This is a genomic window from Leuconostoc falkenbergense (assembly GCF_045801155.1).
Lineage (GTDB): Bacteria > Bacillota > Bacilli > Lactobacillales > Lactobacillaceae > Leuconostoc > Leuconostoc falkenbergense.
Genome location: NZ_CP174386.1, coordinates 1675001 through 1790343, shown reverse-complemented (window position 1 = coordinate 1790343; position 115343 = coordinate 1675001). Strand labels below are relative to the sequence as shown.

The following is a 115343-nucleotide window of genomic DNA, read 5'->3' as shown; positions in this document are numbered from 1 at the left end:
ACATTTGATCAAGAGCTTGGTGATGTGTTAGGTAAGATGAATCACGATGATCTCATCATGGTTACAGCTGATCATGGCAATGACCCGACTTTTCATGGTACTGATCATACACGTGAAGTGGTACCATTGTTGAGCTATTCACCAAGACTGATTCAATGCGGGAAAACGTTAGGCAGACGCCGAACATTTGCTGACCTTGGGGCAACAATTTTAGATAATTTTGGTGGGCAACTAGACAATGGGACAAGTTTTTTAGGAGAATTACAATGAGTACACATATTGATGCAAAACAAGGTGACATTGCAGAAGTCGTATTATTACCGGGCGATCCTTTACGGGCAAAGTTTATCGCTGAAAACTTTTTGTCGGATGTCACCCAATACAACACGGTTCGTAACATGTTTGGATATACAGGGACTTATCAAGGTGTGCGCGTTAGTGTGCAAGGTTCTGGCATGGGAATTCCGTCATTATCAATTTATGCCACAGAGCTTATTCAAGATTTTGGTGTCAAAAAAATAATTCGTGTTGGCACGGCTGGTGGCTTGTTACCTGAGTTAGAAATTGGGGATGTCTTGATAGCCGAAGGGGCCTCAACAGATTCCAATGTCTTACAAGCCACTTTTGGACAATCAATTGCTTTTGCACCTTTAGCTAATTTTGATTTGTTGTGTCAAGCGCATCAATCTGCTAAACAACTTGATATTCCTGTGCGTGTTGGTAATATTTTTGCTGCTGATCGCTTCTATAATGATGAAATTGATAATCATAAATTGGCGCAGTACGGTGTTATGGCTGTCGAAATGGAGTCAGCTGGTTTATTCTTGATTGGCGCTAAATATCATGTTCAAACGCTCAGTATTTTGACAGTGAGTGACAATTTAGTGACTCAAAAATACGCTGATGCTAGAATGCGCGAGACTGCATTTCAGGATATGATGCGCTTGGCTCTGGCAACAGCTGTGGTCGCGTAAAAAAACGATTTGATCGACATCAAATCGTTTTTTTTTATTGATAGAAGAAATGTTGGACGGCTTGGTAACTGGTATCATTACCAACGAAATATAGCGTGTCACCGGTTTCAATGACGGCGTACGGACCGGGTGAAACGATGAGATCTTCATTGTGCAAAATGCCAATGACGGTGGCACCGGTATTTTGCCACAGATTTAAATTACCAATTGATTGGTTTAACTTTGCGCTTGGTTGCTCTAACACTAATTCATAGGGTGTGAGTGGATTGTGCTGTTGGACACGTTGTGTTTGTTCAAATAATGTTGACAATGCGCCTGATAAATTGTCTAGTGCAGATTTTTGCTCATCAATGAGATCATTGATTTGAACATGAATATTTTGAATATTAGTTGTTTCAGCTGCTTGATTCAAAAATGACTTGGCTTTTTCCCGTGACAAAATTTCGACACCACTACCATGAACGGCACGCACAATATCCAAATCTGACAAGACATTAATTGCTTTACGAGCTGTTTCCGCAGACACGCCAAATGTAGTTGATAGCGTCGAGCGCGCATGGAGTTTGGTACCAACACGGTATTCATTATTAACAATTTTTTCTGCAATAAGAAAAGCAATTTTGCGGTAACGCGGTTCTCTGATTTTTGGCATTTTATATTATCCTAATAATTAAAAATTTGACACAAGTGGCAATCTGTGTAAAAATATAAGTTGTCACTTGAAGTAACAACCTAATAAATGCAATGGGTTGTCACTTTATTTTATAGTTAAATTCGAAAAGAATCAAGGAGGAATGTGGCGCATGCAGTGGTATTTTATCTCAATCACTGTGTGATGTGCATGCTAAAAAATGTCTAAAGTAGAAATTAAACATTTAACCAAGATTTTTGGTAAGCGCCCTAAAGCGGCACTCAAAATGGTTAAGCAAAACAAAAGTAAAAATGAAATTGTCGAAAAGACAGGGAGTACAGTTGGTGTTTATGACATCAACATGTCAATTGAAGAGGGCGAAATATTTGTCATCATGGGGCTTTCCGGATCAGGAAAGTCAACGCTGATTCGCTTGTTAAACCGGTTAATTGAACCGACAGATGGCCAACTATTCATTGATGGTCAAGAAATTACTAATTTGACTAAAAAACAAATGTTATCAATTCGTCGCAAAAAGATGAGCATGGTTTTCCAAAACTTTGGTCTATTTCCACACCGTACACTACTGGAAAATACAGAGTTTGGATTAGAAATTCAAGGTGTGCCAAAAGCGCAACGTCGTCAACGTGCGGAACAGGCGTTGGATAATGCACAATTATTATCATTTAAGGATCAGTATCCTAATCAGTTATCTGGTGGTATGCAACAACGTGTCGGTTTAGCACGTGCGCTAACCAATGATCCTGACATTTTGTTGATGGATGAAGCTTTCTCGGCATTAGATCCACTAGTACGTGGTCAAATGCAGGATGAGTTACTGGATTTGCAGGCGAATGTTCAAAAAACAATTATTTTCATCACGCACGATTTGAATGAAGCATTGCGCATTGGTGACCATATTGCCATTATGAAAGATGGTCAGTTACAACAGGTCGGCACTGGAGAAGAAATTTTGACTAATCCTGCCAACGACTATGTTAAAACTTTCGTTGGTGATGTTGACCGTACTAAGGTTTTGACGGCTGATAGCATTATGATTCCGGCATTAACCTCTAATATTTCAGTTGATGGTCCAACTGTTGCGCTGCGTAAGATGTCTGCTGAAGAAGTCTCTGGTGTTGTGGCGGTTAACCGTCATCGTCAATTTGTCGGTTATTTGTCATCTGAAGCGGCGGTTTCAGCTCGACGTGAAAAATTGCCACTGGCTGATGTTGTTGTTGACATGCCGACTGTCAAGCCAGATACATTGATATCTGATATCATGCCGATTATTTATGATGCCCAAACACCAGTGGCTGTTATTGATGATGATAATCGTTTGAGAGGGGTTATCATTCGTGGTGCTGTGCTTAAAGCGTTAGCAGATACGGAGGGAGACAGTGATGACAACGCATAATCTGATAAATATTCCAAAACTGCCACTTGAAGATTGGGTTAGTGGGTTCGTTTCATGGTTAACGACCAATTTGTCTGGCTTTTTCAACGCAATTCAGCAAGGCGGTCAAGCAATTATGGACACCATCACAAGTGCGCTGATGGCGGTGCCGATGCCATTGATGATTATTGGTATCACAACGTTAGCATTTGCAATGACCACTAAAAAATATGGTTTTCCCATTTTTGCTGCTTTGGGTTTAATGTTAATTGCCAACCAAGGACTTTGGTCTGATTTGATGAATACAGTGACATTGGTATTGATGGCATCAGTTGTGTCATTAATTATTGGTGTTCCTTTAGGTATTTTAATGGCCAAATCGCCAAAAACGGCTGCTGTTGTACAGCCAATTTTGGACTTTATGCAAACAATGCCTGGCTTTGTTTACTTAATTCCGGCCGTTGCTTTCTTCGGTATTGGTGTCGTACCAGGCGTTTTTGCCTCAATTATTTTCGCCTTACCGCCAATGGTTCGTATGACTAACTTAGGTATTCGTCAAGTACCAGTTGATTTAGTTGAAGCAGCAGACTCGTTTGGTTCAACAACGTGGCAAAAGCTGATTAAGTTAGAGTTACCAAATGCCAAAAATACAATTCTGGCTGGAGCTAACCAAACAATTATGTTAGCCTTATCAATGGTTGTAACAGCTTCTATGATTGGTGCGCCTGGACTTGGTCGTGGTGTTTTGTCGGCGGTGCAACACGCTGATGTTGGTTCTGGTTTTGTGAATGGATTAGGACTAGTTATTTTGGCCATTATTATTGATCGATTCGCACAAAAGTTCAATACAAAACCCGGACAAAAAGCGCCACTTAAGCCATGGCGTCGTTGGACAATTGTCGTTGCTTTGCTCGCTATCGTTGCTGGTGGTACAGTTAATGCCATGACAACTAGTCAAACGACTGGTCAAAAAATTAACATTGGTTACGTCGAATGGGATTCTGAAGTGGCTTCATCAAATGTTCTGGCTGAATCACTTCGCCAGCATGGTTATGATGTCACTTTGACACCATTAGATAATGCTGTTTTATGGCAATCATTGGCAAATAATCAAGTTGATGTTTCTGTGTCTGCATGGCTACCAAACACTCACAAAGCCCTTTATCAAAAATATAAAAATGATGTGACACTTTTGGGACCAAACCTAAAAGGTGTCAAAACCGGCTTAGTGGTGCCCGATTATATGTCAGCAAACTCAATTAGTGATTTAACCACGCAAGCTAATAAAACAATCACTGGTATTGAACCCGGAGCAGGAGAAATGGCAACTGCTGAGAAGACGCTGAAGGCTTATCCGAACCTTTCGGGTTGGAATTTGTCATCATCATCATCTGGTGCTATGGTGTCTGCTTTGGCGAAAGCCTATAAAAATAAACAAGATATTGTCGTAACAGGGTGGTCGCCACACTGGATGTTTGGTAAGTATCACTTAAAGTATTTGGCAGATCCTAAAAACACTTTTGGCTCGTCAGAAACAATTAACACGGTTGTTAGTAAAAAGCTCAAATCATCAGATCCAAAAGCTTATCAAGTATTAGACAAATTCCATTGGACGAAGGATGACATGGAATCAGTCATGTTAGAAATTCAAAATGGTAAATCTCCCAAACAGGCGGCGGCTGATTGGATTAAAAAACACAAAAAGTTAGTTAATAGTTGGTATCAATAATTATCATCGACAATTTAAAAAGTTTGACCGATTGTATCAGGCAATTGGTCAAACTTTTTTTGTGATGATAGTAGCACCCAAACATTGCTAACGATATCAAATGAAAAATAATCATACAATTCATAATTAATTCTCTTCTCTTCACGATTTCTTAGCATTCATGTCGCAAGTAGCGCAAATTCAATTGGTATCATTGTGTTATCAGACACACAAACAAGCCTAAATGTGGTGATCTATTGTTCTTGTAAGAATAATATATTGCCACATTTGACAAGAATCTGGAGAAATTAAGATGCAACAAAATAATAAACAAAAAATAAGAAAACGCTTAACGATTGGTGCAATCATCATGAGTGCTGTGGTATGGCTATTATTTGTCATATTTGCTCATCGTTCGTATGTGATGTTATCTGAAGGCTTTATCAATAGTGTTGGGTTTCCGTTCCATCCTAATATGAATACTGTGGCATTAATCCGACAAGTTATTCTGGTAGCGACTGCGGTGACATTATTGTATACGGCGTTGATGACCTTTAGTCACAATCTTGCAGTTAAGAAAGTGAGCGCTACCAAAAATGTTACTAACAATTGAAATCATTTTAATCTTATTAGCGATTTATCCTGTTTTAGGGGCACTCAAATGGTCGTGTGGCTTACTCTTTTATTTAATTTTGAGTAAGAGAAATCATGAATTTCCAAAACAAAATCACGATTTAGATGAAGTTTTTGCTGTGATTCCGGCCTATAATGAAGAAAAAACCTTGCTAACAACGATTCAGTCAGTCAAAAATCAAGGGTTGGATAACGACCATATTATGGTTATTGACGATAATAGTAGTGATGAAACGGTCAAAATTGCCACAAAGGCAGGTGTTAGAGTATACACGAAAGACCAAAACAAGGGAAAAGCTGATAGTTTAAATTATGCGATTAAATTAATTGATGAATTAGCTGACCCAAACAAGACTGCTTATTTGCTCTCAATTGATGCTGATACGATTCTGCAGGCTAATGGTGTGCAGCGATTATTAGACTATTTTTACGGGCATAATTATGGCGGCGTGACAGCTAATATGGATGTTGCCAATCGTGAAAATGCTTTAGCAAAGTCTCAAGTTGTCGAATTTAGCTCCATAGTTGGTATTATCAAACGTGCTCAGGTCGCCATGACGGGCACAATGTACGCTTATTCCGGTGCAACGACATTGTATGCAATGGCTGCTTTAAAAGAGGTTGGTGGTTTCAGAGAAGATCGCGCGACGGAAGACATTAGTATAGCGTTTGATCACTCTTTGAATGGCTATGATGCTGGTTTCGCCCCAGATGTTAAATTTTATATGAATGTGCCAACAACATTGAGAGATTTATACCGTCAACGGAAACGTTGGGCAAAGGGTGGCATTGAAGTGTTATTCACTAATCTATTGACATCATTTAAGCGTCCTAAAATTATTATGATGTTATTTGATCAATTTTTAACGATTGCTTGGTCGTTTTCATGGCTGATTATGTCAATTTATTTAGCCTACCGATTAGTTACCGAATTTTTGAGCGGTGATTTTTATGCCTTGGGTGGCACCATTGGTATTTCGTTGATTGTCATGACCTTACAAATTGTTGTGGGTACTGTGCAAATATTTATTGCGCTACTAGTTGATGATAATGGTAGCAAGTTGAATTACTTCATGTTTGCGCCATTATACCTATTGTTTTATTGGATTGTAAATCCTTTGACAATTATTACGCAGTTCGTACCCGCGTTGTTGTCGGTTTACGCTGGCATGGGTAAGGGGACGTGGCAGTCTCCTGAAAGAAGCGTTGATTAAAGCAATATGCAGTCCAAAAAATAGCGACATCATGTCACTATTTTTTTTAATGGTGTTGATTTTTTTTATAAAATTCCATGATATATTACAACGTTTAGGTATATATGCTACAATATAAGTATCATACTAATTATAAAAGTAATCATTTTTATTCTTTTTTTATCATTATCTCATGATATCCACAAGAATTAAATTTTGACAGTGAGTGACATTAACAAATGCAATGATTAATTAAGATGACGATGGTTCATTTTTATTTGCACAGCACATCATGATAGCGATTGATTTATGCAATCAAACTCATTTTGTACGGAAGTGCTTGCACGAGATAGTATGCAACTGCCAACATGACAGCGCTGGGGAAAACGTGTCATGGCTACATCATGTAGTTTTATAATCTTCCCATTAATAGTAAACCAACAGGAGGACACTAAATGGAAGCGTTCCGAAAGGGTATTAAAGAAACAATATCAGCACATCAAGTTAATGTGCAAAATGGCTTATCATCACAACAGGTGACACAAAGTCGGCAAGAAAATGGTGCTAACGTATTTGACGCTGAGAAAAAAGTTTCATTATTTAAAAAAATATTACTCAGTTTAAATGACGTTGCTACCATTATTTTATTGATTGCAGCGGTGATTTCATTTGTTGCAACCTATTTAGAATCAAGCGGTAATTATTTTGAAAGTTTGTTAATTATAGGTATCGTCGTCATCAATTCTGCATTGGCCATTGTCCAAGAAGGTAAAGCAGAAGATTCCTTAGCGGCACTCCAAAATTTAAACCGCACCCAAGTGAAAGTTTTGCGCGATGGTCATATTGTGCAAATTGACGCTGATGACGTCGTTTTAGGAGATGTCTTATTGGTTGAAAATGGTAGTGCCATTGCTGCTGATGCGCGTTTGATTGAATCAGTTGAATTACAAGCTGAAGAGTCGGCATTAACCGGCGAAAGTTTACCTGTTGAAAAAGATGCAAATGCGACATTTGAGGCAGACAATAACATTGATTTGGGTGAACGTATTACAATGGTGTATCGTGGGACAACAATCGTCAATGGCCACGGTCGTGCAGTGGTTACAGCTGTTGGTATGCAAACAGAAATGGGTAAAATTGCCAGCCTGTTACGTAATGAGTCTAAGACACCGTTGACACCTTTGCAACGTCGATTAGTACAATTAGGTAAAAACATTTCTTGGTTAGCGATTGGTGCTGCTGTGATTGTTTTGGGACTAGGCATTTCACAAGGCATGGATCTTAAGCACATCTTTTTGACAGCCATCTCATTGGCAGTTGCGGTAGTGCCTGAAACTTTGGCTGTTATTGTGACGATGACATTGGCGCTTGGTGTGCAACGGATTGCGCAAAAGCACGCCATCATTCGTCGTTTGCCAGCCGTTGAAACATTAGGGACAACCAATATTATTGCCTCTGATAAAACAGGTACCTTAACACAAAATAAAATGACTGTTCGAAAAGTTTGGCATGATCAACACGACGATTTGTTGGATATCGCTGATGGTTTAGATACTTCAGCTCAGGAAGTGCTATCATTAGCCGCCCTGTCGACAAACGTTTCTGTTAAATCAGTGGATGATCAAAAGGTCTACGACGGCTTGCCAACTGAAGTGGCCTTGGTACGTGCTATTGAATCAGAAACGTCACGTGAACATCTTTTATCACAATATCCACTCGTCGATCAAGTACCATTTAACTCGACAAAGAAGCGTATGACCACTGTTCACAAACGTCCAGAAGGTGGCTACATAGCAATCACAAAAGGCGCGTTTGATGTTTTATTGCCAATGGTTAAGCATGGCAATCATCAACGAGCTGAGCAAGTGAACAAAATATTTGGTGAACAGGCATTGCGTGTTCTAACAATTACACACAAAAACTTTGATGTCATGCCAGAAGAGCCAACACAAGCTTTCTATGAGCAGGATTTAACTTTGGTCGGTTTGGTTGGTATCATTGATCCACCACGACCTGAATCAGCGCCAGCCGTCGAAAAAGCACGACAAGCCGGTGTACGTACCATTATGATTACTGGAGATCACGTCGAAACAGCCAGCGCAATTGCTCGTGAAATTGGCATTTTGCGTGAGGGTGACCAAACAATTACTGGATCAGAATTAGCTAAGTTGTCCGATCAAGAATTAGATGACAACGTACAAAGTTATAGCGTTTATGCACGTGTGACACCAACTGATAAAATCAGAATTATCAAATCATGGCAACGTCAGGATGCGACGATTGCAATGACTGGTGATGGTGTTAATGATGCACCAGCTTTGAAAGCTGCTGATGTAGGTATTTCTATGGGTGAAACGGGAACAGACGTGGCCCGTGAAGCATCAGATATTATTTTGACAGATGATAATTTTGCGACGATTATTAACGCCATTTCTGAAGGACGTGGTGTTTATGTTAAAGTCCGTAAAACAATTAATTTCTTATTGAGTGCTAACATTTCTGAGCTATTAGTGATTTTAATTGCCATGTTGTTAGGCTGGGGTTCACCTTTGTTACCGGTTCATTTGCTGTTCATCAACCTAGTGGCCGACGGATTACCGGGTTTTGCACTGAGTCGAGAACCAATGTTGACAAATGTTATGAACCAACCGCCAATGCCCAAAAATGCCAAGTTATTTGGACAAGGGCTTGATCGACAAATTGGGTTGAACGCAATATTGTTTGCGGTTGTGACGCTAATTGCCATTTGGATGGGGCAAAACGTAATATTGGGCGGATTACAACCTAATGAACAAGTTGGGCAAACAATGGCATTTATTATTTTATCGTTAACTTCGATTTGGCACGTCTTTAATATTCGGTCGGAAAAAACGTTATTTGCAATTGGCTACGGTGCTAATAAGTCGCTGGTCAATATGGCAGTCATCGCGACATTGATAACAGTGACCATTTCATTAGTACCACTGACACAGACATTATTCGGCTTAACAGGGCTTTCAATTGCTCATTGGGCGGTAATCTTGTTCTTATCAATACTACCAACGATTGTTATTGAATTATTAAAGCATATACGCCCAAACTTATTTATAGTCTAAAAAAACCAGCTGCAATTTATGGGCTGGTTTTTTTCTTTGTGATTATTTAAGTAATTTGTCTTGCGTAATGATAAAGTTGTTGAGTGTCTCATCATTAATACGCTGATTATGTTGCTTTAAAAACCGTCGATACAGAAACCCGATTCTTGGTTGAAAAATAAATGTTGTTGGTGCGCTAAAGTCGTCTTCTAATAGTTGATAAGTTCGAATGGCGCTTGCAATTAAAATTTGTTCTGCCTGACTTGCAATTAACGATAAGTCGTTAGTTTCTTCAAATAAAAATTGCTTTTCGGCTGCTGCTAGTGCTTGCTGAAATCGGTTGAGATTATCTGGTTCGATAGCACTATCTTGAGCAACGCTCAGCATCATTTGTTTAAAACTGTCAATGGCAGACGGTGTTGCAGAAGCTGTTAATTCGAATCGTTCAAACGGCATACCATTTGGCGCTGTGTGGGTTTCGTAGCGAAACCATGTTGGATTAGTTAAAAAATAAGGGGTGTTAGTCATGCTAAAACTCCGGTATTAAACGTTGATGATGAGATTCAATTGATTGGCCAATGACTTTTAGAGCAATCTCATTGAAGGGCTTAGCGACCATAATTACACTTGAGAGGCCATGAAAGTAGAGGTCATCACTACTGCCGGTAGGTACTGTTAAACTAGGATAACCGGCAATCGCAGCAAGATTAATTAGTTTGGTGTCATCGCCAAGTAAAACATTGTTATCTTTGAGCATAGTATCAAGCAACCGTCGTGCTATGTCTTGGACACGTTGCTTTTCTTGGGTGGCGTCGCCAGCAAGAAGTGCTTTTTCTAGTAATTCTTGTCCAAAAGGTGCACGTTTTTGGATATCGGCTTGATTGAAATTAATGATATCTTGAAGAGTGTTCATTCTAGTGCTGTGTGTTGTGAGATAGCTGTTTATGCCATGCTGAAATTCCGACAAGAAGACTGCTTTTTCGTCGTCATCATTTGGTTGTTCTTCCGGCATATCAACGCGATCGTAGTGATCCACATAATCAGAAACTGCTTCGTGTAATGACGTGGTCCATTTTAGTGAAGATAGAACGCTTAAATGTGGCTTCATCACAGGAACTAGTTTTTGATTTTGATTATATTGATTTAATGCTGCAAATAGTGCAAAAGTGTCAGATACTGTACGTCCCATTGGACCAACAGTATCTTGTGATTCAGCTAGCGGCAGTATACCATCATTTGGTAGTAGACCATGAGTTGGCTTTAAGCCAACAATACTATTCATATGAGCGGGTGCCAAGATAGAACCATTAGTCTCCGTGCCAACAGCTACTGTGGCCATGCTGGCAGCCACAGCAACTGCTGAGCCGGAAGAAGAGCCACTTGGCGTGATATCTGGCATAATTGGATTGATGACACGTCCACCACGAGAAGAGAAGCCAGAAGGTTGCGTATTGCTCATAAAATGAGCAAATTCAGAAAGATTGTTTTTACCCAAAATAATAGCACCGGCTGAGCGCAAACGCAGGACAATTGTCGCATCTGATTTAGCAATATTATCTGCTAAGGCTAGTGAACCAGCTGTTGTTGGCATACCCGCGACATCAATGTTATCTTTTATTAAAACTGGAATGCCAAACAATAACTGTTTTGGTGTCACCTGACCTTTAAGCCTAGCATTATCTGCAGCTAAAGCTTCGTCTAAAGCATTGGGGTTTAAATCGCTAATGGCATTGAGATGGTAAGGCGCTGATTCGAGTTGCCTAATCCGTGCTAAATAGCTTTCAACCAAAGCAACTGACGTTATTTCACCGGCGCGTAGCATGGCTTGTAACGCAGTGACACTTTGTTCTTTAACATTAATCATTTTCTAAAAAACCTTCCAGTAATTTGTTTCATAATCGGTTCGTCTGAATATGATAAGACATTTTTGGCATAAATACCTTGTCCAAACCAAGCTAATAGGATTAGGGCAACAAATGAAATACCAAGTGAAGCCAAGGCAGTCGGCCAACCCTCAACGTGGGTGACCAGACGCACTGGCATCATGGATTGTGAAACAAATGGGACATAACTTAATGCGCGAATAGCGATATTATTAGGCATAAACGTCATGAAATAACTAAACATATAGCCAATCATCGCTAAAAATGAAATAGGTTGAATAGCTTGTTGCACTTGTGCGTTGTCGTTAATTAATGAAGCAACCATAGCCGTCAGTACCAAATATAAGGCAACAGCAATGAGTATAAAGGCTAACGCGTAGACCATAAAGCCAGTTGTCACACCACTTAGATTAGACGTGATCATTTTGACAAAAACATTATCTTTCAAAAAAATAACAGTAGCAAATCCTGCGATAAGATAAATCAGCATGTGCGTCAAGGCTAATAGAAACACGCCAATTAATTTACCAAAATACTGAATGCGTGCAGAAGTGGCTGCCAACAAAATTTCCATGATACGTGACGATTTTTCGTTGGCGATCGCGTTGGCAATCATTGAGGTATACCACATTACCACAATCATAGTAATAACACCAATCGCAACAGCGATGGCGTAATTCGCACCCTCAGTATTGGCACCACTTTCAGACTGATTTGCTTGTTGCACAACAGTTTTGAAGTTAACAGGCTTCATGAAATCAGCTGTCTGTGCAGCAGTTAAGCCATACTGGGTGGCTTTTTTGGCTTGTAAGAGTTGATTTAAAATAGTGGCGATATCGTCTTTTGGTACTTGGTCACTTTTTGGTTGGGTTGTCAGTGTCGCTGAATCTGACTTTAAAGTTAAGACACCATCCAATTTTTCTGATTTTAATGCTTTATCAGCTTGTTTTTCGTTAGTGATTTTGGATATCTTCATGTCCAAATTTTTTGCTGATTGAACAAAAGGAACCCGTTCACTTGCTTGTCCGATAACGGCCACTGTGGGCGTTGTGTTGCCCTGCAGTTGTGTTACACCAAAGGCAACACCACCAATAACGGCTACAAAAATTAAGGGAGATAATACCAAAATCCAGTAGCCACGTGATTTAAAGTTAGCTCTTAGCGTATCTTTAATGACAATATTAAGTTGTTTAATCATGAATAGCGACCTCCTGACGGAAAATGTCATCTAATGTCGGTGGTTGTTGGCTGAACGCTGGAATATAACCATTTCGCGTTACTAATTCAAAGACGCGACGTCCAGCAGCTTCATCAGATAAAACTAAATCAAAGCCGGTACCTTGTTTAGTGACGGTGGCGACGCCTTCAATTGCAGCCAGTTCAGTGGCTGTTGTTGGCGATTCAACATAAATGCGTGTCCGTCCAAATTGTTCACGAATGTTTTGGACTGGTCCTTGTAAGACTGTTTTACCGTTTTTAAGCATCGTTAAGTCATCAGAAATTTTTGTGACATTGCTCATGTCGTGACTTGAAAAAATGATCATAGCGCCATTGTCACGCATACGGATAATTTCTGACATCATGAGACTGGTGTTGACTGGGTCAAGGCCTGAAAAAGGTTCATCCAAAATAATGAAGTCTGGTTCAAAAATCAAAGATGCAATCATCTGAACTTTTTGTGCGTTACCTTTCGATAAAGTCTGAACCTTATCTGTTGGCTTGCCGACAACATCTAAACGCTTCATCCACTGAATCAACGATGCTTTTGCATCAGCACGCGACATACCATGCAATTCAGCAAAGTACAAAACTTGTTCCTCGACTGTACGCTTTTGGTATAAACCACGTTCTTCTGGTAAAAACCCAATTCGTTGTTTGTCTAGCTGGGTGATTGGGTGATCATCCCACAAAATGCTGCCAGAAGTAGGCTCAATAAAGTTCAAAATCATACGAAATGTGGTCGTCTTTCCCGCACCATTTTGGCCGATGAGACCCATGACTTTTCCGGGCGTTAAAGTCATATTCATATCAGCAACGGCAGTATGTGCGCCGAATTTTTTGCTGATGTCAGTTAACTGAATCATATTACGCTCCTCCATGTTAATGCAGTCCTATGGTATAGGACCTCTCTTATACTCCATTGTGACATAGTTAGCAAGCTAGGACAAGTTAAGAAGTTTGCATTTTAGCCAAAAAAGAACTATAACGGAGTTAAGAAAAGGGGGCCATAAATCATGGCAGATGAAAAATTCGAAACGTTAGATATTCCAATGAATGAAGTATTTAGTTGGAGCGAGGACAAAACCCCACTACGTGATGCACTATGGAATCATTTCATGGAAGCCAGCAACAAAGATACTTTGTCAACTTTGAAACACTTGAAAGCATTTGAAAAAATGTCTTCTGATGAAGTGAAAACGGAAGCTGCTAAAGTACTACAATAAATCTAAAATACAAACGTCCAAGCTGTGTTATGCTGCTTGGATTTTTTTTGTCTATATTTTGGTCTTAATTAATTCACAAAACGCGCAAAAATCCGCCACAATCATTGTCTATAATAAAAGCATAAACTCTCAATATAGAAGGAATAGGCGATGAATTTTAAAAAAATAGGACTACTTTTTGTAGCAACTGCAATGACGATGACACCATTATTAAGTACCGCTAATGCGGAAGATAATAGTGTTGGTTTGCGTGTGAGCGCTGTTTTGCCAGAAAATCAACGATCAAACGATATTTCATATTTTGATTTGTTAGTTAAGCCAAAAGATGAACAGACGCTCATTGTTAACGTAGTCAATACCAGTAATAAACCACAAACTGTGAACACAGCGGTCAGCGCTGCCAAAACAAACATCAACGGTGTCGTAGAATATGCCCCATCTAAGAACAAACTGGATAAGTCAGCACCGTTTGATATGGCAAAAATTGCGACCTTACCTAAATCAGTAGAAATTCCTGCCAATAGCTCAAAAAAATTGGAAGTGAAATTGGCTATTCCAGATAAAAACTGGGATGGTGTTGTGGCCGGTGGTATTACGGTGACACAAGCTGAAGCTACCCAAAGTAATAGTAACAAAAAAAGCGGTGTAACGATTCGAAATCGATACGCCTACGCAATTGGTGTTTTGCTACAAACAAAACAGGATTCGACCGTAGCTGAAAAATTGAATTTGGCTAAGGTAACCGCTGGTCAAATTGATGCACGCAATGCAATCATTTCCGAATTGCATAATACTTCCGAAACATATCTTAAGAAAGTATCTGTGACATCAAAAGTAACGCGTGTTAACAGCAGTAAAGTGCTCTATGAATCTAAGAAAAGTGATATGAAGATTGCACCGAGTTCGATTTTTAACTACCCAATCAATTTAAAGGGACATGCCTTTAAAGCGGGTCGTTATACAATGGATATGACTGTAAAATCTGAAAAAAACACTTGGCATTTCAAGAAAAACTTTACCATAACAACCAAAGAAGCGACTGATTTGAACGCCAAGGATATTACAATTGTCCATGACGAAGGCTTCAATTGGTGGTGGATCGTCTTGATTGTCGCTATCATACTAGCTCTGGGTGCCTATATTTGGAAGCGCCGTCGTAATCAAACTAACAAGAATTAAATAAAAAAAGCCTAAAAAGAAGCAATGCATATCTGAAAGATAAAGTAACTGTCGCAGATATGTGGCTTTTTTTTAGGCTTTTTGATATCAAATAATGACCTTAACGTTCGGCTAGTAGTGTGTAGTGAGCTAATAGTGTGACGACTTGAGTGAATGAAGATGATTCACTTGCCGGGCTTGGTTGAAAATTAGGCTGTGTCATTTCGTTAAAATCACTTACTGTATCTTGAAATAATGCGTATGGTTGATTTTTGGAGATCACATGTTTCTTTTTTGGCGTTGTGACAGCGGGTGATTGTTTGCTGCTGGTTGGTTTTTTAGATTGCGACGTGGCATTTTCAGTAGTTGCTTGACTAGCTGATGACGCCTTAGGCGTTGATTGTGTGTTGCTTGGATTTGGTTGCGGTCTTATTTGTGTTTGCGAGAGGAATGGGTCTGCAACGCGATCAGTGTGCTGGGAAATCGTACTGTTGTTGACGGGTTGACTGGCATTCTTTTCGAGGCGAATTGTGAAATGCCAAGTGGTGTTATTATCCTTTGGCAAAACAAAGCTACCGGGCCAGTCAGTTTGAGACATTGTATAATCTTTTAATTGTGCCAGAGTGGACACTGGTGAAAAATCAATTTGTTCACCAGTGTGTCCAGAAAAAATAGCCTTGCGTAGTATTTTGCCTTGATATTCAAAGTTAATCGTAACGTATTGCGTTAAAGGTTCATAATAATAATTAATGCTACGGTTGTCATGATACGTAAAAATACCGTTGGCGTTATTTGGTTGCAACGCGAGCTTAAAACCGGGTAATGATAGGGGCTTTGTGTGATAAGGTGTGTTCAAATCACCAGAAATAGTTTGTGAAGCTGCGAGGGGATGTTGTTGCTCATCGAGATAGTTAATCCTTAGCGAGGTGGTATAAGGGTGGTAGTCGTTGCGTTCAATCATTAATTGTTGCAAGTTATGATTGGTACCCGTTGACGCAGAAAAAACAAGCGATATTGGATTGGTTAACAAATCCTCATCAGTGATGTGGTAGGACCATACTTTTGACTGATAGGTCACCATTAAATTTTGTGTTTCAGCATGGTAGACTATCTGCAATGATTCAAAATCATCATTAGTGTGTGGTTTGATAGCCATGGCATCATGTTCATAGGTTTGAATTTCACCATCTGTGCTAGATCCAAAGAAGGCACCAAATGGTGACCCGTTGCCTTCTGAAGTACCAAATTCTTTGGGATCACCTGTAAATGATCCTGCTTCGCCGTTGGCATTATAATAAGTATCTAATTTGAAACCAAAAACATTCGCAATTTTACCTAAACCAAAGGCACCACCATTTGTATGATTAACTTGACTAACCTTTTCAAAAGGTACCAATGCGAAAGCTAACCCGTCGCCACCGCCTTGCTGTTGCAATTTGTTACCTAAATTAACCTTTAAGTCCAACGAAAAATCTTGTGATAAATCAATGGGCGTATTTTGATAAGCAGCTCCGGACAGCATAGGGTGGTCATCAGTTAACGTAAAAATATGGTGATTAACTTTGGCCGAACCATTGGTTGTAAAATTTGAAATTAATTGTTGTTGTGTTAAGTGGCTTTGTGAAATTAAAGCACTAGCACTAGCATTAGCCACTGTGTAAGGCATTAATTGATTAACAGTGAGTAGTGTTGAACTAAATGCCAAAAGGTAGTAGAGGCGGTTTATTTTATTTTGATTGTTGGTCATTTTTATTTTTCTTTAGCCTTATGATGAGTTCAGCGAGTGATTGCCAATCACTAACTGTGGGTGGGTTTTTCCAAATTACTTGAGGTTTTGAGACGTCGTCACAAAGTGTGTCCGACAGGTAAATGTCAGCACTGTCATCAAGGACTTCAGTGACAAAATGCACACTGGCGTGACTGATATGATCTTTTAATATCGCTTCGATCATATTATTGGTGAAAGGGGATCCCGAAAAATTAAGACTAATAGTGATGGCGTCAACATTAGTGATGTCCAAATAGTAAAAGATGATACTAATCATATTTAAAATGGCTGCGTTTAAATAGGTGGGTGGCACGATTTCTTTGGGATAGTTAATTGATGGTAAAAAGGATTCAATCAAGTAATAAATTGACGGATAGATATCTTGAAAATAATTCGTTGAAATATTATCTTGCGATAGCAGCGCCCAATGGTTAGTTGTCGTAAATTTAAGGCAATAGCATGCCATTGCGTGACTAATTTTCTCAGCGTCTTCGGGCGTGCAATTTAATTTACTATGACTTAATCTTGGCATGATTACCGCCGCCAGTCGATCTACAATTGGTTGGGCGTAATCAGTGAAAGAGATGGGCGCCGATATTTCTAATAGGTCAAAAATATTAAGGGCACTAATGAGATGTGATAGCACCATGTTATTTAGGGGAATGCCTAAACGTTGACAAATATCATCTGGCAAACCGTCATCAACATGGATGTGCTTGTCTTCGTGTTGCATGATATTGCGGCAGTTGTCTGGGTTATGGGTTATTTCATTCAAAAAAATAGCGATCAGAAGTCTTTTTTTGTCAGCACCGTGGGTATTGATGTAGTTTTTGTCAACTAAAAATTGACTGACTGCTTGACTTGCTGACAGGATATAATGATCAAATTTTGGTTTAGCATCGTAGTGATCGTAAATCACAAAAGCGGCCGAAATCACAGCTTCGGGCGAGTCAAGATCAATAAGCTCTGATAAGGTATTTTTTTGAATGAAGAAATAAGAGGTGCTCCAGCCAAATTCCGATTGCATAAACGTGTAATTTGGTATGCTGCCAGCAATTAATCGTTGATCTAGCAATAATTTTAGTGGCGATAAATCAAAGAAATATTGCGATAAACGATAGACATGATAACGAGTCAATGTCATTTTTTGATAAATGATACCACGCTTTAGTACCATCCAATCGTCACCAAATAACACGTTGATGTCACTATTTAGGGCTTCTAATGACTCACGCATCAAATAGTCTGACACTTTGAACTGATTGGTTAAATTACGAAGCTCGTAGGTGTTTTGTTTGTTTTCCAGCAAAGTAGTGAGTAACTTAATCTTTAAAGCATCATTTTTATTAATAAATTCATTCAGGATTGAGGGCATAGGAATCTTTCGTTGTAGTATTTATCGGTATATTACATTCATTATAAAACAGTTGGCAGGTCATGCAACAAAAAACCCATCAATTAATTTGATGAGTTTTATCAATTAGTTGTGACGTTTTTGATACCAAACGAGTGTAATCGTAGTCATAGTCAACGCTAGGAGAACGAGTGGCACAATTGCCAAAGCTTGAGCACTTGTACTTGGTAACTTAGCTTGCTTAGCAGGCGCTTCAGGTGTGAGTTTTGGTTCACTAGGTTGAATTGGCTTATCTGGTGTCACTGGGTCTACTGGAATAATTGGCGTAGGCGTAGGAGTGGGAGTAGGTGTTGGCGTGTGATGATTAATAATATCGAAGCCAGACACTTCAGTCTTATATCCTGAAACCTTATCTTCAGTGACGGTATAGACAATCTTTTTACCGTTAGTATCGTACTTTTGTAAATTAGTGAAACTGTATTGCCAATTATCTTTGGCTGTTACGGTTTTTGTATTGATGATTTGACCATTAGCCAATAAATTAACTTTAATGGCGTCAGGACGGCTACCATCTTGGTTGTTTTGGTCGTCCCAAGTTTTTGTACCTGATACAGAGGTTGTATCAGATAGTGTATTGGTAAAGTTATTGCCGTCTTGTTGTGATGTGTAATGGTCAACTGCTTCTTCCTTGACGGTGTAGGTATACGCATTGGCATCGGCATCATACTTTGGCAAGTTAGTGAATGAATATTGCCAGTTCGTCTCTTCAGAAACGGACTTACTATCAATTTTTACACCATTTTGGTAAAGATCAACGATGATTGCGTCAGGACGTAATCCTTCGGCGTTGTTATCATCTTGCCAAGTTTTCGTGCCTGATACAGTTTCAGTGGTTTCACCACCACCGCCACCACCATTATCTGGTGTATAGATATCTACGGTCTGCTTTTCTATATTGTCACCAGTAAGCTGACCAGAATTTTCATATTTGGAAGATTGACCGCCATCGGTAGCACGAGAGTCATAATTAATTAGAACGGTATCACTAAAATCACCAATATTGATATGGAATTGCGTGTCTGAATCATAGGAGATTGCGTCAGCTGGCACATCACTACTTTTTATGAAATCTGTAAAAGTAGCGTTGTAAGAACCATGCATTGCTGCCACTGTACCATGGACAACTTGTTGATTTTCGCCTATGAAGTCTGTATAAACACCATTTTTAATTTCTTCTTGTGTTAAATTCAGTCTCACTGTCCAATGAATAAGTGTTGGAGCATTAGAATCAACTGTTCCCCATTTATACAAAACTTCATTTGGATCTGGTGTTGGATTGCCATCAGGGTCAACATGAATAGTTTGACCATTTGTTCCCCAATCAATCGGGACATCTGTATCTTCTTCTACTTGGCTATGATTCCAGTGAACCCAAATATTGAAGTCACCATTTATGCCGTTTTTGGCTGATGTTTCTGCATAATCAGTAAACGTAATTGTTACTTTACCTGTTGTATGGTCAGCCACAGCATGACCAATGACATTGCCGGCAGCGTCTTTGATATCAAATGTGACATCAGATTGTAATGCCAATACTGAGGGCACATTAACCGACATTGTATCTCCGGACTTAATAGCAGTTCCTGCGGGAATGTTATAGTCCCAGTGGGCTTGCATATTGTCGTAAATGCCAAAATCCGTTTTTGGATTACCGTTTTCATCTTCGAGTTCTGCATGGGTCACGAACTGGTCACCCCAGTCTGTGGCTCTCAAAGCAGGCGCACGAGATTGTGCTTGTGCATTAGTTATTTGATTAGTAGCTTTTTGATTCTGTGTTGTTGGTATTAGTGAAGACTTGTCGCTTGTAGCGGGCAAAGTTGTAGCTGCTGTCGTCTCTTCTTTAGTGACATCAGTATGATTGCTTTGCTCCGTTGTTGCCTGTGATACTGTTGTATCCGTTGAAGCTGCCTGTGTGGCAGCCGATATAGGCGTCACAGCAAAAGTGCTCATCATCACAACCAAACTGAACAGTGTGGTGAATTTCTTGAACATGTTTCTCTCCTTATCATTTTTCTATTGTTCATCAGGTATTGTAACAGGGTAAGTCATCATATCATTCTCAAGAATTTGATTAAAAATTAAAAAAATAAAAACCGTTATCATGGTGCTGAATAAGCGAGAATGATAACGGTTTCAGTCATATTAAGCGTGCCCGCCAAGTAGTCAAAGAATAGTCACAAACTGAACGATTTTGTTCACTGTTAGTTCATCAGTTCTCCCGTATATCTTCACAAATTTTAGAGATAATAATCTTGTGAAGAAGTGAGAGTGTTCTCGCGGTAACACAATATACATAAAAGGAAGAGGTATATATTATGACGATTTACACAAAGACAATCACTGCTGCTTTGGCATTAATGTTAGGTGCAGCACCACTTGTTGGTACTGTTAGTGCCGAAACTTCAGATGGAACTGTGACATTTTCTAATGAAACAGGTGCATTGTCAATTGATAGTGCAGATGACATTACATTTGGCTCAATTGACTTGGCAAGCGTTGCTGATTTCACGCCTACGGCTACAAACCAAGCAACAGGTAAGGTTGTTTTGAGCCAAACTGCAGCTAACCCAAGTGGCACTTATGGTATTACAGTGCAACAAACAGGTGGTTGGATGAGTGGTGGAGAACAAGTGACAGCAGCTAACCTGCCAATTCAGTATGATGGTACTTCTATTACAGCTGCTCAAGATTTTGTTGCTACTGGTACGTCTGCGCCAACAACACGTGGTTTATCTGACAAGAATTTTAACTATGGCTCTAAGGACTTTACTTTAGACTTGACAGGTAGTGGTAATTTGACAAATGCTGTCAACAAGTCATTGACATCTGAAGTGACTTGGACTTTGACAGAGGGTGTATAATGCTTAGAAGACTATTCGATTAGAGTAGTCTTTTTCTGGTATGAGGTAGAGCTCATGAATGATAACACCATATCAATTGCTGAAAAGATTTACTTTGATGACGATGGCCAATTAGTTATTACTGAAGGACGACCGAACTTCACATCAGCAGTTAAGGATCTTTTTGATAATAGTGTTAGTATGCACATCTGTCATTCGATTAGTTGGCAGACGATGGATGATATAGTAGGGGGCATTGTCAAGGCCAGTTATGATGCGTCAAAGAAAAAAGAGTTAATCGGCATTTTTTTAAAAGCTTTATACGCTGGCGAAGTCAGTTCAACCGTCAAAAATATCAGAACAGCTATCACTTTAAGCGACGAGTACAATACATGGTGTCAGCGAAACATTGAATCACTATGGTCACAAAACAACGGTTTAGTGCAAACATTTTATCAAAAAATGTTTAGTCAAGTGCGTAACTTACGTTTGAATAGTGGTTTATGGAATATCAGAATTCAGGGCAATTTTGATCCGCGTCATTGGGTACATTACAATGATGCTGGTATAGCAGATATGAGCGACGATAATCCGAATCCACCTAGCGTACTCGGTGCTTATCAGGGCACTTTCTTACTGACAAGCGACTCTGACGCCAGACAATTAAACTGGCTAGCAGCGGTCACGAGTGCAATAGGATTCGGTTATCCAGACTTTGTACAAAATAAACTTGGTGTGTCATTTAGTTTTCCAGCAGTCTATACGTGGCAACCAGTTTTGTACTCGTCTTCTAATAGCTTCTTAATTAATTGGGACCAAAAAGCCTATTTGAACGAATATATTGAGTGGGATAGAAGTAAGTTTTAGCTTGAATTATCACAAAAGGAGAAACTATGGGAATTTTAGGAACAATATTGGGTGCCGGTGCAATGGTGGGTAAGCTTTGTGGCGCTTTTGCAAGCACATTGTCTGATACCAATGCGGGACGCTTAACTATGCGCTACACTGACCATGATGGACAGACACACTTATTATCTGACACTGGCTTATCAATCGGTGATGGCTCTTTTATCACCAGCAAAAATGAAACAACTGGTAAAGTTGATCATCTTTTGTTCAATCGTTCCTCTGAAAATGCACTCGAGATTACCCGTGCTAATGTTGATGATATCAAGGGTGATGACCCAATGAGTGAAAGCTTGCTCATTGGGCCAACTGATAAAGGTTACATTGAACTATTTTATACGAATTCACATTATCCAGTTGATACATTTGTGCAAGTCGTGCCAGTTAACGAACCAACCACTTTTAGAGGAAATGCTTTGGCGGCTGGTGGCATGATTTATACTGCGAGTTTTAAGAATTTAGTTGTTGATTCTGAAAATGTTAAATCAGGTTCTTATTTTCAATTGAATTATAATCAAGGCGCTTTGTTCTTTTCAAATGTTACCCTTGCGCCATCAGGCGTGGCCTATCTAAGAGTCACAGCGCATAATGGGATTGCGTTCAGCAATGAGGTTGAATTACCAGTTTTGAAAACTGGTAATAACTATAATTGTAAGTACTCATTTTCTGAATTTGGCATCAAAAGTGGTGATGTTGTTGACATTGATTTACGTGTACTGTTTGGCGCTGCAGAAGCTTCAAAGATAAAACAATTACAAACAAAGCGAGGCCTGAAAACAGCACCAATAAATGAACACGAGATGGATTTCATCTCACAATTACACCTTTAATTGTGATGGATGGATTTGTTCGTGGGCAATTGTTTGCTAACATCTATATTGGTGTTCCTTATTCAACAGTGATTGCTTACATGACGGACAATGAAGTTAATCCAAATGTGACATTTCAAATAGTTGCCGGGCAACTACCGGGGGGGATACTGTTTAATGAAACGACTGGTGAATTATATGGAACGGCAACGCCATTTGCGCAGACTCATGATGTGCAAGTGAGCACAATCAATGGTCATGATATTTTAACAGTACGTTTAAATATTTGTGCGACGGTTTCGCCACCACTTAAGATTGGACCATTATCTAAAATCATTATTTTGCAAAAAGGACAGTTTTTTGCACAAAAAATAGCGGTTGATGGCGGTGTTGGCAAGATAAATTATAGTTGTCACGGTTTGCCATGTGGCTTATATTGTCATGGGACAACTGGTGTGATTTATGGACAACCCATTGCGTTTGGCGGCGATACAACAATTACAATAACGGTGATGGATAGCCAGAACACAACAGATACTGTAAAGGTGATTATTAGAATGGTACAAGATGATGATGAAAGATATTAGAACTGAAACGCTTGAATTTCCAGCTGGTTATTTTGGTTTAGTGACGATGACAACGCAAGCAGGTTATGCCATAGAAGTTACTATTACTGATCAGAATGGTACGCAATTATTTTATGCGCAGCGATCAAGTAGCAATCCAATACCAACTATTACTGGCACATTTATCACATTGACAGACAATCCTACGGTGACAATTCGTTGTGATGATTCGACAGATTTAGATGTGCGCTATGAGCAACTCACTATTTCAAATAATGATGACAGTCTGATTACTCGTGATTATGTTTTCGTGGCGGAAGATTGGACCGACTACGATTATAATGACTTATTTTTATCAGTGTCAGCATGGCAACATAACGGTTAATAACGTTTACGTTAACACCTAGTTGCCTTTTTTTGTTGCTATCCTATTATAATAGTTCTCAGATTTTATTGATTTAATTAACATTTATTAATATATACAAACAGAAAGGTGGCGAGTTTTATCATTTTGGGTTATATTAATTTGAAAAAGCTAAATAATGAAAGGAAAGTAGCTAAATGAAAAGGATATCAATTAAAGATGTTGCTAAAAAATCAGGCGTTTCAACGGCAACTGTATCTCAAATTTTGAATGGCAAGGGTGGACGATTTTCGAATCAAACAAGAGAAAGAGTTTTTAGAGCGCGTGATGAACTTGGATATATTGCTAGTATTGCGGCCAGAACTTTAAAAGGCTTTCATGCCATTTTGATTGGTGTGATTGTGCCATCATTTCGATTGCCATTTTTTGCAAATTTAATTGAAAGTATGGAGAAACATGAAGAGTACGGTGTACGTTTAGTATTTTTTGCTGCAACAGATAATAAAATTGAAAGTGCCATCCGGTCATTACTTGCAAGAGGTGTTGCTGGTCTGATAATTGGAAGATCGATTCCGGAAAGTATGAAAATATATCAACTTTTAGCTAAACAACACATACCCTACTTAGTGTTAGATCAGAATAGTGATCAGCAGGCACGGGATCGTATTATTGTTGATGAATTTCAAGGCGGTGGACTGGTTGCGAATCATTTTGTAGAGTTAGGACATACAAAAATAGCTGTCGTTTCGCCCCAAAAAATGACACATAATATGTTACAACGGCGCCAAGGATTTGTAGACGCACTGGACAAACAAAATATAAATCCTGTCATTATCAATACGGCAGATCTTTCAAAACATAGTGGTTATGCTGTTACTAAAAAAGTTATTGCCAATAAAGTTAGTGCGGTTTTTGTATTGAATGATGCGATGTCTCTTGGTCTGATGCGAGGGCTTGTTGATAGTGGTGTTAACATTCCTAGAGACATTTCTTTGGCGGGCTATGATGACGACGATTATGCACAATTTGTAACGCCAGCCTTAACCACTGTTAGTCAACCGGTCTCCAACATTGGCGCTTCAGCAATCAAACTTTTGATGAATAGAATTAATTTTCCAAATTTACCAACGCAAATTCAAAAGTTTAATTTAACCTTGGTAAGACGTGAATCCACCAGTAGTTATAAAGGTATTGCGTAAAATATTGTGGCTCAATTTATACTTGTAACAATTATTTGTGATTTTTTCTTGACATTGAGATAACTAAGCGGTAAATTATAAATAAAGAAAGCGCTTACATTATTTGTTCAGCTTATTTTTTTGAACTAAAAGTAAAACGTTTTACTAAAGAAGGAGAGAAAATGAAAAAAATCGGCGTATTAAATTCGGATATATCGGCTGTCATTGCTGATATGGGACATCAAGATTGGTTAGCAGTCGGGGATGCTGGTACTCCAGTTCCTAAGGAAACCTCAAAAATTGATTTAAGTGTCAAGAATGGGTTGCCACACTTTATAGACGTACTTGATACAGTTCTAATCGAATTGGAGGTTCAAAAAATTTATTTAGCGGAAGAAATTAAAACAGCTAATCCTGAAATCTTAACAGAAGTGAAAAATAGATTTTCTGACCGGGTCATCATAGAATTTATTTCGCATGAACAGTTAAAGCAAAACTTAAAACGTAGCAAAGCGTTTGTTAGAACTGGTGAAATGACACCGTATGCTAATGTCATTCTTGAAAGTGGTGTCGTATTTTAATGAAAAGGAAAAGTGAAAACAATGAAAATTGATATGCTCGGTATTTCTAAATCATTTGGCAATAATCATGTTTTACGGGACGTAAACTTTCATTTGGATAATGCTGAAGTGCATGCATTAATGGGTGAAAATGGTGCCGGTAAGTCAACACTAATGAATATTTTGACTGGGTTATTGAATGCTGACTCAGGACAGATATTAGTTGATGACAAAGAGGTTCATTTTAATGGGCCCAAAGATGCAGAAGAACATGGTATTAGCTTTATTCACCAAGAAATGAATAATTTCGGTGAAATGACAGTTTTAGAAAATATGTTTCTGAATAAAGAAGTTAAAAATAAGTGGGGTATGATTGATGAAAAAACGATGCGTGCAGAAGCGCTGAAAATATTCCAAACGTTAAATATTAATTATGATTTAAACGCAATGATTGGTGATCTAAGCATTGGTGCACAGCAAATGATTGAAATCTCTAAGGCAATGATGTCTGAGGCTAAAGTGATTATTATGGACGAACCAACAGCGGCTTTAACTAATTCTGAAATCACATCTTTGTTTACCACGGTTAATCATCTAAAGGATCAAGGTGTCAGTTTTATTTATATTAGTCACCGTATTGAAGAAAATATGGAAATTGCTGACAAAATTACAATTATGCGTGATGGTCACACGGTTGATGAATCATTAATTTCTGAAACAAGTGTTGAAAAAATAGTAACTAATATGGTCGGTAGAGATATTGGTGATTTTTATCCTGAGCGGCATGCTAACACAGGCAAAACGATTTTGTCAGTTACACATTTAGAAAGTGATGATAAGTTTCATGATATTAATTTTACGGTTAAAGAGGGCGAGATCTTAGGATTTTCAGGATTAATGGGATCGGGCCGAACTGAAATTATGCGTGCCATTTTTGGAGTTGATCACCGTAACGGTGGTGATGTTGCCATCAATGGCAAAAAAGTCAAAATTATGTCACCTTCAGATGCCATTAACCAAGGCATTGGATTTGTAACTGAAAATCGCAAAGATGAAGGCTTGATTTTAGACTTCTCAGTTTCTGAAAACATTATAATGGCTAGTCTAAAAGATTTAGTTAAAAAGCATTTCATAGATGAAAAGGTTAAAGACGACTTTGTGAATTTGTTAGTAAAACGTTTAACTATAAAAACAGATGGTACAAACATTGATGCTGGTAGTTTATCAGGTGGTAATCAACAGAAAGTGGTTTTGGCAAAATGGATTGGTGCTGGCAGTAAAATATTGATTTTAGATGAACCAACTAGAGGTGTTGATGTCGGGGCTAAACGAGAAATATATGATCTCATAAATGAATTAACTAGCCGTGGTGTCGCTATTATTATGGTTTCTAGTGATCTACCAGAGGTTTTGGCAATGAGTGATCGCATTGCTGTGATGTATGAAGGAAACATGATGGCTATTGTTGATAATAGTCATCATGTAACAGAGTCCGACATTATGACGCTCGCAACAGGAGGAAAAACGAATGACTAGTACTAGTAATGAACAGAAAGTGGTGAAAGAAGTGAAAGACAAAAAAATATTGCAGCAATTGTCAGGATTAGGGCCAGTTCTTGCATTGATAGTGCTAGCTTTAATTACAACGGTGATGAATCCTAGTTTCCTTGATCCAAATAATTTGCTCAATCTTTTGCGACAAGTATCAATTAATGGTTTGATTGCCTTTGGTATGACCTTTGTCATATTAACAGGTGGTATTGATTTGTCGGTTGGTGCTATTTTGGCACTGACATCAGCACTGTCAGCAATGATGATTACAAGTGGTGTGCCAACGTTGATTGCTATGTTGATCGGTATTATATTCGGTGGCCTGTTAGGTGGTCTGAATGGGTTGATTATTACAAAAGGTGGTGCTGCACCATTCATCGCTTCGTTGGCGACAATGACAATTTTTCGAGGTGCAACATATGTGTTCACTAATGGAAATCCAATTACAAGTAAAGCAATGAACAATAGTTTTATTTTCCAATTCATTGGTCGTGGTTACTTTTTCGGAATTCCGGTGCCTGTCATTATCATGTTGATTTCATTCTTTATTCTGTACATTCTTTTGCACAAAATGACATTTGGACGTAAGACCTATGCATTAGGTGGTAATGAAAAAGCTGCATTTGTGTCAGGTATTAAAGTCAATATAACAAAAACATGGATTTACGTTATCTCAGGTATTATGAGTTCAGCCGCTGGTATGATTTTGATTTCGCGGTTAAGCTCAGCCCAACCTGATGCAGGAACAGGTTTTGAAATGGACGCTATTGCTGCGGTCGTTTTGGGTGGCACTTCACTTGCCGGTGGTCGTGGTCGTATTTTTGGAACATTAATTGGTGCATTGATTATTGGAACACTAAATAATGGTATGAATTTGATTGGTATTTCTAGCTTCTATCAGCAAATTGTCAAAGGAATTGTGATTATTATTGCTGTTTTGTTAGACCGTCGAAAGAAAGCTTAGGTTGAGGGGTTTAAATTATTATGACAAAGAAAATATTAGGAATTGCTGTTGGTATTCTAGCACTGATTTACGCTGTCGTGTTTGTTGTTTCTGGTCGGGCTGTGTTTTCGATTAGCAATCCCTTTCAAACTAACACAGTTTTACAACATAAAAAACCGAGTGAATTAAAAATTGGTGTCTCTCTTTCTACACTCAATAATCCTTTCTTTATTTCTATCAAGCAGGGTGTTACAGAAACTGCTAAAAAGTCTGGATCAAAAGTTCAGGTTTACGATGGGCAAAATAGTACTAATAAGCAGAGCAATGATGTTGAAGATTTAATTCAAAAAAAGGTTGATGTATTAATCATTAATCCAGTTGATTCCTCAGCTATTACACCGGAAGTGAAGTCGGCTAATGAAGCTGGTATTCCAGTTATCACAATTGATCGTTCATCAGATGGTGGAAAAGTGTTGAGCTTAGTCGCTTCTGATTCAAAAGAGGGTGGCAAAATGGCTGCTGACTTTATGATCAAAACGCTGGGAGAAAAAGCAAAAATTGCAGAGTTACAAGGTACTCCCGGTGCGTCTGCTACGCGTGAACGCGGTGCTGGATTTGATAATACTGCTAAAGGGCATTTAGATATTGTGACGAAACAAACTGCAAATTTTGATCGTACGGAAGGTTTAAATACTGCTGAAAATATTGCTCAAGCTCATCCTGACATCAAAGGATTATTTTCTCAAAATGATGAAATGGCTTTAGGTGCTGTCCAAGCACTAAAATCAAATCCTGATATCGTTATTGTTGGATTTGATGGCTCTGTTGATGGCATTAATGCAGTCAAAAAAGGACAGATGGCAGCTACTGTGGCTCAAAAACCAAAAGAAATGGGTAAATTAGCGGTTCAAGCTGCTTATAAACACTTCAAAGGCGAAAAAGTATCAAGTCAAATCAAATCACCTCTAGAATTAATTGTAGCGGATAAATATAAATAACTATTTGAAAGGTTTGAAATAATGAACAAGGTTGTCGTGATTGGAAGTTTAAACATAGATCTCATTACAAAAATAGTCCGCTTGCCAGTGCAAGGAGAAACTATGTCTGTCAGGGAACAAGTAACAAGTTTTGGTGGAAAAGGTGCAAATCAAGCAGTTGCTGCAGCCAGACAAGGATCAGAAGTGACGTTTGTTGGCGCCGTGGGTAATGATGAAAATGGTGACGCCTTTAAAAAATTATTACGTCAAGAAAATATCAACACGGATTATATTGTTTCAAAACAACAAAGTACAGGTTCGGCGGTTATTTTATTAGAAGAAAACGGGCATAATACTATTTTAGTAAATGGCGGAGCTAACGCTCGTCTAGATGTTGCTGATATTCAAAATGCAAAACAGGTGATTGAGAAAGCAGACATTGTCGTTGCACAATTAGAAGTCCCAAGTGAAACTGTTATTGAAGCTTTTAAAATTGCCAAGAATGCAGGCGCAATGACTGTTTTGAATCCTGCTCCAGTTAGAAAACAATTAGATCAAGAACTCATCAATTATACTGATCTCATTGTTCCAAACGAAACTGAAGCAGCTGCACTAGCCAAGGAAAATCCGACAACTGAAGTGGCAGTCATCGAAAAGACTATTTATCACAAATTGCAAGGGCAAGGATTAGAAAATGTTATTATTACGTTGGGTGATAAAGGCGTTTACTATAAGGTTTTGAACAAAAGTCAGCTCTTACCAATTTTTAAGGTACAGACATTGGATACTACTGCAGCAGGAGACACATTTATTGGTACAATCGCTGCTAACTTACATGCTGATTATGCTAACTTAGAAGAAACTTTGTTGCGAAGTAGTTTAGCTAGCTCGATTGCAGTTAGTCGTGCAGGTGCAATTGCATCTATTCCTAACAGTAAAGATATTGAGGAACAGTTTAAAAAAAATAATGATAATACGAGGGTATTATGATGACAAAGCAAGATCTTTTTAAGCAAAAAGCGGCAAGAGCTGCCCTTGATTACATTAAAGACGGTATGATTGTTGGATTGGGCACAGGCTCTACTGTTAGCTATTTATTAGATTATATTTCTGAAAAAGAACTAGATATCACAGGTGTCACAACATCTAAAGATACGTCAAGAAAATGTCGTACTTTGGGTATAAGAGTCGTTGACATCGACATGGTTGATCATATTGATGTCACCATTGATGGTGCTGATGAAGTAGATGCCTACATGAATGGTATAAAAGGTGGTGGTGCTGCATTATTAATGGAAAAAATTGTCGCAAAGAATTCTAAAACTAACATTTGGATTGTAGATGAAACCAAAGTTCATAGTGTATTAGGATCATTTCCATTGCCTATTGAAATTATTTCATATGGTAGTGGTAAGTTGATTCAAAACTTTGAAGAAAAGGGTTACCATCCGGTTCTACGTCTTGACAATGCCGGGAATCCAGTTGTGACAGATACAGGGCACAACATCATTGATTTGAATTTGCATTATATTGATAATCCTCAAGAATTAGCAGAATATTTAGAAAGCCAAGTTGGTGTTGTCGAACATGGTCTGTTTATAAATATTGCAGATGTTGTCATTATTGGTGGTGAAAAAATTATCATTAAAAATAAAAAATAATGATTTGATTCAGATTTGTATTTTAATACAGTTTAAAGCAAGGCAATGCCATGCTTTTTTTGTTGCAGTTGCGTTTGACAATGTTCGGATTTTTCACGTACAATAGTAAAGTAACTAATTAACTGAAAAGATTGATTTACAGCAAGATAACTTGCTAAATACGGAGAAATAACAATGGCAAAATCAGAACATCCGGCAGTGTGGTATGAACATCTGCATACCGAGAAATACACCGGCGCACGCAGAGGCCGTATCCACACGCCGCATGGCACATTTGAGACGCCTATGTTCATGCCGGTTGGCACACAAGGTGCTGTCAAAGGTGTTGGTACACGTGAATTAAAAGATATTGGTGCACAATTTATTTTGAGTAATACCTATCACTTATGGGTTCGTCCCGGGGATGAGTTAATTGCGCAAGCTGGTGGGTTACACAAATATATGGGTTGGGACCAAGCCATTTTGACTGATTCAGGTGGCTTCCAAGTCTTCTCATTGGCTGACGCTCGTAAGCTCAAAGAAGAAGGCGTCACTTTCCAAAATCACGTCAACGGGGACAAGATGTTTCTATCACCTGAAGTGGCAATGAGAATTCAGAATAATTTGGGTTCAGATGTCATGATGCAACTTGACGAAGCCATTCCGTATTTTGAGACTTATGAATACATCAAGGAATCAATGCAACGATCATTACGTTGGGCAGAACGTGCGCAAGTTGCCCACAAAAATCCTGACACACAAGCCTTGTTTGGTATTGTACAGGGCGCTGGTTTTAAAGCATTGCGTACAGAGTCTGCTAATGGTTTAGTTGGCATGGACTTGCCCGGTTATGCAGTCGGTGGCTTATCAGTTGGTGAATCTAAAAAAGAAATGAACCGCGTGCTTGATTTCACTATGCCACTGTTGCCAGAAGACAAGCCTCGCTATCTTATGGGCGTGGCAGCACCTGATTCATTGATTGACGGTGTTATTCGCGGTGTTGATATGTTTGACTCGGTCTTGCCCACTCGAATTGGTCGTAAAGGTACCTTAATGACACGCTTTGGTCGCGTCGTCATCAAAAATTCAAAGTACAAAAATGATTTCACACCATTGGATCCAGATTTGAGTTATTACTCACCTAATCCAATTCGCCGTGAACAATTTGGTAACTTAGCGCAATATGATTTGCCGAATTACAACCCATTCCAGAATCTGACACGCTCATACTTACACCACTTGTTTAACGCCAATGAGTTACTAGGTGCACAATTAGCGTCAGAACATAATTTACGTTTCTTACTGCAATTCATGGAAGATATGCGTACAGCAATCGAGAATGATGAGCTACTAGCTTTCCGTGAGACAGTCATGGAAGAATACGGTTACAACAAACCAAATGCACGTCTTTTTTAAATTTGGTACAATAGAGATACTAGTAAAATTGTGGGCTTTACTCAAAATATGACCACAGAATGAAGAAAGTAGGATATAACATGTCTTGGAATTTGATTTTGCCATTGGTGATTATCGTGGCAATGTTTTGGTTTATGTCACGCCAACAAAAGAAGCAACGTGAACAACAACAAACTATGCAAAACAGTTTACAAAAAGGTAGTTCAGTTGTGACAATTGGCGGCTTACATGCGATTGTTGATAGCGTAGATACTGCTGCAAAAACAGTTGATTTAGACGCTGAAGGTGTTATTTTGACATTTGAATTGTCAGCAATTCGTACAATCAAAAACCCTGTTGCACCAGTAGCAGAAAAGCCAACAGTTGATGACTTAAAGCCAGCCGAAACAGTTGAAGAAACAGAAAAGATTACTGATGATACTGATAAGCCATCAGATAGCAAGTAAATTTTCTTAACGGTATAATAAAAGGGAGCGAAAGCTTCCTTTTATTTTGGAGAAAATATGAAAACACACGTCTTGACTATGCCTGATGGTACAAAAATTGTTTATGATGAATATGGGAATGACACGCTAACGACTGTTTTGCTATTGCATGGCAATGGTAGCTCTGCGCGTTACTTTAAGCGTCAATTACCAATCTATGCCGCACATTTACATGTCATTGCGATTGACTCAAGAGGGCATGGTCGCTCTAATAATACACAAACGGATATTAAGATTACTGATTTAATTAGTGATATTGAACAAATTCGTATGACGTTGCATCTCGACAAAGTGGTTATTTTAGGTTATAGCGATGGTGCTAATATTGCTATGAAATATGCCATACAATATCCACAGCATGTGGCACGTTTGGTACTCAATGCACCTAATTTGACTTCGGAAGGTGTGTACAAAATTCTCTGGTGGGGAGACAATGTTGCGCAAGTTGCGACTGCAGCAATGGCACCATTCAGTGCTTATGCTAAACGTCGCCACCAACAATTACATGTGATGAGTGAACCACTTAATATTACTTGTCAGCAATTGGCGGATTTAGCCATTCCTACTTTGATAGTCATTGGTGAGTTTGATCTAGTCAAGCGTCGTCATATCGAACATATTGCTGAAATAATGCCACATGCGCAAGTCATGATTTTAAAGGGACATGGGCATTTTGTCACTTACACGAACCCACGCAAGTTTGCGCAATTGGTGGCACCATTTTTAATAGGGGGAAATGATGCAAAAATTTAAAAACTTATTATTGCGGTTGGTGATTCCGACCATTACGTTGATTTTGGTGACACAACTAATCATTATGACGCGTGAGATTACTTGGCAGGCAATTTGGTCAAGTATTAATGACGTGGCATGGTGGCAAGCCGCTTTGTTGATTTTGCTTGGCTTTTTAGCGGTGATACCGACATTGTATAACGACCAAATATTAAGTCTCTGGCAAGGGTATCAATTGACAAATGGTGAGTTGTTACAGCGTTCATGGCTCGTTAATGTGATCAACCTTAACGTTGGTTTTTTTGGTGTCTTGAGTGTGTTATTACGGCGTATTTTTTATAGCGACCAAACACGAAAGAATGGTGTTAAGCCCTTTGTACAAATGTATTTTTTGGGACAAACTGGTTTATTACTATTGGCAGTGCTAGTTTTGTTTGATTTGTTAGTTTGGCACAGTCATTATTTTGCCGATGAAATTGGTTGGTTGGCAGTATTAATCATCGTCGGCATGGCGGCTTTGGCAGTATCGTTAAGTTCACGTTTGAAAGCTTGGGACGGACTGACTTGGCCAGTTGCTGGCAAATTAATGTTAAATGCTGTGGTTACTGTGAGTGCACAAATGATTTTGTTTTTAATCATTGGCATTATCATTAATGTTCAGTTAAGCTGGTTAAATATTTTAATCGTCTTTGTTATTGCTAGTACAATTGCGTTGATTTCAATGGCGCCGGGTACTTGGGGTGCTTTTGAAGTCGCGGTTTTATTGCTAATTAGTTTGCTTGGCGTATCTCGCGTGGATGGTGTCATTTGGCTAATTTTATATCGTGTGACCTTTAATTTGGTGCCGCTATTGAGCGCGCTGGGCTTGTTATTTTTCCGGCTATCAAAGCAGATAAATAATAATTTTCGTGGTGTACCACATTATGTTGCGCAAGCCGTGGTACATCGTTTGGTGACGATTGCACTTTATTTATCTGGTATTTTACTAGTGCTATCTGGTACGATGCCTCAAATCGTTGAGCGAATACCATTATTTAACCAACTTAGATTGTGGCCTATTACTTATGCGCTGGCGAATCAGTTACCTAGCATTTTATTGGGATTCTTGATTTTGATGAATGCACGTGGCGTAGCTAATCGTGTGGCGCGTGCTTATCAGTCAACCATTATTGTTCTAAGTTTGACGGTTGTATATGTGCTATTTTTCTATCGCCATCTATTACCTTTGATTTTGATTGGTTTGGTATTAATGGCAGTTATTTTTAGCAAAAAAACGTTATATCGGTCACAATTTATACACGCGTGGGAAGAGCAAACAGTTGATGGTGTGATATGGGGTGCCTTGATTGCCGGTTACTTAATGTTAGGATTTATGCATGTGCCAAGTATTCATCGCCACTTTATTCATGTTGGTCATTTACCATCAATACACTGGTGGTGGTTAGGCGCCGTTACGATAGCAATTGTTGCGATTTCTGTTTGGCTGCTAGCACAATTTTTACATGCCAAACAACGACCATTGGGCACTGAATTTGATGAAATGCGCGTACAAGAAGTCTTATCACTCGGTGACAATCACTATACCAGCTTGATTTTTTTGGGTGATAAGCGACTTTATTTTTACCAAATTAAGGAACATGATGTTGTTGGGTTGCAGTTTAGATTAGTCAATAATAAGGCCATGGTGATGGGCGATCCATTTGGGGAGTCACGTTATTTTGCTGAAGCCATGCAAGCTTTTGTTGAAGAAGCTGATCGACTTGGTTATGTACCAGTATTTTATGAGGTTAGTGAGCGTGTGGCGATGCTAGCTCATGAGTTTGGCTATGACTTTTTCAAACTTGGCGAAGAGGCACATGTTAATTTGGCTGATTTTTCAACGGCTGGCAAAAAAATGCAAAATATTCGTTCAGAAATGAATCAAGCTGGTCGCGCTGGCTTTGAATTCAAAGTTTTGACACCACCATTCAGTCCAGAAGTCATTGCGCAAATGCAGACAATTAGTGATGAATGGTTAGCCGGTCGTGATGAAAAAGGTTACTCATTAGGTTTTTTTGACCCTAATTATTTGCAACGTGGCGAGGTTGCCATTTTGGAAAAAGATGATCGCATTGAGGCGTTTGCTTCATTAGTTGTTTCACACACAGAAAAGCAGATGGCAGTTGACTTAATGCGTTTCACTGCTTCAGCACCTAATGGGGTGATGGATGTCCTTTTTGTTAATGTCTTCAAATATGCAAAGTCACAAAACTATGAAACTTTTAATTTAGGCATGTCACCCTTAGCCAATGTCGGGCTTCATCGACAAAGCTTTGGACGTGAGCGATTAGCTAACTTAGTCTATCAATTTGGATCCAAAGTTTATTCTTTTGAAGGCTTACATCACTACAAAAATAAATTTTCTCCTACGTGGCAGGCAATGTACATTGCTTATTCGAGAAAAAGTAGCATTATTGCTGTGATGATTGGACTACTGAAGGTTGATAATAAGGGAGTGGCACATGCACCAGAGATAGATTTGCGTTATACTAAAGACAATTTGGATGAGGAGGACAATTAAACAATGCCAATGCATGAATACTTTATGGGCATGACACAACTAGAGCTCATTAATCGCGCGCCGGGATTTTTCAAATATCAACCCCACAACGTCGCGGCGCACTCTTGGAAAGTGACTCAAATCGCGCAATTTTTAGCGGATGTTGAGGAACAAAATGGCGCCAAAATTAATTGGCAATCGGTTTATGAAAAAGCCTTGAATCATGATTACACAGAACGATTTATCGGTGATATCAAAACACCCGTGAAATATGCGACCTCAACCTTACGGTCAATGTTAGCTGACGTAGAAGATTCAATGACCGAAAATTTTATCAAAACAGAAATTCCAGCGCAATTTCAAGCAGCCTATACGAGACGGCTTGGAGAAGGTAAAGACGACAGCATTGAAGGACAAATTTTGTCCATTGCTGATAAAATTGACCTGATGTATGAAGCGTATGGCGAACTTGAAAAGTTTAATCCAGAACCAGTCTATGTTTCAATTTTCCAAAGCAGTTTAGAAGCACTTTCTGAGTATCAATCAATGGCGAGTGTTAAGTATTTAGCCACTGAAATTTTACCAGACATCTTCCATGAAACTTTCATCCACAAAGCATTATTATATGATTTGGCGAAAAGTTTGCTACCTGATTTTGCTGCGAAAGTTAATAATGCTGAGCACTAAAATTTACCACTTAGAAAGGCAAATATTATGAAATTGTACGTTGTACGTCACGGGCAGACCATCTTTAATCAATTAAACAAAGTACAAGGTTGGGCTGATACACCACTTACTAAAAAAGGTGAAAAAGATGGTCAAATGGCTGGCCAACGACTAAAAAATGTCAAATTCAATGCTGCTTATTCTTCAGATACGTCGCGTGCTATCCACACGGCTGAGTTTGTTTTGGCTGAAAACAATAATTCCACGCCACAACTGAAGTTTCTGCCCGAATGGCGTGAATATTTTTTTGGGAGTTTTGAAGGTGGTAGCAACGATATTATGTGGGGCGCTGTCGCTGATGCGTTCGATGTTAGCGAAAAAACGCCTGATGCGATTGCTGAATCAATCCATGATATGACGGCTATCATGAACAAAATTCATGAAGTAGATCCGCAACATATTGGCGAAACTGCCGCTGATTTTTGGCAACGTATGTCCGGCGCACTGGGTCACTTAAACGCTAAGCATCAACCCAATGATAATATTTTAATTGTGACTCACGGCCAATTGATTGGTAACTTAGCGCAACACTATGGCCATCTGCAAGGCGCTCAGCGCCCTCGAAATGGTGCAGTTGCTGTCTTTGATTTGGATAATAATGGTTTGAAAGTGACTCACTTTAATGACATTGACACCATTTTTTCCTAAAAATAGATATATTTAAAAATTCTTTACTTTTATTGAGAAACAAAATAAACCTTTTAGCCATGATGTTTTCACAATTGTTTCTGAAAACATCATTGTTATTTTCTTCACAAAAAATTTGATAAACGATTGACATTTTAGAGTGGAACCGGTTACAATATTATGGTAAGTGATTATCATAATTGAAGGAGATAACATGGTTAAACAAGATAGCCTGCTCACTAAGATTGCGTTTTTGGGCATTTCATTTGTCTTGACAAGTGCGTATGCTATTAACGGTGCGTTGCCACAAATGACTGAGGCATTGCACATTTCATCGACAGAGGCGCAGGTTTTGGCAACAACACCGTCTATCACGGTAACGGTTTTTGTGCTCTTGAGCAGCTTCATAGCAGCAAAACTTGGTGACAAAAATACTATTATTTTGGGTGTGACGTTAGTGGGTCTAGCTGGTATTGTGCCAATGTTCACTGACTCGTATGCCATTATATTAGTTTCACGAACGGTATTGGGCGCTGGACTAGGCATTTTTAATTCATTGGCAGTATCCATGATTGCAGTGATGTACAATGGTAAAACGCGAGCGGCGATGTTAGGTTATCGTGCGGCTGCTGAGCAAGTTGGACAAGCAGTTTTGACTTTATTAGCAGGCTTGTTACTAGCATTTGGATGGCGTGCAACATTTTTGGTTTATTTGATTGCCTTTCCAATTTTATTCCTGTTCATCAAGCGTGTGCCTGATACTTCAGAAATGACACCGCTACAGTCATCAAAGTCTGAAAAGACAACAGTTGAAAAAATAACGCGAATTAGTCCCTTAGTACTAGTGTTTACGTTATTTGCTGCATTTTTAGTCATTGATTACATGGCCATCCAATTGAGCTTCCCTTTTATGGCAACTGAATTAAAGGGTGAAGGATACAATACGTCCCCAATCTTATCAGCAATGTTAATTGCTGCAACAGTTGGTGGCGTAACCTATGGTTGGTTTGTGGCGACTTTTGGTCGTTTCACACTTCAAATTGGTTTGGTGTTGATGGCAATTTCTAACTTCTTAGTTGCTTTTTCGCATGGCAACTTCATCATGTTAATGGCAGGGGTACTGTTGATTGGTTTCCCACTACAATTAATTTCACCATTCATTTTTAATCAATTACCAAAATTGGGACCGCTTGCACGTCAATCACTGATTACTTCAATCATTTTGATTGGGTTTAACGTTGGGGTCTTCATCGAACCAATGTTTGTGGCGACTTTTGCCAGCATGATTGGTCACGGTGGTGGTAGTGCCGCTGCGTCAGCGTACGCTACAATTCCTTATTTGGGAATGGTGCTTCTCATTATCGCAATCGTTACAGTTATTACTAGCAGAAAACAGGAGAAATAATAATGGAAATTCAAAACAAAGCAATGTTGATCACTTATGCTGACTCATTGGGAAAAAACTTAAAAGATGTTCATCAAGTCTTGAAAGAAGATATTGGTGATGCAATTGGTGGTGTTCACTTGTTGCCATTCTTCCCTTCAACAGGTGATCGTGGCTTTGCACCAGCCGATTATACTCGTGTTGATGCTGCGTTTGGTGATTGGAAAGATGTCGAAGCATTGGGTGAAGAATACTATTTGATGTTTGACTTCATGATTAACCATATTTCTCGTGAATCAGTGATGTATCAGGATTTTAAAAAGAACCATGACGATTCAAAATATAAAGATTTCTTTATCCGTTGGGAAAAGTTCTGGGCAAAAGCCGGTGAAAACCGTCCAACACAAGCCGATGTTGACTTGATTTACAAGCGTAAAGACAAGGCACCAACGCAAGAAATCACTTTTGATGATGGCACAACAGAAAACTTGTGGAATACTTTTGGTGAAGAACAAATTGACATTGATGTTAATTCAGCCATTGCCAAGGAATTTATTAAGACAACCCTTGAAGACATGGTAAAACATGGTGCTAACTTGATTCGTTTGGATGCCTTTGCGTATGCAGTTAAAAAAGTTGACACAAATGACTTCTTCGTTGAGCCAGAAATCTGGGACACTTTGAATGAAGTACGTGAAATTTTGACACCATTAAAGGCTGAAATTTTGCCAGAAATTCATGAACACTATTCAATTCCTAAAAAGATCAATGATCATGGTTACTTCACTTATGACTTTGCGCTACCAATGACAACGCTTTACACATTGTATTCAGGTAAGACAAATCAATTGGCAAAGTGGTTGAAAATGTCACCAATGAAGCAATTCACAACATTGGACACGCATGATGGTATTGGTGTTGTCGATGCCCGTGATATTCTAACTGATGATGAAATTGATTACGCTTCTGAGCAACTTTACAAGGTTGGCGCTAATGTTAAAAAGACATATTCATCAGCTTCATACAACAACCTTGATATCTACCAAATTAACTCAACTTACTATTCTGCTTTAGGGAATGATGATGCAGCCTACTTGTTGAGCCGTGTCTTCCAAGTCTTTGCCCCTGGAATTCCACAAATTTATTACGTTGGTTTGTTGGCAGGTGAAAACGATATCGCGCTTTTGGAGTCAACTAAAGAAGGTCGTAATATTAACCGTCATTACTATACGCGTGAAGAAGTTAAGTCAGAAGTTAAGCGACCAGTTGTTGCTAACTTATTGAAGCTATTGTCATGGCGTAATGAAAGTCCAGCATTCGATTTGGCTGGTTCAATCACAGTTGACACGCCAACTGATACAACGATTGTGGTGACACGTCAAGATGAAAATGGTCAAAACAAAGCGGTATTAACAGCTGATGCAGCGAACAAGACTTTTGAAATCGTTGAAAATGGTCAAACAGTTATGAGCAGTGATGATTTGACTCAGAACTAAACAATATTTGAATCAATTGCTAAAAAATGTTTCCTTTAAGGAAACATTTTTTTGATGATAGGATTAAATATTATATTGACAGACAAAGTAATTTATTTTATACTAAACTCACTGTTCAAAAGCTTTAAAAATTGTGCGCTGTCAATTACAGTGTGTTGAAAGAGGGAATGACATGCAAATTTTAAAAGAACATGCAAAACCGTATTGGCGTGATATTACATTTTCAATATTGGCAGTGATTGTCATGGCTGGTGCTTCGTTGTGGCAACCGCGACTATTGCAGAATATCATGAAGGCGATTATAGCCGATAATCAGAATCAAGTGATGCAATATGGTATTCAATTATTGGTGTTAGCAGTAATTGGGTTAGTTGCTGGTGTTATCAATACGATTTTCGCTGCAAAAGTCTCACAATCAATTGCAGCGGACGTTCGAGCAAACGAATACAAAAAAATTCAATCATTTTCATTTGGTAATATCGAAAAATTTTCAGCCGGTAATTTGGTTGTTCGGATGACTAATGATGTCAACCAAGTGCAACAGCTTGTCATGATGTTTTTACAATCATTGACACGTATTCCTATTTTGTTTGTGGGTGCTTTCATTCTTGCGCTGATGACGTTACCACGTTTGTGGTGGATTGTTGTGTTGATGGTTATCTTGATTGCGCTATCATCACAAATGGTGTTTAAGCAGATGGGTAAGTTCTTTACGCGTATTCAAAAGCTGATTGACAAAACGAATACATTGGCAAAAGAAAATCTTCAGGGCGTTCGAGTGGTAAAATCATTTAACCAAGAGCAAAATGAAACAACGCGGTTTACTGAAAATTCTGATGAATTAACACACGTTAACACGACGATTGGGTATTTGTTTTCGACTATGATTCCAATGTTCATGCTGATTTCTTATGTGGCAATCGGCGCTGCCGTGTTATTTGTTGGTCGTGGTATTATCCAGCATCCAAGTGATTTGGCTGCAATCACGTCATTTATTTCATATCTCATGCAAATTTTCTTTGCCATTATGATTGGTGGCATGATGGCAACATTTGCTTCACGCGGATTCGTTTCATTAGCGCGTATTAAAGAAGTGCTTGATACGGAACCTGATTTGACTTATGACGCTGACGCCGAAGAATTAGAATTGAGCGGGGATGTGTCATTCAAAAATGTTGCCTTTACTTATCCTGGAGATCAAAAACCAGCCTTAGAAAATATTTCGTTTGACGTTAAGTCTGGTGAAATGATTGGTATTGTTGGTGCAACTGGCTCTGGAAAAACAACTTTAGCACAATTGATTGCTCGCTTGTACGATCCATCAGTGGGTGAAGTGACCGTTGGCGGTGTGAACTTGAAACACGTGAATGAAAAATCACTTCGTCGTGCTGTTTCGTATGTACTGCAACGCGCTATCTTATTTAGTGGTACAATCGCGGGTAATTTAAGACAAGGTAATCAAGGCGCAAGCGAAACAGAACTACAAAAAGCTGCTGAAATTGCACAAGCTGCGGAGTTCATCAACCGTTACGATGATAACTTTGAACACGAAGTTGAAGAACGTTCGGCCAATTTTTCCGGTGGTCAAAAACAACGTTTATCAATTGCGCGTGGCGTGGTCGGAAATCCTAAAATTTTGATTCTTGATGATTCAACATCCGCCTTGGATGCGCGATCGGAAAAATTAGTGCAAGAAGCGCTTGATCGTGATTTGAAAGGTACCACGACCTTTGTGATTGCTGAAAAAATTAGCTCCGTATTACACGCAGATCGCATTTTGGTGCTTGATAATGGGCAACTTGTTGGTGTTGGGTCACATCAAGAATTATTGCAATCATCCCCTATTTATACAGAAATCTATGAGACACAGAAAGCGAAAGGAGCGAACGCATGACTGATATTAAACGCGCGGTTGTCTATTTTGCAAAATATCTTAAGCGTTATTGGCTCAGCTTAGCTTTTGTTACGGTTGTAACAGTCATTTCTATTTATTTTGAAGTTAAAGCACCAGTTTATATGGGTCAAGCTATTACGGAATTGGCTAATTATGTTGGACAATACATGAATCCTCAGACGCATCAAACTGCCAGCATGACGCCATTTTACAAAGCACTTGGCTTGATGATGTTGTTCTTCGTTGTGACTGCGATTACCATGTTCATTTCAAGTTTTATTTCCAGTCGCATTAGTGCGGAAGCTTCTGGTCGTATGCGAATTGGTTTGTTTGCCAAATTGCAGCGGATGACAATTAAGTATTTTGATACGCATCGAGACGGTGAAATTTTGTCATTGTTTACGTCTGACTTGGATAATATTTTCAATGCGATGAACCAAGCTATTTTCCAGTTATTGTCACAATTTGCCCTATTTGTCGGTGTTATCTTGATGATGTTTAATCAAAATGTGAAGCTCGCATTGGTAACAATGGCTTCAACACCGGTTGCAATTATCGTGGCATGGTTTGTTATTAGTCGTGCACGTCACTACATTGATCAACAACAAGACGCCACTGGTAAAATGAACGGCTACATCAACGAGCAAATTAATGGTGAAAAAATCATTATTACGCAAGGATTACAAAAAGATTCAATTGCTGGTTTTGCCCCACATAATGAAACTATCAAACAAGCAACTTTCAAGGGTCAAGTATACTCAGGTATGTTATTTCCTCTGATGCAAGGATTGTCTTTACTTAACTTGGCAATCGTGATATTCTTCGGTTCGTGGCTGGTTGTGCATGATGGTATGGATAAGTCAGTTGGCTTAGGCTTGATCGTAGTTTTTGTTAATTATTCACAGCAGTATTATCAGCCGATTACGCAAATTACGTCGATTTATAACATGCTTCAGTTGGCTGTTACTGGTGCACGTCGATTAAGTGATGTTGATGAGCAAGTCGAAGAAGTCACACCGGTCAATGGTCAAAAATTGACTGGCGTTGCATCTAATGTTGCGTTGAAGGATATTCATTTTGCCTATCAAGAAGATAAAGAAATCTTGCACGGTGTCTCAATTGATGTTCAAAAAGGTGAAATGGTCGCACTAGTTGGGCCAACTGGTTCTGGTAAGACAACCGTGATGAACCTATTAAATCGCTTTTATGATGTGACAGGAGGTTCTGTTACATTCGATGGTGTTGATGTCCGTGATCTAGATCTTAAGTCGTTGCGGGATCATGTTGGTATTGTGTTACAAGATTCTGTGCTATTTAGTGGCACAATCGCTGATAATATTAAATTTGGGGATCCTGAAGCTAGTGACGAAGCGATGATCGATGCTGCCAAACAGGCTAATATTCACGATTTTATCATGACATTGCCTGATACTTATCAAACCAAAGTAGATGATGAAAACTCGATATTTTCAACTGGTCAAAAGCAACTGCTTTCAATCGCTAGAACAATTTTGACAAATCCATCATTTTTAATTTTGGATGAGGCAACCTCAAACGTTGATACAGTTACAGAAGCAAGAATTCAAGCAGCAATGGATAATGTTATTGCTGGACGGACAAGTTTCGTGATTGCACATCGTTTGAAAACAATTTTGGGTGCTGATAAGATTGTCGTCTTAAAAGATGGACAAGTCATTGAAGAAGGCTCCCACGAAGCATTAGTTGCTGAAGGTGGCTTTTACGCCGAATTGTATCATAATCAAATGGTATTTGAATAAATCCGTTTAGCCACTAATTTTTCGAAAAATTAGTGGCTTTTGATTAGGAGAATAAGCGATAGTAAAAAAGGCTAAAAATGGGTCATTATTGGAAGGAAAACGCTTAAAATGTTATACTATTACTATTGCGTTTCATACGTACGTTTAGCGTGCGTTTAATTTTTGGAGGAGACAATGAACATTGGTTTGTTTACGGACACGTATTTCCCACAAGTCAGTGGGGTTGCGACCTCAATCAAAACTTTAAAAGAGGCATTAGAAGCTCAAGGACATCAGGTTTACATATTTACCTCGACAGATCCCAAAGTGCCTAAAAATAAATTTGAACCATATATTTATCGTTTTTCAAGTGTGCCATATCTCGGTTTTAAGGATCGAAGATTGGCTTTTCGTGGTTTAATTCAAGCTGTTGAAATTGCTAAGTCGGTCCAACTTGATATTGTACACACACAAACTGAGTTTTCACTTGGTTTGTTGGGTAAATTTGTGGCGCGACAACTCAAAATTCCGGCTGTGCACACGTATCATACAATGTATGAGGATTACACACATTATTTTGCCAAAGGAATGCTCATTGGACCAAATGGTGTGGGTCGCATCATGAAAGCCTATATGATGAGTATGGCTGGCGTTATTGCACCTTCTAAATTAGTACAAGATACACTGGTACGCTATGGTATTACAGTACCAATGCGAATTATACCAACTGGCGTATCACTACCGAAGCGTCGCTCTACACAAGTTAATTTGCGACATAATTATCATTTTTATGATACACAACCAATCATTTTGTCTCTAGGTCGATTGGCTTTTGAAAAAAATGTCGCCATGACAATTTCGGTTTTTTCAGAGTTGCTGCAAGTGATGCCAGATGCGCGTTTAGTAATTGCCGGTGATGGACCAGCTAGAAAATCTCTGTTTGAGCAAGTGGCAGAGCTTGAATTAGAAGATAAAGTTATTTTTACAGGGATGGTTAATCACGAAGATATTGGCGATTATTACCAAATGGCAAATGTATTCGTCAGTTCCTCAGACACGGAAACGCAAGGCTTAACATTTATTGAAGCTATGGCTGCCAATCGTCCTTTTGTGGCGATTCATTCTCCATACTTGGATAATTTAGTTGACAATGAAGCAATTGGCACATTAGTTAGTGATTATGATGAATTGTTAGCAGCGGTTCAAAAATATCTTGAACGACCTAATACATTGGCAGATGAGCAAGTTCGTCAAGCTAAAATGAAAGATGTTGATGCCACAAAATTTGCTGAACGTGTCTTAGCTTTTTATCAAGATATCTTGGCTGATTATCACGCTGATGATGTTGATGACGAGTATCCCAATGACGAAGAGGTTGGCTACATGAAGCGTATCTTGCGCAATCCATTTAGGAGAAGTTAATTGAAAGTTTTACTTTACTTTGAAAATCAAAAGTTAATTGCAAAATCCGGTATTGGTCGTGCCTTGAAATTACAGCAAGAAGCGCTATCACATACTGACGTGGTTGTCACAACTGACCCTAAGTCGACAGATTATGATATTTTGCACATTAATACTTATGGTGTTGAGAGCCATCACATGGTTAATAAGGCACATAAGTTGGGGAAAAAAGTGGTTTATCATGGCCATTCTACCTATGAGGATTTTCGTAACTCATTTATTGGATCTAACATGATTGCGCCGTTGTTTAAACGTTATTTAGTATCGTTGTATTCGAAGGCTGATGCGATTATCACCCCAACGCCATATTCTAAGCAACTTTTACGTGGCTATCGGCTAAGCCAACCTATCGTACCAATATCAAATGGTATAGCTTTGGAAAAATATGCACATGATGACGAAAAAATCCGTCAATTCCGAGATTATTTTGATTTGTCGGATGAACAGAAAGTAGTCATGAGCGTTGGATTATTTTTTGAGCGAAAGGGTATTTTAGATTTTGTTGAATTGGCAAAACGCCACCCTGAGTATGTGTTTATTTGGTTTGGCTATACTGATTTAAGATTGGTGCCGGGTAAAATTAGTCGCCTCATTAAGGGGGATCATCCACGAAACTTGATTTTCCCCGGTTACATTACCGGTGATGTGATTCGTGGCGCCTTTCAAGGCGCGGATTTATTTTTATATCCATCTTATGAAGAAACTGAAGGTATTGTTGTGCTCGAAGCATTAGCATCAAAGCAAAATGTGTTAGTGCGTGACATTCCGGTTTATCATAATTGGTTACAGGATGGAATAAACAGTTACAAAGCGCACAGTTTTGATGAATTTGAAAGTAAAATGCAACAAATATTAAATGGTGAATTAACAGATTTGCGAGATGAGGGGTATCAATTAGCAAAAGCTCGTAATTTACCGGAAATTGGTCAACAGTTAAAAGCTGTTTACACGAATTTATTGGGGAAGTGAGTCTTAACAATGTTAAAACGTGATAGATTATCAATCATTATTGTGACCGTTTTAACCGCGGGTGTTATTTATTTTTTAACGCGGGAATTAAGTGGCAAAGGAAAGCAGCTTGAAGAAGCACTGAAACATCTTGATTGGCGTTGGTTAGTGGGCGGTCTTTTGATGATGATTGTGTCAATTGCCTTTGAAGCCGCGGCAACACGAGTGCTATTGAACAAAACGGACCGAAAAAACACTTCGTTTTTCGCCTTACTACGTGTACCTTTACTGAACTTATTAGGTACAGGTGTAACACCTTTTGCTACTGGGGGGCAACCCGCTCAATTGTACGGATTAGCGAGGGCAGGTGTTGAATCTGGTCGGGCAATGTCTGTTATTTTAATGAAATTTTTAGTCTACCAAGTCGTTGTCGTGCTATTCTTTATAGTAGGTTATGTTGCGGCAGATAATTTCATCTATTCACAAGTTGCGCCAACCTTTGCGACATTCATTCCATTTGCGATTGCTATTCACGCGGTTGTCATTGTGGGTATTGCCTTGGTGATGTTTTGGCCATCTTTGACTTTACGTCTAGTCGATTTTGTGGCCCCACTGTTTAAACGCGTTATGTCAAAACAACGGTTTGACAGTGTTATTTCAACGACGAAACAAAAAATTGATAACTTTCATGAAGAGTCACGACGAGTAATTAGTAGTTGGCAATCATTAGTCGGTTCATCAATATTTACGATGATGCAGCTGGTTGTTTTTTATTTGATTCCTTATTTTGTCATTCGTGCGTTCGGTTATGCTTCGGTAAATCCTTGGCTAATTGTCACAATGAATATTATGATTGTTATGGTTATTTCGTTATTTCCAATCCCTGGTGGTGTTGGTGGTGCCGAGTTAAGTTTTCAACTCTTGTTTTCACCATTCGTTGAAAATTCAGCTACGCTGATTTTAGTCATTTTGATTTGGCGATTAATTACGTATTATTTTGGTATATTTGCTGGTATCATTGCATATATAATACCAGCGCGAAAAAATGTGAGGTAAGCGCATGGACAATGACACACGTCACACAAGTGATTTGAAACAAATCTTAAACCGACTCAGAGCGATGATCGATTCAACCGATAATGCCGTTCAAACGCGTCGCTTTGATGCATTTGGCATTGAGGCACTACAAGTTACTTATGACCAATTAACGCAAATATGGACTGTTCGAGAACATCGAGAGGTGCGACAATTCCAATTTGATGATATCGACCTCGTAGCGATTGAAATTTACGATGTGCTACACGATTTCAAACTAATTTATTAGGAGAGCACCAAGCAATTTTCTTAATTTAGCAAGGAGTGCGTTGACGACAATGAAACGTTTATTAAAATTAATTTCTAGTCCTAAAACATGGTGGCGACAAATAAAACGTACGATGGATACATCGGCACCAATTGTTTGGTTTTTTATTCTGAATGTGATGTTGGTTTGGCTGAAAATGTTTGCCGAATATCATATGAACTTTAACTTAGGGGCGGAAGGCGCAACACAGCAATTTTTGTTGTTTCTAAATCCAATTCCAACGGCTATTATATTTATTAGTATCGCCCTATATTTTCGTGGTGCATTGAGTTACTGGTTGGCGATTATTTTCAACTTAATTCAATCTGTTTGGCTGTTTGCAAACATGCTGTACTATCGAGAATTTTCTGATTTTCTATCGATGGGTATTTTAGGATCAGGGAGTTCGACCGGTAATAACTTGGGCAAATCTATCGCTGCGATTATTCATTGGACCGATTATTTGGTTTTCATAGACATCATTATTTTGATTGCTCTGGTTGTTTTTAAGCAGTTAACAATTGACCGCAAGGGTGTTCAGAAAAAATTTGCTATTTTGACAACATTGTTTGGTGTGATTTTAATGTTTGTTGACTATGGTATTGCATCGACGAACCGTTCAGGATTATTGACACGTTCGTTTGATAATAATTATATCGTTAAATATCTTGGGTTGAATGAGTATGCTGTGTTCAATGCAGTTCAAACTTATAATCAAACAGAAAGTCGGAAGCGTGCTAAACCAACCGATTTGGCCAAAGTTAAAAAATTTGTTGCAACACAAAAATTGCCAGATAATATTCAATACTATGGTACACAAAAAGGCAAAAATGTTTTTATGATTCACTTGGAATCATTCCAACAATTTCTGATTGATTATAAAGTTGACGGTCAAGAAGTAACGCCTAATTTAAATAAGTTTTATCATGACCAAAATACGTTGAGCTTTGATAATTTTTATAATCAAGTGGGGCAAGGTAAAACTTCTGATGCTGAAATGATGCAGGAAAATTCATTGTTTGGCTTAGCAACTGGTTCAGCAATGGTTAAATATGGCACCAATAATACGTTTGAGTCATTGCCGGCTATTTTGGGACAACGTGGTTATACGACGGCAGCCTTTCATGGCGATGTTGCCAGCTTTTGGAACAGAGATAATACCTACAAATCATTTGGTTACGACTATTTCTTTTCAAAATCTTACTATTCCAACGCTAATAAGGCAAATTATAACATTGGTTATGGGATGAAAGACAAAATATTCTTACGAGATAGTGCTCAGTATATTGAGCAACTGCCACAACCATTCTATGCAAAGTTAATCACGGTTACTAACCACTACCCATACGATTTGGATAAGCAAAACATTGATTTTCCGGCGACCAAAACAGGTGATAATACAGTTGACGGCTATGTTCAAACAGCTCATTATTTGGACCAATCTTTTGGCGAATTAATGACGTACATTAAAAAAGTTGGACTCTATAATAATTCAGTGTTTGTGCTTTATGGTGACCATTATGGTATTTCTGAAAATCATCAACCAGCAATTGCGCAATTACTTGGAAAAGACAAAATCACGAATTACGATTTAGCCAATTTCCAAAAGGTGCCGTTTATGATTCATGCGACTGGTCTCAAAGGTGGTATTAATCACACTTATGGTGGTGAAATTGATATGATGCCAACTTTGTTGGACGTGTTAGGCGTGCCAGATGATGGGATGACTATGTTTGGGCAAGATATGCTATCGAGCAATTACAAAGGTAAAGTTGTTTTCCGAGATGGTGATTGGATAACGCCAACTTATACAAAGTTTAATAATCAATACTTTAATACGCAAACGGGAGAGCAGGTCACAGAAAGTGCCGATAAGCAACTGAAAAAGGTAGCCAAAACTATGTCAGCTTATGCGACAAAAGTGCTTGGCTATTCAGATGAGGTTATCACTGGTGATTTGCTGAGATTTGATACATCACGATCAGACTTCCATGCGATAAACAAAAAAGATTATAATTACAAAAAGTCTGCTGGTTTAGCAGCCTTGAAAAAGGCACAAAAAAGTAATCCATCAAGTATTTTGGCACAAAATAAGGGCAAATCCACATTGAGCGATTATGTGACAGATGCACCTGAGTTAAAAAGTGACGATTCAGATAAGTGAAAAATGGCGAACAAGGTTCAACTAGAACATTTGTTCGTTTTTTGATATAATGAAATAAGATTGTCTCAAAAAATAGTGATACGGTGACGAAAAGAGAAAATAATATGATTGAACACCAAACAGATCATGAATTTGAAGTGGTCTCAAAATATCAGCCAACTGGTGATCAGCCGCAAGCCATCGAGCAGCTAGTCAGTGGTTTAAATAATAATGTAAAAGAACAAATTTTACTTGGTGCTACGGGAACAGGTAAGACATTTACTATTTCGAACGTCATTAAGAATGCGCAAAGGCCAACACTAGTTCTTAGCCATAATAAAACGTTAGCAGGCCAACTGTATAGCGAATTAAAAGAATTTTTTCCAAATAATGCTGTCGAATATTTTGTATCATATTATGATTATTATCAACCAGAAGCTTATGTACCAAGTTCCGATACTTTTATTGAAAAAGATTCCGCTGTCAATGATGAGATTGATAAATTACGTAACTCGGCAACAAGTGCATTGTTAGAACGACGTGATACAATCGTGGTGGCTTCTGTCAGTTCGATTTTTGGATTGGGTGATCCACATCAGTATAAAGATCATGTCATTAGTTTGCGGGTGGGCAATGAGTACGGTCGTGACCAACTAATGCGTGACCTTATTGACGTTCAATTTACACGAAACGACATTGATTTTCATCGTGGCACTTTCCGAGTTCGTGGTGATGTCGTCGAAATTTTTCCAGCGTCACAGGATGAAATGGCGCTACGCGTAGAATTTTTTGGTGATGAGGTTGATCGTATCCGAGAAATTAATTCTTTAACAGGCGAAACAGTAGCAGAACGTGAGCATGTTGCCATTTTTCCAGCTAAGCATTTCATGACAGATGACGACCAAATGCGTGTTGCGCTTGAGGGTATTCGCCAAGAAATGAACGAACAAGTTGCAAAGTTTGAAAAAGAAGGTAAATTAATCGAAGCACAGCGCATTAAGCAACGTACTGAATATGATTTAGCCATGCTCGAAGAAATGGGATTTGTTGGTGGTATTGAAAACTATTCACGTTGGATGGATGGCCGTCAAGCCGGCGAGCCACCATTTACACTTCTTGACTTTTTCCCAGATGATTTTCTGATTGTGGTGGATGAAAGCCATGTGACAATGCCGCAGGTAAGGGGGATGTTTAATGGCGACAAGGCGCGTAAAGAAACATTGGTGAACTATGGTTTTCGATTACCAAGTGCATTAGATAATCGGCCACTAACATTACCAGAATTTGAGCAACATGTGAATCAAATCATTTACATGTCAGCCACACCGGGCGATTATGAAATGAACCGTGTAACACCTGATCATATCGCACAGCAAATTATTCGTCCCACTGGGCTGCTTGATCCAGAGGTTGAGGTACGTCCAGTTATGGGCCAAATTGATGATTTAGTAGGCGAAATTAATTTGCGATCGAAACGTGACGAACGCGTCTTCATTACGACGCTTACTAAGCGAATGGCAGAAGATTTAACTGATTACTTAAAAGATTTGGGCATTAAAGTTGCCTACTTACATGCTGACATCAAGACATTAGAGAGAACGGAAATTATTCGTGATTTACGTTTAGGGAAGTACGATGTTTTGATTGGCATTAACTTGTTACGTGAAGGTATTGACGTGCCTGAAGTATCCTTAGTGGCAATTTTAGATGCGGACAAGGAAGGCTTTTTGCGTAATCCACGCTCATTGATTCAAACTATTGGCCGTGCAGCACGTAACGAAAATGGTCATGTCATCATGTATGCCGATAAAATCACAGCGTCGATGGCAGAAGCAATGGCAGAAACTAGTCGACGTCGTGAGATACAAATGGCCTATAATCAAGCGCATGACATTACGCCAAAGACCATTAAAAAGGAAATTAGAGACCTTATTTCAATTACGCACGCTGCTGTTTCGGATGAAAAAGCAGTTGATTTGACGCAAGTGGCGTTTGATGATTTGCCAGCAGATGAGCAACAGGCTATTATTGATAATTTGACGGCACAAATGAAAGCAGCTGCTAAAGCGCTGGACTTTGAAGAAGCCGCACAATTGCGTGATAGTGTCATGACATTAAAAACACGTGCTGGTCATTAACCAACACTATTTAAATTAATTTAAAGAGAAAAAGAATGGCAAAAACACAAATAGAAATTCGTGGTGCTCGGGCACATAATCTAAAAAACATTGATGTGGATATACCAAAAGACCGCTTGACTGTTGTCACTGGTTTGTCGGGATCTGGTAAATCGTCGTTGGCATTTGATACACTTTATGCTGAAGGCCAACGTCGCTACGTGGAAAGCTTAAGTTCTTACGCTCGCCAGTTTTTAGGTCAAATGGATAAACCAGATGTCGATTCTATTGATGGACTATCACCGGCGATTTCGATTGATCAAAAAACAACCTCCAATAATCCAAGATCAACGGTTGGGACTGTCACAGAAATTAATGACTATTTTAGGCTATTATATGCACGAGTTGGACGTCCAGACGATCCGGCTGACGGCACAAAAATTATGTACACAATTGATCAAATGGTCAATGATGTACTTGAACAGTTGCCTGAGGGTAGCCGTTTACAAGTTTTTGCACCGATCATTCAGCATCAACGTGGCTCACACGCTTCAGCTTTTGATGTGATGCGTAAACAAGGCTACATTCGTGCCCGAGTTGATGGTAAATTGATTGAGTTAGACTCAGACAATATCACATTAGATAAAAATGTAGCACACGATATCGATGTAATGGTTGATCGTATCGTTTTGCGTGGTAACTCACGTTCACGCTTATATGATTCAATTGAATCAGCAGTACGGCTCGCGGCTGGTCGCGTAACAATTGACGTCGTCTCACGAGATGAAAAAGTGGAAGCAATTGTTCTAAAGTATTCTGATCATTACCTTGGTGAATTAAAAGATTTTCGTGTTGGTCGATTAGAACCGCGACTGTTTAGTTTTAATGCACCGCTAGGTGCTTGTGAATTTTGTCAAGGATTAGGTGTTACCCGAGAAGTCGATACTGATTTGGTTATTCCGGATCCACAAAAGTCTCTCAATGACGGGGCTATCGTACCATGGAACCCAATTTCATCTAATTATTATCCTGAAATGCTAAAGCAGTTTGCTGAGCAACTCAAGATTGATATGAACAAACCATTTGAGAAATTAACCACTAAACAAAAAGCACTTATCCTAAATGGTTCTGGTGACAAGGACTTTCATTTTCATTATGAAAATGATTTTGGTGGTGTTCGTGATGTGGATATACCATTCGAAGGTGTTATCAACAACATCACTCGACGGTTTAACGAAACTAATTCTGATTTTACACGGGACCAAATGGCCAACTACATGACAGAGTTGACTTGTAAAGCTTGTGGCGGATACCGTTTGAACCCGGCAGCTTTATCAGTTAAAATTGCGGGTAAGCATATTGGTGAAGTTTCTGAAATGCCTGTTGACCAAGAACTTGATTTTTTTAATGGTATCAGCTTAGGTCAACAAGATACAGAAATTGCCGCGCAGATTATTAAAGAAATTAAAGATCGTTTGGGATTTTTGGAAAGTGTTGGCTTAAAGTATTTAACGCTTTCTCGTTCTGCTCGGACACTATCCGGTGGCGAGTCTCAGCGTATTCGCTTGGCTACGCAAATTGGTTCTAATTTATCTGGTGTGTTATATGTTTTAGATGAACCATCTATTGGACTGCACCAAAGGGATAATGACATGCTTTTGGCATCATTGCAACGTATGCGTGATTTAGGTAATACGTTAGTAGTTGTGGAACATGATGAGGACACAATGCGTGCTGCTGACTACCTGATTGATGTTGGCCCGGGTGCTGGTGAACTTGGTGGAAAAATTGTTGCCAGTGGCACACCGGCGATTGTAGAGGCCAATCCCAACTCCTTAACGGGGCAATATCTATCCGGTAAAAAGTACATTCCCGTGCCGATTAAGCGTCGATCAGGAAATGGTGAGTACATTACCATTAAAGGCGCTAAAGAAAACAACCTTAAAAATGTCACCGTAAAGTTTCCTTTGGGGAAGTTTATTGCTGTTACTGGGGTGTCTGGATCAGGAAAGTCAACGTTAGTTAACACGATTTTAAAACGAGCCCTCAAGCAAAAACTAAACAATAATTCTGAAAAACCTGGCCGTTTTCGTGCCATTGATGGTGTTGAAAATATTGAACAAGTTGTTGACATTGATCAATCACCAATCGGGCGGACGCCTCGTTCAAATCCTGCTACGTATACCGGCGTATTTGATGATATTCGTGATTTGTTTGCACAGACAAATGAAGCAAAAATGCGTGGCTACAATAAGGGGCGGTTTTCATTCAATACCAAAGGGGGTCGTTGCGAAAATTGTCGTGGTGATGGTGTTATTAAAATTGAAATGAACTTTTTGCCAGATGTCTATGTGGCTTGTGAGGTATGTGGTGGCACACGTTATAATTCTGAAACACTTGAAGTGAGCTACAAAGGCAAAAATATTTCACAAGTGCTGAACATGACAGCAACTGAAGCCCTTGATTTTTTTGCGCCAATTCCTAAAATAGCCCGAAAGTTGCAAACTATTAACGATGTTGGCTTAGGTTATGTCACATTAGGCCAGTCAGCCACAACCCTTTCGGGTGGTGAAGCACAGAGAATGAAACTGGCATCTGAATTGCATCGTCGTACTAATGGTAAAACGATGTATATTTTGGATGAGCCAACCACAGGGCTTCACACAGACGATATTGCGCGGTTACTGCTAGTTCTTGAAAGATTGGTTGATGCTGGCAATACAGTGGTTGTGATCGAACATAATTTAGATGTCATTAAATCTGCTGATTGGCTGATTGATATGGGACCTGAAGGTGGCGCAGGTGGTGGTGAAGTACTAGTCACGGGAACACCTGAAAAGGTCATGAAAACAGCTCAGTCCTATACAGGGCGTTATCTCAAAACGATTATTGAACGTGATTTGGCTCGTGCTAAATAGTTGCATTCCTATTTAAATGTGGTATAGTTATTAATTGTAAGTAAGATTGCTAGAGTAATTAATGTCATAAGACACTAATTACTCCGTCCCTATTTGCAAAAAAACAAATTGGAGATCTCATACAATGACAGAAAAATTAGACATTGCTTCAGCGGCTCGCAAGTTGAAAAGTCCTAATATTAAGACGCGTAAACGTGCCTTAAAGGCAATTCACGACCTAGCCCGTCAAAAAACAGTTTCTAAGTAGCATCTAGTCGTCCTACAAAATTGTAGGGCGGCTTTTTGTGTTAAAATTAAGTTAGTTTTTGGAAAGGTGGAAAATATGAAACCTAAAATCGTGATTATTGGCGGTGGTTCTGGCTTGCCAGTTATCATCAAGCCATTGGTCAGAGAAGCGGTTGATTTATCGGCCATTGTGACTGTCGCTGATGATGGTGGTTCAAGTGGGCTGCTAAGAGATTACATTAATATTGTCCCACCTGGCGATATTCGTAATATTTTGGTGGCTATGGCCGATGTGGACCCAGAAATTTTGAAGCTATTACAGTACCGTTTTCACGCAGAAGATGAATTTTTCGCAGAACATGCTGTGGGTAATTTAATTATTGCTGCAATGACGGAAATGCAGGGTAATATTTTTGATGCGGTGCAACGTTTAGCAGCGTTTTTACGTGTGCGTGGACATGTCTATCCAGTTTCAAATGAGCCACTGGTTTTACATTCAGAATTTAAAAATGGATCCACTTTAGCTGGTGAGTCTGAAATTACGCATGCGCATCAGACGATTGATCATGTCTGGGTTACCGGCGATGAACCGGGTGAGGAACCTAAAGCAGCACCAGAAGTTGTGACAGCAATCATGAACGCGGATATGGTAGTATATGGACCGGGTAGCTTGTTTACTTCGATTTTACCAAACGTTGTGGTGCCAGAAGTGAGACAGGCTCTCCAGCAAACATCAGCCAAACAAGTCTATATTGCTAACATCATGACGCAAAAAGGCGAAACAGATGCGTATACAGATGCACAACATTTGCTAGCCCTTAACGCACATATTGGTGCTCCCGTCGTTAACTATGTTGTTTCAAACAGTAAAAAGGTACCAGACGATTTCGTTGATTTTCAAAAATGGAATGAGATTTCGAAACAAGTTAAACTTGATGAACCAGCGGTCAAAGTTCAAGGGGCACAGCAAATTGCCGGCGATTTTTTGCAATTGCGTGATGCCGGTGCTTTTCATGATGGTCAAAAAATTGCTGATAAATTGATTGAAATTTTAGGAAAACGATAGATGTCTTACGCTGCTGAAGTAAAAAAAGAACTGACTGGTTTGATTGTTCATGGTGGTAACGCTAAAGCGGAGTTATCGGCACTTATGCGTATGAATGGTGTCAGTACACTTGGACTAGATCAAAGTATTCGTGTCCAGACGGAAAATGCTGCAATTGCTAGACGTATTTATACACTTTTAAAACAAAGTTATGCCAATGTTGAGGTCGAAGTAACAGTCAGTGACCATAATCATCTTTCTCGGCACAAGTCATACGGTGTGTTGCTGAAAAGCCAGATTGATGATGTACTAAATGATCTCGGTGTTGACCCCTTTGGGCTTCATCCGGAAATTCCGTCACGAATTTTAAATCAAGTCGATAAAAAAAGGTCATTTCTACGCGGCGCTTTTTTAGCGACAGGTTCTGTAAATTCGCCCGAAAAAGCAAATTATCATTTAGAAATCTATACAACGCATGAAGAACTAGGCGAGCAACTTTTGGTGATGATGTCCGGGTTTGATTTGCCAGCCAAAATGACTGATCGCGGTAATGGCTTTATTGTCTATTTGAAACGTGCTGAAAAAATTGTTGATTTTTTACAAACCATTGGTGCGACACAATCAATGTTACGCTTTGAAGACATTAGAATGATGCGCGATATGCGAAATTCGGTGAATCGGTTGGTTAATGCTGAAACGGCTAACATGCAAAAAACGGCGATTGCCGCTAATAAACAAGTATCGCAGATTCAGATGATCGCAAAGCAAATTGGTGGTTTGGACTTTCTGCCACAAAAACTGCGCGAAGTGGCACAAGCAAGACTAGATCATCCTGATGAATCACTAGCTGAACTTGGTGATATATTAGAAATTAGTAAATCAGGCGTTAATCATCGTATGCGAAAATTAAAGCAATTGGCAGAAATGATTGAAGCTGGTGAAACCTATGATTTAACGAAATTGTAAATTTTTAGCACTCGCGTCGTTAATGTGCTAAAATAATAATAAGTTAATTATTTGAATTAACCAAGCTAAGATACGAGGTAAAATTTATGTGGCCCGGAGTTATTGAACAAACTGCAAATGGACGTGAAAACTATGATTTGCCATCACGTTTATTAAAAGATCGTATTATTTTGGTGCAAGGAGAGGTCGAAGACAGTATGGCGACATCTATTGTTGCTCAGTTGCTGTTTTTGGAGGCTCAAGATCCAAATAAAGAAATTTCGATGTATATTAATTCACCCGGCGGTTCTGTAACAGCTGGATTATCAATCACTGACACGATGAACTTTATTAAAGCACCTGTGACAACTATTGTGATGGGACTCGCAGCTTCGATGGGGACTATAATTGCTGCTTCAGGTGAAAAGGGTCATCGTTATATGCTGCCTAATGCTGAGTACTTAATTCATCAACCAATGGGTGGTGCTGCCGGCGGTACGCAACAGACCGACATGGCGATTATTGCTGAGCAATTGACCAAAACACGTGCAAAATTGAACAAAATTTTGGCTGATGCTTCTGGTAAGGATTTGGATCAAATCGCGCACGATACTGAACGTGATAACTGGATGAGTGCCGAAGAGACATTGGAATACGGCTTTATTGACGGTATTTTAACAAAGTCTGGTGATAAGCCTATCTCAAAATAAAAACAACCAAGAGGTTGTTTTTTTAATGCAGAAAAAAAGCAGCTTCATCACGGCTGCTTTCATGAATTTAGATGTTGCGGGCATCTAAAAAATTCGAAGGAGAGTCATCTAGCGATGACGTTATTTAGGAGAGTTTCCAGCGCGTGTTGCTCTGGAATATCTATAATATTACAGCTTAATTGTGAATAAATTGTGTTTTTAGTTTAAGCATTTTGAGAACAAATTATGAGAAAAAATAGATGCGCGATAATTAAATGTCGTGCTTTCATTAGTGAAATAGGGTACAATGTAAGTGTAATAAAATTTTGGAGGAACTCATGAAGATTTTTGCTTACGGTATTCGTGATGATGAAAAGCCATCACTTGAAGAATGGAAAGCTGCCAACCCAGAGGTTGAAGTTGACTATACACAAGATTTGTTGACACCTGAAACAGCTAAATTAGCTGAAGGGGCTGATTCAGCTGTTGTTTATCAACAATTGGATTATACTCGTGAAACATTGACTGCTTTAGCTAATGTTGGTGTTACTAACTTGTCTTTGCGTAATGTTGGAACAGATAACATTGATTTTGATGCTGCGCGTGAATTCAGTTTTAATATTTCAAATGTCCCAGTTTATTCACCAAATGCAATTGCTGAACATTCAATGATTCAATTGTCACGTTTGCTACGTCGTACAAAAGCTTTGGATGCAAAGATTGCTAAGCATGATTTGCGTTGGGCACCAACAATTGGTCGCGAAATGCGTATGCAAACTGTTGGTGTTATTGGTACAGGTCATATTGGCCGTGTTGCCATTAACATTTTAAAGGGATTTGGCGCAAAAGTGATTGCCTACGACAAGTTCCCAAATGCTGAATTGCAAGCTGAAGGTTTGTATGTTGACACACTTGATGAATTGTATGCGCAAGCAGACGCCATTTCACTTTACGTGCCAGGTGTTCCTGAAAATCATCATTTGATTAACGCTGATGCGATTTCAAAGATGAAAGACGGTGTTGTTATCATGAACGCTGCTCGTGGTAATTTGATGGACATTGATGCCGTGATTGATGGTTTGAATTCTGGTAAAATTTCTGATTTTGGTATGGATGTTTACGAAAACGAAGTTGGTTTGTTCAATGAAGATTGGTCAGACAAGGAATTCCCAGATCCAAAGATTGCTGATTTGATTGCACGCGAAAATGTTTTGGTTACACCACATACAGCTTTCTATACAACAAAGGCTGTCTTAGAAATGGTTCACCAATCATTTGATGCCGCGGTTGCATTTGCAAAAGGTGAAACACCAGCCATTGCAGTTAAATATTAATTGAACGTATTTTACAAACATAAAACTGTTAAATTCCCAGACTAGACATCTGGGAATTTTTATGCGGGGTACTTGTGAAATAATAATCAAGTGATATAATTGTTAGTGTAATATATTTATGTGCTGTGTTGTTGAGATAGTGGGAGACATCACAAGCGTTGGAAAGAGGAAATTTGATATGACTATCAAAGCAGACGGCCAGAAATGGTCATCAAAAGCGTCGCAGGAAGTTCGGAATGAGGCTTATGCACGCAAAGCAAAAGAAAATGCGCCCGTGGCCTTTAGTGGTCAAACTAATTTACATTTAAAGGATTTTTTCTTTAAAGTATTATCAGGATCAGCTCAGGGAATTTTGATTGGTGTTTTGCCATCGGCTGTGATGAAATACATTATTCAATATTCAGGTTTAGGCACAACTGCTTTTGGTGCTAACTTGAGTGCTATTCTAACTTTATTTACATCGTTGATTCCATTTTTAATTGGTATGGCTGTTGCTTTACAATTTAAGATGAAGAGCTTGGATGTTGGTGTTGTGGCTATTGCAACAGCGGTTGCATCTGGTTCAATCAAATGGGCAGTTGCGCCAGCAGGGTTTGTTAACCCAGTAACTGGTTTGAAATCAGTTGCGCCAGCAAACATTTACATTGCCAGTGGTGCTGGTGATGTTATCAATGCTATGATTGTGTCTGCGATTGCTGTCTTTGTGACATGGTTAGTAGCCCGCTATTTGAAAGGATTTGGTTCAGTTGCAATTATTTTGAGCCCAATTATTGTCGGCGGTGGTGTTGGATTAATTGGTAAATCTATTGCACCTTATGTTGGTGATATTACGACTTGGATTGGTAACTTGGTGGAAACATTTACAAAGTTAGCGCCAATCCCAATGGCAATGTTGATTGCTATGGCGTTTGCAATTATCATTATCACACCTGTGTCAACTGTTGGTATTGCCTTGGCAATTAGTTTGTCTGGTATTGGTTCAGGTGCCGCAGCGATGGGTGTTGTAGCAACGACTATCGTCTTGCTAATTAATTCTTGGAAGGTGAATAAGCCCGGTGTAACGGTTGCGATTGCTTTGGGTGCTATGAAAGGTATGATGCCTTCTGTATTTGCTAAGCCTGTAACAATGTTGCCATTCTTATTGACGGCCGCAATTTCAGGTATCCCGGTAGCGCTATTTAATATTCAAGGAACACCAACAACCGCTGGATTTGGTTACATTGGTTTGGTTTCTCCAATTCAGTCAATGGTTAAAGATGCTGCAGTGCCATCATCAGTGATGAATAACTTCATCAATCCATTTGTGGCGATTATTGCATGGTTAGTCATTCCAGTCATTGCAGGATTCATTGCACAATTTGTTTTCAGTAAGTTATTGAAATTATATACACCAATGGATTTCCAACAAGACTTGTAATTTATAATAAAAAATACAATGGCTTAACAAAGCCATTGTATTTTGGGGTTATAGTATAGAGGGAGTACGGCTGGTTCGCAATCAGCAAACACGGGTTCGATTCCCGTTAGCTCCAATTAACATTTCATGGCGTTGCATAAGGTTTCAAAAACCTTGATGTAGCGCTTTTTCTTATGAAAAACGTTGCACTGTATTTCATAGCATTTCACACAAAATGGGAAACTTTTAGGGAAACATTTTAAATACGCAAGTAGGCAGTGTAACGGCGTTTGAGCCGTTTTTTGGTGCAAATAATTGCCAACAATGTACAAATTATATTTATCCCAATGAGTATAAGCCGATTTTTATATCCATGCATTGGCCTTTTTATAAATACCTGTATCTAAATTATGGGTAGTATATTCTAATAATAAAGCATATAAGTAATCAAGGTCAGAGTGGCGCATTTTAGTCGCTCACACTTGATGTCTTAATAAGTGTATACTTGCCTAAAACAGGAGATTGTACTTTATGGTTACAGTTGGAGAAGCTTACAGAGTAATTAATAATTTTGAAAACTCAACAAACAAGTTACCGTACTTTAGTGATAAGCAAAATTTTCACATTGGCAATAACTATATTATTTATGAAGATCAACAAATACACTGGTTAGAATGGTTAAAAACCAAAGATGAGGATAGCGACTTTAAAGATGTATATAATCATATTCGCTGCGCACCAATGCTATGTTATTTGGCAGACTCATTAAATTTTATTACTTATCCAGTCGTAAATGAAATTAGAGCTATGAAAGGCGTTAATAATAAAAATGCATCTCAAGAGGCTGGTACGTTTAGAAAAAAAATAACGTACGATATGATTAAGGTACCTTTAATTAAACTAGTGAAGTGATTGAGCTAGTTAAACAAGTCAAAGGAGTAGTAGAAAAAATGACTAAATATTATATTTACAAGGTTCATTATACTGATAATCATGACCAGTTTGATGAGGTTGAAGTTTTTCGCACTATTGATGGTCAAAAGTTCTCAATAAAGACAACTACCAAAATTAAAAGGGATGCCATGATTGAGAAAATGATGGCCGGAGTTATATTTGAGACAATTCATCAAAAATTTGGTTCTACTAAATGGTATCGTGGCAAAGAAATTATCATTGATGATGATAGTTATATCAAAACGGAAAGCAGTGTGAAAAAGTCTGATAATTTAGGTAGACTGCCAGAATACTGATAATGAATAAGGTTCTGAATAGACACTAAAATTTAAATTTGTAGAGAAGTGATATCAAAAAGGCTGAATTATTTTGTTAAAATGCACGTCGTTCCACATGGCTAGATATTTGATTTGCTTTAATAGCGTAACTAGGTTATGCTTAGTTCAAACACGAGATGTGTTTTACCCCAAATGGGTTTTTCTAATTCTTTCTGTGAGTTGTGTGCTTATTACAGCAGTTAATCCTTTATAAACAAAATCATTGCCCTTTGGGGCTTTTTATTTGCTTTAGTGTTGGATATAGTCTATGCTGGGTCAAACACTTAAAGTGTTTTTCCCTAGCGAGATAATATTAAATCGCACACATTGTTGAAATACAAAATCCCTTTTTACACCTCTTTATAGCTCTAATGTCCCCGCTGGGGCTTTTTTATTGCTATATTTATTGAAAACACGTATGCTTAGTGAAGACACCGGTGGTGTCGAAGATCCGATGAATAGAAGTTTGATCTCCAAATAATGATAAGATAATTTTTTGTAAGACATTTCTATTCATCGGATCTTTTTATTTGCTATTTCTGTTATTGTAACGTAGTATACAGAGCGTAGGACGTAAGCGGAAAGCGTCTTGCACGTTCTTTGATGTAGAGCACACCCATTAGATAGGTGTGTTTTTATTATATAAGTACAATAGCAAGTGGATATATGATGTATTATGATAGGGCAGTGCAATGTTTGCTGTCGCCCAAGACCATTTCATATGTATTCTGCTCGGTTAGTTATTTTTTTAGATGCTTCTAATTTCAAAATAATTTTTAGCGCTATTAGCTTTTTATATCGCTTTTAGATTTAGTAACAGTGGTTTCGATTTAACCCTGATAAACTTGACTGTATCAAGCTGCAGTCCATTATACATATAAAATAGCTATTGTTTACAATGTGTGCTATACTAGTTTTATTGAACGAAACGGAGATTTTGCTCAATAGTCTAGCAGTATACTTGTTTAATTAGTTAGTAATTTTAGTTGCATATGTGATATTTGTTGATTGGTACAGAGAGACCGTTAATAACTTAAGTATTATACTTGTTTATTTAATTAATGATTTTAGTTTTAGGATGTATATAAGTTTTTATCAAGAAGCCTGTTAGGCTTTTTTTGTTTGTTTCAAAGTAGCTAAGTTAGTAGAAAATTTTTGTGATTTTTCTTTGCCGCTTATTTTCAAATGGTCAGATATTTTATTTCTAACAATGGTTCTATTTTTTCAATAAAAAAGCATAAAAACATTTTATCTTTGTAGATGTTCAAGACAGAATATTAAAATTAGGAAAGGCTGGGCACATCCATAAATGTCGTAATCGATATATAATTAATAAAAATTATTTTTCAGCATATCAGTAGAAAAAGACCCATGAGAATTTATACGAAATATAATGTATATATGCAGTATAATATTCAAAGAATACTAACTAATTGGAGAGGTAACTGTGACAAATACATGTACTAATAGAGCGATAATCCAACGTTGTTTTTCGGGGATGATAGACTGATAACGTTCAAATAAGTATAGGCACGAGAATACTGTATTTGTGCAAGAAATTAAACGACTGGTGAATGAGTTCTGTAAACAACTAAAACCGGAGCTTAAAGATATGTGTGTCAGCAAGTACAAAGAGAATAAGCCATTTATAGAGTTTTACAATGTTGTTGCACCTACTGGTTACATTATGGCATTGAATAAAGAACTTAATCAGATAGTGAACCAGATTGAACGACCACAAGAGCGTTTATACGCATGATATGATGTTGAGTGTATTTATACTGATAGTGTTTTAAAGTAGCTTATATGGCTTTGCAGGGGGGGCTATGGGTACGATAAAAGGAAAACGTAGTATAGTTCTCGTCTTCTGTACAGGTGCCAAAATTAATTATTTGAAAAGTCCCCAAAAATAACTTTTGATAGTGACAAAATGAAAAACGAGGTGTGATCATGGCAGATAGAACAGATAAAATGTTGAGAGATTATTTTTCAGGAAGATTGAAGCTAATGGCAGAGGTTGAGCCACGATACAAGCAAGACATGGCAGACATTAAATTTTGTTTGTCAGTCATCAAGCCAGAACACAGCGAAGTAATCAAACGATATTACAGTGATAAGTTTATAACCTGGGAAGAAGTTGTGAGTGAAGCAGGTAAGAGTCACTTAAGTTTAAGAACATGGCGTAACGACTTTAAAACGTTATTGAATGTGATGACACAACACGGGGATGAATTTATTAGGTTGAGACATGAAGCATTACAAGCATAGTACTTTTTTGTTTGCTATGCTTTTGAATCAGAACGCTCGCTATCACAGAGTGTTATAGTGAGCATGTATTTATCGAGTGACAAGTAGCTAGTAGGCTATTTAAAGGTATATAATTGAAACATACTAAATGGGAGTTCTTATTCATGTACGCAAAACGTTTTATACAGCTATTTATTATATTTCTAATAACGATTTTTTTCTCCATGATTTTTGTAGTTTACTTTAATATTAAAGGCTATTTAGCGCAGTCCCTTGTGTTATCTTTAGTTGGTTACGTCATTTTAGTAATTCCGTTAACAATACTAACGCTGCTGAAACAGCGAAAGAAGTTTAGTCACGATTCAGGAATAGGTAAAAGCAATAATATATTTCAGAATTCCTTAAACGTCTTGGATAATATTATTATTCTCTCAACTATTTCATCGGACAACATTGCTAATTCGAGTATCATAACGTTTAAGCAATCTAATTCTGAGGAAAATGTTTTCTACTGTGTTACAAAAAAAGACAGCACACGCGTCAAAAATATTAGATTCAACAACAAGGTATCCATAGCTACTTGGTTTGATAAACAGACCGGATATAGGATGAGTTCGAACTCCGTTGTTGCTGAAAATATCGAGAACAAAGCGATGAATGATGAAGTCATTCAGCATCCAGAAATTAAAAAACTATCTGATGATTTTAGTAATAATGTTATTATTAAGCTGAAAATTAATTCTGCTTTGGTTGAGTCATTTCAGTCTAGCCCTGTTGTAGTTGATTTTGCTTAGTTTAATCGATTTATTAAAATTAAAAAATGCTTTCTCTTAATATATCGAGAGAAAGCATTTTTGTGTATTTGTTGATTAAGTTAGCATATTTTTTACTGGCATATCCCACTGGTTACGCGAAAAATTGTCAATTAATTGTGGTGGTAACACTAACGAAATTGTGTCTTTACTATATTCAGATAATACACGGTCGAAAAATCCGGCGCCATATCCCACTCGATAATTATCTGGTGTAAAAGCTACCCCTGGAACAATCATTAGATCAATCTCGTTTAAGCTGTGTGCAAGATTTTCTTCCTGATTAGGTTCTAAAATACCAAAATTAGATTTGCTTAATCTATTTTTACTATAATCGAACCAAAGTAAATCTTTTTTTGAGACTCTGGGGATGAACACTTTTTTACCAACATTGATAGCCATATCTATTATTGGTTGAGTGTTAAGTTCATTTTCCATGCTCATTGTCACTGCCACAGTCGAAGCATCTTGCCATAACTGACAATTAAATAGTTGTGTGTATAGTCTAGTTTCGTGTTTGAGCTTATCATCTGGTTTATAAGAGTTTAAGTTCTCCAAAATATATGTTCTGATTTCTTGTTTTTCTGACAACATAAATTAATACCTCGTACAATCCAAAAGTTATTCTGACAGTATCTTAGCAACGACCTTTTTTAAGTTTGGGACAACTTCTTTTTCAAACCATTTATTTTTCTTAAGCCATATATTATTTCTGGGAGAGGGATGAACAATAGGAAAATAATTAGGAAGATAGTTCTTGTAATTTTTAATAACATCAGTTATTTTGTCTGAACTTCTAAGATTTAGATAATATTTTTGAGAATAAGAACCAACTAGAATAATTAACTTCACGTCAGCCATTTTGTTCAATAAGCGCGGATGCCACTTATCTGCAATGCCTTTTCGAGGTGGTAAATCACCAGATTTAGACTTGCCGGGGTAATAAAAATCCATTGGTATAACACCAATCATCCCCGAATTATAGAATATATCCTTATCAACGCCCAGCCATTCACGTAAACGATCACCTGAGGCGTCATTCCACATAATTCCGGTATTTTGAACTCGTAAACTTGGTGCTTGACCGATTATGACAATTCTAGCATTTGTGGGTGCATTATAAATTGGCTTTAATCCAAGTTGAGTGAACTGTTTGTTGGCAGGATCCTGTTCGATTTCATCAAAAATACTCATGTTTTTTCTCCCCTGGTTTTCTAATGTTTCAATTCAATTATAAACCTGTGGTAATGTGATTGAAAAATTATTGTAGTTCAGAACAGGAATTAGTCTATTTTTTGAACTGGAAAGATTAATACATGACTTGTGTCCAAACCAATTTTCAGTTTAACTCGGATTATTCAATTAAATATTAGATGTTGTATTATACCCCCGCCCTTGTTACCAGATTGTAGATCTCACACATACCGTTTTCTTATAAAAATGTTTAATTTTGAAAATTTTTTTTATAGGGGGTGTCCCACAAACGTTGATATAAAGGCTTTTATAAATTTCAGTGCAAAACAGAGGAATGTTGTTATACGAACGTTTACAGCTTACTAATTTCTAAAACGGGCATAGTTTATTACTACTGCCACAAGGGATTAGCACGCTTTACATCCAAATTACCGTAAAAAGTATCCCCTAAACCCACCCTATTTTTTTGTAGTTAGGGTTACTTTAGCTACCACTTTTAAGCCTATTTTTGAGTTAAGGACCCTACAACGTTGCTAGATTAACCTTGTCAAGACCCCCCTATAAAAAATAATCGAAAATTGTTGTTTCGACACAAGACGAGCCCTATGTGTGCGCTCTCCCAGACAGCAAAGTGGGGCGGGGGTGTAAATTATAATAGGCTACAAATGTAAACTAAAATTATTTATTGCTTATCATCCCCGTATAATTTGTTATGTCACTTTGTTTCAGAGTGTTAAAATGGGTCACAGACATGTTGTTGTCCCTTGAAAGGATAACGTCAACTATCACAGAGAGTTATAGCGGATATTTGTTATCGTTTGAAACGATAGCGGAAAAGTCCGAAGTCATTTGAAACGACCACCAGATGAGTTCGTTATAAATTTGATTGATAACGGATATAATCTCATCCACGTATCAGTGAGCAAGATATAGCTGGTGTATTTGTTTTAAAACAAGCTAGATAGCGTGTAAATTTGCGTTTGACATGTTGATTAGTGTATTTATACCAGACAGACATTAAACACTTAAACCGTCTCTCACAGCTTAATAGAATACATAAAAAAGGCACGGACTAGATAATACAAGTTCGCGCTTTTTTGATTTATACGTTTGTTCAAATATGGGGATGACATAAAATGATTTAGTGTTAAAAATGTAAGCAAAAGCAAGCATTAAAAGTCTTAAAGATGTTAGTAAATGTTAGTAAGTAAGGTCACAAAAATGTTATCAAATGTCAACATGCAAGGTTGCAAAAATCCTAGCATTTACTAGCATGGAAATACCAACAAATACCTACATTCGTACACGTTTAACCATTGTTATAAATGGCTTTATAGTGCGACGCAAACGTTATTACAGCGAGTTACATAGTTACAAAAAAGGTTACATTTTGCGTTGCAACCTTTTATTTTTTTCACGAGTGACAAAATATTTAAAAATACTATTGACTTTTTGAAATGAGGGGGTGTTAAGATACTTGCCTAAAGTACGATAGTGATATAATATTTTAAAATGATAAAGGGTGGGCTAATTTGTGAATACTGATGTGATATTTATGATGATTGCGGTGTGGTTTGTTGCACTTGTATTTGTTTTAGGGATAATGCTCGATAATGTGAAAAGGGACATAACAAAAATTTTAGATAAAAAAATTAACGAATTAAAATGATTTTATTTTATACTAACTTCGAAGTACGACAGTAAACTAGTATCTGGACTAAAAACATTTTCAGCTTGAAGTGTGCCAAGTAATTGATAAGTCTCACCGTCCTCAATGTCGGGAATGGTGATACCATCCATTATAAAATTTCCCGTTATATTAATAGTGTTATCTTTCATGATATATCCTCCTCGATCAGATTTTGGAACTATTACATCAAAATCGCGAGAAGTTATGAATTTTCCGTCTTGACGACGAAGAGCCACAGTGAATGTATATTTTTTTTCAAAGTGAATTTTGAATAGAGACACATATATAGGAATTGCAAAAGTCTTCTGCTTCTTTGATAATTCAACGCGTAAAGCAGGTTCCTTGTCTACAGCTGGGAAAAAAGTAGCTATTCGTTCTTTAAATACCATTATTTCATCACCTCTATTGATTGCTTTGAGCTAATATTTTTGTCTTTAATAGCCTTCGACATTATTTCTAATTGAGAGTTATTACGTTCTTTTACTTCATTTAAGTCTTGTTCGATTTTATCCAGTCGCTGGTCTAATGTTAATCGCCAACTAACAACTTCAAACAGTACATAAAATGTGAATCCTATGATAGCGGAAAGTGTAATAGCGTTAGTGGTACTCATTTTTAAAAAATGCGAGCATATAAAGGTTACTAGGCTAACAATGCCAGTTTGTATATTTTTGTTCATAATCATGATCCCTTTTAGTGTCTAATATAAAAAAGACATGTGCTTTATTTTAAAGACTTCTTTGTCTAGTATGTATACATGCTACAAGTGATTTCTTTTCATATTCTCTTTATCATTCTCACCTTCATTTATAAATTTAACATTGCATTCTTGTCGTATTGACTTTTTAACGTGAACGCTTGGCACGTATGTACGCACTCTGTGAGTGCTTTTATTTTTTAAATGAACGATAACTACAGATTTTCTAAATACGACAATATTTTCTTCTGAACACCGTTTTGATTATTAGAAAAGTCGAGAATATTAAACATACTCTTCATATCATCTGGGGAATTAGACATAATAAAGGAGTGAGAGGTTGACTCTAACATTTTTAAATCATTATAGTTATTACCGAATACAATGGTGTCCTCAGGACTGACATTGAAATACTCTTGGAGATTTTTTACACCCACGACTTTATCAATATTGTCATGTTGTATTAAATAAAAATCAAAGCCTGAACCGAGACAAGAAAAGCTGTTCGGGATGATATTCTGAATCATTCGAGATAATGTTTTATTAGTAATAGAGCCGTTTCCAATGACGGCCATACCAAGAACATTGTCATTGTAAAGTTCCTCAATATCATTTATTTTGCCTATGACATGTAGAAGTGGGAAATACTTATTTGCCTCTACAAGTGCTTCACCATTATGGCTTAGGAAGTAAGCCCCTTCTTGGCCGAGGTAAAGTTTTTGTTTTAGGTGCGTAGTGACCGTCTGATCTGATAAGACGTTGTCTAATGATTTCAGTTCCTCATGTGTTAATTTTTCGGAGTACAGTAAGCGATTTCCTATATATACTGAAGCCCCGTTTTGACATATAAAGTTTATATGTGTTTGATATTTTTCAAACTGCTTAACCAAACGCATGTACTGTGACCCACTAGCAACGGCAAACTGTACGTTTTTCTTTTGACACAGTTCTAGTATTACTTCAAACATTTTGGTATCAAAACTGTGGTGGTCGTTTAAAAAAGTTCCATCCATATCAGTAACGATTAATTTAGTCATGTTAATATTCTCTCCGCTATTTAGAAAAAATGTTCAATAAAATGCTATTAGCACAGTGTCATCCCCGCCCATTGTTTGAACAGGGAACCGATGTACAGAGCAGGCTCCCTTGTTAAAATAACGGGTTATTTTTTCGTTTTATCATGTTGCTTGTCCTTGTTATATTGTTCAACAGTTTTACCGCTTGCGAATGCACCGATTATTGATTGAAATAAGTTTATTATTGCTGTTAACATGGCATTTACACTTTCTTTTTAGACATTTATAGTAAATGGTTTATCTTGCTACTATCTGTAAAAGGTTGTTTGTTTATTAGTAAACAGTTCACTCATCAATCGAGTGGCTGTCATGTTGGCTTGCTTTTCAGCAAGTAGTGTCTTATATCGCTTTTTGTTTGAATAATCAGCGGGGATGTCATCCGCATGGCCATACTCGTGTAGCGCTGTCATAAGCTGTACATAATCGTTGTCATTCTCATTGAGATATATGGCTTTGCTGTCATAGTCGATACAACCATGAAAGTTCGTGGATGATACGTCAATAAAGTAAAAAGCGTAGTTAGGTAGTAAATCTAATACATGTTCAAGGTCTGTCATATAGTGATAACCTCACATGATTAGATACGACGTCTGTGTTTCATAGCAAGTTGCACCATTTTTATGATGTCCTCACGTTCCTCATCTGATACATCTGGATCAATGCTGTAAGCGATATGGCGTTGATTAGGTGTTAAAGGCTCATTTTCATCCCCGTTATCATCCGCAACAGGCGTTTTAAGCGCGTTATCTGTTTTGCCTTGTAGATACTCTACTGTGGTATCTAAGGCGTCAGCAATCAGTGAGAGCATGGCATAAGAGGGATTATTACGGTCAGTCTCGTAGTTAGCAATCGCCATACGAGAGGCATTAATTTTTTCAGCAAGTTCACTTTGAGTGAGCTTTTTTTGTTTGCGTAATTCTTTTATACGGTTAGCAGTTATAGACATAATAATTACCTTTAAGAATTTATTAAGAGCTTAGTAAAAAATAAAACTAAGTTAAGAAAGTATAAACTGTATTGTTTATTAACTAATCATTGTTTATAGTTTATTTATCTAATGTTTATTAAATAAACAATTATTTTGTAGCTGATTAGTATATACACATATCATACCAGACAATACAGGTCAATTAAAGCTAAATAGAGACATTTAAGTGCAAGAGTGAACCACTATAAAAGCAACGAGATAGGAGAAATTATCATGACAGTAGCAAATGCATTATTCACAGAGCAAGAAGTAATCAAGGAAACTAACAGCGCATTGGAAGACATCCAAGAAACGTTAGCTCTTTCATTGGTTGATAGTTTGAAAGCAGGCGACCATATCACAACACCAACAGTCATTAACATGTTGAAAGATTTAGAGGACATGCAACTCAAGTATTACGACCGTTTGGAAGACAACGAGAACGCGCAAGGATCATTCAAGAACCAAGAACAATCTGGAGATGAGGAAACAGCAGAATGAAAATACCACGTTCAGAACAAGAAACAATCGTGATTTATGACGTTGAAGTAGGTAAGTGGCATATTGATACCACTTACCCACCACACATCAGAAAATACACGCCTGCTATGGGAGAAATTGAGGAAAAAACGCAAGATAGGTTAGCAGGTTGGATAAGTGATGATTATAGTGGCTCATTCATGACAAGAAAGCGTAAAACTCTCACGGATGAGCAACGTCAACAGGTAGTAGAGCAACTAAGAAAGGGACAAGAACAATGAGTATCACAATTTGGTTAGGGCAAGTAATCACGATCATTGTATTAGTGGGTGGCGCTTTTGTCGCTGGTATGGTGGTAGGCGACAGTCACAAGGGAGGACGTAAGGCATGAATTTGTACATCAAAACGTTGAATAAGCTGTTTGAGACATTGCCTAGCATTGCAGAGAGTGAAGCAATCAAAGGGCATGACAAAGCACGGGCAGAGATTATGACAGCCTATGAACATCTAGACAAGGCAATGACACGCCTAGTCATTGATAACGTGTAAAGGGGATGACATGGCAGTAACAAATGATGACATTATGAACGAGCCACGAGCAGTGAAACACCAACACGTTTGGAAACAAGCTAAGAATGTTGCTAAGCATTTTGATGTTAGCGTAAGTACAGTCAAGAGCTGGAAAAATCGAGGGCTGATAACAGGTTATAAACATGATGGCATAATCATTTATGACGTGTTAGTGATTGAACGTGATTTGTTTCAAATAGAAAACTAGAAAGGAATGCAGAGCATGAAAAAGGGCACAAAAAAAGCACATCCCCTACCGACCAAAGTTGTGGATGAGCCTTGCTACAAACGCCCTATACATGGCTTTTGCTATACACATTTTAACATGAAAGAAGAACATTTAACAGATATTGAACATCAATTTCTCAGCGCTTTACCAGACGGGAGGGACAATGCAGTTACGCTGTTAAAGCTATCTAGGACATTGCACATTGGCAAACATCAAGCGAGTGAAATTGTTGCAAGGTTACGTAATGCGGGCTACCTAGTGGGTAGCAGTAAAAGCCGTCCGAATGGGGTGTATTTCATCATCACAGCGCAAGAGTTTTGGGAGACGGTCAACACAATCAAGAAAAGCATTCAAAGCCAACAAGCAACGTTAGACGCTTTGATGATCCATGAAGAAAGATTTACGAGGGAATAAACATGACAGAATTAAGTATTCACGGGTTTAATGCTAATGCAGTCACAGCAACTAAGCCAAGAAAATATACAGCTACCGATTATCTTAAAACTCAACTTATCTTTTTGAAACGTTTGCGTTATGAGCTAGATGAGGAGATGGACAGCAACACCAAAATAGTGACAATGGTTGATATGCAGATTGTTAATATTGAAGTCCAGTACCACGAATTAACAGGTAAGGAGTGGGACGAAGTATGAAACAATCACAACGAGTAGCGGTTAATCATGCCTTAGAAAGTGTGATGAGTGCAAAGAGCCTTGTAGACCTAGCGAGGTATCAAAAAGAGCCACAGAAACTCATGAGTATGTTGCTTAGAGTTGGGACTAACCTTGATGAGGTTGAGACACGTTTGCAGACACTCAAAGGCAGGGTGTGACCATGAATAGGTGGGAACATGTCAGACAATATCAACAGGCAGGCGCTTATGTATTTATGGCGTTACCTAATCAAAAGTATAATGCGGTTGGGGGTGGGTTTAATAATAGCTTTGCTAACGGGGATGAATTAAGGCAGTGGATAACCCAACATCCAGAGTATCAAAATGGCAACATTGGGATAGACCTATCCAAAAGTAATCTAGTTGTTGTTGATATTGATAAGCATGAGCAGAATGGGATGGCTAGTATCTTATCGTGGTTTAAAACACATCATATTGCACCTGATACATTACAAGATACCTACGTAGAACAAACACCCACAGGCGGACTACATGCTTTCTATCTCATCCCCAGTGGGCAAGACAAACCAAAGCATGTGATCAATGCGATTAGTGGTGTAGACGTTTTGAGCAATACAGCAGTGATGACAGTACCATCAACAATGACAGGCGGGCAATATCGACAAATCACTAGTTTTGACAAAATTAAGCCCGTACCAACGTGGGTATATGACTTAGCAAATGGTTTGGGTACTGATAGACCTAACATTCATTACAAGGCAAAATATAGCCTTGCAGATAGGTGGAAAATGACAATTAATGGATTTAAGACAGGGGAACGAAATAATCAAGCTATGAGTTTAGCAGGCTGTCTGTTTGCCATTGATGTCACACCACAAGATATATATGACATTATGCAGACAGTCAATGAACGGAGTAACGAACCATTACCAGATCATGAATTAAATACCGTATATATGAGTGCTAGAAGACGTGAGGAGAAAAAGCGATCAAGGATGAGTGACTATGGCAGAGATTGATACAACGGCATTACCAACAAGGCAGACTATCCCTGGTTGGTTAAACACAAACGATAACGGGGATGTTAAAGGCATTGATACTTTGAAATTGAGTGAAGCAATTATCAAAGATAGTCCCGTCATTGGTGTCCCTTTCAACGGGAGCATTAGATACTACAAATACAATGGTATCTCACGGGAAAACCTAACCGAGAAATCAGCGAGGGCTTATATTGAACGTGAAGCACTGGAAAAGTTAAAACGATACCATGCTTACAATGTAAAACGCATGCAAGATGTGAGCAAAACAACGCTTATTCAAACGATTAGTGAACACAACCCGTTTGAAGACCAACGCACCGATATTATCGCCTTTAAAAATGGGACTTATGAGATTGAGACAGGTAATATCACACCTAATCTACAATCACATTATCTAGTCAACGGTCATGATATTGAGATTAACAAAGACGGGCAAGCACCTAATATTGAAGCATGGGGCGGTTATTTATTTGGTAACTCATGGCAGTTTATCAAAGAGTTACTAGGGTATGCTTTCATCCCCGAATATAAGACCTTTAATACCATTGCAATCATTGTGGATGAAATGGGTGGGACTGGTAAAAGTTATTTCTTTGATACAATCGTGTTCCCGCTATTAGGAACTAAAAACATTGTCGCAAAGGATATGGACACAATCGCAGGCAGTAACGGCAAGAGTGCAAGATTTGGTATTATTGGGCTATTTGAGAAGTTGAGTAATATTCATTTAGATCTACCAGATACCCGTATTGAAGTACCTGACACATTAAGGAGTTTATAAGGTGGCGACAGAATAGACGTTGAAGCCAAAAATGCGGACGCCTTAAGTTTAAAATTCTATGCTTTGTTGTTGTTTGGAGCAAACCAGACACCAAACATAGCCGTCAATGTAGCGTTATCACAGCGTATCAAGATTGTACCCGTGACAGCACCAAGAGCCAGAGAGCGACCACAGGAACAAGCCAAGCGAGCGTTATTGTGGGATGAGAAACAAGCCGTTAAGGAAGTTGGGGCGTTTGCGTATAGTGTATTAACAGCCTATCAACAAGCCAAGCAACGGGGCAAGTTTTCAACTAGTGATGAGATTGAGACGGCAACAAGAGAATGGCTAGAACGGCAAGATTTAGTCACTACTTTTTTAAAGGATGTGAGCCGTGATGACGATAATTTATACAGCGGTGGTGTTACCAAAGACCAGACCTGGAAATTATTCCAGTTATGGCTAAGCGAGAATGCTATTAATTCAAAAATACAGCGCAACCAGTTTAATGACAAAATGGAGCAATTAGGATATGTTTCAATTAGAACCAGACAACACCAGTCATCAGAGGAAACGGTCAACCCCGTTTGGAGTTGGGATGGTTTAGATTTAGACCCGTATTTTAATGAATAAAGGTAACTTGTGCCACAAAAACAGGGGTTAAACCTATGGTGTGAGTGCGTTTTGTCTCAAAATGTGCCTTTTCAGTGTCATGCCTAAAACGTGAAATATGTTGCGCCACAAGGATTACAGCCTATGTGTCAATAGTGTCACTACTTTTCTATAAAAAAATAAATATATACATATAGGTTTGTAGTATAGAAAAAACATGACACATTTGGCACAAAGAGACAAAATATCTTTATATCAAGGATTTTAGGGGTTTAAAGCATGAAATTCATGACACAAAACAGTCCTATTTTTTGACACAACCCACAAAATTAGCAGAAAGAGACCGAAAAGGGGATGAAATGAATTATATAGTTGGCTTTATATTTATAACATTAATTGTTTATATCTTTGAACAGAACAGGCGTATTCATTATTTAGTGAAGCAAAATATCGAGCAAGAAAATTTAAAAGTGATCCAAGACCACCAGTATGACACATTAAAGCATTTGACTAATATGTTAGATAACACGTTAAAGGCTTTGGGTTATGATTATCGACAATTTGATAAAAATAATTTTACTAAGCATGAACCCACACCAGAGCAAATACAACAGTTATGGCAAAGTCAGCAACGAGAGATTAAACAATCAGATCATGAGGCGACACAGTTTGATGTTGAGTTGAAGAAAGGCGGATTGTACGCTTGGTGGCATAGTTTTAGGGATTGATAGACAAAAGTGGACATAACTAAACGTACATTTTGAGTAGCTGAAATACAGTGGTTGCAAGGGCTTAGCTTATGAACATTAAAATACAGAGGTTGGATTTTACTAGTAAGGAAGTGTTATGGATATTTACCAATACATGGCTCGTTTAAAGCCACGAGAAAGAACGTATGCAGAGCGAGAAAGTAGTATGTTTTATGTTTACATCCATGAACTGGTTACAAGTGAACTGATTAAACGTAAACTCATTACTCGTAAGTCAATGCAATTTGTAATCAGCTACACAACGCATGGTAATAAGACCAGAGCTTATCAGGAAACACATCCCATGGCTAGTAAACGAACAGCCAATGTCAATGCTCACAAATACTACAAGCGGTTTGATGTTTATGTAGCCCAGTCTATAACAATGTATCTCGTTCATAAAAGTAGATTAGAGTTAGCATGGGCAGTTAAAGATATTAATAAAATAGGCATAGAAAGGTATGTTAATCAGCTTATACAAGAAATCTGGAAAGGAAAGATATGACAGCAAGTAATAATAGTTCACATCCCCAGCAGTGGGCTATGTGGTTAAAACGCAGTGAAGCGCACAAATACATCAGTGTAGCCGACAATACTTTTATCAAGCGATACGTGAAGACGGGCAAGGTAAAAGGTTATCCAACAGAACATGGCACGAGATACAATCGTGATGAAATTGATGAAGCTGTGAGACATTATTATGATTAACAATGTTTAAGAAAGTGTTAAGCTGAAAACAACATCATAACAGTGTGAAATAATGAAAGCGTGTGAACATGCTTTTTTATTTATCTTCAAACACTGCTTACTTGCTGGTAAGGATAAATTATGAAAGTACAAAAAATAGAAACATCCAAAGGTAAAACATGGGAGGTAGACGGCTACCTAATCAATGGTGGTCAGAAAGTTAGAGTTAAAAAACGTGGCTTTGATAGTAAGCAGAGCGCTAGACAGTGGTTTAATAATGAGAGTGTACTGTTTGAGAATGGCGAAAGTCGATACAATAAAAAAACAACTCCCGACATAATGACTGTCAAAGAGTTGTATGATATGTGGTTAGAAACTTATCAGCATACTGTTGAAGAGAGTACACTTAATAAAACAATGAATGTATTTGACGTGCATGTCATCCCTAAATGGGGGAATACGTTGGTATCAGATATTAAACCACTTGATTTACAGCTTTATATTAACACAATGCAGGGCAAGATATTGCATTATCGTAAGATAACAGGCTATTTTAGGCGATTATTAAACATCGCAGTCAGAATGGATATGATAGCTGTGGATCCATTTACTAAAATTGAAATGCCACGAGAGCGCAGGCAACTCAATAAACACAAGCAATTCATGGATGTGGACGAGTTCAAAGCGTTTATAGATGTTCTGGATAATCAATATAGCCAGATAAACCAACAGGCATATACATTGCTTAGATTAGGCGCTTTCACGGGGATGAGAACCGAGGAATTATTGGCTTTGCAGTGGCAACATGTTGATTTTGATAATGGCTATATAATGATTGTTCAAGCGTTAGGACGTGGTTTAAATGGTAGCACCTACATCAAAGAACCAAAGAGTGTCACAAGCAGGAGAACATTAAAGATTGATAGTAATATGTTGTCCATATTAGCTAGTTGGTATGATTCTACCTCATATAATAGGAAGAAAGACTTTGTTTTTAGTTATCAAGGACGGACATTACAGGTCATGAGACCGAATAAGTGGTTGCATGATGTCAGTGATAAATACCATGTTGCGGTTGGTTTATCCATGCATAAGCTAAGGCATACGTGGGCGACATTAGCGCTTGACCAGGGAGCTACGGTTAAACAGGTACAGACTTATTTGGGACATGCAGATGTATCAATGACGTTAGATGTTTATAGTGATATAACCAAGCGTGCCAGTGATGACACGGGTAATATCTTAGCAAAGTTGGGAATTTAGGGAAACAAAATGGTAAAAACCGCCATGAGTGTTGATATGACAGGTGTGTAGTAACTCCCGTTAACTCCAATTAAGCTGTTTTACCGTTATTGTCGGTAAACAGCTTTTTTGATTGTTAACCTTGATGTGAACGATCTGATTATGAACGATTAGCGCGTCAGAAGTAGGTTGTTATCTTAATCACTTGGTGAATAGTCTTTATTAATTACCAATCGGCTACCAAAGGGATCTGCTAACCAAATTTGATTCGGTTTTGTTGATAGATTTTGATCATGCAATGATTGATTCAGGATTTTAAATAGTTTTTCGTCAATTGTGACGGTCCAGTTGACTAAACCATTCTCATCAGGACGTCGTTGTGTTAGGTCAGAACCAAACCACGTATTATAGGCGTGGTGATGGTGATAGGCGTTATGAGAGTAGAAGTGTGCGCTGCCCGCGATTTTAGCAGTTAATGACATTTGTAACTGGTCAATAAAAAAAGTATCACCTTTACGAACATTATCACCAACGAAGTGCAGATGACCAATCATTATACCAACGGGAAAACCCGACCAACCTGCTTCTTTAGCTTGCAATAGCGCTAAGACATCTACTGCTTTTGTACCCATTTTGACTAATCCTTGGTCCCATTGCCACAATGTTTGTTGACGATCGTGATAGAGCTCAATGCCGTTGCCGTTAGGATCATTTAAGTAAAAGGCCTCACTGACGTCGTGGTCACCTGATCCTAATGGATATTCGGCCAAAATTAAGCGTTCTATCAAACTTGCCAAGCTTGCTTTGTTGGGGAAAAGTAACGCAAAATGATACAAACCTTGTCGTTGCTGTGCGGTTTTTTGACCTGAAAATGATAATGTTAAAAAAGGCTGATCTTGATGAGTAAAAGCATAAGAAAACTGACTTGAACTTTGTTGCTTTTCGACAAGTCCTAGCATGTCGCGATAAAAGCTACGCATGCGTTGTTCATCATCTGCCATCAAACTGATGTGGCTAATTTTATAATCTACGTTAAGCATAAAATCTCCATTTACTTACTATTTATTAGTATAATAATATAATTCAAGACTTTTGTCTAGTTTCTTAGTTGTTTGGCTGTTATTCTGCAAATAAATAAAAAATTTAAATCAGGTCTTGACGCAAATAAAATGACTGTTATAATAATATTGTAAGCGTTTTCATGTGTGTGATTCGTTTATAGTCTGATACCGTACAATCAGATTACTCCTTAAACAGCACAACATTGTGCAAATTGATCAACGATGAGACTGACAAATTCATCGTTGATTTTTTGTATTTTTATGATAATTGTTATTTTTCTTTATATAATATACAAAATGTTGTTAATTCGTTTATTATGTATTTTTGGTCTACGTTTTTGTTAATTTCTGTAATGTTTGTGTAACATAAAGCAGGCACAATGGAAGACATGATAAAGAGAATATTGATTGCAAGCGCCACAATGACGGGAGTTGCATTGGGTGCATTGGGAACACAACTACAAACAGAAAACCAGCCAACAGATGCGGCTAGCCTTGACCAAAAAGTCGACGTAAAAGCAGTTGACGTAGCCGCTGAATCTCTGGCTGATGTTAAAACAATTGCATTACCCAAAGCACAAGTATCAAAGCCTTCAGAGAAAACTGAAGATAGCACTGATAAACAATCAGCGGCTAGCTCTGAAAATGTATCATCACAAAATGAAACTAATCAGACATCGACCGTAACTGAGGTTAGTACTGCTGCTGTAAAGACAGACAACGTTGATAATGTTTCATCAACCAATAATAGCCAAACCTCAGTGACCGCGGTTTCACAAACCCAGTCCACTACGCCAGCAGTATCTGCAGATATTCAATGGTTAATTCAACGTGAAAGTGGTGGTAATCCAAATGCTCAAAACGGTCCCTATTATGGTATCGGTCAATTAACTGAAGCTTACTATGCGCAATACGTTCCCGGCCAAGACTACCGTGGTAATTATGCGGTTCAGTTAGAAGCTATGCAAAAGTATATTGCTGCACGTTATGGTTCAGTTGCTAACGCAATTGCACATTGGCAAGCCAATAATTGGTATTAATAAAACGCGTAACCCGTCTCACGGGTTTTTTTGTTATAATAGATAGAGAAACAAACGAGATGAAAGATGGATATGATGCGCTTAGAACACTTTACACCGACATATATGGTCGAACGAATATATGATTTAACAGTCGATGATTTAAAAGCGCATGGGATTAAAACCGTGCTCGCAGATTTAGACAATACATTGCTGGCGTGGAACAATCCTGAGGGTACACCCGAATTACGTCAATGGTTACAGGACCTACGTGATGGCGGTATTGAACTAATTGTAGTATCAAACAATACGACAAAGCGAGTGGCTAAGGCAGTTGCACCGCTGAACGTAAATTTTGTTTCATGGTCGCTAAAGCCTTTGCCACGTGGCATACTACATATACTAAGGACTCATCATCTTAAGCGCGACGAAGTGATCATGGTTGGCGATCAAATGCTGACTGACGTTTGGGCTGCGCACAGTGCGGGCATTAGAAGCGTTTTGGTGCAGCGTTTAATTGAGTCGGATATGTGGCAAACATGGCTTAATCGCAGTATCGAAAAGTATATTAAAAAAATTGTCTTTAAAGCACATCCATATTTGAAATGGGAGAAAACATTACGTGACAACTGAAATCACTGACGAGTACGTTCAAACACAATTAGATGAAGGCTTACGCTGTATCGGCTGTGGGGCATTAATGCAAATTACTGACCCAGAAAAAGCTGGATATTTACCATTAAGCGCCTTAAAAAAAGCCATTGATAGCGATGCACTTTTCTGTAAGCGCTGTTTTAGATTACGTCATTATAACGAAATCCAACCAGTCGAATTGACTGATGATGATTTTGCCAGATTATTGCACCAAATTTCTGATACGAATGCGCTGATTGTCTACGTTATGGATTTGTTTGATGTGACTGGTTCTGAAATTGCCGGTTTGCCACGTTTTGTAGGTGAAAACAATCCTATTTTAGTGGTGGGAAATAAAGTAGATTTGCTTCCTAAATTGTTAAATCAAAATCGACTAAAGCAATGGTTGCAAACTATGCTTAAAGCTCAAGGAATTAAGCCGGCTGACATTTTTTTGACTTCGGCTGCGCATCCTAAAAACATAGACGCATTACTTGAACGTGTCGACCAATTAAGATTGGATCGTGATGTTTACGTAGTGGGTGTGACTAATGTTGGCAAATCAACGCTGATCAACCAGATTATTAAGTCACGGACGGGTGTTCAGGACTTGATAACGACTTCACGTTTTCCAGGGACCACGTTGGACCGCATTGAAATTCCGTTAGCAGATGGTCATCAGTTAATTGACACGCCAGGTATTATCAAACGCGAACAAATGGCACATGTTATTGCCGATAAAGATTTGAAGTATGCGCTGCCAAAGAAAGAGATTAAACCGCGTACTTATCAGCTCAATCCAGAACAGACGTTGTTCTTAGGTGGGCTGGCTAGGTTTGATTTTGTGAGTGGTGAACGGACAGCTGTCACGGCTTATTTTGAAAATAATTTAAATATCCACCGCACTAAATTGAATGGCGCAGATGAATTTTATAATCGACATGTTGGTGAATTACTAACACCAGCGCCACTGAATTTAACAGCTTCGCCACTTGTCAAACGCGAATTCAATATCATTGAAAAAAGTGATCTTGTTTTTGCAGGATTAGGTTGGATTACCGTACCAGCAGGCATTAAAGTTGCTGGTTGGGTACCAGAGGGCGTTGATGTGCTAATTAGAAAGGCTATGATTTAATGACACTTACAGGAAAACAAAAACGTTTCTTACGTTCACAAGCAAACACATTATCACCCATTTTTTCGGTTGGTAAAAATGGTTTAACGACAACTTGGCTAGAGGAATTAGTGATGGCGATTGCTAAGCGTGAACTAATCAAAATCAGCTTACAGCAAGGGTCTGAAGAAACGGTTGATTCAGTGGCTAACTATATCGAAACGCACTCAAATATTTCAGTCGTTCAAACAATTGGTCGAACAGTAATCTTATATTTACCAGCAGTAGAAGAGAAATATCAGAAAGTTTCAGTTGCTTTAGAAAAAATCTAAGGGTGTCAATATGCGAGAAACAGTAACCATTGCGCCACAAGTCCAAACGGAAACAGCGCCTCAAAAAGAAAAAAAACGAATCGGTATTTTTGGTGGGACGTTTAATCCACCACATATTGGTCAACTCGTTTTAGCTGAAAGTGTTGGGCGACAGTTGGGACTTGAAAAAGTTTATTGGATGCCGAATGCACAACCCGTTGATGGCACACATGCTAGTGCCATTGCACCGTCTTATCGTATGCAAATGGTTCATTTGGCAATTACCGACAATGCGTTTTTCGATATTGAACTTTTGGAAATTCGTAATGGTGGCGAGTCGCATACCTTTGATACGATGCGCGAATTAGTCTCATTGCATCCTGAGAATGAATACTATTTTATTTTAGGAGCAGAAAAAATCAAAACATTAGCAACTTGGGATCATATAGACGAGCTGAGTCAACTGGTTACTTTTGCTGCTGGTGTGCGCGAAGGGCAATCTACTTCATCAGATTACCCAGTATTGTGGTTTAACGTGCCGGATATTCGTGTCAGTGCATCAGAAATTCGGACGAGAATTAGAATGAATCAAAGTATTAATTATTTGGTGCCAGAACGTGTGGCCCTATTTATGCAAGAATATAATTTATATCGAGGATTTTATGACTAAATATTTTGATGGCAGTATTGCTCAACTCGAAGAAAAAGTTGAGGCTCGCTTGTCAGATTACCGTTTTCAACATGTACGTCGTGTACGGGATTATGCTATTCAATTAGCGGAAGCAAATGGTGTTGATCCCGATCAAGCAGAGGTAGCAGCGTTAGTTCATGACTATGCTAAAGAACGTTCGGATAGTGACTTTATAGCTGTTATTAAACGCAAAAAAATGGATCCCGATTTAATGAACTGGGGCAATTATATTTGGCACGGTGTCGTTGGTGCTGAGATGATTCATGATGAACTAGGAATTACGGATTCTGATATTTTAACGGCTGTTCGTGAGCATACCACTGGTGCTGGAGCGACGATGAGTAAGCTTTCACAAGTGATTTTCATGGCAGACTATTTGGAAGTGGGTCGTGATTTTGATGGCGTCCAAGTGGCAAGAGATATTACTAAACAGTCCCTTGGGCAGGGTGTGAAATACCAAATTGTGCATACGTTGGCACGATTGGTGAAAAAAGAAACGCCAATTTATCCCAAATCATTGGAAACTTATAATTACTGGGTTAGGAAAGAAAACTAAAATATGACAACAATTTTAAATGTGAACACAGTTTTGGAAACAGCAGTTGCGGCAGTTGATGCCAAAAAGGCTAATAATATTGTAGCGCTAGATATGCGTGAAGTGAGCTTGATGGCAGATTACTTTGTGATTGCCGATGCTGCCTCTACCAGACAAGTACAAGCCATTGCGACGGAAGTGAAAGATAAAATTGAGGCTGCCGGTGGTGAAGTACGATTTACAGAAGGTTTTCGTGAAGGGCAATGGGTATTGATGGACTTAGGTGACGTTATCGTACACATTTTTGATACTGAAAGTCGTGATTTTTATAATTTGGAACGATTGTGGCACGATGCGCCATATGTTGATTTAACAAGTTTATTAGTAGAAGATTAAACAGGCTGGGACACCTTGTGCCAGTTTTTTTATGTTAAAATTGAGATTATGACTAAGAACATTAATGATAATTACACAACTTTTGCTGCTAAGTATGACCAGCTATTTGATTCAGACATGTATCAGGATTGGTTACTCTATGTAAGGGAACACACCACTGCTACAAGTGTACTTGATCTTGGTGGTGGTGCTGGAAGGTTAGGCGTTTTGTTAGCAGAACACCAGTATCAAGTCACGGTTTTGGACTTGTCACCAGATATGTTGTCTTTGGCGCAGACGCATGCTAATCATGCTGACGTTGATTTGACACTTTTGCAGGCAGATATGCGTGAATTTAGTGATTGGTCGACGACATATCCACTTATTGTCAGTTTTGCAGATGCCTTAAACTATTTACCAACCATTGCTGATTTAGAGGCAGCGTTGTTCCAAGTCTTTGATCATTTGACTGATGGTGGCATGTTCCTGTTTGATGTGATTACACCTTATCAAATTAATGTTGGTTATGATAATTACTACTATAATAATGACGATGATCCAGAAAATATTTTAATGTGGACTAGTTTTGCTGGAGATGAAATTAACAGCGTCGATCATGATCTTAAATTTTTTGTTTATGATGAAACGATTGATGGTTTTAAAATTATGCGTGAAATTCATCATGAGCAAACGTATAATTTGGCTACTTATCAACAGTTGTTACAAAAAGTTGGTTTTAAAAACATTGAAGTTAGTGCCGATTTTGGTCGTGATGAGATTCATGAAGATACGACGCGTTGGTTCTTTAAGGCGGTGAAATCATGAAAGCAGTTGGCTTAGTCACGGAGTATAATCCTTTTCATAACGGTCATATCTATCACATTGAAGCAGCCAAAGCTGCAACTGGGGCTGACGTTGTTGTTGCTGTCATGTCTGGTAATTTTGTTCAGCGGGGTGAACCAGCGCTGATTGATAAATGGCATCGCACGCAACTAGCTTTAGCACATGGCGTTGATTTGGTAATCGAGTTGCCGACTTTTTTTGCAGTACAACCAAGTCATCTATTTGCCGATGGCGCGATTCAATTATTAACCGCTTTAGGTGTGAGACAAGTTGTGTTTGGTAGTGAGCACGCTGATGTTGATTTTTTGTCTTTGGCACAAAAGGCACCAGACGTTAATCAAAATGATCAATTTAAGCAACATAATCAAACGTTCGCGAGCGTATACGCACAACAACTTTCAGACAAAACTGGTTTTGAGTTAAAAGAACCCAACGATATTTTGGCTTTGGGATACGCAACAGCGGTGTTGAAACAACAATCGCCCATTGAATTAATACCAATTCAACGCGTAGCTGCCGGGTATCACGAGTTACATTTTTCAGAAACACAAGAAATTGCTTCTGCCTCCGCCATTCGTCTGGCGCTTCACAAAAATCGTGTTGAAAAAATCAAAAATGTGGTGCCGAATGATGTTTATCAAACGCTAAACACTCAAGCATCGACAATCAATTTTGAAGAAAAATTTTGGCCACTGCTACAGTATCGTATTACAACTGATACGGTTGGCCAGCTAGGGCAAGTCTACCAAATGGCGGAAGGGTTGGAACATCGTTTGGCCTCAGTTATGTTAACAGAACCGGCGCCTACGAATTACCAGAATTTTATTAAAAGAACTAAATCAAAACGTTATACATTTGCCCGAATGCAGCGAACACTATTGTACACATTGCTGAATGTCAAGGTTGACCAAATGCAGGCGGCCATGCAAGATCCTTATTTGCGTGTTTTGGGTTTCACGCCGAATGGTCAACAGTATTTGAATGAAATCAAAAAGCAGGTAACGTTGCCATTAATCAGTAAAGTGGATAATAATTTAGCTAGAGCCCAATTACGTTTAGACTATAAAGCCGGTAAACTGTGGCAACTCCTTGCAGATCATTCGACTGATCAGCAAGATGTCACACGTGCCCCAATATTTGTGGAGAAATAAAATGAAATATGCGAAGAATCAATTATTAAAATATCGTCAAAAACCTTTGGTGTTAGCAGAACAGTTAAATCTTGAAGCTGTTGCCAAACAACGTTTTCCAGAAACTGTTTTAGCCTTGTCACCTTTAGAAGTTGCGGGTCAAGTCAGCTATTTGGATAACGACGATATTATTCTAACGATGACGGTTACAGGTACGATTACCGTACCCTCGTCACGTTCTTTAGAGGCAGTTACATTACCAGTTGAAGTGACAATTGATGAACGATACATTGAAGATGCTACACGCCTATCAGATTTTGAAGAAACAGAAGCTGTATTTCTCCTTGAAAATGATGTATTGAACGTTGATGATGCTATTTTAGACAATATTATTGCTAATCTGCCACTACAAATTTTGACAGCGGAAGAAAAAGATAGTGATATTTTGCCCTCTGGAAAAGACTGGCATGTCATCAGTGAAGAAACATATAAAAATGAGAAAATGAGTGATAATGGCGTCAAATTAGACCCTCGTTTAGCAAAATTAGATGATTTTTTCAAAGAATGAGAAAACACTTGCAAAAAATATCAAAATCATCTAAACTAAAGTGAGTAATAGAATATAATATAGACTCGGTTTAGACCGATTTAAAATGTTGAGGACAAAAAATGAGTAAAGTATTAATTGTTGAAGATGAGGAAAACTTGGCAAAGTTTGTTGGTCTCGAACTCAAGCATGAAGGATATGAAGTTGAAACGGTGCACGATGGCCGCTCAGGTTTAGATTTAGCACTAGAAAATGATTATGATGTTATTTTGCTTGATTTGATGTTGCCAGAGTTGAATGGTTTGGAAGTTGCACGTCGCCTTCGCGAAGCAAAGAAAACGCCAATTATCATGATGACAGCTCGAGATTCAGTAATTGATCGCGTTTCTGGTTTGGATTACGGTGCTGACGATTACCTAGTTAAGCCCTTTGCTATTGAAGAGCTCTTAGCTCGCATTCGCTCGCTTTTGCGTCGTATTGCTATTGAGACAGAAGTGAATGACAAGCATCGTTCAATCATTAATTTTAAAGATTTGCGTATCGAAAAGGAAAACCGTATTGCCCGTCGGGACGACCAAATTATCAATTTGACTAAACGTGAATACGATTTGTTATTGACGCTCGTTGAAAACATCAATGTTGTACAGTCTCGTGAGCAATTGCTAAAAGAAGTTTGGGGATTTGACTCAGAAGTTGAAACAAACGTTGTTGATGTTTATATCCGATATCTTCGCAATAAGATTGATGACCCAGAAAGCAAAGCGTCATATATCCAAACAGTACGTGGTACCGGTTATGTTATGCGTAGCTGATTTTGGGAACTAAAATATGGATAATGATAGAAACACAACTGAAAAAGCCGCACGTCGCTTCTCACTGCGTTGGCAGTTAGCAATTGGAATGGCGTCTGGCTTTTTTGTTATCTTTATTATTTTTGCGCTCATTGTAACTTCCTTAGTTGAGAAGTATTATGGTAATCCACCTGATGCAATGATTTTTTGGCTGTGGGCAATTGTCATTATTGGTGGTTTTGCTATTTTTATGTTTGCTTTTTTGTTGACGCGATTAATCTTGAGACCAGTCACGTCAATTGAAAGTACGATTGAAGCGTTTGAAGATGATCCAATGACGGATGTGCGTGTTAGTGAAGTAGGCGCCAATGATGAATTTTCAGATTTAACACAGATTCTAAATCGTACGATTGATCGATTGCAAGGCTTAATTGGCGCGCAACAACAATTTGTTTCAGATGTGTCGCATGAATTGCGGACCCCAGTTGCCATTGTTAAGGGACATATGGAATTATTGAACCGCTGGGGCAAAGATGATCCAGAGGTGCTTGATGACTCAATAAAGTCTTCTCTTGCTGAAGTGCAACGGATGGAAACGCTCATCAATGAAATGTTAAACTTGACGCGAGCAGAACAAATTCCAATCGAAAACATCAAAGAAATTACGGATGTTGGTGGTACTGTTCATCGCGTGTATGATAATTTTAAATTGATACATCCGGAATTCATTTTTACGCTTGACGACGATTTATCTCAACAAGCTGAAGTCAAAATTCGGCAGGATCATATGGAACAAATTTTGATTATCTTAGCAGACAACGCTGTTAAGTATTCACTGGATCGAAGAGAGATTCATTTTGCGTTGTCACAAACAGCCAATCGCGTGGAAATCGGTGTGCAGGATTTCGGGGAAGGTTTATCTGCTAAAGATTCTCAACGTGTGTTTGATCGCTTTTATCGTGTTGATAAGGCAAGATCTCGTGCCAAAGGTGGTAATGGTCTTGGCTTAAGCATAGCACAACGGTTGGTAGAAGCTTATGGCGGTGAGATTGCTTTGGAAAGTGCTGAAGGATCGGGTTCAATCTTCACAATTCATCTACCTTTGTACCATGAGGATGAAAATGAAAACACTGGAAATTAACGTATTTGGTGTTGTGCAAGGTGTTGGTTTTAGATGGTTTGCACAACAGGCGGCACAAAAAAATAGCATCGTAGGGTGGGTGAGCAACCGCAAAGATGGTTCTGTGACAATACAAGCCCAAGGAACAGAACAAAATATGGCGATGTTTTTAACTATTATTAAAAAAGGCCCGGGATTTTATAGTCGCGTTGATGACGTTGAAATTGAATCAATTGCGCCGTTTGAATCAAATGTTTTTGCTATTCGATACTAATTCTTGGTATAATTATAATTTGTAATTATACGATGATTTTTAAACACGGTTTTCGAGGAGAAACTTTGATTATGAAACAACTGAAGCGCGTTTTAACTATTGCGTTTGTGATTTTGGATATTGTTTTACTGACGGGGGGCTATGATCAAAATAGTCGTATGTATCGTTGGATTGGTCATCCACTTGCTGAGGTAATGACCAACATTGCTCACTATATTGGTGGGATTGATGGCATCGGTTGGGCAATTGTGATTATCACAGCTATTTTACGTTTGATTTTGTTACCATTTTTCTTGAATCAACAAGTGAATACAACAATTAATCAAATTAAAATGCAGACACTGAAACCCGAAATTGATAAATTGCAGGCCATTTCACGCAAAGCTGGGACACCAGAAGAGCAACAAAAGGCTAGTATGTCAATGATGTCACTTTATCGAGAAAACGATGTGAGTGTCATGGGCGGTATGTCCTTTTTGACAATGGCGATGCAACTGCCAGTCTTTTCAGGATTGTATTCAGCCATCTTGCATGCGCCAGCCCTAAAGGGCGCTTCATTCTTCAATTTTGATCTTGGTAAGCCTCAGCTTGTCTTTGCGATTATCGCCGGTATTATTTATTTAGCTCAAGCATGGTTAATGATGCAACACATGCCACAAGAGCAGCGTAAAACTTCAGCTGCCATGATGTTTATTAGTCCAGTCATGATTTTTGGTTTTGCGATGATTGCCAGCGGTGCAATTGGTCTTTATTTTGTGGTTGGTGGTATCTTTGCTTTAATCCAATCATTGATTCAACATTTGCAACGGCCAGGTCTTGAAAAGCGTGTGGCTGGTGAGTTTAAGATTAAAAAAACTGCTGATGATTTAATGGCTGAAGCAGCTGCCAAACCAGCTAACCCTTCAATTCTCAATAATACTCAAGCTCCTGGAAAGCCATCTCAAACAAATCAAAGCAAAAAAGGGCGCAATGCAGGTAAACAGAAGCGTTAAAATTATAGTAAACTTTGAGTGTCAACAAGCATAGAAAGAAAAGTACATGGAAAGAATTATTTCAAATCAAAATTCACGCGTTAAGGCATGGGCAAAGTTGTCATCAAAAAAGGGCAGATTAGAAAATCACACCTACTTACTTGATGGCTGGCATTTGGTGGAAGAGGCCGTTAAGGCGAACGCTAAGTTTCATGCAGTCATGGCAACATCATCACAAATGGCACTACATTTGCCAGAAGTACCACATGGTGTACCCGCTTTTGAAATCAGTGAAGAAGTTGCTAAGCATATTGCTGGCACTAATACGCCACAAGGTATTTTTGCAGAAATCAGTTTGCCAGAAAAAACATTCGACCCTGCATACGTTCATGATGGTGCGTGGTTATTGCTTGACCAAATTCAAGATCCCGGGAATGTTGGGACGTTGGTTAGAACAGCTGATGCTGCTGGTTTTAAAGGTGTTGTACTAGGTGAAGGCACCGCAGATGCTTTTGCACCTAAAGTAGTACGAGCTATGCAAGGCTCCCAATTTCACTTAGAAGTTTTAAATGGTGATCTCAATCAATGGGTTGATGCGTTGACAAATAATGGTTTGCCAGTATATGGTTCTCAGTTGAATGAAGCAGCGCAATCATATCGTGACATTGAGCCAAGCACACAGTTTGGATTGATTTTAGGTAACGAAGGTCAAGGTATGTCCGATGAACTGGCAGCTAAAACGACGGCTAATTTGTATATTCCGATTCAAGGACAAGCAGAGAGCCTGAATGTAGCCATCGCTGGTGGTATTTTGATGTTTAGTTTGTCTTTGGGGAATGAATAACTGAGTTGCTGTTTCTCCAAAACTAGCGATTTAAGGATGAATTTGCTATAATAGAAATATCGATTTAAGTAGAGGTTATGATTGTGGAAAAGACACTCACCGTTGCTTTGATTGTCGTGGGCTTTATGCTTATCGTCACAGTCATGATGCAACCTAGTAAACAACAAGACGCGTTATCAGCTTTATCTGGTGGTGCTGGCGATTTGTTCGCTGAACGCAAGTCACGAGGATTTGAAGCAGTTATGCGCCGTGCAACGTCTGTTCTTGGGGCGCTATGGTTCATTATTGGTTTTGCGCTGATGTACATTTCAGCCCATTAAAAAACGAATTGGTCAGTTTACGCTTTTTTCGTAGACTGACTTTTTTTATATCGAATGTTGCTTCATTAAGAAGAAAATAATTAATTTAAAAGGAAAACACATGCATTTAGAAGAATTAAAAGCACAGCTGAAGGGTTTTTTGAAAGCCAATTCATCACAGTCTTTTTCAGCACAAAATTTAGCTGATGGCTTACGTATGACTGATGCTGCCGGCTATAAACAAGTGGTTAATGCACTGAACGCGCTCGTTCGGGGTGGAGATGCACTTGATCATGAACAACACTATCAGTACAATCCGAATGCAGGTTATACGTTTGGTGAGTACCGTGCTAATGACAAAGGATTTGGCTTTGTCAAATATGACGACGAATTACCTGATTTTTTTATCAATCCTGAAAACACGTTGCAAGCAATGCAAGGTGACAATGTTCGAGTCGAAACGATTAAACCGTCGCCTTCACCGGACCGTGGTCCTGAAGGTAAAGTGGTTGAAATTTTGGCGCATGCTTACGAGAGAATTGTGGGCACTTTTTCGCTTGGGTCTGATGCTAAGGACATGATTGGCGAACTTACGATTAGCGATAAAAAAGCGATGAGCTTCAAGGTTTTAGTTAGTGGAGAGGGCTTGAAGCCAAATGATGGTCAGGTTGTTGTGGCTGAAGTTGTACGTTTTCCCGATCAAATTCACCCCAAAGAGCTCGTAGCAACCGTTACAGAGACACTTGGTTACAAAGATGAACCAGGAATGGATATTTTGCAGATTGTTTACAGCAAAAAGGTTCCCAATGAGTTTCCTGCTGATGTGTTAGCGGATGCTGGTAAAATACCAACAGATGTACCAGATTCTGAATGGGCCGGTCGTGAGGATATCACAGAGCAAACATTGGTGACCATTGATGGTGCAGACACCAAAGATATTGATGATGCGGTTGTTGCTTGGAAGCTAGACAATGGTAATTATCATTTAGGTGTTCACATTGCTGACGTTTCTCATTATGTAACAGAAGGCTCTAGCATTGATCGCGAAGCGTATAATCGTGGCACGTCAGTGTATTTGACAGATCGTGTTATTCCAATGTTGCCACGTAATATTTCTAATGGTATTGCTTCGCTTAATCCCAATGTTGTCCGTTTAGCAATGTCAGCTGAAATGGAAATTAATCCACAAGGTAAAGTTGTTAATCATCGCTTACATACTTCTGTTATGAAGTCACATGCTCGCATGACGTATGATGCAGTGAATAAAATTCTCGAAGGGGATGTTTTTGTCCAAGAAGAATATGCAAACTTAGTACCTATGTTCAAAGTGATGGGGGAGTTGCATGATATTTTGTACAATATGCGTAAGCAGCGTGGTGCGATTGAGTTTGACGCACCTGAGGCACAAATCATTGTTGATGACGAGGGTAAAGCCGTCGACATTAAGTTGCGTGAACGTGGTACGGCTGAACGTATGATTGAATCCTTTATGTTGGCAGCAAACGAAACTGTTGCCGAGCATTTTGACAAATTAGAAGTACCATTTTTATATCGTATTCATGAAACACCCGATGCAGAACGTGCCAAATCATTCTTTGAATTTTCAAAGGCTTTAGGACATCCAGTGATTGGGGATCCAAACAAAGTGACACCAATTATGCTGCAAAAACTAATGAATGATGTTGCGGGAGACCCTGCCGAACAAATGATTTCGACAATGATGTTGCGTGCGATGAAGCAAGCTAAGTATTCACCGGATCCAGTTGGACACTTTGGTTTGGGCGCTGATTTTTATACACACTTCACCTCACCAATTCGACGCTATCCCGATTTAACCGTGCACCGATTGATTAAATGGTACGCTCAAAATGGCTATGGTGTATCAGCACAAGAAAAGTATGCCAGCCATCTTGGCCAAATTGGTGAAGATACTAGTACTCGTGAGCGTCGTGCTATTGACACAGAACGTGATGTTGACGCACTCAAAAAAGCTGAATATATGCTTGATAAGATAGGACTAGAGTTTGACGGTGTTGTCAATTCGGCTCTGAAATTTGGTCTATTTATTAGTCTAGAAAACACTGTTGAAGGACTGGTGCATATATCAAATCTGACAGATGATCATTATGAGTACGATGAGTCACACGCAGCATTGATTGGGCGATCCAAACACCATATTTTCCAAATTGGTCAAAAAGTTCGGGTGAAAGTGATTCGTGTCAATAAGGATGAACGAACAGTTGACTTTATGTTGGTCAATCCGCAAGATGCACCAACCACTGCTATCCGCGTTGCTTCTCAATCGCATGGCAAATTTGGGAAGGGACGTAACCGCGATGAACGTCGTAAAAATGAACGACGTGGCAAGTCAGAAGGTCCAAAAACTAAACGAGGACCATTGGACAGCAAACAGGGGCACAAACGAGATAGTAAACGTAATTTCTAAGGTGGTTTTGAATGGCAAAGAAAAAACAGAATGAACAATATCTTGCTCAAAATCGAAAAGCTAGGTTTAATTATGCAATTTCAGAAACCTTTGAGGCGGGTATTTCACTGACAGGGACAGAAATCAAGTCAGTGCGTGCCTCACAAATTACAATTAGTGATGGCTTTATTACAATACATGATGGTAATGCCTTGCTAACCAATGTCCATATTGCTTCATATGCACAGGGAAATCAATTTAATGTTGACCCCTTACGTACACGGCAACTTTTACTTCACAAACGAGAAATTGCCACACTAGCAAAAGCTGCACAAGAACAGGGTGTGACAATCGTACCCCTTAAAGTTTATCTGAAACATGGTTTTGCTAAAATTCTGATTGGCATTGGACGTGGTAAAAAGAAGTATGATAAGCGTACTGACATTAAAAAGCGTGATCAAGATAGAGAACTAGCACGACGTTTTAAAAATTAAATTCGATTATCAGTAATAACCGTTTAGTAGCTATCATCACTATTGACCGGAACTCTAATAATCGATATACTTAATGTATGTGAAAATAGAGTTTCACAAGCTGAAAGGAAATGCTAACATGATAGTTACAATCATTTCAGCGCTCTTCGCAATTGTGATTGGTTATGGTATTGGCTATTATATGCGTAAATCTCAAGATGCACGCCAAGTAGCTTCTACTAAACAAATTGCAGCTAACATTCTTGAACAAGCAAATAAAGAAGCTAAAAGTTTAAAACGTGCAGCTGAAGTTGATGCCAAAGATTTGGCTCAGACTTATCGCAATCAGGTCGACGACGCATTTAAAGACCGTCAAACGCAGTTGCAACAACAAGAACAAAGGCTTGAAGACCGTATCAGTAACCTCGATAAGAAAGATGCGGCCCTCAATCAACGTGATGCTTCTCTGATTCAAAAAGAGAATCAGGTCCAGACACGTTTGGACGATGCAGAAAAGAAACACACGGTTGCCCAAAATTTGATGGTATCACAACAGGAAAAGTTAGAGGAAATCGGTCAACTTTCTCCAGATGATGCGAAAGAACAAATTTTAAGTAAAACAAAGACAACGCTCGTACGTCAGCGTGCTGCTTTGATTAAGGAAGCACAAGATGATGCAACGAGTGAAGCTGAAAAGCGAGCACGTAATATCGTCGTGCAAGCGATTCAGCGGTCGGCAGCAGATGCGGTGGCTGATGTTACTGTATCTGTTGTGAACCTACCAAGTGAAGATATGAAAGGTCGAATTATTGGCCGTGAAGGCCGCAATATTCGAACACTAGAGTCTTTGACTGGTATTGATTTGATCATTGATGATACACCTGAATCAGTTGTCTTGAGTGGTTTTGACCCTGTTCGTCGAGAAATTGCCAAAATGGCGCTTGACGCATTAGTGGCAGACGGCCGAATCAATCCTTCTCGCATTGAAGAGATGGTTGAAAAGTCACGACGCCAAATGGATGAAACCATTCGTGAAAAAGGTGAACAGACCGTATTTGAATTAGGTCTACGCGGTATTCACCCTGATTTGATCAAAATGATTGGACGTATGAATTATCGAACTTCATATGGACAAAATGTGCTCCAGCATTCAATCGAGGTCGCAAAACTTGCGGGAATGATGGCAGCAGAGCTTAAAATGGATGTCGCGCTTGCGAAGCGCGCTGGTTTATTACACGATATTGGAAAAGCGGTTGATGCTGAAGTTGAAGGATCACATGTTGAGTTGGGTGTTCGATTGGCAGAAAAATTTGAAGAAAAGCCGATTGTGATTAATGCAATAGCCTCTCATCATGGTGATGTTGAGTCAATTTCCCCAATTTCAGATTTGGTTGCAGCAGCGGATGGCATTAGTGCAGCTCGACCTGGGGCTCGTAGTGAGTCGTTAGAAAATTACGTTCAGCGTTTGAAGGACTTGGAAGCAATTGCTAACAATTATCCTGGCGTACACTCTGCTTATGCAATACAAGCAGGACGAGAAATCCGCGTCATTGTTGAACCTACTAGAGTTAATGATTTACAGGCCACAGTTTTGGCACATGATATTAAATCAACTGTTGAAGAAAAGTTGGACTATCCTGGTCATGTCAAGATTACGATTATTCGTGAAACGCGTGCTGTGGACTATGCCCACTAATTACAATTAATTGAAGTGTAAAATCAAGTTAAAAAAAGTCGTTCATTGAACGATTTTTTTTGTTATAATTAACCTAATTGAAAACGTTTTATTTTTCATAAAAAGTTAACAAAACGTGATTTTAATAGCATCAACAAGGAGGAGTATATGGAACCTGGACAACTTGCTTTACTGATTTTCGCCGTTGCATTTTTAATTCTGGTGATTTTTATCGGTATTTTCTTGATGCGTTTAACACGATCGTTAGGTGTTATTACGCTGGACGTCGATACAATTGCAAGGTCAAGTAATGAGATACTTGGTAATGCCAACACATTGCTGAACGATGTGAATGGCAAAGTTAAAAAACTTGACCCTACTATCCAAGCGGTGGCTGACTTGTCGGAAACGGTATCACATCTCAATAGTTCGGTGCAAAATGTTACGAACCGATTCTCGAGTGCAAAAGCTACGGCCGGTGCTGGAGCAGGTGGTGTAGCGGCTGCAGTTGCAAAGAAAGCAACGTCTGCTGCGATGAACAAATTCAAATCAAAAAAGACGGAGGTCTAACATATGTCAAAAGCAAAAGGTTTATTTTTCGGAATTTTGGCTGGCGCGGCAGCGGTTGTTGCTTTTAAAGCCTTACCTAAAGCAAAGCAGGATCAGCTAACTGAAAAAGCGCAGGAAACAGGTGTATTACTACGTGATAAAGCTTATGATGCTGCCTATGCTGCTGCGGATTTAGCAGGAGATGTTACGGAGAAAGCAAAGGCTAAAGCCACAGAACTCAAGTCACAAAGTCAAGAAAAGTATGGTGATCAGTTAGATTCAGCTTCTGGTAAGCTCAAGGAAATTACTGATCAAGCAGCACCATATGTTGATAAGGCGAAAGACTTTGTATCTCCTTATGTTGCTAAAACACAGGATGCAATTGCCGATTTGCGTGACAAGTTTGCTAGTGAAGACATTGAATTAACGCAAGACGATGTTGATTTGGAATCCGCACTCGCTGATTTGGCTGATGAAGAGAAAGCAGATGAAACAGTTGCAGAGGAAACTTCTGCCGATGTGGAAGAAGTTTCTGCAGAAAAAGCCGTTGATGAATTAACTGACGAAACACCAAAGGCAAACTAATTTAAAAGCTGAACACCTTATAATAGGTGCTCAGCTTTTTTTGTATTGGCAAAGTGTAATTTGGCAAATTGATTAAGGTCTTTGCCATCACGCAGTAGTTGTGCGGCAACTTCATCAACTGCATGCCCTGCGCCAATGGGGAGTGGCATTCCTGCAGATTCGCTAAGCTGTTTGAGTGAATTAAGTTCAACCACTCTAGCTAGAATGGAAGCAGCGGCAACACTTAAATGGTATTGTTCACCTTTCGTCGTGAAGTAAACGTTTTCTGCAATAATACGTGGTTGATGAGACTTGTTAAGATAACGATAATAGGTATCGCGTTGTGCAAATTGATCAATTAAAATTGCTCGTGGCTTTTTTGGTGCAATTTTGTCAAGCACTTTTGCCAAAGCAAAATTGTGCGAAATTGCTTTCATTTGATTGACATTATTATTGGGTTGCAACTGATTGTACTTTTCTGGCATCAAATTAACGACATGATGTGGCAGACGTGCAATTATTTCTGGTGCAATGGCTCTCATTTTTTGATCAGTTAAGGTTTTTGAATCCGCAATACCCAATTGACGTACCCAGTCAAGATCGTCCTCACTGACAAAAACGGCAGCAGTCGTTAATGGACCAAAATACGCACCGGCACCCACCTCATCAGATCCCAAAACAGACCAATTTTTAAAATCAATTGGAATACTGTCCGAATTGTGGTTTGTTTTACTTTTAGGTGTCAGAGTTTGCCATTTGGCTGCTTCAAGACTATGTCCTTTACCTTGAAACATAACTTTGCCAGATTGGTAGCCTGTAATGTGTGTCGTGGGGGTGCGGGCTGAAAAAATAGCACCATTGGGAATCACGTTATTGCTATACTTGGCATAATATTGAGCCATCTTTTGTAATTGTCCGGAAGAAACTTGAATAACTGTTTGCATATTAGCAAGTATAGCAGTTTTCATGGTTGAGGTCGATAACTTGTGTTGCCGATTATCCTGTCTAAGTGTGATGACAAAGTCGAGACTGTAAAAACATGTTGACGAGAGGCATTTTTTTCGGTATACTTAATATTTGTTATGGCGCTATGGTCAAGTGGTTAAGACGTCGGCTTCTCAGGCCGAAATCGAGGGTTCGACTCCCTCTAGCGCTATTAGTATATTTCAAGGCGTTGCATAAGGTATCAAAACCTGATGCAACGCCTTTTATTGTCAACAAATGCAGGATATCGTATTCTTTTCTATAATGAGAGGGACAGATATGCAATAGAAGAGCTGAATGAGTTCACGTGAACAGAGTATATTATCGTATTTAGTGGCGTTTTAATTGCTAAGCGACTTGATGTGGCCAGAATAAGTATAAGGCATATCCAACCAAAGCGATGCCCACCAGAACGAGCAGTGACTTAGTGTAGCGGTTTGCTATTTTTCGACTAACCAAGACCAAAAATATTCCGAGGACTAAACTAATTATCATAATAAAAAATAAAATACGATTGTTCATGCCGTTTTCCTTTTATCCAAAATGTGAGTGTATAGACTAAGCTGAAATATAGCAAACCTTGAATTGTAATTTTGTTTAATAGTTTATCAACAAAGCTACTTTCTGTCAGTAATGAAATGTTGAGCATATTGAGAGTCGGTTATTGCTATAAGCGCTGGCGCGTGTTGATAGAGAAGGTATATGTTAAAGGAGGTGCTTGGCAAATAGTAAGACTGTGATTGTTTTTTGTGCCAGCAGCAGTATTAATTATCTTCAAAATCAGCACGACGTTTGATAATGATTTTTTTATCTAAGGTAATGGATATTCCTTCCTCAAAGTAGCCACTAGCTTCTACGGTAGCCTCATTTTCGCCAACTTTGAGCATTATCACTGGACCACCCTTAAAGTTATCAGAAGTATCGCCAATAGCTATGTTGCCTTGATCATTATCCATAACAATAGTGTTTACAGGTAATACTAGTTGCCAGCCATAAGCTACTGTTTGAGTCTTAATTGCTTCATTTTCTGTTGTCATTGTTAATTCTCCTAGTAGTGTTTTCGCTATATGCTTGTTACCAAGTCAATGTATTCAACTATAATGTTTGCAAGAAAATATAGTCCTTTTAATTGTTAAAGCTCCACAAACTCACAAAAAATAAAATGTTCTTTGCGTATATTAATCATACCAGACAGTACAAGAAAACTGAAAGCGTGTCAGTGCGAAAATTATTACTAAATTAACAAAACTGGCGGTGAAATAGTTAGTGGTATCTGCGATTATAATTGTGGATTTAGCGTTTTAGAATTGGAGCACTGAACTAAAAAATTATCAATAGGATGTGTCGGTTGCCTTAAATGGGTCATGTGATAAAAACAAGTGAGTGTCTAACGATGCAGAAAATGACGAGATAAATATTTGGCAGATTGTAAAATTAAACCGAACACCTTGCATAAAAAAACTGCAGAGACTTTAATGGTAATTGACTAAAATCAACCATAAAGGATCTGCAGCTTATGTCTTCTAGTTTATCAGCTCACGAACGTTCTGTCATTGAAACAATGATCAAACTTAATCATTCAACTCGAGAAATAGCCCGTTTCTTAAAGCGTTCTCCTGCAACTATTACCTACGAGTTAAATCGAATTAAACCATACAATGCACAACAGGCTCATCATTTAGCCCAGTGTAATCGGCACAAACACGGTCGCCATCCGACCCTAACACCTGAAATATCAGCTTTTTTGAACCATCACATTGGTATCTTGAAGTGGTCACCAGAAACGGCTGCTCATGTATTGGGTATTGCTTTCAAGACCATCTACAACTGGATTCATCATGGTTTGCTTAAAATTAAGTTATCAGATTTACCTGATAAAGGTATTCGACGTAAACGTCAATCTGACGGCCGTAGACGTGTTTTTGCTCATGGCCGTTCAATTGAAAAACGACCAAAAGCTGTCCAATTAAGACAAGAATTTGGTCATTTTGAAGTTGATACGATGCAATCTGGTAAAACACGTGGCGATGTTTTAGTGACCATCACAGAACGATTGAGTCGACAACATATCATGAGACATGTCAGTGGGCGCAATAGTCAGGCAGTGACACCAGCTATTATTAGGTTTTTCAAGGGTATAAAAAATGCTAAATCAATTACAGTTGATCACGGTCGAGAGTTTGCAAAATATGATGAAATAGAAGAACAGCTAGGCATACCGATGTATTTTGCACACCCATATTCACCAGAAGAACGTGGTAGTAATGAAGTGCTAAATCGATATGTCCGTCGTTTTATCCCAAAAGAACGCAAAATTGAAACCATCAGTCAGAAAGAATTAGATCAAATTAATCATTGGATTAATGCCAGGCCAATGAAAACGCTCAACTGGCAATCACCACGAAAAGTCTTTCAGAAACATGCGGTGTTCGGATGATTCTTGCAATCTGCCATTTTTGTATTATATTTTTTAGAAATAAATAAGTGTATAATGGCAATTAAATGAGTTTTGAAATAGAGAGACGCTATGAATTTAAAGACAGCGAACAATCTCGTTTTAATGACTATTGTTGGCAGCATTTTACTCAGCATGGTCATTGAAGCGCTATGGTTTAAAATATTTGCTAGTGTCATGATTACAATCGCAATGATTAACTATTATATTGTCATGAAAAAAGAAAAGCAATGACAACATTTACTTTTTTTGTGATAATACAGTAATATATAATTAGTTTAAAATGATAAAAATGGGTGTAAAATAATTAGCAAGAGGGGTAATATTTTTAAGGAGATATTGCCATGTATTTAAGTTCTGAAGATTTCATTAATATTTGGTTCTATTTGGTGTCATGTTCAGCGTTAGGATTGATGATGGTGACGGCGATGATTTATTATCATTTTAAAAAGTGATTACCAGTTATCAAGGGATTAGTAGCTAATCATGTTAAAAGACATTAGTTTTCGCTGATGTCTTTTTTTCATTGCAGTATCAATTTTGAACATAATTATAACAAAAATGGTTAAACATTGATAAACGAATAGCAATAGCTTTATGGCAAGGTTTCTAATAGAAAATAAAAAATAAGTAATGTATATATTTTGATTGACAAATGTATATATACAAAGTGTGATATTAAACATGTGCAAATTATGAACAATTTTCTAGGAGAAATGATGAAATACAAAAAAACTATTGCTACGTTAGCTATTGCCGCAGCTTTTGGCACAGGAATCGTCTTAGCCGACAATAACTCATGGCAAGGGTCACCTAACTTAAGCCATACACGTTCGATTATTGACCAGTTGGGTGCTAAATTGACAGCACAGTCAAATCAAATTACATCATTGAGCACGCAAACTACTACGGCGCAGAATCAATTGACAGACGCGCAAAACAATGTAGCAAACATGCAATCTCAATTAACTAGTCTTCAAAATCAATTGGCACAAGCCAAAGATCAATTGACACAGGCTAACAACCAAAAGCAACAAGAGTTACAACAAAAGCAACAAGAAATTCAACAAAAAATTGACGAAATCAATCAAAAAATCGCTGAAGGCAATCAAAAAGTTGCCGATAAACAAAAGGAACTTGATAACGTTCAAACCCAGCTCTCAGATGCTAATAACAAAGCCTCACAATTGCAAAATCAATTAAATGATGCGCAACAAAAACTAAGTGAAGCCAACAATAAGAATTCTGATTTACAAAAACAATTAGACAATGCTTTGCAAGATGCAAAAGACACAGAGGCATATGCGCAATCTGTTTTAAACGCACACCAATAATATAAAATATTTGCACATCACGCGATCGAGCCATTCATCAGGGCTCGTTTTTTTATGAGGATAGAAAAAAAGACATGAGTTACATGTCAACTAAAAAGTGATGATTAATTTTATAATGCGGTCCAGAAAGTGACGATGCCAAAGATAATACCAGGGAAATTGGCTGCTGCTAATGGCAGGTCACGCTCTTCTTTAATCAGGCCATAGGTAACCCACAAGGCACAGTTAACAGCGGCAACCAGCGGTTGCACGGGATTACCTTTAGAACCAGAGAGATTATTCAAAATTTGAGGGATATAAGAAACATACATCGTAATTGACATGATGGTAGCTGTCCAACTTAAATATTTGATGAATTTATCGTTTTTCATTGATTACCTCTTACTACAAAATTATAGGACAAACCATTTTTCAAAATCAAATTAATAATTTCAATCTTTAGGCTTTATGAGGTAAAACTAGTCATAGGTTGGCAGATGACCCAAATAATCAGCTTTAATACCATCAGGCGTAATTTTAATGTGACCATTTTCATCAATCTGCACTAGATCGCCGACATGCCATTGACCGTCGTTTTTCGTTAATACCCTAAAACCAAATCCGCTTTGGATTTTGGTTGCAATCGTTTCTCGGTCGAGCGAGATAACTTTAGTTGCATCAAATTGATGATCATTTGTGACCCGATAGACGTGTGCTGCCTTGATTAAGGCATGATTTCGTGAATAATTTATTTCGAAAATATAATATGCGGCCATTATAATGCCTCCTAAATATCTGATGATTTTCGTAATGTAAACGTTTACGCTATACGTTAATCATAACGCAAAAACCGAAAAGTTAAAAGATATCGAATTCGTTAGGGCAGATATATTTTTTTCAAACAAATGTTTGTTATGCCTCTGATCGAAATCAGATGATGAAATATGATGATACCACAGTAAAATAAACACTCAAATTACACTAAAATCTGGCAACATTATATTGATCAAGTTTGATTGTGTCAATTCAAATAGTCCAATCAAAAGGATTACTTTGATTTTTAGCGCGTTGATAGGATTTATTGTATAATTGAAGCATGACAAAACAAGCAAAAAGACAATATAAAGCCGTCATTGCCGGCAAGAAATACGTTATTTCCGGTCATGCGAGCATTCCTCATTTTAAAGCAACCGAAGAATTGATCAATAAGCAATTTGCCCAAATAGCCCTTGTGGCGCCAAAACTTGCACCTTTAGATCAAGCCACATTGGTGACGTTCAATGCGATTTCTGATCAACTGTACAAGCAAGCAGAAATAGATGATTTGCAGCAACAAGTTGCGCGATTGCAGGTCGAACTTGACAAGAAGCGTAACGAAATACCTACGCAACCTAAGGCTAAAACAAGTGCCGTGTCAAGTATTATTGACACGGCAAAGCAGGAAAGTCGTTCGCGTACTTCGAATCAAATCTTTAAGCGTACTGAACAATGATCATACTAGGATTATCGTTTTTATTCGTGTTGTTGTGGATTTTTTCTGGGTATCGTCAAGGGGTCATACGTGCAGTGTTGCGCGTTGTTTTGTGGGTAGTGGTATGGTATATTGCCATCAAATTATCTCAGCCAATTGGCCAATATTTGACCCATCTTGTTTCTGGGCAATTTGTTCGTACAACAATTCCCGAATCAGTCGTTGGGGATGGATCACAGTTTTTAGCTTCTGGTCTTATTTTTGGTTTGATTATCATTATTGGTGGTCTACTCAGTCATGCGATTTTGAGAACGTTTAAAATTGTACGACGTTTACCGATTCTTGGTTGTTTAGATGGTATTTTAGGTGCACTATTTTGTGGGCTCATTGGTGCAAGTATTGCCTTCTTTGTGCTCGAACTATTATCAGTTGTTCCCAATACATGGGTGCAAGATCAATTTTTAAACACACCAATGCTTAATACCATACTGGATAAAACGCCATTTTTGGCTGACCAAATTTACCATTGGTGGTTATAATTTTTTAGGAAAAATAGATGAACAGTAAAGTTTTAGAAACACTTGAATACGACAAAATTAAATCCCAATTAGCGGCATTTTTAGTGACATCATCAGGACAAAAGGAAGGTCGCGAATTACTGCCAAGTATTGATGAGCAAGAAATCAATTATTGGTTGCAAGAGACAGCTGATGCTGTTTTAATTGATCACCTCAAGGGTGGCATTCCACTTAGTAAATTAGCTGATATCAGCGCTCATTTGAAGCGTTTGACTATGCAAGCGTCACTAAGTGCAACTGAAATTTCTCAGGTAGGTCAAGTGCTACGTAATACAAGCACAATCGCTAATTTTTTTGTACAAATGCAAGACGAAACGATTGGTGAATCATTGCATGTGCTACCAGAACAGGCGGCAAACTTAGCAACGTTACCTGATGTAACACGACTGATTCAAATTGCTATTGACGAAACCGGTCGCATTAATGATGAGGCTTCTTTTGAACTAAAATCTCTGCGCGGGAAAATTGTGGGTAATGAGAATGCGGTTAAAAATCAAATGCAGGCGTTTACGCGTGGTAAATCTGCTCAGTATTTGAGCGATCCTATTGTCACGATTCGTGCGGATCGCTATGTCATACCGGTCAAAGCGGAGTATCGTCATCAATTTGGTGGCGTTGTTCATGACCAAAGTCAATCTGGTTTGACACTGTACATTGAGCCACAGTCGGTTGTTGATTTAAATAATAAAATTAGTGAATTGCGCGTTAAAGCACACGCGGAAGAACAGCGGGTGTTACAGGAATTATCAGCTGAGCTAATGCCATACGTGACTGAAATTCAACGTAACGTGTCGATTCTCGGTCACTTTGATTTTGTAAACGCTAAAGCCCGATTGGCTGCAAAATTAAATGCTATGCAACCACTCGTTAATCCAGCCAATCATATTTCATTGTCACAGGCTTGGCACCCATTACTTGATCAAAAAGTTGCTGTGGCAAATGATATTGCGATTGGTGAGCATTATAAGACTATTATTATCACGGGACCTAACACTGGTGGTAAAACAATCACCATTAAAACATTAGGATTGTTACAATTGATGGCACAATCAGGATTGTTTATTACGACAAAGCGACCATCAACTGTCGGTATTTTTAAAGAAGTTTTTGCAGATATTGGCGACGAACAATCTATCGAACAAAATCTATCGACATTTAGTTCGCACATGGCAAACATCGTGTCAATGCTAGATAAAATTGATGACAAAAGTTTAGTGATTTTTGATGAACTCGGTGCCGGTACCGATCCGGCTGAGGGGGCTGCGTTAGCAATCGCTATTTTGGATAAAGTTGCGAGCCTAGGTGCTTATACGATTGCCACGACGCATTATCCTGAATTAAAGTTATATGGTTATAATCGACCTGAAACACAAAATGCATCGATGGTGTTTGATGTTGAAACGCTACAACCAACTTATCAATTTTTGATGGGTGTCCCTGGGCAATCTAACGCTTTAGCGATTGCTAAGCGTTTAGGATTTGGTGAGGATGTGATTGGTGCAGCGACATCTTTGACCAATGACTCAGATCAAGATCTGAACAATATGATTGCTGATTTGGTGGCGCAACGTGACGAGGTAAAAAAGAAAAATGTATCATTGACTAATCAGTTAAAAGATACAAAATCCCAGGCCGAAGCGTTACGTGACAAAGAAATGCAACTTGAAAAAGATCAAGCACGTATATTGTTAGATGCCAAAAATGAAGCTAATCACATTGTTGCAGCTACCAAAAAGAAAGCAGAGCAATTAATTAGTGAGATTCGTCGAGAACGTTTAAATGGTGGTGCAAAAGCCACATCTACTGAGCAAGAGTTGCAACAAAAGAAAGGGCAACTTGATAATTTACGTCAAAATGTGAGCTTGGAAAAGAATAAAGTACTTCAAAAAGCCAAAAAGGCCAAACAGTTATCACCTGGAGATGACATTACCGTACAATCCTACGGGCAACAAGGAACGCTTGTCAAAAAACACAGTAATGGCCAATGGGAAGTAGAAATGGGCATTTTAAAGATGTTAGTTGATGAAGACGACATTGTAAAAACTGAGGCGACAATCAAGGCTCAAAAGGAAAAGTCGAAGCAGAGACAACAAAAAATGACGCGCACCAAAGCGACAGGATCGGCACGCGCTACGGTCAAATCAACGCTTGATTTACGAGGTATACGCTACGAAGCTGCCCTTAGCGAGCTTGACAAATACCTTGATACAGCGGTATTGGCTAATATAAGTCCGGTTGAAATTATTCACGGAAAAGGAACAGGTGCACTACGACAAGGTGTAACAGAATTTTTACGATCAGACCGGCGTGTTGCGTCTTATCACTTTGCTAACGCGAATGCAGGCGGTGATGGCGCAACAATTGTGACACTTAAGTAAGCAAAGTGCTTACTTTTTTTATGGTCAAATTTTGTCCGTGCTTTTGTATTTGATTCAAAAAAGTGCGACAATTAGTCTTGTGTCATTTTGAGATGTAACCCTATTTTAGTGGTTCATATTGAAAAAAGTGAGGAGAAAAAATAGGCATGATTGAGAAGTATTTTAACTTAAGCGCTAATCACACAACGATTAGAACTGAGTTTGTGGCGGGATTAACCACATTTGTGTCCATGGCGTATATTTTGTTTGTTAACCCCAGCGTTTTAGGTGCTGCAGGCATGGATAAGGGGGCTGTGTTTACCGCCACAGGGTTAATTGCTGCGATTGCCACAATATTTATGGGTATCGTTGCAAAGTATCCATTTGCCATCGCACCGGGCTTGGGAATCAATGCTTTTTTTGCTTATTCTGTTGTTTTAGGGATGGGTGTTAAGTGGCAAACGGCCTTGGCTGCTGTGTTTGTTTCTGGAGTCATATTCTGGCTGTTAACTATTTTTAAAATTCGTGAGGTCATTATTAATGCGATTCCTGCTGATCTAAAATCAGCAATTGCAGGTGGTATTGGTCTTTTCATCGCCTTTTTGGGGTTGTCTGATGGCGGTATTGTTGCTGCCAATAAAGACACAATCATTGGTTTTGGCGATTGGAGTAAGCCTGCGACATTACTGACAATATTTGGTATTTTGGTAACGTTTGCTTTATTTGCGCGCCATGTTCCCGGCGCAATTTTCATTGGATTAGTGATTACTGCTGTTGCTGGTTTAATAATCGGACAGGTTCACGCGCCCACTGAAATTATTAGTACAGTGCCTAGCTTAAAGCCGACATTTGGACAAGCAATTTTTGGATTGAAAGACCTTGGCTCATTACAAATGTTAGTTGCTGTTGTGACTTTCTTATTAGTGGCTTTCTTTGATACCGCTGGTTCATTAATTGGTGCTGCTCGTGCAGGTGGTTTTTTGGTTAATAATGAATTACCCAATGCAGGGAAAGCGCTAATGGCTGACTCAATTGGTATGCTTGGTGGTTCGTTGCTTGGTACTTCGCCTACAACAGCCTATATTGAATCATCAACAGGAATAGCTGTTGGTGGTCGAACAGGATTGACTAGTGTTTTCACAGGGATTTTCTTTATACTGGCATTAGCATTTTCACCATTACTAACTGTGGTGACATCACAAGTCACAGCACCTGCACTGATTGTTGTAGGCGTGTTGATGGCTGGTAGTTTGGGCAGCATTGATTGGGAAGATTTTCCAATGGCTGCGGCAGCTTTTCTCACAGTGCTGGGAATGCCGTTATCGTATAGTATTTCAGATGGCATTGCTTTAGGCTTCATTGTTTATCCATTTTTAATGTTAGTGACTGGCCGTGGTAAAGAAGTTCATCCAATTATGTATGGTTTAGGCGCAGTCTTTGTAGCGTTTATGGTTATTCTACAAATTGGCTAAACTAAAAAAGATTGTCCGCCAAAGGACAATCTTTTTTAGTTAATGCCTTGCATTAAGCGATGTATATAACGTGATAAGAAGACGAGAACAATACCCAATACAATGGTTCCTGAACCAAACCAGAAAAAATAACCAACTTCATTTTTAGCACTATACAATGTAACGAGTTGTGCGTTAAGCGCAGAACCTACTGCACTGGATAAAAACCACATCGACATCATTTGTGAATTAAAGGCTTTTGGTGCCAACTTTGTCGTGACCGATAGGCCAACTGGAGAAATCAACATTTCACCAACAATGACTAGTGCCCATGAACCGACTAACCAAAAAGGTGAAACTTTAACATCTGTCCCAAATAGGGAACCGGGAACGGCCATGAGCAGAAAGCTTGATCCAGCAAACATTAAGCCAATTGCAAATTTCATTGGTGATGTTGGCTGCTTTTGCCACTTTGACCACACAATGGCAAAAAATGGTGTGTAAAGCATGATGAAAAATGGATTCAAAGATTGGAACCAAGAAGCTGGAAAGAAAGATAAATCAACGCGTTCTGCAGCAAAAGTAGCTAACACAATGGCACCTTGCTCTTCGATTGCCCAAAATAAAACAGCGGCTAAAAATAATGGAATATAAGCAATTACTCTGGAACGCTCTGATTTGGTTACTTTCTTGGAAGAAATCATGGTGATAAAATAAGTGACTGGAATTAAAATGGCAACAAGGGTTAGCAAATTAATGAAATCAGGTAAACTGTTCCAACCAACTAATATCATACCAACAATGATCAAAATTAATGCCGTAACGCCCATAATTATCTTTGTTAATAGGGGTTTAATTTCATTTTCAGATAGTGGGTCACTCGGCTGCATTGTTGTGGCCGACAAGTTTTTATTTGCACCGAAATGATACTGTATTAAACCAATGAACATGCCGATAGCGGCCAAAGAAAAGCCAACGTGGTATCCGGCCATTTCTTGTGCTTTTCCAACTAATAATGGTGCAACGAAGCCACCCAAATTAATACCAAAAACGAAAATAGAGAAGCCAGCGTCACGGCGTTTGTCATCATCACTATATAATGAGCCAACTAACGTTGAGACATTGGGTTTCAAAAAACCAGTACCCAGTACGATAAGGATGACTGACAAAAATAATGCTTTGGCGCCAAATGGCGTTGATAAAGCAATGTGCCCAGCCATTATCAATACGCCACCCCAGAAAACTGTTCGACGTGGCCCGAGTATGCGATCGGCGACAAAACCACCAATCGCACCAGTGAGGTAAACCATTGAAGCATAAATGGCCATAATGGAAGCAGCCGTAGCACGACTAACGTTGAGTTGACCGTCAGCGATTAATGACCACATATAGTAGAGTAGAATGGCGCGCATGCCATAATAGGAAAATCGCTCCCACATCTCTGTCATAAACAGTGTGAGTAATCCACGTGGTTGTCCTAGAAACTGTTTTTCTTTGACTTTCAAAAGTCTCTCCTTTTACCTTGTAAAAATAACTAATGTTAATAAATAGGCATTTACAAGATTTTTATTAAAAGTAACGATACCAGTCTACGCCTATTCTGTGAAATATTCAATCCTTAATATTTTCACTGATTTTAAAAAATTGAATTAAAACGGGACACCATTAGTGAGGTTGGTTGTTTTATAGTATAATCAAATCAGAATAAATTAAGGACATTTTATGGCAAACGAAAAATTTGATGCTTCGGCATTTTTATCATCACTCTTTCACTACGCACGAGATTTTAACTACAATCATATTATTTTTGATGCAAATCGTTACAAAATCTCGGTTAATTTGGTACGGAAATCATCAACTTATGGCAATGCTGAGATGTTTTATGTTTCAGCAGATCCTAAAGCTTTTGCACCTGTCATTTCACGTATTAATAGTGCGATTGAAATTGCTGAGTTAGAGGGATCACAACAAGCAACCATTAAAACACCGCTATTGGCCCGCGAAGATCAGGTGTTTCAATTGAGACTAAAAGAATTTGGAAACGGTAAATATAACTTAGATCTCAGTATATAAGGAGGAGGTTGTTTCATGGTCAGATGACCATTGAGACACAAAATGTTATGAAACAAGGCAAATCAGCACAAATTAAAAAGATGCGTCACGTACAATCTAAACAAAAGTTAACCTCAAGGAAAACAATACCAGCCTTCAACTATGATGAGTTTGCAGGCTTTTTGAGGGCACGATATTTTTTGACGCATCGCAATAAATATGCACCGGAAATCTTTGAAGTAGCCTCATTCTTTCTTGATGATGTTATTGCTACTATGGTCCAACAACATTTTACGCAATTTACCAGTAATGAACGGGCAACGATTAATTTAAATGAAACGATGCAGGCTGCCTTAGTTAATAGCGACGACCGTGATTGGCGTTATTTTGTTTTACTAGTACCGGTGCTATTTGATATGCAACAATTTTTGGTCAAAGAAAGCCAAGTCAACGATCGTTTTGTTGCGCAGACGACCAATTTTGATGTTAATTTTTGGCGTATGATTATGCGTACAGTGATGGCAATCAACTTTTTCAAGTGGCAAGGTAAAGATGTTTCAGAAATGATGAAAACATCAAATGCTATTGATACCTTACAATTTAAGTTTTTGAGCGAAAATGATGACGATGATGATTTTAATATGGCAGTTATTGCCGAAACATTTCGTGGTTTAGAACCAAAAATGAAGCCACTCAAAGTTTCAGAAGCATTCTTAAAGTCCAATGACACTTTAACATCTGAAGAACTTCAAGCTGAAGAAGCATACGCAGAAAAACGTCTCGCACAATTTAAAGAAAACTCAGTTAAAGGTGTTGTGAGTGAGAATGTCATCAACTTATTGCACGCATTTCATGTTGGTATTGCTAAAGAGTATAATCTAACGCACGAACAATGGGATGCTAATGTGTTGAACGATTTTGTGCAACAACATTTGATGGCGTATTGGACGCCACAATGGTCGGACCTAGATGGCATCGGCGGTGAGGTCAAATCTTACTTGAAGTTCTTAAGTCAAAAAAAAGCCATCACAGGTTTGGGCAAAATTGTGAGTGGCATTATAGATCTTGATCATTATATTGATGTTGCTGCGATTAATAGCTTATTGCGTCAATTAAATGGTTCGGATTTGGAAAAACTTGCCTAAAAAAACACGTACAGATAGTAACAACCAAAGTTAGATGCCATTCTATCTCTTTGTGTGGGTACGACTGACGTGTTTTTTTAGGCTTTGCAGTTGATGAGTAGCGTGATATGGCGAATTGTCCCTGGAATAATTATCATTGATTGATGCGTTTTTATGGCATGCAACCAAAGTTGACCGGCTTGTGTTTGGTACACATAACCTGTTAATTCGGTGATTTCTTCGCTCAAGAGGGATTGGTTAATCTGAATTGTAACAGGTTCATCTTGGTTGATGGCGCATGTCAATCTTGTGATGATTTGATTAGCAGTGAGTTGGCGCTTCAAAGGAACATGCTTTTTCGGTGTAAAAAGCTGCTTTAATCCTTTTAACATACGACCTAACGGTGACCTAAATTGATGGCGTACAATATAATTTTGCATATTCATCTACTCCACTCGTAATTGATTAATTCCATCATACGAACAAATGTTCAAAAAAGCAATATTTTTATGGACTCTTAATAATTTCTTGAATAATTTATTAGGCTTTGTCTGTTGATAAAATTGGAAAATTTGTTGATAACCACAAAATGTGTCCATGCGAACAAATATTCAATCATCCAGCTCGATACATATATTTATTGAATTATAGGTCGAAAATTGGTATAATCAGTCTATTAGTTTATAAAGAGGAAAATTATGACACAGCGTGGTTTATTGATTGTGCTTTCTGGCCCATCTGGGGTGGGTAAAGGAACTGTTCGCAAGGCGATTTTTGAAGAAGATGGAATTGATTTTCAATATTCCATTTCAGCAACAACGCGTTCGCCTCGTAAGGGTGAAGTAGATGGTGAGGATTATTTCTTCGTGACACGCGAACAATTTGAAGAAAGAATTAATAACGGCGACATGTTAGAATATGCCCAGTATGTTAATAATTACTACGGCACCCCTAAGAGCTTTATTGATCAAACACTTGCAAGTGGTAGAGATGTTTTCCTTGAAATTGATGTTCAAGGGGCACTTCAAGTAAAATCTAAAATGCCTGAGGGTATTTATATTTTCTTAACGCCACCAGATTTAACAAATCTGCGTTCGCGATTGGTTGGTCGTGGCACTGATTCTAGTGAAGTGATTGAAAAACGTGTGGCAGCAGCTCGTGATGAACTTAAAATGATGATAAACTACGATTATGCAGTTGAAAATGATGTTGTATCTCGTGCAGTTGATCGTATTAAGGCCATAATTACGGCTGAACGTTTGCGTGTCACACGCGTATTTGAACAAATTTAATTTAAGGAGAATATAAATGTTATTATATCCATCAGTTGATAAGCTCTTAGAGAAAGTTGATTCGCGGTACAAGTTGATTGCGCTAGGAGCGAAGCGTGCGCGAGAATTAGATGCTGGTATGCCACCAACGCAAGAGACATTTAAATCCAACAAATCAGTTGGACAAGCACTTGAAGAAATTGAAAATGGGGATGTTGTTATTGATCCTGATTTTGAAGACGAAGTTTAATTTATTTAGGAGACAACATACAACATGGCAGAATTTCCACAATTAGAACCACAAAATTTTGCGGGCCCAGTGGCGACGTTTGACACTAACCACGGTGCTATTAAGATAAAGCTGTTTGCTGATTTGGCGCCAAAAACGGTTGAAAATTTTACAACCCATGCTAAAAATGGCTACTATAATGGTGGTATTTTTCATCGGGTTATCCGCGACTTCATGATTCAGGGCGGCGATCCTGACGGTACGGGAATGGGCGGCGAAAGCATTTGGGGCAACAGCTTCGAAGACGAATTCAGTGAACAATTGTTTAATGTTCGAGGCGCTTTATCAATGGCTAATGCTGGTCCAAACACAAATGGATCACAATTTTTCATTGTCCAAGCGTCTGAATTTCCCGCCCAAATGGCTTCTGCTCTGAAGAATGTTCCATCAGAAATGGCGGATTATTATCGACAAAACGGTGGTACGCCATGGTTAGACGGTAAACATACTGTTTTTGGTCAAGTTATTGAAGGCCTTGATGTAGTTGACAATATTGCCAAAACACAGGTTAATATGATGGATAAGCCCAAAGAAGATGTTGTTGTAAAGACAATTACAATTGCAGGTGAGTAACCTGCTTTTTTTGTGCACTTGAACGGACTACACGTGAAATTAATGGTCGTGATATAATAATTTGTAGAGGTTAATTACATGTCATATTTTGTTGGGCAAAAACTAAAAGGTAGAATAACGGGTATTCAGCCTTATGGTGCTTTTGTGGCACTTGATGAACATACACAAGGGTTAATTCACATTTCTGAATGTAAATCAGGGGTTGTGCGAGATTTGAAGCATGAACTCACTCTTGGTAAAGAGGTGGAAGTGGTGATTATGGATATTGAACAATACAATGGCAAAATTAGCTTGTCATTGCGTCAAGAAGATATGCATGTATATGCCCAAGCGCCACTAATAAAAAACACCAACCTTCGCAAACGTTTTTGGACGAACTATCATTTGGATTATGGTTTCTCACCAATCGCAAATAAAAAAGAAGAATGGATTAAAGAAGCGTTGACACGCATCGGAAAGTGAAAAATAAAAAATGTCACTAATCGCAGCGACCGCAATCGCGGTCAAAGATAATTTACCCTACTTTTTGGTAGAAAAAACCAAAGATCAAACGTATCGTTTTTTTACAACGAAAATGCATCGGCATAATAATGATACGTCTTTGGGGTCAGTATTAAGAGGATTGAAGTCCCTAGGGCCTGTTGACTTTGATGACTGGCGTTTGGGAGAACTGACCAGTGTTTCAGGCGGTGATAGTTTAATGTCAATTTATTCGTTTGATGTTAAAGATATGCCGAAAATTGAAAAAGAATTGAATTATCAGCTAGTATTTGTACCGGCTAACAAAATTCATCCGCTGCTTGAAACCTTGCAAACAAAGGCTTTTGTAAGTTTTGAAGAATAAAACAGAAAAAAGGTATTGACAAAGGAAAAAAAGAGCGTATAGTTTTAATAGTTGTCCAAGAGGCAACGAGCCGAGAGTTTGAGCAAGTCAACGAAGAAAGTAGTTGACAAGACAAGAACAAGGTGATAAGATAATATAGTTGTCTCAAGGGGCAATAAGTAGCACATTGAAAACTGAACAAAACTTTGAACAAACGAATCTGTGGCTGTTACTTAGGTAACAAAAACAAATTTGCGAAGTCAATTCGTAACAAACAATAAACGGATTAGCGTTATAGAGAATATAGCGAAATAATCGTCAGTTTAATCGAAGAGCAATCTTCAAATTTTCAAATTGAGAGTTTGATCCTGGCTCAGGATGAACGCTGGCGGCGTGCCTAATACATGCAAGTCGAACGCACAGCGAAAGGTGCTTGCACCTTTCAAGTGAGTGGCGAACGGGTGAGTAACACGTGGACAACCTGCCTCAAGGCTGGGGATAACATTTGGAAACAGATGCTAATACCGAATGAAACTTAGTGTCGCATGATACGAAGTTAAAAGGCGCTTTGGCGTCACCTAGAGATGGATCCGCGGTGCATTAGTTAGTTGGTGGGGTAAAGGCCTACCAAGACAATGATGCATAGCCGAGTTGAGAGACTGATCGGCCACATTGGGACTGAGACACGGCCCAAACTCCTACGGGAGGCTGCAGTAGGGAATCTTCCACAATGGGCGAAAGCCTGATGGAGCAACGCCGCGTGTGTGATGAAGGCTTTCGGGTCGTAAAGCACTGTTGTATGGGAAGAACAGCTAGAATAGGGAATGATTTTAGTTTGACGGTACCATACCAGAAAGGGACGGCTAAATACGTGCCAGCAGCCGCGGTAATACGTATGTCCCGAGCGTTATCCGGATTTATTGGGCGTAAAGCGAGCGCAGACGGTTGATTAAGTCTGATGTGAAAGCCCGGAGCTCAACTCCGGAATGGCATTGGAAACTGGTTAACTTGAGTGCAGTAGAGGTAAGTGGAACTCCATGTGTAGCGGTGGAATGCGTAGATATATGGAAGAACACCAGTGGCGAAGGCGGCTTACTGGACTGTAACTGACGTTGAGGCTCGAAAGTGTGGGTAGCAAACAGGATTAGATACCCTGGTAGTCCACACCGTAAACGATGAACACTAGGTGTTAGGAGGTTTCCGCCTCTTAGTGCCGAAGCTAACGCATTAAGTGTTCCGCCTGGGGAGTACGACCGCAAGGTTGAAACTCAAAGGAATTGACGGGGACCCGCACAAGCGGTGGAGCATGTGGTTTAATTCGAAGCAACGCGAAGAACCTTACCAGGTCTTGACATCCTTTGAAGCTTTTAGAGATAGAAGTGTTCTCTTCGGAGACAAAGTGACAGGTGGTGCATGGTCGTCGTCAGCTCGTGTCGTGAGATGTTGGGTTAAGTCCCGCAACGAGCGCAACCCTTATTGTTAGTTGCCAGCATTCAGATGGGCACTCTAGCGAGACTGCCGGTGACAAACCGGAGGAAGGCGGGGACGACGTCAGATCATCATGCCCCTTATGACCTGGGCTACACACGTGCTACAATGGCGTATACAACGAGTTGCCAACCCGCGAGGGTGAGCTAATCTCTTAAAGTACGTCTCAGTTCGGATTGTAGTCTGCAACTCGACTACATGAAGTCGGAATCGCTAGTAATCGCGGATCAGCACGCCGCGGTGAATACGTTCCCGGGTCTTGTACACACCGCCCGTCACACCATGGGAGTTTGTAATGCCCAAAGCCGGTGGCCTAACCTTTTAGGAAGGAGCCGTCTAAGGCAGGACAGATGACTGGGGTGAAGTCGTAACAAGGTAGCCGTAGGAGAACCTGCGGCTGGATCACCTCCTTTCTAAGGATAATCGGAAAGCGACAGTGACTTAGATGTCAGTTCGTGCAGTTCAAAGTTTTGTTTAGTTTTGAGTGTGATACTGAAATAGGTATCATGTTCAGAAGTGATCCTATGGGGAATTAGCTCAGCTGGGAGAGCACCTGCTTTGCAAGCAGGGGGTCAGCGGTTCGATCCCGCTATTCTCCATAGCTAGTCGCAAGGCTAGCGAGTTGCACATTGAAAACTGAATAGTAACAAATTCTTTTAAAAACAATCGTAAGATTGTGATAAATGAACCGAGAAACAACACAAAAAAGTTCTTTAATAAAGAACGGTTTAATCGCAGGTCTGAAAAATGACCAACTCATAAACTTAAACAACAGTTTCGGCTGTTAGGTTAAGTTAATAAGGGCGCGTGGTGGATGCCTTGGCACTAGGAGCCGATGAAGGACGTGACTAACTACGATAAGCTTTGGTGAGCGGTAAGTACGCTATGACCCAGAGATTTCCGAATGGGGAAACCTAACTCGTAAGAGTTGTCTGTATCTGAATACATAGGATATTTGACGGAATACGCTGTGAACTGAAACATCTCATTAGCAGCAGGAGCAGAAAGAAAAATCGATTCCCTCAGTAGCGGCGAGCGAACGGGGAAGAGCCCAAACCAACGTGCTTGCATGTTGGGGTTGTAGGACTGATAAATAAGAGTTACAAAAGTGTTTTATAGCAGAACAAGTTGGGAAGCTTGGCAAAATAGGGTGATAGCCCCGTAAGCGAAATAAAGCAGACTCTTTTCAGGATCCTGAGTACGGCCGGACACGAGAAATCCGGTCGGAATCCGCGGGGACCATCCCGTAAGGCTAAATACTCCCTAGTGACCGATAGTGAACCAGTACCGTGAGGGAAAGGTGAAAAGCACCCCGGAAGGGGAGTGAAATAGTTCCTGAAACCACGACGCCTACAAGAAGTCAGAGCCCGTTAATGGGTGATGGCGTGCCTTTTGTAGAATGAACCGGCGAGTTACGGTATCGTGCGAGGTTAAGGTGGAAAGACCGGAGCCGCAGCGAAAGCGAGTGTGAATAGCGCGAATAGTACGATGCTGTAGACCCGAAACCAGGTGACCTACCCATGGTCAGGATGAAGGTGAGGTAAAACTTACTGGAGGTCCGAACCGGTGCATGTTAAAAAATGCTCGGATGAACTGTGGGTAGCGGTGAAATTCCAAACGAACTTGGAGATAGCTGGTTCTCTCCGAAATAGCTTTAGGGCTAGCCTCATTATAAGCATACTGG

At 38.7% G+C, this 115343-nt stretch carries 120 protein-coding genes, 3 tRNA genes and 2 rRNA genes (2 of these 125 running past the window's edge); 102 read left to right on the top strand and 23 right to left on the bottom strand.

The genetic code is table 11. The features are described 5' to 3' along the window. On the top strand, positions 1-270 hold the final stretch of the coding sequence (locus ACI3ES_RS09005; protein ID WP_114666942.1) for a phosphopentomutase. It extends 921 nt beyond the left edge of the window; only the last 270 of its 1191 coding nucleotides appear in the window; its start codon lies off the left edge, out of view; it ends in the stop codon at positions 268-270. After that, positions 267-974 (top strand): purine-nucleoside phosphorylase, encoded by a 708-nt coding sequence (gene deoD / locus ACI3ES_RS09000; RefSeq protein WP_114666941.1) that lies wholly within the window; start codon positions 267-269, stop codon positions 972-974. The genes ACI3ES_RS09005 and deoD overlap by 4 nt, the downstream gene beginning before the upstream one ends. 34 nt (positions 975-1008) lie before the next feature. Here the strand turns inward: deoD and ACI3ES_RS08995 are convergent, their stop codons facing one another. Then, on the bottom strand, positions 1009-1626 hold the full coding sequence (locus tag ACI3ES_RS08995) for a TrkA C-terminal domain-containing protein (protein ID WP_004911497.1): 618 nt from the start codon (positions 1624-1626) through the stop codon (positions 1009-1011). 199 nt (positions 1627-1825) lie between these two features. Between ACI3ES_RS08995 and ACI3ES_RS08990 the strand changes: the two genes are divergently transcribed. The 5 genes from ACI3ES_RS08990 (at position 1826) to ACI3ES_RS08970 (ending at position 9630) form a co-directional block, all read left to right on the top strand. Beyond that, positions 1826-3022, top strand: a complete 1197-nt coding sequence (locus ACI3ES_RS08990) for a glycine betaine/L-proline ABC transporter ATP-binding protein (RefSeq protein WP_114666940.1) — start codon at positions 1826-1828, stop codon at positions 3020-3022. After that, positions 3009-4730, top strand: coding sequence for an ABC transporter permease/substrate binding protein (locus tag ACI3ES_RS08985; protein WP_407631975.1), 1722 nt, complete (start codon positions 3009-3011; stop codon positions 4728-4730). The genes ACI3ES_RS08990 and ACI3ES_RS08985 overlap by 14 nt, the downstream gene beginning before the upstream one ends. A 292-nt stretch (positions 4731-5022) precedes the next feature. Further along, positions 5023-5322 carry a hypothetical protein gene (locus tag ACI3ES_RS08980; protein WP_114666938.1) on the top strand — a complete coding sequence of 100 codons (300 nt, stop codon included), beginning with the start codon at positions 5023-5025 and terminating at the stop codon, positions 5320-5322. Then, a complete protein-coding gene (locus tag ACI3ES_RS08975; protein ID WP_142511913.1) occupies positions 5306-6556 on the top strand; it encodes a glycosyltransferase family 2 protein in 1251 nt (416 codons plus the stop codon). The genes ACI3ES_RS08980 and ACI3ES_RS08975 overlap by 17 nt, the downstream gene beginning before the upstream one ends. Before the next feature lie 434 nt (positions 6557-6990). Then, positions 6991-9630: a cation-translocating P-type ATPase gene (locus ACI3ES_RS08970; RefSeq protein ID WP_407631974.1), complete on the top strand. Its 2640-nt coding sequence runs from the start codon at positions 6991-6993 to the stop codon at positions 9628-9630. Between the two features lie 42 nt (positions 9631-9672). Here ACI3ES_RS08970 and ACI3ES_RS08965 read toward each other — a convergent pair whose 3' ends face one another. From ACI3ES_RS08965 to ACI3ES_RS08950, 4 genes are read right to left on the bottom strand one after another with little or no spacing between them, the layout of a single operon-like run. After that, complete coding sequence (locus tag ACI3ES_RS08965; protein WP_114666935.1) at positions 9673-10137, bottom strand: substrate-binding protein; 465 nt, start codon at positions 10135-10137, stop codon at positions 9673-9675. 1 nt (position 10138) lies between these two features. Beyond that, entirely contained in the window at positions 10139-11473 is a 1335-nt protein-coding gene (locus ACI3ES_RS08960) for an amidase family protein (protein ID WP_407631973.1), read from the bottom strand. Continuing rightward, complete coding sequence (locus ACI3ES_RS08955; RefSeq protein ID WP_114666933.1) at positions 11470-12690, bottom strand: ABC transporter permease; 1221 nt, start codon at positions 12688-12690, stop codon at positions 11470-11472. The genes ACI3ES_RS08960 and ACI3ES_RS08955 overlap by 4 nt, the downstream gene beginning before the upstream one ends. Beyond that, positions 12683-13576 (bottom strand): ABC transporter ATP-binding protein, encoded by an 894-nt coding sequence (locus ACI3ES_RS08950; protein WP_114666932.1) that lies wholly within the window; start codon positions 13574-13576, stop codon positions 12683-12685. Before ACI3ES_RS08950 ends, ACI3ES_RS08955 begins: the two co-directional genes overlap by 8 nt. Before the next feature lie 150 nt (positions 13577-13726). Between ACI3ES_RS08950 and ACI3ES_RS08945 the strand changes: the two genes are divergently transcribed. Both ACI3ES_RS08945 and ACI3ES_RS08940 read left to right on the top strand, forming a co-directional pair. After that, a complete protein-coding gene (locus ACI3ES_RS08945) occupies positions 13727-13936 on the top strand; it encodes a hypothetical protein (RefSeq protein WP_010280009.1) in 210 nt (69 codons plus the stop codon). A 150-nt stretch (positions 13937-14086) separates the two neighbouring features. Next, positions 14087-15115 (top strand): DUF916 and DUF3324 domain-containing protein, encoded by a 1029-nt coding sequence (locus tag ACI3ES_RS08940; RefSeq protein WP_114666931.1) that lies wholly within the window; start codon positions 14087-14089, stop codon positions 15113-15115. A gap of 100 nt (positions 15116-15215) precedes the next feature. Here the strand turns inward: ACI3ES_RS08940 and ACI3ES_RS08935 are convergent, their stop codons facing one another. From ACI3ES_RS08935 to ACI3ES_RS08925, 3 genes are all read right to left on the bottom strand, one after another. Beyond that, entirely contained in the window at positions 15216-16841 is a 1626-nt protein-coding gene (locus ACI3ES_RS08935) for a lectin-like domain-containing protein (RefSeq protein WP_242029671.1), read from the bottom strand. Next, the gene (locus tag ACI3ES_RS08930; protein WP_114666930.1) at positions 16822-18237 is read right to left on the bottom strand and encodes a hypothetical protein; all 1416 of its coding nucleotides are present in this window, start codon (positions 18235-18237) and stop codon (positions 16822-16824) included. Before ACI3ES_RS08930 ends, ACI3ES_RS08935 begins: the two co-directional genes overlap by 20 nt. 105 nt (positions 18238-18342) lie before the next feature. After that, positions 18343-20268: a Cna B-type domain-containing protein gene (locus tag ACI3ES_RS08925; RefSeq protein WP_114666929.1), complete on the bottom strand. Its 1926-nt coding sequence runs from the start codon at positions 20266-20268 to the stop codon at positions 18343-18345. Between the two features lie 323 nt (positions 20269-20591). On the opposite strand from ACI3ES_RS08925, the gene ACI3ES_RS08920 reads away from it, so the two are divergent. From ACI3ES_RS08920 to ACI3ES_RS08725, 40 genes are all read left to right on the top strand, one after another. Further along, on the top strand, positions 20592-21137 hold the full coding sequence (locus tag ACI3ES_RS08920; RefSeq protein ID WP_114666928.1) for a chitinase: 546 nt from the start codon (positions 20592-20594) through the stop codon (positions 21135-21137). 54 nt (positions 21138-21191) lie between these two features. After that, positions 21192-21983 (top strand): hypothetical protein, encoded by a 792-nt coding sequence (locus ACI3ES_RS08915; protein WP_114666927.1) that lies wholly within the window; start codon positions 21192-21194, stop codon positions 21981-21983. A gap of 26 nt (positions 21984-22009) precedes the next feature. Then, complete coding sequence (locus ACI3ES_RS08910) at positions 22010-22852, top strand: hypothetical protein (RefSeq protein ID WP_114666926.1); 843 nt, start codon at positions 22010-22012, stop codon at positions 22850-22852. A gap of 5 nt (positions 22853-22857) precedes the next feature. Then, on the top strand, positions 22858-23418 hold the full coding sequence (locus tag ACI3ES_RS08905; protein WP_080519189.1) for a putative Ig domain-containing protein: 561 nt from the start codon (positions 22858-22860) through the stop codon (positions 23416-23418). Beyond that, a complete protein-coding gene (locus tag ACI3ES_RS08900; protein ID WP_233539830.1) occupies positions 23399-23782 on the top strand; it encodes a hypothetical protein in 384 nt (127 codons plus the stop codon). Before ACI3ES_RS08905 ends, ACI3ES_RS08900 begins: the two co-directional genes overlap by 20 nt. Positions 23783-23958: 176 nt before the next feature. Then, the gene (gene rbsR / locus ACI3ES_RS08895) at positions 23959-24960 is read left to right on the top strand and encodes a ribose utilization transcriptional repressor RbsR (RefSeq protein WP_260353637.1); all 1002 of its coding nucleotides are present in this window, start codon (positions 23959-23961) and stop codon (positions 24958-24960) included. A 161-nt stretch (positions 24961-25121) separates the two neighbouring features. After that, a complete protein-coding gene (rbsD, locus tag ACI3ES_RS08890) occupies positions 25122-25520 on the top strand; it encodes a D-ribose pyranase (protein ID WP_114666924.1) in 399 nt (132 codons plus the stop codon). Between the two features lie 21 nt (positions 25521-25541). Next, a complete protein-coding gene (locus tag ACI3ES_RS08885) occupies positions 25542-27035 on the top strand; it encodes a sugar ABC transporter ATP-binding protein (protein ID WP_114666923.1) in 1494 nt (497 codons plus the stop codon). Further along, on the top strand, positions 27028-28014 hold the full coding sequence (locus tag ACI3ES_RS08880) for an ABC transporter permease subunit (RefSeq protein ID WP_142511908.1): 987 nt from the start codon (positions 27028-27030) through the stop codon (positions 28012-28014). The genes ACI3ES_RS08885 and ACI3ES_RS08880 overlap by 8 nt, the downstream gene beginning before the upstream one ends. Positions 28015-28034: 20 nt before the next feature. After that, on the top strand, positions 28035-28991 hold the full coding sequence (locus tag ACI3ES_RS08875) for a D-ribose ABC transporter substrate-binding protein (RefSeq protein WP_114666921.1): 957 nt from the start codon (positions 28035-28037) through the stop codon (positions 28989-28991). A 21-nt stretch (positions 28992-29012) separates the two neighbouring features. Next, complete coding sequence (gene rbsK / locus ACI3ES_RS08870) at positions 29013-29960, top strand: ribokinase (RefSeq protein ID WP_114666920.1); 948 nt, start codon at positions 29013-29015, stop codon at positions 29958-29960. After that, on the top strand, positions 29960-30631 hold the full coding sequence (gene rpiA / locus ACI3ES_RS08865) for a ribose-5-phosphate isomerase RpiA (protein WP_114666950.1): 672 nt from the start codon (positions 29960-29962) through the stop codon (positions 30629-30631). The genes rbsK and rpiA overlap by 1 nt, the downstream gene beginning before the upstream one ends. A gap of 174 nt (positions 30632-30805) precedes the next feature. Beyond that, complete coding sequence (gene tgt / locus ACI3ES_RS08860) at positions 30806-32026, top strand: tRNA guanosine(34) transglycosylase Tgt (protein WP_114666919.1); 1221 nt, start codon at positions 30806-30808, stop codon at positions 32024-32026. Between the two features lie 80 nt (positions 32027-32106). Then, positions 32107-32472: a preprotein translocase subunit YajC gene (gene yajC, locus ACI3ES_RS08855; protein WP_004911433.1), complete on the top strand. Its 366-nt coding sequence runs from the start codon at positions 32107-32109 to the stop codon at positions 32470-32472. 57 nt (positions 32473-32529) lie between these two features. Continuing rightward, positions 32530-33264, top strand: a complete 735-nt coding sequence (locus tag ACI3ES_RS08850; RefSeq protein WP_114666918.1) for an alpha/beta fold hydrolase — start codon at positions 32530-32532, stop codon at positions 33262-33264. Next, a complete protein-coding gene (mprF, locus tag ACI3ES_RS08845) occupies positions 33251-35803 on the top strand; it encodes a bifunctional lysylphosphatidylglycerol flippase/synthetase MprF (protein WP_114666917.1) in 2553 nt (850 codons plus the stop codon). Before ACI3ES_RS08850 ends, mprF begins: the two co-directional genes overlap by 14 nt. 3 nt (positions 35804-35806) lie before the next feature. Beyond that, entirely contained in the window at positions 35807-36469 is a 663-nt protein-coding gene (locus ACI3ES_RS08840) for a YfbR-like 5'-deoxynucleotidase (RefSeq protein WP_004911426.1), read from the top strand. A gap of 27 nt (positions 36470-36496) precedes the next feature. Beyond that, positions 36497-37156 carry a histidine phosphatase family protein gene (locus ACI3ES_RS08835; protein WP_080519191.1) on the top strand — a complete coding sequence of 220 codons (660 nt, stop codon included), beginning with the start codon at positions 36497-36499 and terminating at the stop codon, positions 37154-37156. A gap of 193 nt (positions 37157-37349) precedes the next feature. Then, a complete protein-coding gene (locus ACI3ES_RS08830; protein ID WP_114666915.1) occupies positions 37350-38540 on the top strand; it encodes an MFS transporter in 1191 nt (396 codons plus the stop codon). 2 nt (positions 38541-38542) lie between these two features. Continuing rightward, the gene (gene gtfA / locus ACI3ES_RS08825; protein WP_114666914.1) at positions 38543-40015 is read left to right on the top strand and encodes a sucrose phosphorylase; all 1473 of its coding nucleotides are present in this window, start codon (positions 38543-38545) and stop codon (positions 40013-40015) included. 172 nt (positions 40016-40187) lie between these two features. Continuing rightward, positions 40188-41909 (top strand): ABC transporter ATP-binding protein, encoded by a 1722-nt coding sequence (locus ACI3ES_RS08820; protein ID WP_114666913.1) that lies wholly within the window; start codon positions 40188-40190, stop codon positions 41907-41909. Beyond that, positions 41906-43687, top strand: coding sequence for an ABC transporter ATP-binding protein (locus tag ACI3ES_RS08815; protein ID WP_114666912.1), 1782 nt, complete (start codon positions 41906-41908; stop codon positions 43685-43687). Before ACI3ES_RS08820 ends, ACI3ES_RS08815 begins: the two co-directional genes overlap by 4 nt. A 174-nt stretch (positions 43688-43861) precedes the next feature. After that, positions 43862-45088 carry a glycosyltransferase family 4 protein gene (locus tag ACI3ES_RS08810; RefSeq protein ID WP_317212330.1) on the top strand — a complete coding sequence of 409 codons (1227 nt, stop codon included), beginning with the start codon at positions 43862-43864 and terminating at the stop codon, positions 45086-45088. Beyond that, positions 45089-46096 (top strand): glycosyltransferase family 4 protein, encoded by a 1008-nt coding sequence (locus tag ACI3ES_RS08805; protein WP_260362635.1) that lies wholly within the window; start codon positions 45089-45091, stop codon positions 46094-46096. It begins immediately after the preceding gene. 9 nt (positions 46097-46105) lie between these two features. Further along, the gene (locus ACI3ES_RS08800; RefSeq protein WP_080519195.1) at positions 46106-47131 is read left to right on the top strand and encodes a lysylphosphatidylglycerol synthase transmembrane domain-containing protein; all 1026 of its coding nucleotides are present in this window, start codon (positions 46106-46108) and stop codon (positions 47129-47131) included. Positions 47132-47135: 4 nt separating this feature from the next. Next, on the top strand, positions 47136-47399 hold the full coding sequence (locus ACI3ES_RS08795) for a YkuJ family protein (RefSeq protein WP_004911407.1): 264 nt from the start codon (positions 47136-47138) through the stop codon (positions 47397-47399). A 49-nt stretch (positions 47400-47448) separates the two neighbouring features. Then, positions 47449-49581, top strand: a complete 2133-nt coding sequence (locus ACI3ES_RS08790; RefSeq protein ID WP_407631972.1) for an LTA synthase family protein — start codon at positions 47449-47451, stop codon at positions 49579-49581. Between the two features lie 104 nt (positions 49582-49685). Further along, positions 49686-51698 (top strand): excinuclease ABC subunit UvrB, encoded by a 2013-nt coding sequence (gene uvrB, locus ACI3ES_RS08785; protein ID WP_114666908.1) that lies wholly within the window; start codon positions 49686-49688, stop codon positions 51696-51698. A gap of 35 nt (positions 51699-51733) precedes the next feature. After that, entirely contained in the window at positions 51734-54595 is a 2862-nt protein-coding gene (gene uvrA, locus ACI3ES_RS08780; RefSeq protein WP_317212325.1) for an excinuclease ABC subunit UvrA, read from the top strand. Positions 54596-54719: 124 nt separating this feature from the next. After that, positions 54720-54842, top strand: a complete 123-nt coding sequence (locus ACI3ES_RS08775; protein WP_004911390.1) for a putative metal homeostasis protein — start codon at positions 54720-54722, stop codon at positions 54840-54842. A 75-nt stretch (positions 54843-54917) separates the two neighbouring features. Continuing rightward, positions 54918-55886 (top strand): gluconeogenesis factor YvcK family protein, encoded by a 969-nt coding sequence (yvcK, locus tag ACI3ES_RS08770; protein ID WP_114666906.1) that lies wholly within the window; start codon positions 54918-54920, stop codon positions 55884-55886. Next, positions 55887-56831: a DNA-binding protein WhiA gene (gene whiA, locus ACI3ES_RS08765; RefSeq protein WP_114666905.1), complete on the top strand. Its 945-nt coding sequence runs from the start codon at positions 55887-55889 to the stop codon at positions 56829-56831. 86 nt (positions 56832-56917) lie between these two features. Beyond that, positions 56918-57520, top strand: a complete 603-nt coding sequence (locus ACI3ES_RS08760) for an ATP-dependent Clp protease proteolytic subunit (protein ID WP_004911383.1) — start codon at positions 56918-56920, stop codon at positions 57518-57520. Positions 57521-57837: 317 nt separating this feature from the next. Then, complete coding sequence (locus ACI3ES_RS08755; RefSeq protein ID WP_114666904.1) at positions 57838-58833, top strand: D-2-hydroxyacid dehydrogenase; 996 nt, start codon at positions 57838-57840, stop codon at positions 58831-58833. 178 nt (positions 58834-59011) lie between these two features. Next, positions 59012-60250: a PTS sugar transporter subunit IIC gene (locus tag ACI3ES_RS08750; protein ID WP_080519200.1), complete on the top strand. Its 1239-nt coding sequence runs from the start codon at positions 59012-59014 to the stop codon at positions 60248-60250. Between the two features lie 44 nt (positions 60251-60294). Further along, positions 60295-60365 (top strand) — tRNA-Ala (locus tag ACI3ES_RS08745). 395 nt (positions 60366-60760) lie between these two features. After that, a complete protein-coding gene (locus ACI3ES_RS08740) occupies positions 60761-61141 on the top strand; it encodes a hypothetical protein (protein ID WP_080519201.1) in 381 nt (126 codons plus the stop codon). Between the two features lie 38 nt (positions 61142-61179). After that, entirely contained in the window at positions 61180-61479 is a 300-nt protein-coding gene (locus tag ACI3ES_RS08735) for a DUF3892 domain-containing protein (protein ID WP_004910753.1), read from the top strand. A gap of 1971 nt (positions 61480-63450) precedes the next feature. Beyond that, complete coding sequence (locus ACI3ES_RS08730; RefSeq protein ID WP_142511903.1) at positions 63451-63768, top strand: hypothetical protein; 318 nt, start codon at positions 63451-63453, stop codon at positions 63766-63768. Positions 63769-63911: 143 nt separating this feature from the next. Next, positions 63912-64541, top strand: coding sequence for a pyridoxamine 5'-phosphate oxidase family protein (locus ACI3ES_RS08725; protein WP_114666902.1), 630 nt, complete (start codon positions 63912-63914; stop codon positions 64539-64541). Positions 64542-64616: 75 nt separating this feature from the next. Here ACI3ES_RS08725 and ACI3ES_RS08720 read toward each other — a convergent pair whose 3' ends face one another. The 7 genes from ACI3ES_RS08720 to ACI3ES_RS08690 form a co-directional block, all read right to left on the bottom strand. Next, positions 64617-65153 (bottom strand): 5-formyltetrahydrofolate cyclo-ligase, encoded by a 537-nt coding sequence (locus ACI3ES_RS08720; protein WP_080519466.1) that lies wholly within the window; start codon positions 65151-65153, stop codon positions 64617-64619. Positions 65154-65180: 27 nt separating this feature from the next. After that, positions 65181-65753, bottom strand: coding sequence for a uracil-DNA glycosylase family protein (locus tag ACI3ES_RS08715; RefSeq protein WP_114666901.1), 573 nt, complete (start codon positions 65751-65753; stop codon positions 65181-65183). A gap of 1671 nt (positions 65754-67424) precedes the next feature. Continuing rightward, the gene (locus ACI3ES_RS08710; protein WP_114666900.1) at positions 67425-67832 is read right to left on the bottom strand and encodes a hypothetical protein; all 408 of its coding nucleotides are present in this window, start codon (positions 67830-67832) and stop codon (positions 67425-67427) included. After that, positions 67832-68122, bottom strand: a complete 291-nt coding sequence (locus ACI3ES_RS08705; protein ID WP_114666899.1) for a hypothetical protein — start codon at positions 68120-68122, stop codon at positions 67832-67834. The genes ACI3ES_RS08710 and ACI3ES_RS08705 overlap by 1 nt, the downstream gene beginning before the upstream one ends. A gap of 233 nt (positions 68123-68355) precedes the next feature. After that, a complete protein-coding gene (locus ACI3ES_RS08700) occupies positions 68356-69177 on the bottom strand; it encodes an HAD-IIB family hydrolase (protein WP_114666898.1) in 822 nt (273 codons plus the stop codon). A gap of 287 nt (positions 69178-69464) precedes the next feature. After that, complete coding sequence (locus ACI3ES_RS08695; RefSeq protein WP_142511367.1) at positions 69465-69773, bottom strand: ImmA/IrrE family metallo-endopeptidase; 309 nt, start codon at positions 69771-69773, stop codon at positions 69465-69467. A 20-nt stretch (positions 69774-69793) separates the two neighbouring features. Then, positions 69794-70162 carry a helix-turn-helix domain-containing protein gene (locus ACI3ES_RS08690; protein WP_114666896.1) on the bottom strand — a complete coding sequence of 123 codons (369 nt, stop codon included), beginning with the start codon at positions 70160-70162 and terminating at the stop codon, positions 69794-69796. A 255-nt stretch (positions 70163-70417) separates the two neighbouring features. Between ACI3ES_RS08690 and ACI3ES_RS08685 the strand changes: the two genes are divergently transcribed. The 14 genes from ACI3ES_RS08685 (at position 70418) to ACI3ES_RS08620 (ending at position 77207) form a co-directional block, all read left to right on the top strand. After that, the gene (locus tag ACI3ES_RS08685) at positions 70418-70684 is read left to right on the top strand and encodes a hypothetical protein (RefSeq protein ID WP_114666895.1); all 267 of its coding nucleotides are present in this window, start codon (positions 70418-70420) and stop codon (positions 70682-70684) included. After that, positions 70681-70944: a hypothetical protein gene (locus ACI3ES_RS08680; protein WP_114666894.1), complete on the top strand. Its 264-nt coding sequence runs from the start codon at positions 70681-70683 to the stop codon at positions 70942-70944. Before ACI3ES_RS08685 ends, ACI3ES_RS08680 begins: the two co-directional genes overlap by 4 nt. A gap of 106 nt (positions 70945-71050) precedes the next feature. Then, complete coding sequence (locus tag ACI3ES_RS08675; RefSeq protein WP_114666893.1) at positions 71051-71212, top strand: serine/threonine protein kinase; 162 nt, start codon at positions 71051-71053, stop codon at positions 71210-71212. Between the two features lie 10 nt (positions 71213-71222). Then, complete coding sequence (locus ACI3ES_RS08670) at positions 71223-71441, top strand: hypothetical protein (RefSeq protein WP_114666892.1); 219 nt, start codon at positions 71223-71225, stop codon at positions 71439-71441. A 15-nt stretch (positions 71442-71456) separates the two neighbouring features. Beyond that, positions 71457-71876: a helix-turn-helix domain-containing protein gene (locus ACI3ES_RS08665; protein WP_242029669.1), complete on the top strand. Its 420-nt coding sequence runs from the start codon at positions 71457-71459 to the stop codon at positions 71874-71876. A gap of 2 nt (positions 71877-71878) precedes the next feature. Further along, complete coding sequence (locus ACI3ES_RS08660; RefSeq protein ID WP_114666891.1) at positions 71879-72115, top strand: hypothetical protein; 237 nt, start codon at positions 71879-71881, stop codon at positions 72113-72115. After that, positions 72112-72294 (top strand): hypothetical protein, encoded by a 183-nt coding sequence (locus ACI3ES_RS08655; RefSeq protein WP_114666890.1) that lies wholly within the window; start codon positions 72112-72114, stop codon positions 72292-72294. Before ACI3ES_RS08660 ends, ACI3ES_RS08655 begins: the two co-directional genes overlap by 4 nt. Before the next feature lie 2 nt (positions 72295-72296). Further along, complete coding sequence (locus ACI3ES_RS08650; protein ID WP_114666889.1) at positions 72297-73115, top strand: bifunctional DNA primase/polymerase; 819 nt, start codon at positions 72297-72299, stop codon at positions 73113-73115. Continuing rightward, entirely contained in the window at positions 73102-73917 is an 816-nt protein-coding gene (locus ACI3ES_RS08645; protein WP_407631971.1) for a hypothetical protein, read from the top strand. The genes ACI3ES_RS08650 and ACI3ES_RS08645 overlap by 14 nt, the downstream gene beginning before the upstream one ends. 141 nt (positions 73918-74058) lie before the next feature. Next, positions 74059-74529 (top strand): hypothetical protein, encoded by a 471-nt coding sequence (locus tag ACI3ES_RS08640; RefSeq protein WP_242029665.1) that lies wholly within the window; start codon positions 74059-74061, stop codon positions 74527-74529. A gap of 338 nt (positions 74530-74867) precedes the next feature. Next, positions 74868-75236 (top strand): hypothetical protein, encoded by a 369-nt coding sequence (locus ACI3ES_RS08635; RefSeq protein ID WP_114666888.1) that lies wholly within the window; start codon positions 74868-74870, stop codon positions 75234-75236. Positions 75237-75354: 118 nt separating this feature from the next. Further along, the gene (locus ACI3ES_RS08630) at positions 75355-75762 is read left to right on the top strand and encodes a hypothetical protein (protein ID WP_114666887.1); all 408 of its coding nucleotides are present in this window, start codon (positions 75355-75357) and stop codon (positions 75760-75762) included. Continuing rightward, entirely contained in the window at positions 75759-75965 is a 207-nt protein-coding gene (locus ACI3ES_RS08625; RefSeq protein WP_114666886.1) for a hypothetical protein, read from the top strand. The genes ACI3ES_RS08630 and ACI3ES_RS08625 overlap by 4 nt, the downstream gene beginning before the upstream one ends. 120 nt (positions 75966-76085) lie before the next feature. After that, the gene (locus ACI3ES_RS08620; protein ID WP_114666885.1) at positions 76086-77207 is read left to right on the top strand and encodes a site-specific integrase; all 1122 of its coding nucleotides are present in this window, start codon (positions 76086-76088) and stop codon (positions 77205-77207) included. Positions 77208-77383: 176 nt separating this feature from the next. Here the strand turns inward: ACI3ES_RS08620 and ACI3ES_RS08615 are convergent, their stop codons facing one another. Next, on the bottom strand, positions 77384-78226 hold the full coding sequence (locus tag ACI3ES_RS08615; protein ID WP_114666884.1) for a VOC family protein: 843 nt from the start codon (positions 78224-78226) through the stop codon (positions 77384-77386). A gap of 410 nt (positions 78227-78636) precedes the next feature. Here ACI3ES_RS08615 and ACI3ES_RS08610 point away from each other — a divergent pair, with 410 nt between their 5' ends. The 21 genes from ACI3ES_RS08610 to ACI3ES_RS08510 all read left to right on the top strand — a co-directional run bounded on the left by ACI3ES_RS08610 (position 78637) and on the right by ACI3ES_RS08510 (position 95451). Next, entirely contained in the window at positions 78637-79287 is a 651-nt protein-coding gene (locus ACI3ES_RS08610; protein ID WP_233127284.1) for a peptidoglycan-binding protein, read from the top strand. 75 nt (positions 79288-79362) lie between these two features. After that, on the top strand, positions 79363-79899 hold the full coding sequence (locus tag ACI3ES_RS08605; protein ID WP_031941039.1) for a YqeG family HAD IIIA-type phosphatase: 537 nt from the start codon (positions 79363-79365) through the stop codon (positions 79897-79899). Continuing rightward, positions 79889-81034, top strand: a complete 1146-nt coding sequence (yqeH, locus tag ACI3ES_RS08600; RefSeq protein WP_114666883.1) for a ribosome biogenesis GTPase YqeH — start codon at positions 79889-79891, stop codon at positions 81032-81034. The genes ACI3ES_RS08605 and yqeH overlap by 11 nt, the downstream gene beginning before the upstream one ends. Beyond that, positions 81034-81345, top strand: coding sequence for a ribosome assembly RNA-binding protein YhbY (yhbY, locus tag ACI3ES_RS08595; RefSeq protein WP_004911944.1), 312 nt, complete (start codon positions 81034-81036; stop codon positions 81343-81345). Before yqeH ends, yhbY begins: the two co-directional genes overlap by 1 nt. Positions 81346-81355: 10 nt before the next feature. Then, positions 81356-81994 carry a nicotinate-nucleotide adenylyltransferase gene (locus ACI3ES_RS08590; RefSeq protein ID WP_080519463.1) on the top strand — a complete coding sequence of 213 codons (639 nt, stop codon included), beginning with the start codon at positions 81356-81358 and terminating at the stop codon, positions 81992-81994. After that, entirely contained in the window at positions 81987-82571 is a 585-nt protein-coding gene (gene yqeK / locus ACI3ES_RS08585) for a bis(5'-nucleosyl)-tetraphosphatase (symmetrical) YqeK (protein ID WP_114666882.1), read from the top strand. Before ACI3ES_RS08590 ends, yqeK begins: the two co-directional genes overlap by 8 nt. A 3-nt stretch (positions 82572-82574) precedes the next feature. After that, on the top strand, positions 82575-82946 hold the full coding sequence (gene rsfS, locus ACI3ES_RS08580; protein ID WP_004911956.1) for a ribosome silencing factor: 372 nt from the start codon (positions 82575-82577) through the stop codon (positions 82944-82946). 48 nt (positions 82947-82994) lie between these two features. Next, positions 82995-83750 carry a class I SAM-dependent methyltransferase gene (locus ACI3ES_RS08575; RefSeq protein WP_114666881.1) on the top strand — a complete coding sequence of 252 codons (756 nt, stop codon included), beginning with the start codon at positions 82995-82997 and terminating at the stop codon, positions 83748-83750. Continuing rightward, on the top strand, positions 83747-84919 hold the full coding sequence (locus ACI3ES_RS08570) for a nucleotidyltransferase (RefSeq protein WP_114666880.1): 1173 nt from the start codon (positions 83747-83749) through the stop codon (positions 84917-84919). Before ACI3ES_RS08575 ends, ACI3ES_RS08570 begins: the two co-directional genes overlap by 4 nt. A gap of 1 nt (position 84920) precedes the next feature. Further along, complete coding sequence (locus ACI3ES_RS08565; protein ID WP_114666879.1) at positions 84921-85466, top strand: DUF177 domain-containing protein; 546 nt, start codon at positions 84921-84923, stop codon at positions 85464-85466. A gap of 101 nt (positions 85467-85567) precedes the next feature. After that, complete coding sequence (locus tag ACI3ES_RS08560) at positions 85568-86257, top strand: response regulator transcription factor (protein WP_004911968.1); 690 nt, start codon at positions 85568-85570, stop codon at positions 86255-86257. A 16-nt stretch (positions 86258-86273) separates the two neighbouring features. Continuing rightward, positions 86274-87377: a cell wall metabolism sensor histidine kinase WalK gene (locus tag ACI3ES_RS08555; protein WP_080519461.1), complete on the top strand. Its 1104-nt coding sequence runs from the start codon at positions 86274-86276 to the stop codon at positions 87375-87377. Then, positions 87358-87630, top strand: coding sequence for an acylphosphatase (locus tag ACI3ES_RS08550; protein WP_004911975.1), 273 nt, complete (start codon positions 87358-87360; stop codon positions 87628-87630). The genes ACI3ES_RS08555 and ACI3ES_RS08550 overlap by 20 nt, the downstream gene beginning before the upstream one ends. Before the next feature lie 71 nt (positions 87631-87701). Then, positions 87702-88622, top strand: coding sequence for a membrane protein insertase YidC (yidC, locus tag ACI3ES_RS08545; RefSeq protein WP_114666878.1), 921 nt, complete (start codon positions 87702-87704; stop codon positions 88620-88622). A gap of 46 nt (positions 88623-88668) precedes the next feature. Next, complete coding sequence (locus ACI3ES_RS08540) at positions 88669-89445, top strand: RNA methyltransferase (protein WP_010279865.1); 777 nt, start codon at positions 88669-88671, stop codon at positions 89443-89445. 83 nt (positions 89446-89528) lie between these two features. Then, the gene (gene secG / locus ACI3ES_RS08535; RefSeq protein ID WP_277872951.1) at positions 89529-89765 is read left to right on the top strand and encodes a preprotein translocase subunit SecG; all 237 of its coding nucleotides are present in this window, start codon (positions 89529-89531) and stop codon (positions 89763-89765) included. 100 nt (positions 89766-89865) lie between these two features. Then, positions 89866-92190 (top strand): ribonuclease R, encoded by a 2325-nt coding sequence (gene rnr / locus ACI3ES_RS08530; protein ID WP_114666877.1) that lies wholly within the window; start codon positions 89866-89868, stop codon positions 92188-92190. Positions 92191-92201: 11 nt separating this feature from the next. After that, a complete protein-coding gene (gene smpB, locus ACI3ES_RS08525; protein ID WP_004911992.1) occupies positions 92202-92663 on the top strand; it encodes an SsrA-binding protein SmpB in 462 nt (153 codons plus the stop codon). 118 nt (positions 92664-92781) lie between these two features. Then, entirely contained in the window at positions 92782-94338 is a 1557-nt protein-coding gene (gene rny, locus ACI3ES_RS08520; protein ID WP_004911994.1) for a ribonuclease Y, read from the top strand. A 147-nt stretch (positions 94339-94485) separates the two neighbouring features. Beyond that, on the top strand, positions 94486-94887 hold the full coding sequence (locus tag ACI3ES_RS08515; RefSeq protein ID WP_080519458.1) for a DUF948 domain-containing protein: 402 nt from the start codon (positions 94486-94488) through the stop codon (positions 94885-94887). A 3-nt stretch (positions 94888-94890) separates the two neighbouring features. Beyond that, the gene (locus ACI3ES_RS08510) at positions 94891-95451 is read left to right on the top strand and encodes a hypothetical protein (RefSeq protein WP_080519457.1); all 561 of its coding nucleotides are present in this window, start codon (positions 94891-94893) and stop codon (positions 95449-95451) included. Positions 95452-95468: 17 nt separating this feature from the next. Here ACI3ES_RS08510 and rnhC read toward each other — a convergent pair whose 3' ends face one another. Continuing rightward, on the bottom strand, positions 95469-96374 hold the full coding sequence (gene rnhC / locus ACI3ES_RS08505) for a ribonuclease HIII (protein ID WP_114666948.1): 906 nt from the start codon (positions 96372-96374) through the stop codon (positions 95469-95471). A 140-nt stretch (positions 96375-96514) separates the two neighbouring features. Here rnhC and ACI3ES_RS08500 point away from each other — a divergent pair. Then, positions 96515-96586: transfer RNA gene (locus ACI3ES_RS08500), tRNA-Glu, on the top strand. Positions 96587-96762: 176 nt separating this feature from the next. Here the strand turns inward: ACI3ES_RS08500 and ACI3ES_RS08495 are convergent. Then, a complete protein-coding gene (locus ACI3ES_RS08495) occupies positions 96763-96936 on the bottom strand; it encodes a hypothetical protein (RefSeq protein WP_181809836.1) in 174 nt (57 codons plus the stop codon). A gap of 242 nt (positions 96937-97178) precedes the next feature. Then, positions 97179-97451, bottom strand: coding sequence for a hypothetical protein (locus tag ACI3ES_RS08490; protein ID WP_114666876.1), 273 nt, complete (start codon positions 97449-97451; stop codon positions 97179-97181). A 479-nt stretch (positions 97452-97930) separates the two neighbouring features. On the opposite strand from ACI3ES_RS08490, the gene ACI3ES_RS08485 reads away from it, so the two are divergent. The 3 genes from ACI3ES_RS08485 (at position 97931) to ACI3ES_RS08475 (ending at position 100203) form a co-directional block, all read left to right on the top strand. After that, positions 97931-98851, top strand: coding sequence for an IS30 family transposase (locus ACI3ES_RS08485; protein WP_012268558.1), 921 nt, complete (start codon positions 97931-97933; stop codon positions 98849-98851). A gap of 90 nt (positions 98852-98941) precedes the next feature. Further along, complete coding sequence (locus ACI3ES_RS08480) at positions 98942-99103, top strand: hypothetical protein (RefSeq protein ID WP_181809835.1); 162 nt, start codon at positions 98942-98944, stop codon at positions 99101-99103. A gap of 482 nt (positions 99104-99585) precedes the next feature. Next, on the top strand, positions 99586-100203 hold the full coding sequence (locus tag ACI3ES_RS08475) for a hypothetical protein (RefSeq protein ID WP_242029663.1): 618 nt from the start codon (positions 99586-99588) through the stop codon (positions 100201-100203). A gap of 110 nt (positions 100204-100313) precedes the next feature. On the opposite strand, the gene ACI3ES_RS08470 is transcribed toward ACI3ES_RS08475, so the two are convergent. Beyond that, positions 100314-100574, bottom strand: a complete 261-nt coding sequence (locus ACI3ES_RS08470) for a SemiSWEET family transporter (RefSeq protein WP_114666874.1) — start codon at positions 100572-100574, stop codon at positions 100314-100316. 87 nt (positions 100575-100661) lie between these two features. Continuing rightward, positions 100662-100958, bottom strand: coding sequence for a hypothetical protein (locus ACI3ES_RS08465; protein WP_407631970.1), 297 nt, complete (start codon positions 100956-100958; stop codon positions 100662-100664). A gap of 320 nt (positions 100959-101278) precedes the next feature. Here ACI3ES_RS08465 and zapA point away from each other — a divergent pair, with 320 nt between their 5' ends. From zapA to ACI3ES_RS08445, 4 genes are all read left to right on the top strand, one after another. Beyond that, entirely contained in the window at positions 101279-101674 is a 396-nt protein-coding gene (zapA, locus tag ACI3ES_RS08460) for a cell division protein ZapA (protein ID WP_114666873.1), read from the top strand. Beyond that, positions 101671-102192, top strand: a complete 522-nt coding sequence (locus ACI3ES_RS08455) for a CvpA family protein (RefSeq protein ID WP_114666872.1) — start codon at positions 101671-101673, stop codon at positions 102190-102192. Before zapA ends, ACI3ES_RS08455 begins: the two co-directional genes overlap by 4 nt. A 17-nt stretch (positions 102193-102209) precedes the next feature. After that, positions 102210-104609, top strand: a complete 2400-nt coding sequence (locus tag ACI3ES_RS08450) for an endonuclease MutS2 (protein ID WP_114666871.1) — start codon at positions 102210-102212, stop codon at positions 104607-104609. Between the two features lie 146 nt (positions 104610-104755). Further along, positions 104756-106060 (top strand): NCS2 family permease, encoded by a 1305-nt coding sequence (locus ACI3ES_RS08445; protein WP_114666870.1) that lies wholly within the window; start codon positions 104756-104758, stop codon positions 106058-106060. Positions 106061-106095: 35 nt separating this feature from the next. Here ACI3ES_RS08445 and ACI3ES_RS08440 read toward each other — a convergent pair whose 3' ends face one another. Then, complete coding sequence (locus tag ACI3ES_RS08440; protein WP_114666869.1) at positions 106096-107544, bottom strand: peptide MFS transporter; 1449 nt, start codon at positions 107542-107544, stop codon at positions 106096-106098. 217 nt (positions 107545-107761) lie between these two features. Between ACI3ES_RS08440 and ACI3ES_RS08435 the strand changes: the two genes are divergently transcribed. Both ACI3ES_RS08435 and ACI3ES_RS08430 read left to right on the top strand, forming a co-directional pair. Further along, on the top strand, positions 107762-108112 hold the full coding sequence (locus tag ACI3ES_RS08435; protein WP_114666868.1) for a hypothetical protein: 351 nt from the start codon (positions 107762-107764) through the stop codon (positions 108110-108112). 47 nt (positions 108113-108159) lie between these two features. After that, positions 108160-109236, top strand: coding sequence for a metaphase chromosome protein 1 (locus tag ACI3ES_RS08430; protein WP_114666947.1), 1077 nt, complete (start codon positions 108160-108162; stop codon positions 109234-109236). Between the two features lie 77 nt (positions 109237-109313). Here the strand turns inward: ACI3ES_RS08430 and ACI3ES_RS08425 are convergent, their stop codons facing one another. Beyond that, a complete protein-coding gene (locus ACI3ES_RS08425; protein ID WP_114666867.1) occupies positions 109314-109655 on the bottom strand; it encodes a hypothetical protein in 342 nt (113 codons plus the stop codon). Between the two features lie 258 nt (positions 109656-109913). On the opposite strand from ACI3ES_RS08425, the gene gmk reads away from it, so the two are divergent. From gmk to ACI3ES_RS08385, 8 genes are all read left to right on the top strand, one after another. Next, entirely contained in the window at positions 109914-110507 is a 594-nt protein-coding gene (gmk, locus tag ACI3ES_RS08420; RefSeq protein ID WP_080519261.1) for a guanylate kinase, read from the top strand. 16 nt (positions 110508-110523) lie between these two features. Continuing rightward, a complete protein-coding gene (gene rpoZ / locus ACI3ES_RS08415) occupies positions 110524-110736 on the top strand; it encodes a DNA-directed RNA polymerase subunit omega (RefSeq protein WP_004910609.1) in 213 nt (70 codons plus the stop codon). Positions 110737-110760: 24 nt separating this feature from the next. Beyond that, positions 110761-111348 carry a peptidylprolyl isomerase gene (locus tag ACI3ES_RS08410; RefSeq protein ID WP_114666866.1) on the top strand — a complete coding sequence of 196 codons (588 nt, stop codon included), beginning with the start codon at positions 110761-110763 and terminating at the stop codon, positions 111346-111348. A gap of 78 nt (positions 111349-111426) precedes the next feature. Continuing rightward, entirely contained in the window at positions 111427-111810 is a 384-nt protein-coding gene (locus ACI3ES_RS08405; RefSeq protein ID WP_004910606.1) for a CvfD/Ygs/GSP13 family RNA-binding post-transcriptional regulator, read from the top strand. A 10-nt stretch (positions 111811-111820) separates the two neighbouring features. Then, on the top strand, positions 111821-112192 hold the full coding sequence (locus ACI3ES_RS08400) for a hypothetical protein (RefSeq protein WP_114666865.1): 372 nt from the start codon (positions 111821-111823) through the stop codon (positions 112190-112192). Positions 112193-112521: 329 nt separating this feature from the next. Further along, a 16S ribosomal RNA gene (locus ACI3ES_RS08395) occupies positions 112522-114072 on the top strand. 113 nt (positions 114073-114185) lie between these two features. Next, positions 114186-114258: transfer RNA gene (locus tag ACI3ES_RS08390), tRNA-Ala, on the top strand. Positions 114259-114446: 188 nt separating this feature from the next. Further along, a 23S ribosomal RNA gene (locus ACI3ES_RS08385) occupies positions 114447-115343 on the top strand (it continues 2018 nt past the right edge of the window). Together the 16S and 23S rRNA genes with 1 tRNA gene alongside form the textbook arrangement of a ribosomal RNA operon.

Coding starts and splice junctions, on each gene's coding strand:
- ACI3ES_RS08880 (WP_142511908.1), top strand. CDS start 27,028: ATGACTAGTACTAGTAATGAACAGAAAGTGGTGAAAGAAGTGAAAGAC.
- tgt (WP_114666919.1), top strand. CDS start 30,806: ATGGCAAAATCAGAACATCCGGCAGTGTGGTATGAACATCTGCATACC.
- ACI3ES_RS08905 (WP_080519189.1), top strand. CDS start 22,858: ATGGATGGATTTGTTCGTGGGCAATTGTTTGCTAACATCTATATTGGT.
- ACI3ES_RS08715 (WP_114666901.1), bottom strand. CDS start 65,753: ATGAGTATTTTTGATGAAATCGAACAGGATCCTGCCAACAAACAGTTC.
- ACI3ES_RS08970 (WP_407631974.1), top strand. CDS start 6,991: ATGGAAGCGTTCCGAAAGGGTATTAAAGAAACAATATCAGCACATCAA.
- ACI3ES_RS08565 (WP_114666879.1), top strand. CDS start 84,921: ATGAAATATGCGAAGAATCAATTATTAAAATATCGTCAAAAACCTTTG.
- ACI3ES_RS08800 (WP_080519195.1), top strand. CDS start 46,106: ATGTTAAAACGTGATAGATTATCAATCATTATTGTGACCGTTTTAACC.
- ACI3ES_RS08815 (WP_114666912.1), top strand. CDS start 41,906: ATGACTGATATTAAACGCGCGGTTGTCTATTTTGCAAAATATCTTAAG.
- ACI3ES_RS08425 (WP_114666867.1), bottom strand. CDS start 109,655: ATGCAAAATTATATTGTACGCCATCAATTTAGGTCACCGTTAGGTCGT.
- ACI3ES_RS08940 (WP_114666931.1), top strand. CDS start 14,087: ATGAATTTTAAAAAAATAGGACTACTTTTTGTAGCAACTGCAATGACG.
- ACI3ES_RS08950 (WP_114666932.1), bottom strand. CDS start 13,576: ATGATTCAGTTAACTGACATCAGCAAAAAATTCGGCGCACATACTGCC.
- rpiA (WP_114666950.1), top strand. CDS start 29,960: ATGACAAAGCAAGATCTTTTTAAGCAAAAAGCGGCAAGAGCTGCCCTT.
- ACI3ES_RS08840 (WP_004911426.1), top strand. CDS start 35,807: ATGCCAATGCATGAATACTTTATGGGCATGACACAACTAGAGCTCATT.
- ACI3ES_RS08645 (WP_407631971.1), top strand. CDS start 73,102: ATGGCAGAGATTGATACAACGGCATTACCAACAAGGCAGACTATCCCT.
- ACI3ES_RS08710 (WP_114666900.1), bottom strand. CDS start 67,832: ATGGTATTTAAAGAACGAATAGCTACTTTTTTCCCAGCTGTAGACAAG.
- ACI3ES_RS08430 (WP_114666947.1), top strand. CDS start 108,160: ATGAAACAAGGCAAATCAGCACAAATTAAAAAGATGCGTCACGTACAA.
- yvcK (WP_114666906.1), top strand. CDS start 54,918: ATGAAACCTAAAATCGTGATTATTGGCGGTGGTTCTGGCTTGCCAGTT.
- rnhC (WP_114666948.1), bottom strand. CDS start 96,374: ATGCAAACAGTTATTCAAGTTTCTTCCGGACAATTACAAAAGATGGCT.
- ACI3ES_RS08475 (WP_242029663.1), top strand. CDS start 99,586: ATGATGAAATACAAAAAAACTATTGCTACGTTAGCTATTGCCGCAGCT.
- ACI3ES_RS08995 (WP_004911497.1), bottom strand. CDS start 1,626: ATGCCAAAAATCAGAGAACCGCGTTACCGCAAAATTGCTTTTCTTATT.
- ACI3ES_RS08955 (WP_114666933.1), bottom strand. CDS start 12,690: ATGATTAAACAACTTAATATTGTCATTAAAGATACGCTAAGAGCTAAC.
- yqeK (WP_114666882.1), top strand. CDS start 81,987: ATGACTAAATATTTTGATGGCAGTATTGCTCAACTCGAAGAAAAAGTT.
- ACI3ES_RS08620 (WP_114666885.1), top strand. CDS start 76,086: ATGAAAGTACAAAAAATAGAAACATCCAAAGGTAAAACATGGGAGGTA.
- ACI3ES_RS08935 (WP_242029671.1), bottom strand. CDS start 16,841: ATGACCAACAATCAAAATAAAATAAACCGCCTCTACTACCTTTTGGCA.
- ACI3ES_RS08605 (WP_031941039.1), top strand. CDS start 79,363: ATGCGCTTAGAACACTTTACACCGACATATATGGTCGAACGAATATAT.
- rbsK (WP_114666920.1), top strand. CDS start 29,013: ATGAACAAGGTTGTCGTGATTGGAAGTTTAAACATAGATCTCATTACA.
- ACI3ES_RS08570 (WP_114666880.1), top strand. CDS start 83,747: ATGAAAGCAGTTGGCTTAGTCACGGAGTATAATCCTTTTCATAACGGT.
- ACI3ES_RS08885 (WP_114666923.1), top strand. CDS start 25,542: ATGAAAATTGATATGCTCGGTATTTCTAAATCATTTGGCAATAATCAT.
- ACI3ES_RS08495 (WP_181809836.1), bottom strand. CDS start 96,936: ATGAACAATCGTATTTTATTTTTTATTATGATAATTAGTTTAGTCCTC.
- gtfA (WP_114666914.1), top strand. CDS start 38,543: ATGGAAATTCAAAACAAAGCAATGTTGATCACTTATGCTGACTCATTG.
- deoD (WP_114666941.1), top strand. CDS start 267: ATGAGTACACATATTGATGCAAAACAAGGTGACATTGCAGAAGTCGTA.
- smpB (WP_004911992.1), top strand. CDS start 92,202: ATGGCAAAGAAAAAACAGAATGAACAATATCTTGCTCAAAATCGAAAA.
- ACI3ES_RS08485 (WP_012268558.1), top strand. CDS start 97,931: ATGTCTTCTAGTTTATCAGCTCACGAACGTTCTGTCATTGAAACAATG.
- ACI3ES_RS08615 (WP_114666884.1), bottom strand. CDS start 78,226: ATGCTTAACGTAGATTATAAAATTAGCCACATCAGTTTGATGGCAGAT.
- ACI3ES_RS08665 (WP_242029669.1), top strand. CDS start 71,457: ATGAAAAAGGGCACAAAAAAAGCACATCCCCTACCGACCAAAGTTGTG.
- ACI3ES_RS08465 (WP_407631970.1), bottom strand. CDS start 100,958: ATGGCCGCATATTATATTTTCGAAATAAATTATTCACGAAATCATGCC.
- ACI3ES_RS08400 (WP_114666865.1), top strand. CDS start 111,821: ATGTCACTAATCGCAGCGACCGCAATCGCGGTCAAAGATAATTTACCC.
- ACI3ES_RS08575 (WP_114666881.1), top strand. CDS start 82,995: ATGACTAAGAACATTAATGATAATTACACAACTTTTGCTGCTAAGTAT.
- rpoZ (WP_004910609.1), top strand. CDS start 110,524: ATGTTATTATATCCATCAGTTGATAAGCTCTTAGAGAAAGTTGATTCG.
- ACI3ES_RS08925 (WP_114666929.1), bottom strand. CDS start 20,268: ATGTTCAAGAAATTCACCACACTGTTCAGTTTGGTTGTGATGATGAGC.
- ACI3ES_RS08960 (WP_407631973.1), bottom strand. CDS start 11,473: ATGATTAATGTTAAAGAACAAAGTGTCACTGCGTTACAAGCCATGCTA.
- ACI3ES_RS08990 (WP_114666940.1), top strand. CDS start 1,826: ATGTCTAAAGTAGAAATTAAACATTTAACCAAGATTTTTGGTAAGCGC.
- ACI3ES_RS08720 (WP_080519466.1), bottom strand. CDS start 65,153: ATGTTGTCAGAAAAACAAGAAATCAGAACATATATTTTGGAGAACTTA.
- ACI3ES_RS08590 (WP_080519463.1), top strand. CDS start 81,356: ATGCGAGAAACAGTAACCATTGCGCCACAAGTCCAAACGGAAACAGCG.
- ACI3ES_RS08655 (WP_114666890.1), top strand. CDS start 72,112: ATGAAACAATCACAACGAGTAGCGGTTAATCATGCCTTAGAAAGTGTG.
- ACI3ES_RS08730 (WP_142511903.1), top strand. CDS start 63,451: ATGGCAGATAGAACAGATAAAATGTTGAGAGATTATTTTTCAGGAAGA.
- yhbY (WP_004911944.1), top strand. CDS start 81,034: ATGACACTTACAGGAAAACAAAAACGTTTCTTACGTTCACAAGCAAAC.
- ACI3ES_RS08900 (WP_233539830.1), top strand. CDS start 23,399: ATGATGATGAAAGATATTAGAACTGAAACGCTTGAATTTCCAGCTGGT.
- ACI3ES_RS08690 (WP_114666896.1), bottom strand. CDS start 70,162: ATGTCTATAACTGCTAACCGTATAAAAGAATTACGCAAACAAAAAAAG.
- rbsD (WP_114666924.1), top strand. CDS start 25,122: ATGAAAAAAATCGGCGTATTAAATTCGGATATATCGGCTGTCATTGCT.
- ACI3ES_RS08610 (WP_233127284.1), top strand. CDS start 78,637: ATGATAAAGAGAATATTGATTGCAAGCGCCACAATGACGGGAGTTGCA.
- rsfS (WP_004911956.1), top strand. CDS start 82,575: ATGACAACAATTTTAAATGTGAACACAGTTTTGGAAACAGCAGTTGCG.
- ACI3ES_RS08735 (WP_004910753.1), top strand. CDS start 61,180: ATGACTAAATATTATATTTACAAGGTTCATTATACTGATAATCATGAC.
- ACI3ES_RS08550 (WP_004911975.1), top strand. CDS start 87,358: ATGAAAACACTGGAAATTAACGTATTTGGTGTTGTGCAAGGTGTTGGT.
- ACI3ES_RS08910 (WP_114666926.1), top strand. CDS start 22,010: ATGGGAATTTTAGGAACAATATTGGGTGCCGGTGCAATGGTGGGTAAG.
- ACI3ES_RS08985 (WP_407631975.1), top strand. CDS start 3,009: ATGACAACGCATAATCTGATAAATATTCCAAAACTGCCACTTGAAGAT.
- zapA (WP_114666873.1), top strand. CDS start 101,279: ATGACAAAACAAGCAAAAAGACAATATAAAGCCGTCATTGCCGGCAAG.
- uvrA (WP_317212325.1), top strand. CDS start 51,734: ATGGCAAAAACACAAATAGAAATTCGTGGTGCTCGGGCACATAATCTA.
- rnr (WP_114666877.1), top strand. CDS start 89,866: ATGCATTTAGAAGAATTAAAAGCACAGCTGAAGGGTTTTTTGAAAGCC.
- ACI3ES_RS08410 (WP_114666866.1), top strand. CDS start 110,761: ATGGCAGAATTTCCACAATTAGAACCACAAAATTTTGCGGGCCCAGTG.
- whiA (WP_114666905.1), top strand. CDS start 55,887: ATGTCTTACGCTGCTGAAGTAAAAAAAGAACTGACTGGTTTGATTGTT.
- ACI3ES_RS08435 (WP_114666868.1), top strand. CDS start 107,762: ATGGCAAACGAAAAATTTGATGCTTCGGCATTTTTATCATCACTCTTT.
- ACI3ES_RS08670 (WP_114666892.1), top strand. CDS start 71,223: ATGGCAGTAACAAATGATGACATTATGAACGAGCCACGAGCAGTGAAA.
- ACI3ES_RS08515 (WP_080519458.1), top strand. CDS start 94,486: ATGGAACCTGGACAACTTGCTTTACTGATTTTCGCCGTTGCATTTTTA.
- mprF (WP_114666917.1), top strand. CDS start 33,251: ATGCAAAAATTTAAAAACTTATTATTGCGGTTGGTGATTCCGACCATT.
- ACI3ES_RS08625 (WP_114666886.1), top strand. CDS start 75,759: ATGACAGCAAGTAATAATAGTTCACATCCCCAGCAGTGGGCTATGTGG.
- ACI3ES_RS08740 (WP_080519201.1), top strand. CDS start 60,761: ATGGTTACAGTTGGAGAAGCTTACAGAGTAATTAATAATTTTGAAAAC.
- ACI3ES_RS08850 (WP_114666918.1), top strand. CDS start 32,530: ATGAAAACACACGTCTTGACTATGCCTGATGGTACAAAAATTGTTTAT.
- ACI3ES_RS08760 (WP_004911383.1), top strand. CDS start 56,918: ATGTGGCCCGGAGTTATTGAACAAACTGCAAATGGACGTGAAAACTAT.
- ACI3ES_RS08930 (WP_114666930.1), bottom strand. CDS start 18,237: ATGCCCTCAATCCTGAATGAATTTATTAATAAAAATGATGCTTTAAAG.
- ACI3ES_RS08555 (WP_080519461.1), top strand. CDS start 86,274: ATGGATAATGATAGAAACACAACTGAAAAAGCCGCACGTCGCTTCTCA.
- ACI3ES_RS08490 (WP_114666876.1), bottom strand. CDS start 97,451: ATGACAACAGAAAATGAAGCAATTAAGACTCAAACAGTAGCTTATGGC.
- ACI3ES_RS08775 (WP_004911390.1), top strand. CDS start 54,720: ATGACAGAAAAATTAGACATTGCTTCAGCGGCTCGCAAGTTGAAAAGT.
- ACI3ES_RS08455 (WP_114666872.1), top strand. CDS start 101,671: ATGATCATACTAGGATTATCGTTTTTATTCGTGTTGTTGTGGATTTTT.
- gmk (WP_080519261.1), top strand. CDS start 109,914: ATGACACAGCGTGGTTTATTGATTGTGCTTTCTGGCCCATCTGGGGTG.
- ACI3ES_RS08650 (WP_114666889.1), top strand. CDS start 72,297: ATGAATAGGTGGGAACATGTCAGACAATATCAACAGGCAGGCGCTTAT.
- ACI3ES_RS08755 (WP_114666904.1), top strand. CDS start 57,838: ATGAAGATTTTTGCTTACGGTATTCGTGATGATGAAAAGCCATCACTT.
- yajC (WP_004911433.1), top strand. CDS start 32,107: ATGTCTTGGAATTTGATTTTGCCATTGGTGATTATCGTGGCAATGTTT.
- ACI3ES_RS08920 (WP_114666928.1), top strand. CDS start 20,592: ATGACGATTTACACAAAGACAATCACTGCTGCTTTGGCATTAATGTTA.
- ACI3ES_RS08980 (WP_114666938.1), top strand. CDS start 5,023: ATGCAACAAAATAATAAACAAAAAATAAGAAAACGCTTAACGATTGGT.
- ACI3ES_RS08750 (WP_080519200.1), top strand. CDS start 59,012: ATGACTATCAAAGCAGACGGCCAGAAATGGTCATCAAAAGCGTCGCAG.
- rbsR (WP_260353637.1), top strand. CDS start 23,959: ATGAAAAGGATATCAATTAAAGATGTTGCTAAAAAATCAGGCGTTTCA.
- ACI3ES_RS08975 (WP_142511913.1), top strand. CDS start 5,306: ATGTTACTAACAATTGAAATCATTTTAATCTTATTAGCGATTTATCCT.
- ACI3ES_RS08965 (WP_114666935.1), bottom strand. CDS start 10,137: ATGACTAACACCCCTTATTTTTTAACTAATCCAACATGGTTTCGCTAC.
- ACI3ES_RS08445 (WP_114666870.1), top strand. CDS start 104,756: ATGATTGAGAAGTATTTTAACTTAAGCGCTAATCACACAACGATTAGA.
- ACI3ES_RS08450 (WP_114666871.1), top strand. CDS start 102,210: ATGAACAGTAAAGTTTTAGAAACACTTGAATACGACAAAATTAAATCC.
- ACI3ES_RS08795 (WP_004911407.1), top strand. CDS start 47,136: ATGGACAATGACACACGTCACACAAGTGATTTGAAACAAATCTTAAAC.
- ACI3ES_RS08695 (WP_142511367.1), bottom strand. CDS start 69,773: ATGACAGACCTTGAACATGTATTAGATTTACTACCTAACTACGCTTTT.
- ACI3ES_RS08685 (WP_114666895.1), top strand. CDS start 70,418: ATGACAGTAGCAAATGCATTATTCACAGAGCAAGAAGTAATCAAGGAA.
- ACI3ES_RS08560 (WP_004911968.1), top strand. CDS start 85,568: ATGAGTAAAGTATTAATTGTTGAAGATGAGGAAAACTTGGCAAAGTTT.
- ACI3ES_RS08835 (WP_080519191.1), top strand. CDS start 36,497: ATGAAATTGTACGTTGTACGTCACGGGCAGACCATCTTTAATCAATTA.
- ACI3ES_RS08660 (WP_114666891.1), top strand. CDS start 71,879: ATGACAGAATTAAGTATTCACGGGTTTAATGCTAATGCAGTCACAGCA.
- ACI3ES_RS08630 (WP_114666887.1), top strand. CDS start 75,355: ATGGATATTTACCAATACATGGCTCGTTTAAAGCCACGAGAAAGAACG.
- ACI3ES_RS08470 (WP_114666874.1), bottom strand. CDS start 100,574: ATGAAAAACGATAAATTCATCAAATATTTAAGTTGGACAGCTACCATC.
- ACI3ES_RS08915 (WP_114666927.1), top strand. CDS start 21,192: ATGAATGATAACACCATATCAATTGCTGAAAAGATTTACTTTGATGAC.
- uvrB (WP_114666908.1), top strand. CDS start 49,686: ATGATTGAACACCAAACAGATCATGAATTTGAAGTGGTCTCAAAATAT.
- ACI3ES_RS08675 (WP_114666893.1), top strand. CDS start 71,051: ATGAATTTGTACATCAAAACGTTGAATAAGCTGTTTGAGACATTGCCT.
- ACI3ES_RS08830 (WP_114666915.1), top strand. CDS start 37,350: ATGGTTAAACAAGATAGCCTGCTCACTAAGATTGCGTTTTTGGGCATT.
- ACI3ES_RS08790 (WP_407631972.1), top strand. CDS start 47,449: ATGAAACGTTTATTAAAATTAATTTCTAGTCCTAAAACATGGTGGCGA.
- ACI3ES_RS08945 (WP_010280009.1), top strand. CDS start 13,727: ATGGCAGATGAAAAATTCGAAACGTTAGATATTCCAATGAATGAAGTA.
- ACI3ES_RS08510 (WP_080519457.1), top strand. CDS start 94,891: ATGTCAAAAGCAAAAGGTTTATTTTTCGGAATTTTGGCTGGCGCGGCA.
- ACI3ES_RS08820 (WP_114666913.1), top strand. CDS start 40,188: ATGCAAATTTTAAAAGAACATGCAAAACCGTATTGGCGTGATATTACA.
- rny (WP_004911994.1), top strand. CDS start 92,782: ATGATAGTTACAATCATTTCAGCGCTCTTCGCAATTGTGATTGGTTAT.
- ACI3ES_RS08680 (WP_114666894.1), top strand. CDS start 70,681: ATGAAAATACCACGTTCAGAACAAGAAACAATCGTGATTTATGACGTT.
- ACI3ES_RS08810 (WP_317212330.1), top strand. CDS start 43,862: ATGAACATTGGTTTGTTTACGGACACGTATTTCCCACAAGTCAGTGGG.
- ACI3ES_RS08635 (WP_114666888.1), top strand. CDS start 74,868: ATGAATTATATAGTTGGCTTTATATTTATAACATTAATTGTTTATATC.
- ACI3ES_RS08480 (WP_181809835.1), top strand. CDS start 98,942: ATGAATTTAAAGACAGCGAACAATCTCGTTTTAATGACTATTGTTGGC.
- ACI3ES_RS08700 (WP_114666898.1), bottom strand. CDS start 69,177: ATGACTAAATTAATCGTTACTGATATGGATGGAACTTTTTTAAACGAC.
- ACI3ES_RS08725 (WP_114666902.1), top strand. CDS start 63,912: ATGTACGCAAAACGTTTTATACAGCTATTTATTATATTTCTAATAACG.
- ACI3ES_RS08705 (WP_114666899.1), bottom strand. CDS start 68,122: ATGAACAAAAATATACAAACTGGCATTGTTAGCCTAGTAACCTTTATA.
- yidC (WP_114666878.1), top strand. CDS start 87,702: ATGAAACAACTGAAGCGCGTTTTAACTATTGCGTTTGTGATTTTGGAT.
- ACI3ES_RS08540 (WP_010279865.1), top strand. CDS start 88,669: ATGGAAAGAATTATTTCAAATCAAAATTCACGCGTTAAGGCATGGGCA.
- ACI3ES_RS08405 (WP_004910606.1), top strand. CDS start 111,427: ATGTCATATTTTGTTGGGCAAAAACTAAAAGGTAGAATAACGGGTATT.
- ACI3ES_RS08875 (WP_114666921.1), top strand. CDS start 28,035: ATGACAAAGAAAATATTAGGAATTGCTGTTGGTATTCTAGCACTGATT.